The organism is Azospirillum halopraeferens DSM 3675 (assembly GCF_000429625.1).
GTDB classification, from domain to species: Bacteria; Pseudomonadota; Alphaproteobacteria; order Azospirillales; family Azospirillaceae; genus Azospirillum; species Azospirillum halopraeferens.
Genome location: NZ_AUCF01000005.1, coordinates 111,883 through 223,369 on the forward strand (window position 1 = coordinate 111,883; position 111,487 = coordinate 223,369).

The window sequence follows — 111,487 nt, forward strand, 5'->3', positions numbered from 1 at the left end:
ATGGCGCGGCGTTTCGCCGCGCCGGGTCGGATCGTTTGTCATGAGTCAGACATACGGCTGTATTGGTATGACCGGTCTGACCAATTTGCGGGCATGATTCGCCGCGCAGCCGTGTTGAATGGTCAGCGTGCGGGGCGTCGCCGGGGTGACCCGGCCACACCTGCCCGGCCACGAGGACTCCGAGACGCATGAAGCTCCCCGCAATCCGTGAATTCCTGAACAACGAGGCGACGGCCGGGGTCATCCTGATGATCGCCGCGGCGGTGGCGCTGGTGTGGGCCAACTCTCCCGCGGCCTGGCTGTACGAGAGCCTGCTGGCCATGCCGACCGGCATCCACGTCGGCGCCGCCGGCATCGAGAAGCCGCTGCTGCTGTGGATCAACGACGGGCTGATGGCGATCTTCTTCCTGCTGGTCGGGCTGGAGATCAAGCGCGAGGTGCTGGAAGGCGAACTGTCCAGCCGCGCCAAAGCCATGCTGCCGGGCATCGCCGCCCTGGGCGGCATGGCCGTGCCGGCGCTGATCTATGCCCTGTTCAATGCGGGATCGCCGGAGACGCTGCGCGGCTGGGCGATTCCCGCCGCGACGGACATCGCCTTCGCGGTGGGTGTGCTGGCGCTGCTGGGGCCGCGGGTGCCCACGTCGCTGCGCATCTTCCTGCTGGCGCTGGCGATCATGGACGACCTGGGCGCGATCATCATCATCGCCGCCTTCTACACCCACCACCTGGCGCCGGCGGCGCTGGGCTTCGCCGCGCTGGCCGGGCTGGGACTCGCCTGGCTGAACCTGACCGGGGTGGCCCGCAAGGGGCCATACATGGTGTTGGGCGTCATCCTCTGGGTCTGCGTGCTGAAATCGGGGGTGCACGCCACGCTGGCCGGCGTGGTGCTCGCCTTTGCCATCCCCCTGCGGGTGCGCAAGGGCGAGGCGGAGCCGGTCCATCCCCTGCACGATGTGGAGCACGCGCTGCACCCCTGGGTGGCCTACCTGATCCTGCCCCTGTTCGCGCTGGCCAACGCCGGGGTGCCTCTGGCCGGGCTGACGCCGGCCAGCCTGGCCGAGCCGGTGCCGCTGGGCATCGCGCTGGGCCTGTTCCTGGGCAAGCAGGCGGGCGTCTTCACCGCCACCTGGCTGGCCGTCCGGTCCGGGGTGGCACCGCTGCCGGCGGGGGCCACCGTGGGCCAGCTTTACGGCGTGGCGGTGCTGACCGGCATCGGCTTCACCATGAGCCTGTTCATCGGCAACCTCGCCTTCGTCGATCCCGAACACGCGGTGGCGGTGCGGCTGGGCGTTCTCTGCGGGTCGATCCTGTCGGCGGTGGTCGGTTACGCCCTGCTGCACCATTTCGGTGCACAGCGGGCGGCAGCCCTGGCCGGGGCCACCCGGTAACCCGCCGGGGGAACCGCGAGCGGCGCCGGGCGTTCATCACGGGCGACCGCCGCCGCGCCACCGGAGACGAAGACCCCCATGGACATCATCCGCATCCTTCTGGCCATCCTGCTGCCGCCGCTGGGCGTCTTCCTGCAGGTGGGATTCGGCCTGCACTTCTGGATCAACGTGCTGCTGACCATCCTGGGTTACATCCCGGGGATCATCCATGCCATCTACGTCATCATCAAGTTCAAGTGACAGCGACCGGGAGCGGCTGGAGCGGCTGCGCCGTCTGGCGTGGTGGCTCGATTCGCGCTGGCGCATCCCCGGCATCCCCATTCCCATCGGGCTGGACGGCATCGCGTCGATCGTGCCGGTGGTGGGCGACACGGCCACCGCGATCGTCTCCGCCTACATCGTCCGCGAAGCGATGCGGTTCGGCCTGCCCCGCTCCCTGGTGATCCGGATGATGGCCAACGTGGGCATCGACTGGGCCGTCGGCTCGATCCCCGTGCTGGGCACCCTCTTCGACGTCGCCTTCAAGGCCAACCGGCGCAACGTCGACCTGCTGCACCGCCACCTGGAGGAGCGGATGGCCCGCGCCGCCGCATCCCCGGCCGACCGGCGGATGGGTTGACGCAAATCAAAGCCCCGGCGGCGATCCCGCCGCACTGTGCGGGGCATGACGACGCTCCGCACCACCGACATCCTGAACCCCGCGCTCCTCGCCAAGTACGACGGGCTGCGGATCCCGCGCTACACCAGCTATCCCACGGCGCCGCACTTCTCACCCAACGTCGGGCATGAGACGTACCGGCGCTGGCTGGGCGAGCTGACGCCGGACCATGCCGGGTCGCTGTACGTGCATGTGCCGTTCTGCCAGCAGATGTGCTGGTACTGCGGCTGCCACACCAAGATCGTCGCCCGCTACGAACCCATCGCCGAGTATCTCGCCCACATCCGCTGCGAGATCGACCGGGTGGCCGATGCCATTCCCGGCCGCCTCGCCGTGCGCCACATCCATTTCGGCGGCGGCACCCCCACCATGCAGGCGCCGGAGGATTTCGAGGCGCTGATCGCCCACCTGCGCCGCCGCTTCGACGTGGTCGAGGGGGCGGAGGTGGCGGTGGAGATCGACCCGCGCACCCTGACCGAGGAAATGGCCGCGGCGCTGGGCCGGGCCGGGGTCAACCGCGCCTCTCTGGGCGTGCAGGACTTCGATCCCGCGGTGCAGGCCGCCGTCAACCGCATCCAGCCGCGGGAGATGACCGAGCGGTCGCTGGCCTGGCTGCGCGCCAACGGCATCCGCCACATCAACCTGGACCTGATGTACGGCCTGCCGCACCAGTCGGTGGAGAGCGTCACCCGTTCCGCCGAAATCGCGCTGGAGATGGACGCCGACCGCTTCGCGGTCTTCGGCTACGCCCATGTGCCGTGGATGAAGACGCACCAGAAGAAGATCGACGAGTCGGCCCTGGCCGGCACGCTCGGCCGCTGGGAGCAGTTCGCCGCCATCGCCGGGGTTCTCACCGGTGCCGGCTATGCCGCCATCGGGCTGGACCATTTCGCCAGGCCCACCGACGAACTGGCGGTGCAGCAGGCGGCGGGCACGCTGAACCGCAATTTCCAGGGCTACACCACCGACGACGCCGACGTGCTGCTGGGCTTCGGCGCCTCGGCCATCGGCGCGCTGCCGCAGGGCTACATTCAGAATGCCGTCCCCTTCGGCGATTATGCCGAGGCGGTGGACGCCGGCCGCCTCGCCACCGTCAAGGGGCTGGCCCTGGACGACGAGGACCGCCTGCGCCGCGCCGTGATCGAGCGGATGATGTGCGACCTCGCGGTGGACGCCGGTGCCCTGGCCGAACGGTTCGGACGCGACCCCGGCCATTTCGACGAGGAACTGGCCGGCCTGACGGACCTGGTGACCGACGGCGTCGCCGTGGTGGAGGGACGCACCATCCGCGTGCCCGAGGCGGCCCGCCCGCTGATGCGCATCGTCGCCGCCCGCTTCGACACCTATCTGGCGACGGGCGCGGGGCGGCACAGCCGGGCGGTATGACGCGCGGGTCGGGACGTCCCGACCCGCGCACCATCACCACCGCCCGACGCGATCCGATCTATCCCGCCCGCACCGAGCGCAGGAAGCCGTCCACTTCGCCGGTGAGCGTGTCGGCCTGATGCGCCAGGCGGCGGGCGCGGTCCAGTAGCTCCCGGGCCGCCTGGCCGCCCACGTCGGCCGCCTTGCTGACGCCCTGAATGCTGGACGACACCAGGCGGGTGCTCGACGCCGCCTGCTGGACGCTGCGGGCGATCTCCTGCGTCGCAGCACCCTGCTCCTCCACCGCCGAGGCGATGGCGGTGGCGATCTGGTTCATCCGCTCGATCACCCGCCCCACGTCCCGGATCTCCTGCACCGCCTCTCCCGTCGCCGCCTGGATGGAGGCGACCTGGCCGCTGATCTCGTCGGTGGCCCTGGCCGTCTGGTTGGCGAGTTGCTTGACCTCGCTGGCCACCACGGCGAAGCCCTTGCCGGCATCGCCGGCCCGCGCCGCTTCGATCGTGGCGTTGAGCGCCAGCAGGTTGGTCTGACCGGCAATGGAGTTGATGAGGTCGACCACGGAACCGATGCGCTGAATGGCGGCCGCCAGCCCTTCCACCTTGTCGTTGGCCTGGCGGGCCAGCATCACCGCGTCGGCGGTCACCCGGCTGGAGTCGCTGACCTGGCGGCCGATCTCGGTGATGGAGTTGGACAGCTCCTCCGACGCCGCGGCCACGGTCTGGACGTGGGAGGACGCCTCCTCGGTCGCCGTGGCGACGGACGCGGCGAGACGGTCGGTGTCCCCGGCGGCGTCGGCCATGACCCGCGACTGCTGCTCCAGGAGTGCCGTTTCGCCGGACACGTCGGCGATCACGCCGCCGACCGTCGTCTGGAACCCGTCGGCCAGGCTCAGCATCTGCCGCCGCCGCTCCTCCTCGGCCCGGGCCTTCTGCGCCGCCTGCTCGGCCTGCAGACGGTCGACCTCCACGGCGTTGCGGCGGAACACCTCCACCGCCGTGGCCATGGCGCCCATCTCGTCGCGCCGGCCGGTGCCGGGAATGGTCACGTCCTTCTCGCCGCCGGCCAGACGTCCCATGGCCGCCGTCAGGGCGACGACGGGGCCGATGACGATGCGGCGCAGAGCGAACGCCAGGCTGCCGAGCAGCAGCCCGACGATCACCGCGGCCAGCCCGAGCTGCATCCGCGTCGCCTCGACCGCTCCGGCCAGGGCCCGGCTGCGATCCCAGGCCACCACGAGCACGCCGGTCATGGCGTCCTGCGCCCCCTGCACCACCGGCACGGCAACCACCGTGTGCTCGGGGTGGGCTTCCACGACGGCGGCGCGGGAGCCCTGAACGGCGCTCCGCAGCCCGCCGACGGCCGCATCGAAGGCAAAGGCGGGGCGGTCGGGATCGACGAAGCGGTGCAGTTCCTTGCCGTCGGCGTCGAGGACGACCAGCCCGCCGAGGTCCCCGTTCGGACCCCGGAGGTTGGCATAGGCACCGATCATCGCCTGGGTGCGGTTGAAGCGCACCGCCGCCGCCATGTTGTCGGCCAGCAGGTGCGAGACCGCCATCCGCCCGTCGTCGAAGACCGCCAGCATCCGCCCCCGCTCCCCGGTGATCTGCAAGGCCGCGGACACGCCGAAGCCGATGACGAGGCCGACCGCCACCGTCAGCAGGATCTTGCGCCCGATCGTCAGTGTCATGGTGCCCTCCATCCGCGGTCCCGCTCCGGTCGTCACTTCAGGCCGTAGGAGTGATAGATCCGGTCGAAGGTGCCGTCCTGCTGAAGCACCTGCACGGCGTCCTGCCAGGCGGCGATGTCGATGGCCGGAGACTTGGGCGACGCGCCGAGCCACAGCGCACCGGTGAAGGCCCGGTACCCCTTGACCAGGTCGGCGGTGTTGCCCGCGGCGCGCCACACGGCGACGGCCTCGGTGGCGTCGGCGAACCAGATGTCGATCTCACCCGCCTTCAGCTTGGCCGCCGATTCGGCCGAGGTCGCGAAATCGATGACGCCCGTGAAGCCCTTGTCGGCGAGGAAGGCGGCGAAGGCCGACCCCTTCAGAACACCGATGCGCCGCGCCCTGGCGTCGTCGAGACCGGCCACCGCCGGCGTGCCCGGAGCCGAAAGGAAGCTGGCTTCTATGTCGAACATCTTGACGACCCAGGTGTACTTCTCCTCCCGCGCCGGCGTGCGCGCCAGGGGGAAGACCAGCGTGTTCTCGCCTTCCTGCGCCAGGGCGTGCGCCTGGCCCATGGGATGGAAGCTGGTCTCGATCGACACGCCGAGCACATTGGCCATTTCGGCCAGAAGCTCGCGGATGAATCCCGGCCGGTCGCCCGACTGGATCGAATAGGGGGGAATGTCGGCCGTCATCAGCCGCAGCGTTTCCGCACGCGCGGACTGCCCGGCGGCCGATGCCAACAGGACGACAACAAGAAGTCTCAGGATCGCAGGCATCGGCGTTTTCCTTATTCTGGAACAATGAAGAAAAATGATGAGACCGCTAGAGATCGAACGATCAGTGTATTGTAACCGATCGCAAGCCCGGATTATCTTCGATATCGACAACAGGGACATTAGCTCTTATATCATTATTTCTTTAATGAAGGGGCGATGCATAAGGATGTATGTTGTTTCGTCGCACCTTCGCTTGGACGATCCGAAAGACGGACCGCCTCCAACCTTGGAATGACGGGGGTGGAACCGCGGCTCGCGGGGCTCTGGCGTTGCCGGTGCAAATCGGCAAGAGTGGGACGTGACGGAGACAATCCGCAAAGAGGCCTGACGCCGATGATCACGCTCTACACGTTTCCCACGCCCAACGGCCACAAGGCCTCGATCCTGCTGGAGGAGCTGGGGCTGAAGTACCGGGTGCATCGGCTCGACCTCATGGCCGGCGAGAACCGGTCGGCGGCGTATCTGGCCATCAGCCCGGCGGGCAAGCTGCCGGCGGTGGCGGAGGAGATGCCGGGTGGCGTGACCCGGCGCCTGTTCGGGTCGGGCGCCATCCTGCTGCATTATGCCGAGTGCGCCGGGCGCCTGCTGCCGACGGGCGCCGCGCGGGACGAGACGCTGTGCTGGTTCCAGTTCGGCATCAGCGATCTGGGCCCCATCGCCGTCGACCTGTTCCGCTTCGCCGTACGCGCGCCGGAGAAGATCCCCTACGCCATCGACCTCTACCGCACGGAATTGCAACGCTACTATGATGCGCTGGACCGCCGGCTGGGCGAGGCTACCTATCTCGGCGGCGACGAGTATTCGATCGCCGACATCGCCTGCTATCCCTTCGTCGCCGTCGCGGCCGAGGGCGGCCGGCTGAACGATCAGGCCAACCTGCAGCGCTGGCGCGCGCTGATCGCCGAACGTCCGGCGGTGCAGCGCGGCATGGCGGTGCCGACTTGATCATCGAAGGAACACGGGAACACCGACGGACATGCCGATCATCAACCGCATCGCCGCCTTCCGGGACGACATGACCGCCTGGCGCCGCGACATCCACGCCCACCCGGAGCTGGCCTACGAGGAGCGGCGCACCGCCGACCTGGTCGCCGCCCGCCTGGAGTCGTTCGGGATCGAGGTGCACCGTGGCCTGGCGGAAACGGGCGTTGTGGGCACCCTGCGCGGCCGCGGCGCGGGCACCGGCGCCATCGGCCTGCGCGCGGACATGGACGCCCTGCCCATGGCCGAGGCCAACAGCTTCGACCACGCCTCGCGCCATCCCGGCAAGATGCACGCCTGCGGCCACGACGGCCACACCGCCATGCTGCTGGGGGCGGCGCGCTACCTGGCGGAAACGCGCGCCTTCGACGGCACGGTGCACTTCATCTTCCAGCCCGCCGAGGAGGGATCGGCCGGCGCCCTGCGCATGATCGAGGAGGGGCTGTTCGAACGCTTTCCCTGCGACCGGGTCTATGGCCTGCACAACTGGCCGGAGCTGCCGGCCGGGGTGATCGCGGTGCATCCGGGGCCGGTGATGGCCGCAGCCGACAAGTTCACCATCACGGTGGAGGGGCACGGGGCCCACGCCGCCATGCCCCACCGCGGCGTCGACCCGGTGCTGGTGGGCGCCCACATCATCACCGCGGTGCAGAGCCTGGTCAGCCGCGGCACCGACCCGATGGACCGCGCCGTCGTCTCGGTCACCTGGGTGGAGGCCGGCACCACCTTCAACGTGATCCCCGCCGAGGCCCGGCTGAACGGCACCATCCGCACCCTGCGCCCGGAGACGCGCGCGCGCATCCATGAACAGCTCACCCGCCTGGCCGTCGCCGTCGCCGACGGGTTCGGCGCGGTGGCGACGGTGGACATCCAGCCCGGCTATCCGCCCACCGTCAACAGCCGGACCGAGGCGGAGGAAGCCGCCGCCATCGCCGCCCGGGTGGTGGGCGACGCCAACGTGATCTGGAACCCCGACCCCACCATGGGCGCGGAGGATTTCGGCTACATGCTCCGCGAACGGCCCGGCTGCTACATCTGGCTCGGCCACGGCGGCGACGGTCCGGGCTGCCGGCTGCACAACCCCCGCTACGACTTCAACGACGAGATCCTGAGCATCGGCGCCTCCTATTGGGCGACGCTGGTGGAAACCGTCCTGCCGCGCCGGGACTGACGCCGGGCCCCGCCGCCGCGGTTCAGCCGTCGGCGGGCCGCGGGTTGGCCAGGAAGAAGCGCAGGATGGCGCGGGACGCGTCGGGGCCGGCCGGGTCGGTGAAGCTCCCCTCCGGGCTGCCGCCGGCCCAGGCATGGCCGGCGCCGTGCACGGTCCAGTGTTCGCACAGCAGCCGTCCGGCGCCGTCGCGGTGGAGGGTGCGGCTGTACGCCCGCCCGCCCGGCACCTGCCCCGGCTCCACCGTCGCCGTCACCCCGTCGGCCCCGGCCAGGGTGGCGGCGACCACGGCCTCACCGTTGCGCGGGTGGACCACCTTGTCCGCGTCGCCGTGGAAGACGATCGCCGGGACGCGCCGCCCGGTCTCCGGCGCGGCGGCCGCGGTGGAGCCCTGGCGCATGGCGAAGAGCGCCGCCGGCACCCCGCGCGCCGCACCGAAGGGAAGCCCGGAGTGGATGGCCACGGCGGCCAGCAGATCGGGATAGAGGGCGGCCAGGTTCGCCGCCGCCGCCCCGCCCGCCGACAAGCCGGCGGCGTAGACCCGCCGGGGGTCCACGGGATGGTCCGCCATGACCCGGCGGATGATGCCGGCCAGCAGCTCCGTCTCACCGCCATCGCGCCGGTGCCCCTCCGGGTCGAACCAGTTCCAGCACAGGCGGTCGTTGGCGGGCTTGGCCTGGGCCGGATAGGCCAGGATCACCCCGAACTCGTCGGCCAGCGCGTTCATGCGGGTGCCCGTGGCGAAGTCGTCGGGCGACTGGGTGCAGCCGTGCAGCATCAGCACCAGGGGCAGCGGCCCGCCGCCCGGCGGGCGGGCGGGCCGGTGCAGGGTGTAGGTCCGCGTACCCGCCGCCCCGGTGTAGGACAGCGGCGCGGCATCCGGCGGGCGGGCGGGCGTTTCGGCCGGCACGGGCGCCGCCGGGGGCGGTGACCGGCGCAGCAGGCGGCCGAGCGCGGCGATCGCCCCGGCAAACCGGCCGGCGCGGACGAGGCGGGCCGCTTCGGCCAGGGCGGGGGGCAGGCGCAGGGGCATGGGGCGGGTCCGTGGTGGCGGGGCACCCCCGGTTGGTGCGGTGCAGCGGCGGCGGAGTCAAGCGCCCGCTTGGAACACCACTGCCGCGACACCATGGTCTGTCGGTGTCCGGGACACCATGGTCTGTCGGTGTCCGCAACGATCGACGGGAGAGGAACCATGCGGCTCGACGGGTCCTGCCATTGCGGTGCGGTGCGATTCTCGGTGGATGCCTACGCACCCGTTCCCTATCTGCGCTGCCATTGCTCGATCTGCCGCAAGACGGCGGGGTCCGGCGGCTATGCCATCAATCTCGGTGCCCGGGCGGACACGCTGGCGGTGGAGGGGGGCGAGCACATCACCGTCTTCCACGCCACCGTCGACGGCGGCGTCAGCCCGGCCGAACGCCGTTTTTGCAGCCGCTGCGGCACCGCACTGTGGGTGTCGGACCCCCGCTGGCCCGACCTGGTCCACCCCTTTGCCGGCGCCATCGACACGCCGCTGCCCGAACCGCCGGAGCAGGTGCACATGATGCTGGGCTCCCGGGCGAACTGGGTGCGCGACGACGCCCGGCCGGGCGAGCCGCGCCACGACGAGTACCCCGACGAATCCCTGGAAGACTGGCACCGGGCGCACGGGCTGCTGAGCGGGGATTGAGCGCCGCCCGCCCCTGTCGCAATCCTTCAAGACGGTCCCCGGCGGCGGGCCTATCCTCCACGGGTACACACCGCAAGGAGGAATGGATGATCTTCCGCTACACGATCCTCTACGTCGAGGATGTCGCCGGGACGCTCGACTTCTACCAACGGGCGTTCGGGCTCGCGGTCGGGTTCCGGCACGACGGCGGCGACTACGGCGAGCTGGTGACCGGGGGCACGAAGCTGGCCTTCTCCTCCCGGCGGCTGATGCGCTCCCTGGGCAAGGCGCCGGCGGCGGCCGATCCCAAGGCGCCGGTGTTCGAGATCGCGTTCGAGACCGGCGACGTCGCGGCCGCGGTTGCACGGGCCTGCGCGGCCGGTGCGGTGCTGCTGCAGGACGCGAAGGTGGAGGCGTGGGGCCAGACCACCGCCTATGTGAGCGATCCCAACGGTTACCTGGTGGAGATCTGCTCCCCCGTCCCCGCGGTGCCGAGCCCGGACTGACGCAGCAGTTCCAGCAGCGCCGGGGCGCGGCGCAGGGCGGCCGGCGGCAGGCCGAACCAGCGGCGGAAGTCGCGGGTCATGTGCGCCTGGTCGGCGTAGCCGGCGGCAGCCGCGACGTCGGCCAGCGACGCCTCCGGCAGGATCCGGGCAGCCGCCCGGCGGGCGCGGGCCAGAAGCAGCCAGAACTCCGGCGCCGGCAATCCGTGGGTGCGGAACAGCCGTTGCAGGCTGCGCGGGCTGACGCCGAGGCTGCGGGCGGCGCCCGCGACCGTCGCCCCCTCGTCTGCCAGGGCCGGCACGGCCTCGCCGACCGCGGCGGGAACGTGGCAGTGCTCACCCACCAGATCGTCAATCCCCGCGGGGTCGCCGTCGCAGGCCGGGACACGGGCGATCAGCGTGCCCGTGTCGATGCACGCGCCGGGCATCAGGCGACGGCCGGTCAGGACGTCACCCGGCCGAATGGCGACGCTGCGCGGCCCCGTCTGCAGGTCGGACACGAAGCCGGTCACACGCCCGTCGGGGTGGCGCACGACGATCAGGTCGCGGCACCCGTCCGGGAAGACGACGGCGTGCCCGGCGACGGTGGCGGTGTGGGTCCAGCGGTCCAGGATGCAGATCATGGGGGCAGTCTGGCCCGGTGCGGCCGCCCGCGCAATCCGCGCACGCCCGTCACGCGCTTTGCCGCCGCCCGATCTCCTTCACCGAATCGTGCACCACGCGGATCAGGGCGGCCCGCAGCTCGTCGACGCTGCGGCTGACGGTGCCCGCGGCGGCCCGCAGGTCGGTGGCGCGGCTGCCGGTGGCGGTGGCCTCGCCGGACACCGCGGCGATGCGCGACGACACCTCCCGCGCGGCGGTGGCGGTCTCGCCGACGTTGCGGCTGATCTCCTGCGTGGCGGCAGACTGTTCCTCCATGGCCGCGGCGATGGCCCCGGCGATGTGGTCCATCTCGGTGATGGAGCGGCCGATCTCCGCCACCGTCTCCACGGTGCGCGCGGTCACCGATTCGATCTCGGCGATCTGGGCGGCGATCTCCTCGGTGGCTCTGGCGGTCTGGGTGGCCAGGCTCTTGACCTCGTTCGCCACCACGGCGAAGCCCTTTCCGGCCTCGCCGGCACGCGCCGCCTCGATGGTGGCGTTCAGGGCCAGCAGGTTGGTCTGGCTGGCGATGCTCTGGATCAGCTTGGTGACGTCGCCGATGCGGATCACCGTGTCGGACAGCGAGCGGATGGTGTCCTGCGCCCGTTCGCCCCCGGCCACGGCCCCCCTTGTGACGGCTCCGGCGTGCGCCACCTGCGCGCTGATCTCGTGGATTGAGGCCGCCAGTTCCTCGGTCGCCGCGGCGACGGTCTGGGCGTTGTTCAGGGCCTGGGCGGCGGCGGCGGCCACGGACTGGGAATTGGCCCCCACCGTGTCGGCCGACCGGGCCATGGCGTCGGCGCTGTCGTCCATGCGGCGGGTGTGGGTGGTGACGTGGCCGACCGCTTCGGTGGCGGCCCGCTCCACCGCCCGGGCCAGTTCGTCCAGGGCGGCGCCCATGGCGCGGGCCGCTTCGGCGCGGTCGCGCTCCTGCTCCGCGTGCAGGCGCCGGTTCTCCAGCCCGTTGTCCTTGAACACCTCCACGGCTCGGGCCATGGCACCGATCTCGTCCCGCGCCGCCGTTCCGGGCACGGTCACGGCGTAATCGCCGCCGGCCATGCGCTGCATCACCCCGGTCAGGCGGTTGACCGGCCGCACCACCCGGCCGAGGACCGCCAGCGTGCCGCCGACGATGGTCACCGCCGCCAGGGCCAGCAGGAACCAGGATATCCGTTCCGCCCTCATGGACTGCTCCTGTGCGTCGGCGTAGCTCTGCCCGGCAACGCGGACCTGAAGGTCGATCAGAGCACCGATCTGCTCGGTCAGCGGGTCCATGGTCTGGTACAGGGTATCGCGCACGAAGCGGTCCAGGCCGTCGGTGTCCTTTGCGGCGAGGATCGCCTGCAACCGGTCCACGGCGTTGTCGACCGTGGCCATCAGGGATTTGGCCCGGTTCACCAGCGCCTCCTCCTCCGGCACCAGGTGCGTACCGAGATAGGTGTTCCAGCGCTGCCGGATCTCCGCCATGGCGGTGGACACGGAACGCTGCCCTTCCTCCCACGAGACGTTGGCGTTGCGCACCTTGTGGGAGGCATCGACGATGAACACGGCGTAGGCGTCGGAGATGATCTTGAGATCGCGCAGCGGCACCACCCGGTCGTCATGGACGGTGGCAAGGTTTCGGTTGGCCACCTGCAGGGCCCGCATGCCGACGATGTCGCTCACCACCAGCAGTCCACCCAGCGTGGCGAGTACGGCCAGAAGAATGAACTGCACGGTCAGACGCATGTGGGCCTCTCCTCCGATCGGTTGCGGCACTTTGACGTTTGGACGGTCGGGCATAGCCGACGATACGTCATACCGATGAAGGTATCAATGATACTGAAACGCAAACGTCACAGATGCGACATGACCGGAACGAGGCGGATTGCCGCATCTCCGGGATTATTTCTTGTTCATTACTGGATTGAAATAAATCTGCATCGGACCAAATCTTGCGCAACTGGCTAAGATTCGGGCATGCGTGTCGCACGAAAAAACCCCTATCCCGATTGGGAAAGGGGTTTTTTGCTGAGGTCCGGGAGAGTCAACCGATGACGGAACGGTCAGCCGAACTTGTAGCTGATGCCGTAGCCGCCGCGCGGGTAGTCCCAGAGGATGTTGCCCTTGTCCTGGCAGACCACCCGGCAGGTGCCGCACTCCAGGCAACCGTCGGTGGCAAGGCTGACGCCACCGGCCTCGTCCCTGGTGTAGCAGGCGGCCGGGCAGCACCAGGTGCAGGGCTGCGTGGCACAGCTCCGGCACGCCGCCTCTTCCTTGATGCGGATGTGCGGACGGCTTTCGTCGACGATGTAGCGGTTCTGGTAGAGCTTGTCTTCGACCTTGATCGTCATGATGTGGCTCATCGGAAGGCCCTCGCCAGCTTGATCGCGTCGCCCATCAGACCGAAGAAGGAGCGCTTCTTGACGAAGGAGCGCATGATTTCCTTCTCCTTGGTCAGCTTGTCGACGCTGTCCACGGTGAACAGGTTGTGCGCGGCGCCGTTCAGCAGGTCGGGGTAGGCCCCGAAGAACTGCTTGTTGGCGTGCATGATGTCGGGCAGGTCCCGGTACTTCTTCAGGTCCTTCATGACGAAGGAGTCGTCCAGCTTGCGCCGGTAGGCGGCCAGGTTGGCCGCGGTCATCGGCCGGCCGGCGCGCTTCAGCTCGATGATGGTCTCGGCCGCCATGCGGCCCGACGCCATGGCGAGGTTGGAGCCCTCGCGGTGGGCGGCGTTGTTGAAGTGGGCGGCGTCGCCCACCGCCAGCCACCCGTCGCCGGTGAGCTGCGGCACCGCGTTGTAGCCGCCCTCGGGGATCATGTGGGCGGCGTATTCCTTCATCTCCGCCCCTTCGATCAGGGGCTTGATCACCGGGTGGTTCTTCAGGTCCTCCAGCAGCTTGTAGGGGGCCACCCCGGCCTGCTTGAAGTCCGAGACCAGGCAGCCGATGCCGATGGTGAGCGACTCCTTGTTGGTGTAGAGGAAGGCGGTGCCGACCATCCCCTTGGTCACCTTGCCCATGATCTCGATGACGACACCTTCCTCGTCCTTCAGGCCGAAGCGCTGCTGGATCAGGTCGGGGTCGATGAACAGGATCTCCTTGACCGCCAGGGCCACGTTCTGCGGCGCCAGCTCCTGATGCAGGCCGGCGCGCTTGGCGAGCAGGGCGTTGACGCCGTCGGCCATCACCACCACGTCCGCGTGGATCTCGCCGCCCACCCGGTCGGTCTTCACGCCGTAGACCTTGCCCGAGGCGTCGCGCAGCAGCTCGGTCACCGTGGTTTCGCAGATCTGCAAGGCACCGGCCTTGCGGATGCGCTCGGAGAACCACTTGTCGATGTTGGCGCGGATGATGGTGTAGCGGTTGGGGGCGTCGGTGTTGAAGGCGTCGGAGCGGTAGTTGGTGCCGATGTAGCTGTCGTCGCCCAGCAGCCAGATCCGCTGTTCGATGATGTGCCGCTCGGTGGGGCAGTCATCGCGGAAATCCGGAATGATCTTCTCCAGCTCCGCGGCGTACATGATGCCGCCCTGGACGTTCTTGGCGCCGGGGTATTCCCCGCGCTCAAGCTGCAACACGTTCATCCCGGCCTTGGCCAGCGTGTAGGTGGCGGCGTTGCCGGACGGGCCGGCGCCGACGACGATGGCATCGAACTTCTCGACCATGTCCCTGGTCCTCCTCGTCTCAGCTCGCCAGCCGGTTGACGGACAGCTTCCGGGAGAAAGCGTCGGTCAGGGCGGGCAGGATCTTCAGCGCGTCCCCGACGATGCCGTGGTGGGCGAAGTCGAAGATCGGCGCGTTGGGGTCGGTGTTGATGGCCAGGATCAGGTCGGACTTCTCCATGCCGACCCGGTGCTGGATGGCGCCGGAGATGCCGGCGGCGATGTAGAGGGTGGGCCGCACCGTCTTGCCGGTCTGCCCGACCTGCCGGTCGTTGCCGACCCAGCCCGCCTGCACCAGCGGCCGCGACACGCCGACCTCGGCGCCCAGCACCCGCGCCAGGTCCCACACCAGGGACATGTTCTCAGCCTTCTGCAGGCCCTTGCCGGCGGCGACGATGATGTCGGCGAAGGCCAGTTGGGCCTCGTTGCGCTCGCTGTCGGGGATGAAGCTCAGCACCTTGGTGACGAAATCCTCCTCCGCCAGGTCCGGTGTCACCTCGATGACCTGCCCCGTCCGCGTCTCGTCGCGGTCGGGCATGGCCATGACGCGCGGGCGCACCGTGGCCATCTGCGGCCGGTAGGCCAGCGTCTGGATGGTGCACAGCAGCGTGCCGCCGAAGGTCGGGCGGGTGGCCGCCAGGCTGCGGTTCTCGGCGTAGATGTCCAATTCGGTGCAGTCGGCGGTCAGACCGGTGGCCAGCGTGGTGGCGATGGCGCCCGCCAGGTCGCGGCCCAGCGTGGTGGCGCCCAGCAGCACGATCTCCGGCTTGAAGGTGTTGACCACGTCGGTCATCACCCGGGCGTAGGGGTCGGTGCGGTAATCGGCCAGCACCGGGTGCGTGACCTTGTAGACCACGTCCGCGCCGTAGCCGAAGGACTCGCCGCAGATGCGCTCCAGATCGGGGCCGGCGGCGCCCAGCACGACGGCGCCCACCTCGACGCCCAGCTTGTCGGCCAGCTTGCGGGCCTCGCCCACCAGCTCCCACGACACGGAATGGGCGGCGCCCCGCTCCTGCTCCACGATCACCCACACGCCCTTGTAGGCCTTCAGATGCTCGGGCAACTGGAAGCGGCGGCCCTGCGGCTTGCTCGGTGCGGCTTCGCTCATGGCGTCTCTCTCGAATGGGGGGTGACGGGGGCGGGCGTTCAGGCGCCGGCGGCGGCGCGGGCCAGCAGGCCGGCGGCCAGCTTGGGCTGGGCGGCGAAGATGGTCTCCACCGCGGCGGCGGCGACGCCGGCGGGCTCACCGCCCTCGGCCTCGATGAACTTGGCCTTCTCGGCGCGGGGCTTGGGCACGAAGACCTTGGACACCACGGTGGGGGAGCCCTTGAGGCCGACCTTGGTCTCGTCCTCCACGCAGTCGTCCTTGCTCCACACCCTGATCTCGGTGCGGGCGGCGCGGAACAGGTCGTCCATGGTGCCGAAGCGGATGGTGTTGGTTCCCTCCAGCATGGTGATCATCACCGGCAGGGCCGTCTTCAGCACCTGCACCCCGCCTTCGGACCGGCGCTGCACGGTGATCTCCCGCTTCGCAAGGTCCAGGTCCACGACGGACGAGATGTAGGTGAGCTGCCGGAGCCCCAGGCGCGTGGCGATGCCGGGGCCGACCTGGGCGGTGTCGCCGTCGACGGTCTGCTTGCCGCAGAACACCATGTCGACCGGCTCCTCCTCGCCCAGCTTGCGGATCGCCGCGGACAGCGCGTAGGAGGTGGCCAGGGTGTCGGAGCCCGCGAACTTGCGGTCGGTCAACAGCACCGCCTGGTCCGCCCCGAACGACAGCGCCTTGCGCAGCGCCGCCTCGGCCATCGGCGGTCCCATGGTCAGCATGGTGACGCGCGCGCCGGTCTTGTCCTTGATGCGCAGCGCTTCTTCCAGCGAGAAGAGGTCGTAGGGATTGATGATCGCCGGCACGCCCTGGCGCATGATGGTGTTGGTCACCGGGTGGATTCTTATCTGGGTGCTGTCGGGCACCTGCTTGATACAGACGACGATGTGCATCCCGGTCTCCTGAATGGGCTTGCGTCCTAGCGCGCGGCACTGTGCTGACAGCAAGCCGCGTGCCAGCCGGAGACGTCACTCTATCCCTCTGATTTCACGGGGATACTGCCCGACCGGAGAGGTTTCGGGCAGGTGCGCGGGCATGTCGCAATTCCGACACGCGGGGTGTTTTGTCGGGTTCGGGACAGGGAAAGTGCGGTTACTTTCCCTATGACGGTGTCGTCGGGCGGCCGGCGGCAACGGCGGCCGGCGCCGATCGATTCCGTCACCACCTTCCGGTCCGCCGTCCCGGTCGACGACGCCCGCCGGGTTCTCGGGAGCGGGTAAGGGGCGAATTCAAAAAGAGAGGGGCTCCGCAGCGGAGCCCCTTTTCCATCGTCCCATCCCTCAGCCTTCGGATCGCCCTCCGGCCTTCCCCCTCAACCGCACCACCCCGCGTACTGGTCCGGCCGGCGGTGGAGGGCGAAGTTGAAGACGTTCCGCTTGATCTCGTCGCAGCGCGCGAGGTCGACGTCATGGACGATCACCTCGTCGCCCACCGTGGCGCATTGAGCGACGATTTCGCCGGTGGGGGCGATGATGCAGCTCTGGCCCAGGAGGTCGCAGCCCTCCTCGCGGCCGGCCTTGGCGACGCCGACCACCCAGGTACCGTTCTGGTAGGCGCCGGCCTGCATGACCAGATGGTTGTGGAATCCCTGAAGGTGGTCGTGCTGCGGCACCGGCGGGTAGTGCAGCGGCGTGTTGTAGCCCAGCAGCACCAGCTCCGCCCCCTGAAGGGCCATGGTGCGGTAGGTCTCCGGCCAGCGGCGGTCGTTGCACAGGCACATCCCGACCCGGCCGCCGAAGGCGTCCCACACCGGAAAGCCCTGCTCGCCCGGCTCGAAATAGCGCTTCTCCAGGTGCTGGAAGGCGCGCCACGGCTCGTGCTCGCGGTGGCCCGGCAGGTGGACCTTGCGGTAGCGGCCAACCACCCCGCCCTGCCCGTCCACCAGGATCGCGCTGTTGAACCGCCGGGTGCGCCCGCCCTCGCGGGTCAGCTCGGCGAAGCCGAGATAGAAGCCGACGCCCAGCCGCGCCGCCTCGCGGAACAGGGGCCGCGTGTCGGGACCGGGCATCTCCGTCTCGAAGAAGCCGTCGATCTCCGCCTGGTCCGCCATGAACCAGCGGGGAAAGAAGGTGGTCAGCGCCAGCTCGGGATAGACCACCAGGGTGGCGCCGCGGGCGTGCGCCCGGTGCAGCAGGGCGATCAGGCGGGCCACCACGGCGGCGCGGCTCTCACCGCGGGCGATGGGGCCGAGCTGGGCGGCGGCGACGGTGACGATGCGGGGGGAAGGGGTGCTCATGGGCATCCTGCGGTCAGGCGGCGAGGTCCAGCAGGACCCGCAGCAGCACGTTGGCCCCGGCCTCCAGTTGGGCGGGGTCGGTGTGTTCGGCGACGTTGTGGCTGATCCCGTCCCGCGAGGGCACGAAGATCATCCCGGTCGGCGCGTTGGGGGCGAACATCTGGGCATCGTGGCCGGCGCCGCTGGGCAGCCGGCGCACGGTGAGGCCGAGGCCCCGCGCCGTGCGCTCCACCAGCTCCACGACCGCGGGGTCGAAGGGCACGGGGGCGAAGCGGGCGAGGCGGCGGGTGGTAATGCCCACCCCCTCCGCCGCGGCCAGGCGGTCGATGGCGTCGGCCAGCAGCGCTTCGGCCCGTTGCAGCACGGCGTCGTCGGTGTTGCGCAGATCGACGGTGAGCGTGGCGCGGCGCGCAACCACGTTGATCAGGTTGGGCTCCGGCACGATCACGCCGACGGTGCCCACCTGCGGCGGGCCGAGGCGCGTGGCGATGGCGCGCACCTCCACCGCCAGCGCCGCCGCCGCATAGGCGGCGTCGCGGCGCAGGTCCATGGGCGTGGTGCCCGCGTGGTTGGACACGCCCTCCACCACCACCTCGGTCCAGGAAATGCCCTGCACCCCGGTCACGGCGCCGATGGCGATGCCCTCGCGGTCCAGCACCGGCCCCTGCTCGATGTGCAGCTCCACGAAGGCGGCGGCGCGCTGCGCACCCACCGGCTCCGGCCCGGCGTAGCCGATGCGCGCCAGCGCGTCGCCGACGCGCACGCCGTCGCGGTCGCGGGCGTCCAGGGCTTCGTCCAGGGCCAGGCTGCCCTGGTGGACGGCGCTGCCCATCATATCCGGGGCGAAGCGCGCCCCCTCCTCGTTGGTGAAGACGCCGACGGCCAGGGGCTTGCGGGTGGTGATGCCGGCCTCGTTCAGGGTCTGCACCACCTCCAGCCCGGCGAGAACGCCGAGGCAGCCGTCGTAGCGCCCGCCGGTCGCCACCGTGTCGATGTGCGACCCCGTCATCACCGGCGGCCCGTCCTCAAGCCCGGGGCGCACCCCCACCACGTTGCCGATGGCGTCCACGGTGACGGCAAGGCCGAGGTCGCGCATCCAGCCCGTCACCAGGTCGCGCCCGGCGCGATCCTCGTCGGTGAGCGCCAGGCGGCGGCAGCCGCCGCCGTCGATGGCGCCGACCCGGGCCAGCCGCTCCAGCCGGTCCAGCAGTCGGGTGCCGGACACCGCGGGCAGGTTGGAGGCGGCGCCGGTCATGCGGCCCCCGCGACCGACGCGGCGGGGCGGCCGACCAGCTCCTCGTACAGGTCGGGATCGGTGGCGCCCTCGGTGCCGAAGACCAGCACCCGTGCGTCCGGGCCCAGGCCCAGCTTGGCCCGGGCCGGCGGGTCCTGCGCCGCGGCCAGGGCCACCGCCAGGCCGGCGACGGCGGACTCGCCGGCGACCAGCGGCGGGTCACCGTCCACCCCGTCGGCCAGCAGGCGCATCACCGCCACCGCGGCGTCGTCGGGGATGGCGGTGAAGAAGGGAGCGGCCGGCTCCAGGATCTCCCAGGCCAGTTCCGACACCTCGCCGCAGGCCAGCCCGGCCATCAGCGTGTTCAGGTCGCCGGGCACCGCGACGCGGCGGCCGGCGGCGGCGCTGCGGAACAGGCAGTCGGCGCGGTCGGGCTCGGCCACCACGAAGACCGGCCGGCGGGCGCCGTAGCGCTGCCAGAGCTGGGCGCACACGGCGGCGGCCAGGCCGCCGACACCGCCCTGCACGAAGACGTGGGTCGGCGGGGCGGGGATCTGCTCCAGCGCCTCCTCCGCCATCACCGTGTAGCCCTGCATGACGTCGCGGGGAATGTCGCGGTAGCCGTCGTAGGAGGTGTCGGAGACCACGTGCCAGCCGTTGCGGGCGGCGGCCTCCGCCGCGGCGCGCACGCTGTCGTCATAGGTGCCGGCGGTGCGGATCACCTCGGCGCCGTAGGCGGCGATGGCGGCGCGGCGCCCCTCGCTGACGGTGGCGTGGATGAAAATGACGCAGCGGCAGCCGAACTGCCGCGCCCCCCACGCGACGGAGCGGCCGTGGTTGCCGTCGGTGGCGCAGCACACGGTGATCTCCGCCGGGTGCCGGTCGGGCCGGCTGCGCAGCAGGCGCAGCACCGCGTAGGCGCCGCCCAGCGCCTTGAAGCTGCCCAGGCCGAACCGCCCGGATTCGTCCTTGTAGCGGATGTCGGCGACGCCGGCGGCGGCGGCCAGGCCGGGCAGCGCCACCAGCGGCGTCGGCGCGTAGCCCGGCCACGACGCGATCTCGCGCCGCGCCGCCGCCAGCCCCGCCGGCGACAGGATGGCGCACTGGCGCGGCCCGTAGAGGGCGTCCGGAGAGGCGGCGGGATTGGCGATCAGCCGCAGGCCGTGGAGCGTGGGGAGGGTCATGGGGTCTTCGGTCGTTGTCTTGTGCGTGCGGTGGGGATGGGGGTGGTCGCCCCGGCGCCCCGGCGCGACCACGCGCCTCGCTACTTCGACGCCGTCTCGATCTCGGTCATCAGGGCGTTCAGCATGGCTTCGCCCTCGGCGCCGAACTTGTCGACGATCAGCTTGCGCACCGCCGGCTGGGTCGCCTCGGCGAAGGCGGCGCGCTCCGAGGCCGACAGGGCGTTCACCTCCATCTTCTTCGCCAGCTTGGGCAGGCCGCGCTCGGACGCCTCGATGATGCGGGAGATGCCGCGCCCGGCGTCCACCGCGGCGGCGGCGGCGTAGTCGACCACCGCCCGCTGCTCGGCCGTCAGGCCGTCGTAGAAGCCCTTGTTCATCACCCAGACATAGGGGGTGATGATGTGGTTGGTGATGGTCAGGTACTTCTGCACCTCGTCGAACTTGGCGAAGGCGATGATCGGGATGGGGTTCATCTGCCCGTCCGCGACGCCGGTCTGCAGGGCGGTGTAGACCTCCGCCCAGGGCAGCGGCGTCGGGCGGCCGCCCAGCGACGACACGATGGTCTCATGGGTCGGCAGCGTCATGGTGCGGATGCGCAGGTCCTTCATGTCGGCGACCGAGGTGATCGGCCGCCGGGAGTTGGAGATGGCGAAGAACCCGCCGCTGTCCAGCAGCCCCACCACCTTCAGCCCCGTCCGGGCCTCGACGTCCGCGGCGAAGGTCCGGCCGAAGGCGCTGTCCAGGTTCATCACCTTGTGCGCCACGGCGATGTTGGGGAAGGCGAAGGGCACGTCGAAGACGCCGACCAGCGGGTAATGGGCGGCGATGCCGCCGGCCGAGGAGATGCTGGCCTGAATGACCCCGTCGCGCACCTGCTGGATCACCTCGTCGTCCTTGCCGAGCTGGCCGTCGGAGAACAGGTCGACGGTGATCTCCCCGTTGGTGCCCGATTCCACCAGCGCCTTGAACACCGCCGCCATGGCGCCGGAATGGCTCTGCATCGGGTCGGCCGGGTTGAGGTGGCCGAGCTTCAGCGTCGTCCCGGCCAGCGCCGGCGACAGGCCGAGGCCGGCGGCGACGGCGAGCGCCGCGGCGGCGGTGGAGAGGCGGCGGATCAGCGACATCTCGAACACTCCGTTGTTGGGGGGCGTCAGCCGGCCAGCAGGCGCGGCAGGAACAGGGTCAGGTCGCTCCAGAAGGCGATCAGGACGAGGACCGCCATTTCGGCGACGATGAAGGGGGCGAGCGCGCGGGAGATGGCCTCCACCCGCTCCCCCGTGACGGAGGCCAGCACGAACAGGCAGGCCCCCACCGGCGGCGTCATCAGCGAGATGTTCAGCGCCAGCACGATCATGATGCCGGCGTGCACCGGGTCCATGCCGATGGTGGCGGTCAGCGGCGCCAGCACCGGCGCCAGGATGATCAGCGCCGCGTTGACGTCCATGAACAGGCCGATCACCAGCAGCAGCGCCAGGATCATGGCGATGATGGCGGCGGGATCGTCGGAGATTTGCAGGAAGGTGACGGCGATGAGCTGCGGGATCTTCTCGAACGTCATCCACCAGCCGAGGATCGAGGCGGAGGCGATGATCAGGAAGATCACCCCGGTGACGCGCGCCGTGCGGATGCACATCTCCACCAGGTCGGCCACGGAGATGGTGCGGTAGACCAGCCCGCCGATCACCAGCGCGTAGGCCACGGCGATGGAGGCGGCCTCGGTCGGCGTGACGATCCCGCCGAGGATGCCGCCCAGGATGATCAGCGGCATGACCATCGCCACCAGGCTGCTGCGGAAGGCGACGAGGATGGAGCGCAGGCTCGGCCGCTCCGTCCCCTTGGGCAGGTTCAGCCGCCGCCCCAGCGCCGCGATCACCGCCATGCAGATCAGGCAGATCAGCAGGCCCGGCAGGATGCCCGCGGCGAACAGGCCGGCGATCGACACCCCCATCAGCGAGCCGTAGATCACCATCAGGTTCGACGGCGGGATGGTCGGCCCGATGATCGAGCCGGCGGCCGTCACCGCGCAGGCGAAGGGCCGGCTGTAGCCCTTCTTCACCATGGCCGGCACCATGGTGTTGCCGAAGGCCGCGGCGTCGGCGGTGGCGGCCCCGGTGATGCCGGCGAACAGCACGGACGCCACCATGTTGGAATGAGCCATGCCGCCGCGCAGGAAACCGACCAGCGCGTCGGCGAACTCCACCAGGCGCCGGGTGATGCCCGACCGGTTCATGATCTCGCCGGCCAGGATGAAGAAGGGCATGGCCAGGAAGGGGAACAGGTCCAGTCCGGCGAAGAAGCGCCGCGGCGCCATGCTGACGAACTGCTCGCCGCCGATCTGCAGCATGCCGACCACGCCGGCGATGCCGAGCACGTAGCCGATGGGCATGCCGAGCAGCAGCAGGCCGAAGAAGGTGACGGCAACCAGCGTCATGGAATCCGCTCCGTCCCGAAGTCGTCGAGGCGCCCCTGGTCGCGCACCGCCGCCAGCACCACCTGGATGCCGGCCAGGGCCGCGGTCACCGGCACGGCGGCGAAGGGCAGCGCCTTGCTCATGCCGAAGATCATGGAGAACTGTTTGGCCCCGGCGGCGGTGAAGCCGATGCCGTACCAGGCCAGCAGCGCGAAGAAGGCGAACGCCGCACCGTCCAGCCCCAGCAGCACCGCACGCCGCGCGCGGCCCGGCAGGCGTTCGAACAGGAACAGCATGCCGATGTGCTCGCGCCGGTAGACGCCGCAGGACACCGCCAGCAGAGCCACCCAGATCATCAGGTAGCGTGCCAGCTCCTCGGTGAAGGTGAGGTGGATCGGCAGCACGTAGCGCGCCAGCACGCCCAGCCACACGTCGAGCACCAGCACGACGACCAGAAGTGCACAGAGCCGCTCCACCCACCGGTTCAGCGCACCGCCCCAGCGGTCGGCGCGGGCGGCCCATGACACGGTCGGTGGATGCATGTTACCGGCTCCCGGAGCAGGTTGGCCCGATGGCGCCGATGATCGGGCCGGCCGCCGCCGTCTGTCAACGAAAATTAAAACTGGTGTTTCATACTCGGTGATATGATGAAACTGATGTACCGGAACGCGAGGGAATTGCCGTGAGCGACGAGGCATCCGCCGGCCTGGTGGCCCGCATCCGCGACCATTACGGGCGCCTCCCCCCCAACGAGCGCAAGCTGGCCGACCTGCTGCTGGACCTGCACGACCGGGTGTCCAGCTATTCGGCCACCGAACTGGCGCAACAGGCCGGGGTGTCCAAGGCGGCGGCGACACGGCTGTTCCAGCGCCTGGGGTATGAGGATTTCGCCGCCCTGCGGCGGGAGGTGCGCGGCGGCAGCGGCGCCGCCCCTCTGGACCAGGCCGGTGCCGGGACCATCGACACCCAGCTCTCACGCCTGCTGGAGCGCGAGACGGTCAACCTGACCCGCACGGTGGAAGCCCTGCGCCCGGACGAGGTGCAGGCGATCGTCCGCGCCCTGGCCGGAGCCGGTCAGGTCTATGTGGCGGGGTTCCGCAACAGCTACTACCTCGCCGCCTATTTCCGCCAGTTGCTGGTGCAGCTCCGCCCCGGCGCCCTGCTGCTGCCGGCGGCGGGCCAGACGCTGGGGGAAACCCTGTCGGGGGTGCAGGCCGGCGACGCGCTGGTGGTGATCGGGTTGCGCCGCCGCATCCCGCGGGTGCGCCGCCTGCTGGAACTGGGGCGGCGGCTGGAGCTGCGCACGCTGCTGATCTGCGACCGCCCGGCAGTGGACCTGCGCAAGCTGGCGACCTGGACGATCCCGGTGGAGGTCCACTCCACCGGCATATTCGACAGCCTGGGTCCGGCGATCACCGTACTCGGCCACCTTGCCACCCTGGTCGCCCGCGAGATCGGCGCCCCCGCCCGCCAGCGCCTGACCCGCATGGAGGAGATCCTGGCCGACCTGCACGAGTTGGACGGGGAGCGGGAGGGTTGAGCGGCCCGACCGCCCGTCAGCGCCGCCGCCGCCGCAACGCCAGCCCCACGGCCACGCCGGCCGCCAGGCCGGCGACCAGGGGATAGTAGCGGGTCACCGTCTTCTTCATCGCGTGGACCAGGCGGCGTTCGCGGTGGGTCCGGCTTTCCGGATTGAAGAGTTGCAGGTCGACCAGGCTCGCCTCGGTCTCGCCCAGGTCACGCACCTCCAGTGGGCGCAGGCTGCGGCCCTCGTCCCGGCGCAGGGCGTCGATGGCGGCGACCAGCGAGCCGCGGGCGTCGATCGCCGCCGCCAGGTCCTCCGGCGGGACGCCGAGATGCTCGGCCAGCAGCCGGTTGCGGAAGGCGATGATGGCGCGACGCACCGCCGGCTCGTCCGGCTGGCCGGCCGCATCGACCGCCACGTCGCACTCCGTGTCGAAGCCCATGGACCGGTTGTTGAGGTTGGAGGAGCCCAGACGCAACAACCGGTCGTCGATCACCATAACCTTGGCGTGGACGTAGATGGGGGTGCCGGCGGCGTTGACCGGGTAGAACAGGCGCAGGCGGTCGTGCCGGTCGGCGCGGCGCAGGCGGCCGACCACCTGACTGCGCGCGGCGTCCATGCTCCAGCGCTCCAGCCATCCCTCCGCGTGCTGCGGGTTGACCACAACCACCTCCGGCCCGCCGGGCTCCTCCAGGCGACGGACCAGCACCTCGCGGATGGCGCGCGACGATAGATACTGGCTTTCCAGATAGATGGTCCGGCGCGCCGCCGACAGGGCGGCCACGTACAGCTCCTTGATCTCGTCGATCAGGGGATGGCCGTCGTAGTCTGGCTCGGTGCGGGCGATGGCGACGTCGACGTTGCGCATTGCCACGGCCACGCCGTCGGGCCAGGGAAATGGGCCGGACGGCGGCGGCACCGGGGGAAGCCGCCGGCCGCCGGCGCGGCGCCAGCGCCGCCGCGCCAGGTCGCCCATGGCGACAGCCGCGTCGCCGTCGAACAGGGCGGCGACGTCGTGAAACGGCTCATACGGCGTGCCGTCGGGTTCGACCCGGCAGGGGTCGTTCTCGCGATGCTCCGGCGTGTCCCAGCGGTCGCGGGTCATGTCGATGCCGCCGCAGAACGCCAGCGCGTCATCGATCACCATCAGCTTCTGATGGTGGCAGGCGTCCAGCGGGTGCTCGCTGTCCAGGCGGAAGTGGATGCGCCGCATGGTCAGCCATTGCATGACCAGCAGCGGCACGATCTCGCGTGCGATGGTCTTCACCATCGCCATGTCCCACTTCAGGATGAAGGCTTGCAGACCCGGCCGGCTCTGCACCAGATGCTGGACGAAGCGGCCGAGCATATCCGGCTGGCGGGCATCCTCCCGGTCGGGTTCGAGACGGATGCGCAGGTCGAAATCCCAGCCGACCATCATCAGGCGGTGGCGGGCCAGCCCCATGGCCGCCTTGGCGGCGGCGAAGTAGGCGGCGGCATCGACGATCAGGGCCAGCCGGTCGGCTCGCGCGATGCGCCAGCAGGTCTTGCCGGGCACCAGGATGGGCGTCTCCGGCGGGATCGGCGCCTCCGGCGTGCGGAGGCCGGCTCCGGCCGGTGGGGCGGTGTGATGGACGGCCATGCCGCAGGTTCCCTTGCCGACACATCCCTCGCGAGGGGACGGCATGGAAACCCCCCAACCGCCCGCCCTGTTCCGGGCCGGGACCGGTTCACTTGATGCCGGCGCGCATGAAGCTCTGCACGAACTGGCGCTGGAACAGCAGGAAAGCCAGCAGCAGGGGCGCCGCGGTCATCAGGGTGGCGGCGGTGATGACCGACCAGTCGATCCCCTGGTCGGTGGAGGCGAAGACCGACAGCCCCACCGTCAGCGGCCGCGTGTGGACGGAGTTGGTGACGATCAGCGGCCACAGGAAATTGTTCCAGTGGTGGCTGACGGACACCAGCCCATACGCCACGTACACCGGCTTGGCGAGAGGGACATACACCCGCCACAGCACGGTCAGGGGGCCCGCCCCTTCGACGCGCGCGGCCTCGTCCAGTTCCCGCGGGACGGTCTTGAAGGTTTGGCGCAGCAGAAAGATGCCGAAGGCGGAGGCGACGTAGGGCAGCCCCACGGCGGTGATGGTGTCCACCAGCCCCAGGGCGTGCATGGTGCGGTAGTTCTCCACGATCAGCACGTCGGGCATGATCATGAGCTGCACCAGCACCAGCAGGAACATGACGTCGCGCCCGACGAAGTCGAAGCGGGCGAAGGCATAGGCGGCCAGCGTGCACAGCACGAGCTGGCCGGCGAGAATGCCCGTCACCAGCAGGAAGGTGTTGAGCAGGTAGCGGGGAAACGGCGCCGCTTCCCAGGCGCGGGCGAAGTTCTCCAGCGTCAGCGGCGCCAGCAGGTCGAAGCGCACGGCGTAGGCACCGGGGTGGAAGGCCGTCCACACGGCGTACAGCAGCGGCAGCACCCACAGCAGGGCGAGCAGCCACGCCGCCGCCGTCTCCACCGCGACGTACAGGCGGGCGGTCATCGGTAATGCACCTTGCGGTCGAGGTATAGGAACTGGCCGATGGCGAGCACCACCAGGATGGCCAGCAGCACCGCCGTCAGCGCCGCGGCGTAGCCGGTGTCCCAATAGCGGAACCCCACCTCGTAGATGTAGAACAGCAGCAGTGCCGTGGCGTTGTCGGGGCCGCCGCGGGTCATCACGATGACGTGGTCGACCAGCCGGAAGGCGTTGATGATGGCGTTGACCAGCACGAACAGGGTGGTCGGCATCAGCAGCGGAAAGGTCACCCGGCGGAAGAAGGTCCAGCGCCCCGCCCCTTCCAGGTCCGCCGCCTCGCGCAGGGTCGGCGGGATGGATTGCAGCGCGGCGAGGTAGAAGATCATGAAGAACCCCGCCTCCTTCCACACGGTCACCGCCATCAGCGCCGGCAGGGCGGTCGACCGATCGCCCAGCCAGTTGTGGGCGGGCAGCCCGAACAGGCCGGTGATCTGGTCCAGCAGGCCGTAGCCGGGGGTGTAGAAGAACAGCCAGATGTTCGCCACCGCGATCATCGGCAGCACCGTGGGGGTGAAGTACGCCACCCGCAGGGCCGTACGCCCGCGCAGCCGGCCGTTGACCCACAGGGCCATGGCCAGCGCCAGCGCGATGGACAGCGGCACCGTGCCCAACACGAACAGGGCGTTGTTCATCAGGCTCTGCAGGAAGATCGGGTCCTGCGCCATGGCGGCGTACTGGTCCAGCCCGACGAAACGGGCCGGCCGGCTGCCCCGCGGCGTGCTGTGCAGCGAGTTCCACAGGGCCGCCATCGCGGGATAGTGGGTGAACGCGACCAGCAGCACCGCCGCCGGAAGCAGCAGCAGCCAGCCGTGGACCTGCGTGGCGATGCGAAGCGGCATGGTGGGGGGCACTCGCGACAGGGGGTTCCCTCCCCCGCGGCCGGGGGAGGGATGCGGGTTACCGGTAGGCCTTCAGGATGCGGTCCGCCTCCTTCTGGGCGTCCTCCATGGCCTGCGCGGGGGTCTTGGCGCCGGTCAGCGCGGCCTGCAGGCCGTCGTTGAGGGCCTTGGTCACGCGCTGGTTCTCATGGGTGGACAGCTCCGCCCAGGCGTGGGGAAGCTGGTCGCGGGCCACGGCGGCGGGCGGGAAGTCGGCGACGTACGCCTTCATGGCCGGCGTCTCCCAGGCGTCCGGGCGCACGGCGACATAGCCGGTGTCGATGCCCCACCGGGCGGCACGTTCCGGCGTGGTCATCCACTGCACCAGCTTGAAGGCGGCGTCGCGCTGCTCCGGCGTGGCCGACTTGAAGATGTAGAAGTTGCCGCCGCCGGTCGGGCTGCCGCGCCGCTTTTTCTCCGGCAGCATGGCGACGCCGAAGGGGAACGGGGCGTTCTTGCGCACGTTGGTCAGGTTGCCGGTGGTGGTCCACACCATGGCCGCCTTGCCCTCGAAGAAGTCCTTGGGCGTGGTGCCCCACTCCACGATGCCCGGCGGATGCACCTTGTGGGTGTTGGCCAGGTCGACCCAGTATTGCAGCGCCTCGACCACCGCCGGGTCGTTGTAATAGGTCTCGGTGCCCGCCTCGTTCATCAGGCGCACGTCGTTCTGGGTGGTCAGCGCCTGGAACAGCCAGTAAGGGAAGCCGGACGAGGGGATCTGCACGCCCCACTGCGTTACGTTGCCGTTGCCGTCACGCCTGGTGAGCCTGGTGGCCATCGCCAGCAGCTCGTCCCAGGTCTGCGGCGCCGCCTCGGGATCCAGGCCGGCCTCGCGGAACGCGTCCTTGTTCCAGTAGGCGACGATGGTGGAGCGCTGGAAGGGAATGCCCCAGGTCTTGCCACCGGTGCGGCTGTTCTCCATGAACGCGGGATAGAAGGCGTCCAGGAACGCCTTGTCGGCGTCGGTCTTCACCAGATCGTCGAAGGGAACGACCGCGTCCTCGTCGATCAGCGTGTACATGTCGGTGGACAGGATCACCGCCACCTGCGGCGCATCTCCGCCCTTGAGGGCCGTCAGCACCTTGGTGATGGTGTCCTGGTAGCTGCCGGAGTACACCGGCTCGACGTCGATGCCGGGGTTTTCCTTCTCGAACTCGGCGACGTAGCCGTCGATGATCTTGGTGATCGGGCCGCCCACCGCGACCGGATAGTAGAAGCTGATCTTCGTCGCGGCGTCGGCCGCGCCGGCCGACAGCGCCAGCGCGGCGGTCAGCGCCGCCGTCATCCAACCCTTGCGCACGGTCATTCTTTGCTCCTCTCGGTTCTTATGCGCTACTGCGCCGCGGCGCGGCGCAGGTCATCCTCGTCCGGACGCCGCAGGCCGGTGGCGGCGTCGAAGGCGTGCACGGCGTCGGGGGCCCAGGACAGGCGCACCGATGCCCCCGGGGCCAACGGGGCGTGGCCCGGCGTGCGCACGGCCAGCGTCTGCGCCTCCGCCCCCTCGCCGACGCGGCACAGCACCACCGTGTCGGCACCGTGGTAGTCGGTGTCGGCCACCGTCGCCGCCAGGCCGGGGCCGGACGGGGCGAGGGTCATCGCCTCCGGCCGCACACCCAGGCGCACGCCGGGGAACTGCGGCAGATCGAACACGTTCATGGGCGGCGTGCCGATGAAGCGCGCCGCGAAGACCGAGGCCGGGCGGGCGTACAGCGCGTCCGGCGTGCCGGCCTGTTCCACGCGGCCGCCGTTCATCAGCACGACTTGGTCGGCCATGCTCATGGCCTCGGTCTGGTCATGGGTGACGTACACCATGGTGATGCCGAGGCGGAGCTGGAGCGCCCGGATCTCCCGCCTCATCTCGTGGCGGAGCTGCGCGTCCAGGTTGGACAGCGGCTCGTCCATCAGGCACACCGGCGCGTCGGCGACGATGGCGCGGCCCAGCGCCACCCGCTGCTGCTGCCCGCCCGAAAGCTGCGCCGGCCGCCGCTCCAGCAGCGCGCCCAGCCCCAGCAGGTCGGCCGCCCGGGCCAGCCGCTTGCGCTGCTCGACCACGGGAACCCGGCGCACCTGAAGGCCGAACAGGATGTTGTCGGCGACGCTGAGGTGGGGGAACAGGGCGTAGGACTGGAACACCATGGCGATGCGCCGGCGTGCCGGCGGCAGCGCCGACACGTCCGCACCGCCGATCAGCACCCGCCCGGAGGTGAGGGAGTCGAGCCCCGCGACCAGGCGCAGCGTCGTCGACTTGCCGCAGCCCGACGGTCCCAGCAGCACCAGCATCTGCCCGGCCTGCGCCGTCAGGCTGACCCCGTCGACGGCGGTCGCGGTTCCCCAGCGCTTGGTGACCCGGTCAAGCTCGACGGAACAGGGAACGGACATGGCGGTGCGGAACCCGGAAACGGTGGCGGCGGTGCGGGCACGCACAATGCTGTATGCGAATGACGTTCGAATGGCGGTTCCGTTGCGGTTCGATGTCAATCGCCGGAACCGGCGGCGGCGGCGCCTTGACAGCCTGCCGCCGTGCTCCTTCTTCAAGGGGGGCCGGCGGGCGCGCGCCGGAATGTGCCGGGGAGAGGGATCAGCGATGGAGTTCGGACCGGTTCCGGTCGCCGCGGCGCAGGGTGCCATCCTCGCCCATTCCGTGCGCAAGGGCTGCCTGATCTTCAGGAAAGGGCGCCGCCTGAGCGCGGCCGACACGGCCGCCCTGGAGGCCGCCGGCTTCGCCGAGGTGGTCGTCGCCCGCCCCGGCCCCGACGACGTGGAGGAGGAGGATGCCGCCGCCCGCGTCGCCGCCGCGCTGGCCGGACCCCACCTGTCCGTGGCCGCGCCCTTCACCGGCCGCGTCAACCTGTTCGCCGCCGCCGCCGGGCTGGCGGTGGTGGGGGCCGAGCCCATCCACCGCCTGAACCGCACCCACGAGGCGGTGACCGTCGCCACCCTGGCCCCCTTCACCCCGGTGGAACCCGGCCGGATGGTCGCCACGGTCAAGATCATCCCCTTCGCCGCACCGCGCGACGCGGTGGAGCGGGTGCTGGCCGGGCTGACGGAGGTGGCGGGCGGCCCGCCGCTGCGCGTGGCGCCCTACCGCCCGCTGCGCGCCGGGCTCCTTCAGACCCGCTTCTGGGGCGTCAAGGACGCGATGCTCGACAAGACCGTGGCCGTCACCCGCGACCGGCTGGCTGCGCTGGGTGGGACGCTGGCGGCGGAGACGCGGTGCGAGCACGCCGTGGCGGCGGTGGCCGACGCCCTGGTCGGGCTGGCGGCGGACGCGCCCGACCTGCTGCTGATCGCCGGGGCCTCGGCCATCACCGACCGGCGCGACGTGCTGCCGGCAGCGGTGGAGGCGGCGGGCGGCCAAGTGGAGCATTTCGGTATGCCCGTCGACCCCGGCAACCTGCTGCTGCTGGCGCGCCTGGGCGGCGTGCCCGTTCTGGGGCTGCCGGGCTGCGCCCGCTCGCCCCGGCTCAACGGCTTCGACTGGGTGCTCCGGCGCCTGGCCGCGGGCATCCCCGTGGGGCGCGAGGACGTCATGGACATGGGCGTCGGCGGCCTGCTGGCGGAGATCCCGACCCGTCCCCTGCCCCGCGCCGGCCATCCCCCGGCGGACGCGGCGGACGGCGGCGACGCGCAGGCACCCCGGGCGTCCCGCATCGCCGCCCTGGTGCTGGCGGCCGGCCGGTCCACCCGCATGGGCGGCCCCAACAAGCTGCTGGCGGAGTTGGACGGCAAACCCCTGGTCGCCCACACCGTGGACGCCGCCCTGGCGTCGCGCGCCCATCCCGTGGTGGTGGTCACCGGCCACGACCGCGCGGCGGTGGACGCGGCGCTGACCGGCCGGCCGGTCACCACCGTGCACAACCCCGACCACGCCGCCGGGCTCAGCACGTCCCTGCGCGCCGGGCTGGCGGCCCTGCCGGACGATGCGGACGGAGTGCTGGTGTGCCTGGGCGACATGCCCGTGGTGACGCCGGCGATCCTCGACCGGCTGATCGCCGCCTTCGCCCCGGTGGAGGGCCGCGGGATCTGTGTGCCCACGGTGGCCGGCAAGCGCGGCAACCCGGTGCTGTGGAGCCGCGATCACTTCGCCGACATGGCCGCCATCACCGGCGACACCGGGGCGCGCCACCTGATCGGCGCCAACGCCGATCAGCTCTGCGAGGTGGAGGTGGGCGACGACGCCGTGCTGCGCGACGTGGACACGCCCGACGCCCTGGCGGCGCTGCGGGGAGACGCCCCGGCGCCGCCTACCGCTCCGGTTCGGGGGTGATGCCGGCGTCCTTCATGGCGTGGACGAGGTCGAGCATGACCGTGCTGATGGTCGGGAAGTCAAGGGCGAGCGCCGTGCGGTCCGCGTCGTAGCGGATCACCGTCGCCGCCTGCCGCCCGGGTTCCCGCCCCGGCAGCTCGTCACAGCGGATGTCGAGGCGGACGCGGTCGCCGGCGGACAGCTCCAGCTCGCCGCGGTAGCCTTCGATCAGCAGGCCGCGGGTCGACCAGTTGACGGTCGCATAGCGCCGCCCGCCCATCTCAACCGTCACCACCGGATCGGCGTAGCGGATGGCGCGGCGGCGCTCGGGAACACCGTCGGGCGGCTTGGCGCCGACGTCGTGCTGCGCCAGCTTGCGGGCGTTCGCGGCCTTGGTGCGGGCGTCGACGCCGTCGGCGGTGGTCATCAGGGCGGCCTGGACGCGCCGCTCGACACCATGGCGGAACTCCTCGGTGGCACCGAAGCGGACGGCCTTGGCGAAATGCTGCTTGGCCCTGGCCAGGATCTCGTTGCGGCCCTTCTCGTCGCCGGCATGGCCGCGGCGCTCGGCCATAGTCACCAGGGCATCGACGCTGCGGGCAAAGGCGTCGCGCTGGATTCCCTTCAGGATCTCGCGGAATTCCGCCGCACGCTGGGAGGGAAACTCCCGCGCCTTCAGCAGTTCGCCCGCCGACAGGGCCCCCTGCTCCACCACCTCGGGATCGCCGGACTCGGCCATCCGCCGGAGCCGGGACACCTCCTGCTCCGCCTTGCGCAGCATGGCATCCTCAAGCTTCCGGCGCGTCTCCGCATCCATCACTGCAGGCATGGCGGCCTCCGCACGCTGCCCCACCGAATCATCGTATCAAGGCACAATTAACGAATCTTGAACCTTGTACTAAAGAACCATGCCGCCACCGCACATTGCTCACAGGGAGGTGCGGACGTCCCACAGCTCCGGGAACAGGCGGACGTCCAGCATGCGGCGCAGGTAGGCCACCCCCGGCGTGCCGCCGGTGCCGCGCTTGAAGCCGATGACCCGCTCCACCGTGGTGACGTGGCGGAACCGCCACTGGCGCACGGCGTCCTCCAGATCCACCAGCTTCTCCGCCAGCTCGTAGAGGCTCCAGTGCCGCTCCGGGTCGCGGTAGACGGCCAGCCAGGCGTCGCGCACCCCGTCGGCCGCGACGTAGGGCTGCGACCAGTCGCGCTCCAGCCGGTCGGCCGGCACGGGCAGGCCGCGGCGGGCCAGGGCGCGCACCGCCTCGTCGTACAGGCTGGGGCTGCGCAGGGCCGCCTCCAGCGCCGTCGTCAGGTCGCGGCGGTGGCGGTGGGGGGCGATCATGGCCTCCTGCTTGTTGCCCAGCAGGAACTCGATGGTGCGGTACTGGTAGGACTGGAACCCCGACGACCGCCCGAGGTGGTCGCGGAACGCCGTGTACTCGCTGGGCGTCAGGGTGGACAGCACGTCCCACGCCTGGATCAGTTGCGCCATCACCCGCGCCACCCGGGCCAGCATCTTGAAGGCCGGCCCCGGATCGTCGGCGGCGATGTGGGCGCGCGCCGCCATCAGTTCATGGATGACCAGCTTCATCCACAGCTCGGTCGTCTGATGCTGGACGATAAACAGCAGCTCGTCGTGGCAGGGCGAGCGCGGGTGCTGCGCCGCCAGCAGCGTGTCCAGGCCGAGATAGTCGCCATAACTCATGGCGTCGGAGAAGTCGGTGTGCGCCCCGTGTTCGGCGCCGCCGCGGTCCCCGGTCGTCGGACCTCCGCTCATGGCATGCTCCCTCCCCTCCCGTCAGGTCACCGCCGCGCGCCGGCGGAACTCCGGCCGGTCCCAGGCGCCGGTGGCCAGCACGTCGCGCAGGGCTTCCACCGCGTCCCACACGTCGACATGGCGCACGTACAGGGGGGCGAAGCCGAAGCGCAGGATGTCCGGGGCGCGGACGTCGCCGACGACGCCGCGGGCGATCAGCGCCTGCATCACCGCATACGCCTCGGGGTGGCGCAACGATACCTGGCTGCCGCATGCCTCGGGATCCGACGGCCCGTACGTCAGCAGGCCGAGGCCGGCGCAGCGCTCCGCCACCAGGCGGCGGAACAGCCCGGTCAGCGACAGGCTCTTGCGGCGCAGCCGGGTCATGTCCACAGCCAGCAGTTCCTCCACCCCGGCCTCCAGGGCCGCCATGGACAGCACCGGCGGCGTGCCGCACAGGACGCGGCGGATGTCCGGGGCCGGCCGGTATGCCTGTTCGAAGGCGAAGGGCGCCGCGTGCCCCAGCCACCCCGTCAGCGGCTGGCGAAAGGCGCCGATCAGCCGTTCGGCCACGTACAGGAAGGACGGCGCGCCGGGACCGCCGTTCAGGTACTTGTAGCCGCACCCGACCGCCAGGTCGGCGCCGGCGCCGTCCAGGTCGACGGGCACCGCCCCGGCGCTGTGCGCCAGGTCCCACAGCATCAGCGCCCCGGCGTCGTGCGCCGCCCGGGTCACCGCCGCCAGGTCCAGCATGTGGCCGCTGCGGTAGTCCACATGGGTCAGCAACACCACCGCTACAGCGCCGTCCACGGCCGCGGCCGCCTCCTCCCGCTCCACCAGACGCAGGGTGACACCGCCGCCCAGCAGCGCCTCCAGCCCCTGCGCCACGTAGAGGTCGGTGGGAAAGCCCGTGCGCTCCGACAGGATCACCCGCCGGTCCGGCCGCAGGGCCAGCGCCGCCGCCAGCGCCTTGAAGGTGTTGATCGAGGTGGAATCCGCCACCGCGACCTGGCCGGGGGCGGCGCCGATCAGCCGGCCGATGGCGTCGCCGACCCGTGTCGGCAGGTCGATCCAGCCGGCATCGTTCCAGCTCCGGATCAGGCCGTTCCCCCACTCCTCGCGCAGGCAGCGCTCCACCCGCGCCGCGGCGGCGCGGGGCAGCGGCCCCAGCGAGTTGCCGTCCAGATAGATCAGCCCCTCGGGCAGCAGGAACCGCTCGCGCGCCGGCGCCAGCGGGTCGGTCGTGTCGAGGATGGCGCAGGCGACGCGGCTCATCTGGCCCCTCACGACGCCAGCTCCCGCAGGACGGCGCGCACCGGGGCGGCGTCCAGGCCGGCGAGGTTCAGCGGCAGGGCGATCAGTTCGTAATCGCCGGGCTCCACACCGTCCAGCACCAGCCCCTCCAGGATCGCCATGCCATGGGCCCGCACCCGGCGGTGCGCGTCGAGCGTCTTGGACTCCTGCGGATCGAGCGACGGGGTGTCGACACCCACCAGCCGCACGCCGTGCGCCGCCAGCCGGTCCACCGTGGCGGGATGAAGGGCGGCGAAGCCGGGGTCCCAGACGTCGCGCGGGGCGGCGGCGTAGGTGCGCAGCAGCACCCGCGGCGGCACGCCGTCGAGCCGCCCGTCCAGGACCTCGGGCGGCACCAGGGGGCCGCGGCCCACCGCGTCCACCACCCGGCAGGGGCCGAGATAGCGGTCCAGGTCGAGGCCGCCGACGGGCACGCCGTCGGCGTCGTAATGCAGGGGCGCGTCGGCGTGGGCGCCGCTGTGGGTGGACAGCGTCACCCGTGCCACGTTGACCGGGCAGCCCGGTCCCATGACCATGGTCCGCTCCTCTTCAAAGGGCGTATCCCCCGGCCACACCGGCAGGCCCGGCCGCAGCGGCGGCCCGATGTCCCAGAGGCGTCGCTGCGCCATTCCTTCTCCCCGTGCGGTTCTTTCGGCTCCGTCGCCCTGCCCCTAACCCTGCTACGTCCGCGCCGTCCGGGAAAGACGCTCCTTCGGGGGAGGCGGGCGCCGCCGGCCATCTGCGCCTAAAGTAGTGATCGACAGGGCCCTGCCAGCCCTTGCCGCCCGCCCCGTGGCGCGTATAGGCTTTCCGCATAATGAAAAAGGGCACTCGCCCGCCGCCGTGCCGTGCGCACGCCCCGGCGGGAAGGGTCGGCCCGCAAGGTTCCGGATTCCACACCGTCGGAGGAGTGCCCAGAATGCAGCGCTCGCTCAACATCGACCCCGGCAAGTGCACCGGGTGTCGTCAGTGCGAAATGGCCTGCTCGTACGAAAACGAAAAGGTTTTCAACCCGTCGAAGTCGCGCATCCGCGTGTTCACCTTCGACGCGGAGGCCCGGTTCGTCCCCTACACCTGCACCCAGTGCGCCGAAGCCTGGTGCATGCGCGCCTGCCCGGTCGATGCCATCCGGATCAACCTCGGCACCGGCGCCAAGGAGATCCACAACGACGTCTGCGTCGGCTGCAAGGTCTGTACGATCGCCTGTCCGTTCGGCACGGTGAACTACAACGCCGACACCGGCAAGGTCATGAAGTGCGACCTCTGCGAGGGTGATCCCGCCTGTGCCAAGGCATGCCCCACCGCCGCCATCACCTATGTCGACGCCAACTGGACCGGCCTCGACAAGATGCGGATGTGGGCGGCGAAGACCGATTCGGCGATGACCGCGAACTGAGGAGGGTTGCACGATGGGATGGGCCGGTAAGATCCTGCGCGTCAACCTGACCGCGGGCACCGTCAAGTCCGAGCCGCTGAACATGGAGTGGGCCCAGAGGTACCTGGGTTCGCGCGGCCTCGGCACCAAGTATCTGATGGAAGAGATCGACCCCCGCGTCGATCCGCTGTCGCCCGACAACAAGCTGCTGTTCGCCACCGGGCCGCTGACCGGCACCATGGCGTCCACGGGCGGGCGCTACACGGTCATCACCAAGGGCGCGCTGACCGGCGCCATCGCCTGCTCCAACTCCGGCGGCTTCTTCGGCAACGAGCTGAAGAACGCGGGCTGGGACATGATCATCGTCGAAGGCCGGGCCGCCTCCCCCGTCTATCTCCACGTGGAAAACCAGACGGCGCGGCTGCTGCCGGCCGACGACCTCTGGGGCACCTCGGTGTGGCACACCGAAGAGGCGATCAAGGCCAAGCATCACGATCCGCAGATCCGCATCGCGTCCATCGGCGTGGCCGGCGAGAAGGGCGTGAAGTACGCCTGCGTCGTCAACGACCTGCACCGCGCTGCCGGGCGTTCGGGCGTGGGCACCGTGATGGGGTCGAAGAACCTGAAGGCCATCGCGGTGCGCGGTACGCTGGGCGTGCGGATCAAGGACTTCGACGCGTTCTTCCGGGCGACCGAGGCGGCCAAGGCGGTGCTGGCCGGCAACGCCGTGACCGGCCAGGGCCTGCCGGCCTACGGCACCCAGGTGCTGATGAACGTCATCAACGAGTCCGGTGCGATGCCCACGCGCAACCACCGCGACATCCAGTTCGAAGGCGCCCACAAGATCTCGGCCGAGGCGATGGCCGAGAAGCGGCCGACCGACGGCAAGGCGAACCTGGCGCGCAACGGCGCCTGCTTCGGCTGCACCATCGCCTGCGGCCGCATCTCGCAGATCGACCGCACCCACTTCTCGGTCAAGGACAAGCCGCAGTACTGGGGCGCCTCGGGCGGCCTGGAGTACGAGGCGGCGTGGGCGCTGGGCTCCAACACCGGGGTCGACGATCTGGAGGCGCTGACCTACGCCAACTTCATCTGCAACGAACAGGGCATGGACCCCATCTCCTTCGGCGCCACCGTGTCGGCGGCCATGGAGCTGTTCGAGATCGGGGCGATCACCACCCGTGAAACCGGCGGCATCGAACTGCGGTTCGGCAGCGCCGAGGCGCTGGTGAAACTGGCGGAGCTGACCGGCAAGGGCGAGGGCTTCGGGGCCGAGATCGGCCTGGGCTCCCGGCTGCTGACGGCGAAGTACGGCCACCCCGACCTGCACATGGGCGTCAAGGGGCAGGAGTTCCCGGCCTACGACTCCCGCGGCATCCAGGGCATGGGTCTGACCTACGCCACCTCCAACCGCGGCGCCTGCCATCTGCGCAGCTACACCGTGGCGTCGGAGATCCTGGGCATCCCCGAGAAGACCGACCCCCTGGCCACCGACGGCAAGGCCGGGCTCGTCAAGGCGTTCCAGGACGCCACGGCGGCCTTCGACAGCGCGGGCATCTGCATCTTCACCTCCTTCGCCTGGACGCTGCAGGACGTGGCGCCGCAGGTGGACGCCGCCTGCGAGGGCGACTGGACGGTGGAGAAGATGCTGGAGGTGGGCGAGCGCATCTGGAACCTGGAGCGGCAGTTCAACCTCGCCGCCGGCCTGACGGCGAAGGACGACACGCTGCCCAAGCGCCTGCTGAAGGAGGCGGCGAAGACCGGTCCGGCGACGGGCCGCGTCAACGACCTGGGCAAGATGCTGCCGGAGTACTACGCCCTGCGCGGCTGGTCGCCGGACGGCGTCCCGTCCAACGAGACGCTGGCCCGCCTGGCGCTCTGAGGCGGCACACGGAGGCGGCGTCGCGGCGGGCCCCCACCCAACCCTCCCCCATCGCCGATGGGGGGGCCGGAAGGGGGCCCGGCGCGACACCCCCGCCTCCGCCGCCGCTCACCCTCCGCACGGAACCCACGGGGGCACCCCATGCATTACGTCGTTCTCGGAGCGGGGCCGGCCGGCGTCGTCGCCGCCGAAACCCTGCGCACGGCCGATCGGGCCGGAACCATCACCCTCGTCGGCGGCGAGCCGGAGCCACCTTATTCCCGCATGGCGATCCCCTATTTCCTGACCGGCAAGATCCCGGCCGAGGGCACGCACCTGCGCAAGGCGCCGGGATATTACGACACGCTGGGCATCGGCTTCCGCCAGGGCACGGCCGAAGGGCTGGACACCGACGCCAAGCGCATCGCTTTCGCCGACGGGTCGCATCTCCATTACGACCGCCTGCTGATCGCCACCGGCGCCCGCCCCGTGCGCCCGCCCATCGCCGGGCTGGAGCGCAAAGCCGTGCACCATTGCTGGACGCTGGAGGACGCCCGCAACATCGTGACCCTGGCCGAGCCGGGCAGCCACGTGGTGCTGATGGGCGCCGGCTTCATCGGCTGCATCGTCCTGGAGGCGCTGGCCATGCGCGGCGTCAACCTGACGGTGGTCGAGATGGGCGACCGCATGGTGCCGCGCATGATGAACCCCACCGCCGGCACCATGATCCGAAAGTGGTGCGAGACCAAGGGGGTGCGCGTGCTCACCTCCACCCGGATCAAGAGCCTGCAATCGGTGGCCGCCGAGAAGAGCCGCGGCATCTTCGGCTTCCTGCGCCGCAAGGAGGCGCCCCGCGACAGCGACACCATCGACGTGGAACTGGACACCGGCGAGATGCTGGCCGCCCATCTGGTGGTGGTGTGCGCCGGCGTGAAGCCCAACACCGATTTCCTGGAGGGCAGCGGCATCCGGACCGACGGCGGCATCCTGGTGGATCGCTACATGCGCACCAGCGCCAACGACGTCTACGCCGCCGGCGACGTGGCGCGCGGCTACGACTTCTCCACCAAGGGCCACGACGTGCACGCCATCCAGCCGACCGCGTCGGAGCACGGCCGCATCGCCGCGCTCAACATGGCCGGCCACAACGTGCAGTACAATGGCAGCTTGCAGATGAACGTCCTCGACACGCTCGGCCTCATCTCCAGCTCCTTCGGCCTGTGGGACGGGGTGGAGGGGGGCGAGGCGGTCGAAGTGGTGGACCACGATGCCTATCGCTATCTCTGCCTGCAATTCAAAGACGACGTCCTGGTCGGCGGCACCGCCATCGGCATGACCCAGCACATCGGTTGCCTGCGCGGCCTGATCCAGGCGGGCACCCGTCTCGGCCCCTGGAAGGAGCGCCTGCGCCGGGACCCCATGCGCATCATGGATGCCTACGTCGCCCATTCGCAGATGGCGTGACGGCCGTGCAGATCACCGTGAAGCTCTACGCCACACTGGCCGGCCACCTGCCGGCCGGGGCGAAGCACAACCAGGCGCCGCTGGAGGTGCCCGACGACGCCACGCCCGCGTCGGTCATCGCGCGGCTCAACCTGCCGCTCGCCAAGTGCCACCTGGTGCTGGTCAACGGCGTCTACGTGCAGCCCAGCCGATTCGACAGCCACCCGCTGAAGCCCGGCGATGCCATCGCCATGTGGCCGCCCGTCGCCGGGGGATGATGGCGCCCGCCACCGTGGTGAAGGAGATGTGCCTGACGCGGGCCGACTTCCTGCGCCTGCTGCCGGGCGCCGCCGGCGCCCTGCCGGTGAGCGTCGACGGCGACCGCGAGCGCCCGGCCGCCGGTCTGGAGATCACGCTGACTCCCCTGCCCGACCGCCGCATCGCCCTGCTCCGCCTGCCGGTGCTGCGCGTCGCCATCACCGTCCACGGCCTGGACGAGCCGGCGCGCCGCGCCGCGCTGGAGCGCTTCGACACCGCGTTCCGGCGGGGCGGCGGGTAGAAACCGCCCCCGCCGGCCGGCCGTCACCCCCGCGCCACCTGGACCTGCCCTTCCTTCATCACCAGGCGGATGGTTTCCTCCGGGCGCGACCACGGCTCGACGGAATGGAGCACGTCGCCATCGACGATCAGCAGGTCGGCCAGCATGCCCTCCTTCACCCGGCCGATGCGGTCGCTCATGCGGAACAGGGCGGCGGCTTCGACGGTGGCGGCGCGCAGGATGTCGATGGGCTCCTGCACGGCGCCGCGGATGGCGAACTCGCTCAACTGGTGGCGCTGCATGGTGCCCAGCAGATCGGAGCCGTAGACCAGCTTGACCCCCGACCGGGCGGCCAGGCGCAACGCTTCGGTGCCGGCGTCCAGCACGTCGTAGACCTTCTTGTGCAGGTCGGCGGGCATGCCCGCCTCCAGCCCTTCCGCCGCCAGCGCGTGATAGGTGGCCAGCGTCGGGACGAGCCAGCGGTCAAGGCGCAGCAGGGTGGCCACCGCCGCCTCGTCCAGCAGGTTGCCATGCTCGATCGACGACACGCCGGCCTCCAGCGCCCGCACGATGGCGCGCCCGGTGTAGGCGTGGGCCATGACCGGGATGTTGGCGGCGTCCGCCTCCTCGCAGGCGGCGATCAGCTCCTCCATGGCGAACTGGGTGGAGTCGATGCGGTCGGTGGGCGAGGCCACGCCGCCCGACACCATCAGCTTCAGGTGGGTGGCGCCCTTGCGGATCTCGTCGCGGCAGGCGCGGCGCATCTCCGGCACGCCGTCGCAGACCCGGCCCAGGCCCGAGCAGCACAGGCACCGGTCCAGGTTGTTCTCCCCCGGACCGCGCATGTCGCCGTGCCCGCCGGTCTGCGACAGGGCATGGCCGCAGAACAGCAGGCGCGGCCCCGTCAGCGCCCCCTCGGCGATGGCGCGCGCCAGGCCCCAGTCGGCGCCGCCGGCGTCGCGCACGGTGGTGAAGCCGCGCCGCGTCATGCCCGCCAGGATCTCGGCCGAGCGCACGGTGACGTAGGCCGGCGACAGGCGGCCCAGCAGGCCGAAGTCGGGGACGATGGCGGTGACGTGGACATGCCCGTCGCACAGGCCGGGCATCAGCACGCGGCCGGCCACGTCGATGGTCTCGGCGCCGCTGCCGGCCTGCCGGTGGGCGTCGGCCGCCACGGCGGCGATGCGCCCGTCGCGGACCAGGACGGACTGCCCGTCCACGTAGCGGCCGGCCTCGACGTCCAGGACGCGGGCGTTGCGGAAGATCGTTTCGGTCATGGATGGTGTTTCCGGTCGGTCTGAACGGGGCGGCGGCGTCAATGCTCGCCGAGATAGAGGTCGGCCATGCGTTCATCGGCCAGCAGGCGGTCGGCCCGATCCTCGATGACGACGCGGCCGCTGTCGAGGATGTAGCCGCGGTCGCTGATCGCCAGGGCCTGGCGGGCGCGCTGCTCGACCAGCAGCACCGCCACGCCCATGCCGCGCAAGGCGGTGATCAGCCGCAGCACCTCGTGCACCAGCGCCGGCGACAGCGCCGCGGTCGGTTCGTCCAGGATCATCAGGCGCGGCGACGCCATCAGCGCCCTGGCGAAGGCGAGCTGCTGGCGCTCACCCCCCGACAGGGCCCCGGCCTTCGTCGACCGGCGTTCCTGCAGGGCGGGAAAGCGGTCCAGCATCTCCGCCATGCGGCGGCGGCGGTCGCTCACCCCCTCGACCACCTGGAGGTTCTCCAGGACGGTCAGGGAGGCGAAGACGTTGTTGACCTGCGGCACATAGGCGATGCCCATGTGGATGCGCCGCTCGCCGGGCACGCCCAGCAGCGACGTCCCCTCGAAATCGACGCGGCCGCGGATGCGCTTGAGCAGCCCCATCAACCCCTTCACCAGGGTGGACTTCCCCGACCCGTTGGTGCCGGCGATGGTGACGATCTCCAGCGGCTCCACCCGCAGCGACAGGTCGGTGACGATGTCCACGTCGCCATAGCCGGCGTAAAGGTTGGCAACGGTGAGCGTGCTCATGCCGCCCCTCCCATATAGGCTTCGCGCACCGCCGGATCGGCCAGCACGGCGGCCGGGGCTCCCTCGGCCAGCAGCCGGCCGCGGTCGATGACGAACATGTGGTTCACGAGTGCCGCGAGGGCCGCCAGGTTGTGCTCGACGATGAGAAAGCCGATGCCCCTGGCCGACAGCTCGCGGATGCGCCCGGCGATCTCGCCGATCAGCACCGGGTTGACGCCCGCGAAGGGCTCGTCCAGCAGGATCATCTTCGGTTCGAGCATCAGCACCCGGCCAAGCTCCAGCAGCTTGCGCTGCCCGCCGGACAGCCGGCCGGCCGGCGTGTCGGCGACCTGCGCCAGGTTCAGGAAGGCGAGCCAGGCGTCGGCGCGCTCCCGGATGGCGGCCTCCTCGGCGCGCACCCGGCCGGGGTGCAGGAAGGCGGCCAGCAGGTTCTCGCCGCTCTGGCCCGGTGCCGCCGCCATGAGGTTCTCACGCACGCTCAGCGAGCCGAACTCCCGGGGGACCTGGAAGGTGCGCCCCAGGCCGAGATGGACCCGCTCCACCGCCGACAGACCGGTGACGTCCCGCCCGGCGAAACGAATGCGACCCTCGTCCCCGGCCTGGAAGCCGGTGATGATGGCGAACAGCGTGCTCTTGCCCGCCCCGTTGGGGCCGATCATCCCGGACAGCCCGTCGGCCGGGCATGAAAACTCCACCCCGTCCAGGACGGTTACGCCACCGAAACGCTTTTGGACGCCGGTGACGGCCAGTTCCGCGGTGCTCATGGGTTCCCCTTCGTGCCCAGGATGCCCTGCGGGCGGAAGCGCATCAGCAGCATCAGCGCCAGCCCGATCACGCCGAGACGGATGGACGACATCTCCACCTCCGCGACCCCCGGCATCACGTCGCGCACGAAGCGCGACCCCTCGACGAAGACCATCAGCACCACCGTGCCGACGACGGCACCGCCGATCCGGCCGGCCCCGCCCATGATCATTGCCACCCAGATGTAGAAGGTCAGCAGCGACACGAACTGGTCGGGCGAGATGTAGGTGATGTAATGGGCGTAGAGGGCGCCGGCCAAACCGGCCACGGCGTTGCCCAGGACGAACACGGTCACCTTGAAGCGGCCGGGGTGCTTACCCAGGGCCCGCACCGCATCCTCGTCGTCGCGGATGGCCCGGATCACCCGGCCGAAGGGGCTCGCGATCAGGTGCCGGGTCACCAGGATCACCGCGACGACGGCGGCCAGCGTGATGGCGAAGGTCACCAGGGTGGGGTCGGCCTGAAGCCCCAGCGCCGCGGAGGTGGAGGGAATGCCGGCGATGCCGCGCACGCCGCCGGTCAGCCAACTCTCGCTGGTGACCACCAGGCGAATCGTTTCGGCATAGCCAAGCATCACGATGGCGAAATACTCGATACGCAGTCGCAACGACAACAGGCCGACCGGCCAGCTCGCCAGCGCCGCCGCCAGGGCGGCGAGCAGCAGGCCGACCGGCAGGGGCCAGCCGGCCAGAACGGTCAGGCCGCTGGTGTAGGCGCCGATGGCGAAGAAGCCGACGACGCCGAAGTTGATGAGACCCGTGAACCCGTATTGCAGGTTCAGGCCGAGGGTCAGCAGCGTGTAGATCAGCGCGATGACCGCTACGGCGAGCAGATAGGCTTCCATGGTCGGTTCCCTTCCCGGCGGTCAGCGCACGAGGGCGTTCCCGGCGAACAGGCCCTGCGGCCGCACCAGGAGCATCAGGAGAAGGACGAGGAACCCGACACCGATCTTGTAGGTGAACCCGACGATGGGGGTCGACAGCTCCTGGGCCAGCCCGATGAGAAGGCCACCCAGCACCGCGCCCACGGGGTTGCCGATGGTGCCGAGGATGGTGGCGGCGAAGGCGGGCATCAGCAGATCCCATCCCATTTCCGGCGACACCACCGTCTTGATGCCGAGCAGCGTGCCCGACACGCCGGCCAGCGCCCCGGCGCACAGCCACATCACCACCAGCACCCGGGTTGCGGCGATGCCGCTGGCCCGCGCCAGATCGGGGTTGTCGGCGACCGCGCGCATGCGCCGGCCGATCGCCGTGAGGTGCAGCAGCGCAAAGACGGCGGCGAGCGCCAGCACGGCGACGGCGATGACCTGGAGGTCGGTCGGCTGCACCCGCAGGGGCCCGAAGGGAACCGCGCGGACGATGGGCAGCGGGTAGACCTGCTGGTTGTGCCCGACGAAGAAGGTCAGCACGGCCCGCACGAAGAACGCCAGGCCGATGGAGGCGATCAGCGACGCCACCGGCGGCTTGTCCGCCAGCCCCCGGAACAGGATCAGATAGAACAGCAGCGACAGCCCCGCGGCGGTCAGCACGCCGAAGCCGAGGATGGCCGCGGTGCCGCCGCCGGTCGCGGTGACCGCCAGCCCGGCAAAGGCGCCGACCGTCGCCACGTCGCCGGTCGCCGCGTTGGGAAAGCGGGCGATGCCGAACACCAGCGTGATCGACAGGGCGGCCAGGGCGACGATCAGCCCGAGGATGACGCCGTTGAAGGCGAGATTGATGAGATAGGCGCTGCCCACCGCTAGGCGCTCCGGAGATGGCGAAGGGATACGGGGCGAAGGGATGGAATGCGCGGGGGGCGGCACGCGCCGCCGCCCCTGCCGTTTGCGATCCGCCTCACTTGACGCCCAGCGACACGACGCGTTCGCGGACGATCTTGCCGTCGGTGATGACCGACAGGCTGAAGTCGGGGGTGACGTCGCCGTACTCGTCCAGGGCCAACTGGCTGGAAGCCCCCTCGTAGTTGATGGTCTTGCCCGCTTCGAGGGCCGCCTTGCCCTCGGCGAAGCCATAGACCGCCTCGCCGGTGGGGTCGTCAACGGCCCGCAGCCGGGCGTTGATGGCCCGGGGCGCCAGATCCGGACACGAGGCCTGCATGGCCAGGCCCCACAGGATCATCATGTCGTAGGTCATGGCCGCGTACACGTTGGCCCCGGCCGGCTCGCCCGTCGCCCGCGCGTAGGCTTCGCCGAAGCGGGCGTAGGAGGGGGCGTTCTCGTTGCTGATGCTGTCGACGGCGATGATGCCGGCGGTCACCTCCGGCCCCAGTGCCTCGACCAGCTTCTCGTTGGCGGCCCAGCCGGGGATGATCCACTTCAGGTCGGGGTTCTCGCCGCTCTGGAACCATTCGCGCAGGATGATGGTGGTGTCCGGCAGGTAGGAGCCCATGACCACCACGTCGGGGTTGGCAGCAAGGATCTGCTGCAATTCCGACCGGTAGCTCGCCTGCTTGGGCTCGTAGACCACCTTGGAGACCAGCCGGCCGCCCCTGGCCGTCCACGCCTGTTCGAAGCCCTCGGTGTTGCCGAGGCCGGAGGCGTTGTTGTAGGCCATGGTTGCCGGGCGCTGGAAGCCGCGCAGCGCGGCGATCTCCGAGAACGCCTGTCCGAAGCGGCCGTTGGTGGCCTGGAAGCGCCAGACCAGATCCTCCTTGTCCTCGGTCGAGATCGCCGGGGCGCCGGAGGTGTTCATCAGCGGCACGCCCGCCGCGGTGGTGATCGGCATCACCGCCAGCGTGACGCCCGACGACCAGGTCCCCATCACCACCTGGACCTTGTTGACCTCCACCAGCTTCTTGGCGGCCAGCACGGCCGCCTCGGGCGAGGTCTGGGTGTCTTCCGCCACCACGGCGATGCGCGTCCCGCACGCGCCACCCGCCGCGTTGATCTCCTCCGCCGCCAGGATGATGGCCTTCTGCATGCCGGTGCCGTAGGTGCCGCCGGCACCCGACACGGGGTTGAGCGCGCCGACGGAGAAGGTCTTGTCCGCCGCCGCCGCCGGGACGGTCACGGCGACCGCGGCAACGGAGGTCAGAAGGGAGGCAAGCGCGGCAGTGCGGATGGCGCGATACATGAAGCTCTCCTGTTCGTTGGACATCGTTCAGCGTTCTTATCGGTCGCCCGGTTCCGGCACCGTCTCGGGGGCGGGGGGGATGCCGGCCAGGGCGGCGGCGTCGAGGGGCCTGTCTTCCACCAGTGCGGCCAGCATCCCCTTCCAGGCCGCCAGAAGGCTGCCGTAGTACGCCTCGTCGCCGGGGCGCAGCACGGTCTGCACGCCCATGCCGCGCAGCAGGCACAGGGTGAGGTTGAGGATGACGGCGACCGTCGCATCGGGCAGCGACGCGGTGTGGAAGAACTCCTGCCACGTCTCGTCGAGCGCCTGGTGGAAGCGCCGGACGACCGGCATCAGCTCCTCGCGCACGTCGTTGTCGGTGCGCGCGAGCGTCACGTGCTCCAGCGTGATGTAGAACAGCCGGTTCGAGAACTGCTCGGCCCAGAGATAGTCGATGAAGGCGCTGACCGTGATCTCGCCGCTGCGCACCTGGCCGGCGCGACGGCGGATGTCTTCGGTGGCACCGGTCAGCAGATGCTCGATGGCGCTGGCCAGCAGGCGCGCCCGGTCGGGGAAATGGTGCAGCATGGCACCCCGTGACACGCCGGCCCGGTCGCACACCCGCTGGGTGGTGAAGTTCTGATAACCCTCCGCCATCAGCACGTCGAGCGTGGCGTCGATCAGCTTCGCCCGGGTTTCCGCCGAGCGCATCTCCTGGGTCCGGCGGGCGCCTTGCGAACGGTCTGTGCGGGCCACGATCCTTCCTCCACCCCGGCGGTGATGGGTCAAAGCGTCGCACGCATGTTACATACCGTCAAGACTGTTTGTTTTATGCCCGGTCCGTTGGTCGTAGTCCCTCCCCGATCGATCGGGTGCGGCGGGGGCGCGCTGTGACAGCTTGCCGCGCGGTGGTCATACCGGAACCTGTGGCAGGCTTGCGTCAGCGTTCGCGCATACAATGCTAATCAAACCACGAACTCAGGGATTCGGGGACGATCATGTCGGCACGCACCATCGTCCTGCTGGGGGTATGGATCCTGGTCATGGTGCTGATCGGCACCCTGACGGTCGGGATGACGCCCGGCTTCTATCTCGGAACCACGGCGTTCTTCGCCGTGGTCGTGGCCGTGCTGATGGTGGTCAGCCGCGGTCGCTCCAATCATCACAGGCATTACTGATTCGCTGACGATCAATCCTCGGACCGCGCCGCCACGAACACGGTGGCCGTCGACACATTGCCGTCGGCGTCCAGCACCTTCACGTCCACGAACCCGGCCCCGTCCGGCCGCCAGGAGGCGCCGCGGCGCCAGTCACCGCCGCCCAGCGGCCGATCGTTGATGAGCCAGCGCAGGGGGCGCCGGCCGCCTTCCGCCCGCAGGGGCAGTGCCGCGAGTCGCCCCGCCTCCCCGCGGTCCCGGCCCAGGGACACCACCGACCCGTCCACCGGAAAGGCGATCCGCAGGCGCCCCGCCGCCTCCGCCGCCCCGTGGCGGGCGACGGCCGGCGCGTCGGCGAAGCGGCGCAGGACCGGCGGCAGGTCGGCCGTGGTGCCGGTGATCACCCCCGGCGGCGGCCGGGCCGCCACCGCGGCGGGTCCCGCCCCGTCGGGCAGCAGGTCGAACAGGCGGAACAGCACCGGCGCCGCCGTCTCCAGCCCGACGCAGCGCAGGCACGGCGTGCCATCGGGCCGGCCCACCCAGACCCCCGCGGTGTGGCTGTCGGTGAAGCCGATGGCCCAGGCGTCGCGGTACCCGTAGGAGGTGCCGGTCTTGAAGGCGATGCGGCGGGCGTCGCCCGCCCCTTCCGGGTCGGCGTAGCCCGGCGGGCGCGGCGCCCCGCGCAGCACGCGGGCGACGTACCAGGCCGCCGACTCGCCCATCAGCGGTCCGCCATCCGCCGTCCCGGCAGAAGATCCGGCGCCCGCCGGCAGGGTGCGCAGGGGAGCCACGCCGCCGCCGTGGCTGAAGGCGCCGTAGAGGGTCACCAGCTCCTCCAGCGTCAGCCCGACGCCACCCAGCGCGATCGGCAGGGTCGGCCGCCCGACCCGGCGGTCGAAGCGCAGCGTCACGCCCACCGCGCGCAGCGCCGCGTCGAAGCCCAGCGGCCCGACACGGTCGAGCAGCGCCACCGCCGGCACGTTCAGGGAGCGTTGCAGCGCCTCCCCCACCGTCACCTCGCCGGCGAAGCCGCCGCCGAAGTTCTCCGGGGCATAGCCGCCGAAGCGGCGGGGCACGTCGGCGATCACCGTCATGGGGTGGACGATCAGCCGGTCGAAGGCCATGGCGTAGATGAACGGCTTCAGGGTGGAGCCGGGGGAGCGCACCGCCTGCACCATGTCGACCATGCCGTTGCGCCGCTCGTCGAAATAGCCGCCCGACCCGACATAGGCGCGCACCTCCCGGGTGGCGTTGTCCACCACCAGCGCCGCCACCCCCGCCCGCGGGTCCAGCCCCTCCGCCAGCCGGTGCAGCAGCCCTTCCGCCGTTTCCTGCAAGCCGGCGTCGAGGGTGGTGACGATGCGCTCCTCGCCCGGCCGGGTGGCCCGCAGCCGCTCCGCCAGGTGCGGCGCCAGGAAGGGGAAGGGCCGGCGCGCCGACGGCACGGGCGCCGCCGCGGCGGCTTCGGCTGCGGCGGCGGTGAGCAGCCCGGCCCCGACGGCACGGTCCAGCACCTTGTCGCGCGCCCTGCGCACCCCGTCGCCGCCGCGGTCGGGGCGCAGCCGGGTCGGTGACTGGGGCAGCGCCACCAGCAGCGCCGCCTCGGCCGGGGTGAGATGGCGCGGCTCCTTGCCGAAATAGGCCAGCGACGCGGCCCTCACCCCCTCCAGATTGCCGCCGAAGGGCGCCAGCGTCAGATAGATGGCGAGGATCTCGTCCTTGGTGAACCGCCACTCCAGTTGCAGGGCGCGCGCCATCTCGATCAGCTTGGCGGCGACGGTGCGCGGCCGCGGCTCCAGCAGGCGGGCGGCCTGCATGGTCAGGGTCGAAGCGCCGGACACCACCTTGCCGTGCCACAGCGCCTGCCCTGCCGCGCGCACCACCGCCAGCGGGTCGACGCCGGGGTGCACCGCGAAGCGCTTGTCCTCATAGGCCACGAGCATGGCGCGGTAGAGCGGCGCCACCGCGTCGGGCGTCACGGCGAAGCGCCAGGCGTCGTCGCCGGCGGTGAAGGCGCGCAGCACCACCCCGTTGCGGTCCGCCACCTCCGCCGACCGGTCGTGGTAGCGCGTCAGGTCCGGCGGGAAGGCGCGGTCGAGACCGGCGGCGACGGCCAGCAGGACGAGACCCGCCGCAAGGGCGACGGCCCCCGCCCGCCCCATGGCCCGCATGGGGAGGCGCGCGCGCCCTCCCCCGCGCCGCGGAGGAGGGTCAGGGTGGGGGCTGTCCTCCGCCACTCCGGAACCCCGCTGTCCCGATGGTTGCCGACCGTTACGGCGCCCGCACCGACACCCGTCCGGCCGGCCCGCGGGCGGCGAGATAGGGGCGGTACATGTCTTCCACATAGGCACCGGGACGGGCGAAATCACCGGCGGTCACGGCGCGGACGAGGTAGACCAGACGGAAGGACGGGCTGTCGGCCGTCAGGTCCACCGCCGCCACGAACCGGTCGTCGCGGTAGTCCACATGGCGCACCGCGCTCAGCTCCCCCAGCCAGGAGAGGTCGCCGAGCTGGGCGCTGTCGGCCAGCCGCACGTTCTCGATCTCGAAGCCGGCGGGCAGCAGGTCGACCACCAGCGCCTGATGGTCCAGACGCTCGGTCGAGCGGCCCTCCAGGATCACCACCAGCATCTCGTTCTGCGCCACCACCGGGCCGTCCGGCGACGGCTTGCCGCCGGCGCCGGCGTCCAGCGGCGTGCCGTCCATGGCGAAGACACGGCGGTGGATGGTCATGCCCGCCTCCTCCGGCGGCTGCGGGTCGGCCGGCACGCCGGCGACGGTGACCACCTGGTGCAGCGGCTCCGTCCCGGCGTTGGTCACGCTGAACGGGGCGGCCGGGTCGATGCGGCGGTAGAAGGGCTTGCTGCCCTCCATCGTGGCGCCGTCCAGGGTCAGGCGCATGGGACCGGCGCGGTCGATCAGGGCGCGCGCCGCCAGCAGCAGCCACGCCTGCTCCTGGGTGCTGGTGCGGTGCTGCGCGGCATAGGCCTTGTGCAGGCGCGTTGCGGCGGCCAGCAGGCGGTCGCGGTCGACGGCGCCGCTTTCCGCCATCAGCGCCACCACCCCGGCCTCGTCGCGCACCGCCGACCCGTAGTCGCGCAGGCTGGCCTGGACGACGCGGGCGTGGTTGAGGCCGGCGAAGGCGTCGGCGGCGCGCGCCCCGTCGCCCAGCGCCGCCAGGGCCGCCGCCACCTGGGCGCGCGCCAGATCGGTCTGCAGGCGCGTCCAGTAGGTCTCCTGGAAATAGCGGACCGCGGCGATGTCGGTGGCGCCGGCGCGCGCCAGCACCAGCAGCGCGTAGGCGCGGGCCGGCAGTTCCTCCTCCTCGTACCACGAGTTGTCGACGAGCTGCTTCAGCCACTCCAGCCCCTTGCGATAGCCGAAGTCGGGCACGGAATACCCGGCGCCGCGGGCGCGGCCGAGGAAGTCCATCACGTAGGGCGTCAGCCACAGATCGCCGTCGCCGCGCGGCGACCACATGGCGAAGGAACCGTCCGGCCGCTGCATGGTCATCACCCGCTCCACCGCCCGGCGGACGCGGCCCTTCAGCGCCTCATCCCCGGCCAGCCCCAGGGCCTGCGCCACGTCGTTGACGTACAGCAGCGGCAGCGCCCGGCTGGTCACCTGCTCGGCGCAGCCGTAGGGGTAGCGGTCGAGCGCCAGCAGCAGCCCCGGCACGTCCAGTTCCGGCAGCGGGCTGATCGACAGGGCCACCGTCGCGGTGCCGGGCACCATGCCGGCGGTGATGTCGGGGGTGGCGGTGAAGCTCTTCTCCGGTGCCAGCCGGGCGACCAGGCGGCGGGTCGCCACCGGGTTGGCCGGGCGCACCGTGATGTCCCACTGCCGCTCCAGCCGCAGGCCGTCCGGCCCCTCCACCGTCATGGTCAGGCTGCCGGTGCCGACGCCGGTGGCGGTCAGCACCCGCGGCGCCGTCGCCCGCCGGCCGGGGGCCAGGCCGGGCACGGAAAAGGCGCCGTCCTCCAGCGCCACAGCCCCGGCGGCGGTCACGGTGACGGCGTAGTCGCCGGCCGCCCCGTGCAGGTTGTCGAGCGTCGCCAGCACCTGCGCCCGGTCGCCGGGGGCGAGGAAGCGGGGCAGCGACAGGTCGGCCACCACGGGGTCGCGCACCTGCATGCGCGCCTCGGCACGGCCCACCTTGCCGTCGCTCCACGCCACCGCCATCAGCCGCAGCCGACCCTGGAAATCCGGCAGGTCGAGCGGGATGCTGACCGTTCCGCCCTCCCCCACCGGCCGGATGCCGGAGAACAGCGACACCACCCGCGTCGTCTTCTGGGGCAGGGTGCCCACCTGGCGCACCCGCTGAGCATCACCGCCGCTGCGGATGCGGCCGCGCTGGGCGCCGGAGGGGTCGATCAGCTTGCCGTAGACGTCGCGCAGATCGACGGCGAGCTGGCGCTTGCCGAGATAGTAGTCGTTGGGATCGGGCGACGCGTAATCGGTCAGTTGCAGCACCGCCTCGTCCACCGCCGCCAGGGTCACGAAGGCCGGCGTCCCCGGCTCCGCCCCCGCAACGGTGACCTCGACATCGACGGTGCGCCGCGGCTCGCTGTTCTCCGGCGCCGCCAGCGCCACGTCGAGTGACCGGGGCTCCGGGTCCATGGCCAGCCACGACAGGCCCAGGGCGCGCCGCGGCGGGCCCTTGTGCCCCGGCTCCGGCACCGCGAAGGCCGTGGCGGTCACATAGACGCCGGCGGTCCAGGAGGGATCAACGGGGATTTCCAGAAAGGCGCCCTCCGGCCCGATGGGGCGGGTGATCGCCCGGTGCACCCGGCGGTCGGCGACGGCCACCAGCACCTGGCTGCGGTAGGGCGGCTTGACGTAGACCCAGGCGGATTCGCCGCCCCGGTAGGCGGGCAGCATGACCGTCACGTCCACCTTGTCCGGCCGGTCGCCGGCGCTGGGGCTGACCCACCAGCCGGCGGCGAAGCGCAGGCTGGTGGCCACGCCGGTGGCGCGGTCGAACACCTCCAGCCGGTAGCGCCCGGCGGCGACCGGTTCTTCCAGCGTCGCCGGCGCCTCGGCGCCGACCCGCAGCGAACCGCCGGTCAGGCGGCGGTCGCGCACCGCCATCTCGTAATCCCAGCGGCCGTTGGCCTGGAACCAGACGTAGTCGTACTCCTCCTCGAACAGCTCGTAGGAGAGGTCGCCGGCCGCCACGGTCGTGCCGTCCGGCGCCACGGCGATGATGTCGAAGGCGACGGTCGCCCCCTCGGGCACGGCGTCACCTTCGAAATGCGGCCGCACCCCGATGGCGAAGGGCTGATGATGCACGGGCAGCACCAGTTCCCGGTTTACCGGGCGGCCGCCGATGTCGAACAGGGTGGCGCGCACCACCGCCTCCAGCGGGCGGGTGCTGTCGGGATGGTCGTCCAGCGCCGCGTCCACCACGGCGGTTCCGGCGTCGTCGGTGGTGAAGCCGGGCAGTTCGCTGCGCACGGGCAGGAACTCCTCCTGCGCCAGCCCGAATCGGAAGCCGGGATGCTGCGGGTAGGGCGCCGCGGCGGCCCGCAGGGTCAGGGTCAGTTCACCCGGCAGGCCGGCCGCGGCGGCGCCGTAGAAGAACCGGGCGTCGATGTCCAGCGGCACCGGGGTGCCGGTCTCCAGCGCCTCGGCGTCGCTGCGCAGCGTGAACTCCAGGCGCGGCGGCACGAAGTCCTCGACCAGGAAGTCGGCGCGGCCCACGGCGGCGCCGTCCGGGTCGGTGTGGGCGGTGACGCTCCACTGGCCGGTGTAGGCGCTGACGGGAATGGCGATGCGGGTGGCGTAGGCGCCCGACCCCGCATCAGTGACGCTGCGCCGCTCCACCTCGAAGCCGTCGGGGCGCAGCACCTTCAGGGTGAGCGGCAGACCGGTCACCGCGCGGGCGTCGGCGTCGCGCAGCAGCAGCGCCAGGTTCACCGTCTCACCCGGCCGGTAGATGCCGCGCTCGGGGTAGAGGAAGGCGTCCAGCGGACCCGGCGCCTCGCGCCCGCCGACGCCGCGGTCGGACAGGTCGAAGGCAGGGGCCGACAGGTCCAGGAAGCTGAAGTCGCCCGAGCCATGGTAGGCGAACAGGGCCTGCGCCGACCCGCCGCCGCTGCCGCGCAGCAGGCCGGCGTCGAAGCGGGCCATGCCGTCGGGCCCGGTCTGCGCCGTGCCCAGCTCGGCGTTGTTGCGCGCCAGCAGGCGCAGCTCGACCCCGGCGACCGGATCGGCGGTGGCCAGGGAGCGGGCGAAGACCAGCAGCCCGTCCTCCCCCTGGATGGTGCTGAGCCCCAGGTCGGACACGACGAACCACTGGGTCGCCTTGCTCTCCCACTCCGGCTTGCGCACCGCGTCGGCGGTGGCGACGGCGATGTAGACGCCGGGCTTCAGGGTGCCCAGCACGGCGTCGATGGGAAAGGCGGTGACCACCGGGGCGTTGCGCACCGCGTCCACCGCCATCTCGCCGCGCCACACCTCCTCGCCGGCGCGCCCGACGATCTCGCCCACGTCGTAATCGGAGAGCTGCTGGGTGATGCGGCCGTAGTAGATCTGCTCCACCAGGTTACGGTCGTTGATGCGCAGCACCTGCAACCGGGCGCGGTCAACGTTGACGGTGCGCAGCGGCAGCCCCTCCGACCCGACGCGCGGCAGGATGTAGCCGGCGCCGCGGAAGGCCAGAGCCGGCGCGCGGTCGGGAACCTCCACCGCGTGGCTCTCGGCGGTGGCCAGGCGCAGGCCGGAGGCCCCGGGCAGCCCCTCGCGCAGCAGCAGACGGTAGCGCTTGCCGTGCTCCGGCCCCTCGATGCACAGGGTGCGGTCGCGCGGCACCGCCGCGGTCTCCACCGCGTCGCCGCCGGCGGCCGGCCGCACCTCCACATAGGCGCGGTAGTCGACGGCGCGGGACTTCTCCAGCCGGTCGGAGAAGGTCACGCAGACCTGCGGCAGATCCCGCTCCGCCACCACCTCCACCCCGGCGACGGCCAGGCCGGAAGGCACCGGGGGCGGCGGATCGGCGGCCAGCGCCGGACCGGACAGGGCAACGACAACCGCGAAGACCCGCGCCAACAGACGCCGCATGACCGCAAGGGCTCCCGAACCCGAAAGTTGAGTGGCGGGAGTATGCCGAAAAGCCGGGATGTCCGCCATGGGCAACACCCCGGCCGCCGCAGGTCGCACGACCCGGCAATCCGGACCCGGCAATTCCTGCCCCGTGGCCGCCGCACCCCGGCGTTTTCAACGGCTTGGCCATGGCCCGCAGCGTGCATGGAACCGCGCGGTACGGCACGACGTCACCGAAGGTGGAGCACATGGACGGAATCGGCAGCGTCAGCGGGATGGTCGCCGGCCTCCAACAGTCGATCGACAGCGCCCTGAAGAAGATCCAGTCGGAGGCCGCCCTCAACGACCCCGCTCCGGAGAACGTCGAGCGGTTCGAACAGAACGTCCGCAAGTCGTCGATCAACGCCACCCCGTTCGCCACGAACATGGGGACGCTGGTTCAGGACAAGAGCCGGCTGAACGCCTTCAGCATTCTGGGCAAGAACGATCCCGTGGACTTCTACAAGTTCACGGTGAGCAGCGCCGGGGAGGTGGCGCTGGGCCGCGTCGGCGACGCCGGCGTGCGGGTCCAGTTGATGGACAAGGGCGGCAAGGTGCTGGCCGACAGCAACGAGAAGGCGGGCGACGCCTTCGAAGCCTACAAGAAGCTGGCCGGCGGCAACATGGTGCTGGACCGCGGCGACTACACCATCCGCGTCACCCGCGAACCCGGCGTGCCGGCCGGGCAGGAGAAACAATACGCCCTGCAGCTCCGCCAGGGCACCTTCACGCAGGATTACGACACCTTCGCCAAGCAGCCGGACCCCAAGGGCGACGTCCCGTCCTACGTCCGCGCCCTGAAGCAGTTGCTGACCGGCGGCACCAACCCGACCACGTCGCGCATCGGCCTGCTGCTGGGCGGCCCGGCCGCCGCGGGACGCACGCGCGGCGGCATGTTCGACGGGCTGTTCTGAAGGGGGCTGTTCTGAGGGGGCCGGCGGGTCAGGCGGCCGACGCCAGAGTGCGGGTGTCGGTCAGGCGGGTGTAGCCGTCGCGCTCGTCGCGCAGGCTGGACAGCAGATCGGCGAGGCTGTCGCGCACGAAGATGTCCTCGTGGCCGTCCAGCTTCTCCTTGGTAACCCGAATGAACTCATCCAAAAGAGCGACGTGAACCTGCGAAGCGGTCTTGATCTGCTGCGAAACATGAGCGTCGAACATCGCTACCTCCTTCGATGGGCCAGTGAATACCGGGCCGCGTCTTGATGTCTTCACTTTGATCGACAGCGGTTAACGAGTTACTAACGAGCCGTGCCGGCGGATATGCTCTTGGGTATTACCACCGCCCGGAGACATAGTCCGCTCTGTTCTTTCGTTGGATTACCCCATTCGTTCGGGCGGTGGGATCAGGCTGCGGCGCCGAACACGGGGCTGCCGCCGGCGCGGGCCAGGGCACGGGTGCGGGCACGGCTGAGCAGGGGGCGGGCGAACGCCGCCAGGAGTGACGGGGCCGGCGTCGGCTCCAGGTCCGGGTCGGGGCCTTCCATCAGCAGCATCCCCTCCCCCGCCGGCCCCAGGATGGTCCAGCCGCGGGCCAGCAGATCGGCCGCGCGCGGCTTGGCGATGCGGGCGCGGACGCGGTCCGTCACGAGCGTATCCATGCGACACCTCCGTGTGAATCAGCGATCGTTTCGAGCTCTGGTACCGGCAGTGTGTCGGCCAATCATGAACAAATCAAGAACATATTCGGCGAACCGCACCCCGGCCGGGCACCGGCCCTTGCCGGCGCGGCACCGGCGGCAAAGATTGGCGGGAACGGACACGACAACGACAGGATGCAGGCGATGAACGGCAAGCCGGCGGTGCGCACCGAGACGGATTCCTTCGGACCCATCGAGGTTCCGGCCGACCGCTGGTGGGGGGCGCAGACCCAGCGCTCCCTGCAGAACTTCCGCATCGGCGACGAGCGCATGCCCGCCCCGCTGATCCGGGCCCTGGGCATCCAGAAGAAGGCGGCGGCCCTGGCCAACATGGCGCTGGGCGCCCTGGACGCCCGCCTCGGTGCGGCCATCGTCGACGCGGCGGAGGAGGTGATCGACGGAACCCTGGCCGACCACTTCCCGCTGGTGGTGTGGCAGACCGGCTCCGGCACCCAGACCAACATGAACGCCAACGAGGTGATCGCCAACCGGGCCATCGCGCTGCTGGGCGGCACCGTCGGTTCCAAGGCGCCGGTGCATCCCAACGACCACGTCAACCTGGGCCAGTCGTCCAACGACAGCTTCCCCACCGCCATGCACATCGCGGCGGTCGAACAGATCCATCATCACCTGCTGCCGGCGCTGGAGCACCTGCACGCCGCCCTGGCAGCCAAGGCCGACGCCTTTGCGGACATCGTCAAGATCGGCCGCACCCATCTTCAGGATGCCACCCCGCTGACCCTGGGGCAGGAGTTCTCCGGCTACGCAACGCAGGCGCGCTACGCGGCGGAGCGGGCCCGGGCGGTGCTGCCGCGCCTCTATGCCCTGGCTCAGGGCGGCACGGCGGTGGGCACCGGCCTGAACGCCCGGCCCGGCTTCGCCGAGGCGTTCGCCCACCACGTCGCCGCCGTCACCGGCCTGCCCTTCGTGACGGCGGAGAACAAGTTCGAGGCGCTCGCCGCCCACGACGCGCTGGTCGAGGCCCACGGCGCGCTGAACACCATCGCCGTGTCGCTGATGAAGATCGCCAACGACATCCGCCTGCTCGGCTCCGGTCCGCGCTGCGGCATCGGCGAGCTGGCCCTGCCGGAGAACGAGCCGGGGTCCTCGATCATGCCCGGCAAGGTCAATCCGACCCAGTCGGAGGCCCTGACCATGGTGTGCGCCCGGGTCATGGGCAATCACACCACCGTCACCGTTGCCGGCGCTACCGGCCATTTCGAGCTGAACGTCTTCAAGCCGGTGATCGCCCACGCCGTGCTCCAGTCCATCCGGCTGCTGGCCGATGCGGCGGTGAGCTTCACCGACAACTGCGTCGTCGGGATCGAAGCCAACCGCGACCGCATCGCCCGCCTGCTGAACGAGAGCCTGATGCTGGTCACGGCGCTGAACCCGCACATCGGCTACGACAACGCGGCGAAGATCGCCAAGAAGGCGCACGCCGAGGGCACGACCCTGAAGGAGGCCGGGGTGGCGCTGGGCCTGCTGACGGCGGACCGGTTCGATGCCCTGGTGCGGCCGGAGGCCATGACCGGGCCGGGCTGAACCGCCGTCACCGGCGGATCGTCAACGGGCCGGCCGTCACCGGCGATGGTCGGCCGGCCGGCCGTGCGTCTGAACCCGGCTTTTCCGGCCGGCGAACCCGCCGCCGCCGTCGGGGGTGCCGCTGCGGGGCGCCGGGATCACCTTAGCCACCGCCTTGCCACGGCGGGTGATGGTCAGCGTTTCACCCGTCCCGGCAATCCGGGCCATCACGTCCAGGCACTTCGCCTTGAATTCCGGGGCCGTCATCGTGCGCATCATCGCCCGTCTCCCTGGTTTGCGGATGGGTGTTCAGGGACCATGGGGCGGCGGGCGGGCCGGGCAAGGGCTAATCGCGGCGATTCCCTCCGCGGGAGAATCATTCCGACCCATCGGTCATCCGCAGGGAGGTGCGTCCGCCGCGCCGGGACTCTCCTGCGCAGCGGTCTCCCGGGTGATGACCAGTTTCCGCAGGATCGACTCCAGGATGGCGATCTCCCCGGGGTCGAGGGCTTCGAGAACGGCGTTCTCCAGAGCCATGTCCTCCCGGAAGGCCAGTTCGACGACGGCCTTGCCGGAGAGGGTCAGTTCAACCAGCGTGCTGCGCGCGTCGTCCGGATCGGGAAGACGGCGAATGAAGCCGGACCGCTCCAGCCGGCCGAGGCGGGCGGTGAGTCCGCCGGAGGAAATCATCAGCCAGCGGTACAATTCGGTCGGGCGGAGGCGGTACGGCGGCCCGCTTCGCCGCAACGTCGCCAGCACGTCGAACTCACCGCTGTCCAGTCCGTGCTTGCGGAAGATGGCTTCGATCGGCGGGCGCAGGTTCACGGTGATCCAGCGCATGCGGCCGATGATCGCCATGGCGCGGGTGTCCAGGTCCGGAAGCTCCGCCGCCCATTGCGCACGGCGCCGATCGATGCCGTCCCGGGGTGCGGCATTTTGTCTTGACATCAAGACGTCTCCATTTATCTTTACGTCAAGATAATGCCGCCCGTCGAACGGGGCAAGGTGGCCGGACACCGGCGGCACCGGGTCGGGGAACCGATCAACGCATCCACAGGGAGAGGTCTCATGAACATCAGCGTCGAGACGACCGTCGCCGCGCCCCTCGAGACGGTCTGGCAGGCCTACACGACACCCGACGACATCATGCGGTGGAACGCCGCATCCGCCGACTGGCACACCACCGCCGCATCGGTCGACCTGCGCGAGGGCGGCGCCTTCTCGTCGCGGATGGAGGCGAAGGACGGCAGCATGGGCTTCGACTTCGCGGGCACCTACACGAAGATCGTGCCCCTGTCGCTCATCGAGTACGAGTTCGGCGGCCGCACCGCGCAGGTCGCGTTCCTCCCGGTGCCGCAGGGCGTCACCGTCCGCGTGACCTTCGACGCCGAGACGACGCATTCCGAAGAGCAGCAGCGCGGCGGCTGGCAGGCGATCCTGGACAATTTCGCCCGCCACGTCGAAAGCCGTCAGCCCGCCGGCTGACGGACGAACCGCCGCCGGCGTCGGCTTCCGGCCACGTCACCCGTCCGCGGCGACCACGGGAAGGCGCTGTTCGCCCAGACCGTCGATCCCCTGGCGCATGACCTGGCCGGGCCGGAGCCACGGGTGCGGATCACGCCCCAGGGCGACGCCGGCCGGCGTGCCGGTGGCCACCACGTCGCCGGGGCACAGCGTCATGAAGCGGCTGATGTAGGCGATCACCGCGGCCACCCCGGTGATCATGCGGGCGGTCGTGCTGTCCTGCCGGCGCACGCCGTCCACCTCCAGCCACAGGCGCAGGTTCTGCGGGTCGGGCACCTCGTCGCGGGTGACCAGCCAGGGGCCCAGGGGGCAGAAGCTGTCCGCGCTCTTGCCTTTCACCCACTGCCCGGTTCCTTCGAGCTGGAAGGCGCGCTCCGACACGTCGTTGACCACGCAATAGCCGGCGACGTGGTCGAGCGCCGAATCGGCGCTGACGCGCCGCGCCGTGGTGCCGATCACCACCCCCAGTTCCACCTCCCAGTCCACCTTGGCGGCGCCGGGGGGCAGCACGACCGGATCGGTCGGCCCGCTGATGGCGCTGGTGGCCTTCATGAACACCACCGGCTCCGCCGGCACGCCCAGGCCGGTCTCCTCGGCGTGGCAATGATAGTTCAGGCCGACGCAGACCACCTTGGAAACCCCCGTCACCGGCGGCCCCAGCCGGACGTCCCCGGGAACCGCGGGCAGACGCCCCGCGTCCAGTCCGCGCAACCGGTCGAGCGCGGCGTCCGACAGTTCGCCCGGCCCGATGTCATGGATCACCCCCGACAGGTCGCGGAGGGTGCCGGTGGCGTCGAGCAGGCCCGGGCGTTCCAGGCCCGGCGGGCCATACCTTAGTAGCTTCATAGGGTATCTTCCTTCGGCGTGGCGCGATGCGGTAACATGACGGTGAAGTCCGGCGGAGGTCCGGGTTGGCCCCGTTCCCCCCTGCCGTGGATTGATGTACGCTCTTCCCCGTCGGGGAAAACCAGACCGGAGGCGGTCATGCCCGTTATGCGCCGTTATCTCGTCCGGGAGGAATCGGGCCGGCTCGTCGATCTGCCGAGCCGGGCCTTCGACCATGCCGACGACGGCGTGGCCCCCATCCCCGCGTTCGCCGGACGTTGCGTGGACCTGGTGTCGGCCATCGTCGTCGCCGAACAGGGGGCGCAGCCCCATGTGGCCGAGGTGGCCTTCACCAAGCTCTATTTCGACGACTCGGGCTTCATCGACGCGCGCAAGCGCGAGCGCATGATCCGTCTGATGCTGGAGAGCTGCGCGGACCGCCGCTGCCGTTCGCCGGAGACGCCCGGCTGCGGCGACCTCAACCGCCGCGCCTTCGCCGCCCGCTCCGAGCTGGCGCGGGAGTTCGGCTGGCAACCCGGCCCGGCCGAGGTGAATGAGGTGCTGCACCGCCTGGACCTGCGCGGCGCCGGCGCCACGGCCGCCACCGTCCACTGACGGCACGTCCACCGGCGGTGCTTGCGACCTTTCGGTGACGGTTGCCGAATCCCGTTCCACCTCGGGCGGAAATCCCCTATGCCGTCGGCTGCCCCGTTCCCGCACCCGCCGGTTCTTCCATGCCCCGTTCCGCCGCCGCTCCGCGCCTGACCTTCGCCCGCGCGCGCACGCGGCTGCTGGTCGGGTTGGGATGGGTCATCATCGCCATCGGCGTGATCATCACCCCGATCCCGGGGCCCGGCGGCGTGCCGGTCGCCTTCGTCGGCGGCCTGCTGGTGCTGCGCCACTCCCCCGACTCCCGCCGCCTGTTCGTGCGCATGAAGAAGCGTCATCCCCGGTTCCTGGCACCCTTCGAGCGCATCCGCACCTTCTTCCGCCGCCGCCGCCAGCGGATCGCCGCGACCGGACGGGCCCGGGGGTTTCCGGCCGTCGTGGGCCAACGCTGACCGGAGCGGGGGAGGACGGGCGGTGAATTTATGCGCTTCCTGGACGTACGCGTGACGCGTACCATATCGGCATGTGGACCGTCGACGATGTCACCGTGGACCTTGATGAGGCGGAGTGGCCGGTGGTCATCATCACCGTCACGACCCCGGCCGGAACGCTGCGGATCGCCGGCAACGTGACGGTGGAGAAGGATGTGCTGGTCATCGACCAGGCCCACGTTGAAGGATTATCGCCGGGTGCTTTGGGGCGGTCGGGACTAAACGTCGTTGGCCGCAAGGTGATGGAGATTGCCAATGTCCGGGAAGTTGTCATTCAGGGAGCAACTCGAACGACGGGAAAACACAGGGGCCGAGTGCCGAGCTGCATCCGATTCCCCCGTTAGTGTGGTTCTGCGGCTCTGCGGGGAGGTTCAGCATCCCGTCACGTTGATCCAAACTCTGGCGTCCTGGGGACCGGGGCTCCGCAAGTCCCATGAGATCGTCACCCGGCTGGTTGCCGGGGAAAGGGTGCCGGTGCTGTTGGCGAACGCTCCGGAGCCGGTCGAAGTCATCTCCACCCTGGCCCGGCTGGGTGTCGCGGTGAACGTCCCGCACCCACCGGCGGCCGTCGACGTGAAAGCGATCCGGGCCAAGCTCGGACTGTCCCAGAAGGAGTTCGCGGCCCGGTTCTGCTTTGACGTCGGTTCCGTACAGAACTGGGAACAGGGGCGGTATATCCCCGATCCCCCGACCCGCATCCTCCTCAAGGTCATCGAACAGCACCCCGAGGCCGTCGAGGACGTGCTGGGGTAGAGGGACAGCGGGGAATCCCGAACAGGCCGACCCCGGGCCGGCAAGGCCCGGCGGACGAGTGTCGTTCATCTTGACGCCCCGCGTCGGCGGGCGTTCTATCCTCGCTCGAAGTCGGGTGGGGGCTGCATCGGTCCGGCCGGTCGCCGATCCGTCGCCACGGACCCCACCTCGCCCAACCACACCGGCGGTGTTCGATGCAGACGTCCGATAAGCCGACGGGGACCTACCCGGGTCGGCGGGAGCTTGACCTCCCGGTAACCATCTTCGAGGTGATGTCGCGCCTGTCGGAGGAGCACGGCGCCATCAACCTGGGCCAGGGCTTTCCCGATGACCGCGGTCCGGCCGACGTGCTGGAGGCGGCGGCGGCGGCGCTGCTGGAGGGCTGGAACCAATACCCGTCGATGATGGGCACGCCGGAGCTGCGCCGGGCGGTGGCCGAGCACGGGCGGCGCTTCTACGGCCTGGACCTGGACTGGAAGACCGAGACGATGGTCACCTCCGGCGCCACCGAGGCGCTGACCGCCTGCCTGCTCGGCCTGATCGAGCCGGGCGACGAGGTGGTCCTGTTCCAGCCCATGTACGACAGCTACCTGCCCATCGTCCGGCTGGCCGGCGGCGTTCCCCGTTTCGTCACCCTGACGGGCCCGGACTGGAGCTTCAGCCGCGCCGACCTGGAGGCGGCCTTCTCGGCGAAGACCAAGCTGGTGGTGATCAACGACCCGCTGAACCCCGCCGCCAAGGTCTACACCCGCGCCGAGCTGGAACTGCTGGCGGAGTTCGTGCTGCGGTTCGACGCCTACGCCGTCTGCGACGAGGTGTACGAGCACATCGTCTTCGACGGACGTGCCCACATCCCGCTGATGACCCTGCCGGGCATGCGCGAGCGCTGCCTGAAGATCGGCTCGGCCGGCAAGACCTTCTCGCTGACGGGCTGGAAGGTCGGCTACGTCAGCGCCGCTCCCCACCTGCTGCAACCGGTGGCGAAGGCGCACCAGTTCCTCACCTTCACCACGCCGCCCAACCTGCAGACCGCCGTCGCCTACGGGCTGGGCAAGGACGACGCCTATTTCGCCGGGCTGGCGGCGACGCTCGGGGCCAAGCGCGACCGGCTGTCCGCCGGCCTCGCCGCCGCCGGGCTGGAGGTGCTGCCCTCGGCCGGCACCTACTTCGTCACCGCCGACATCCGCGCCACCGGCTTCGACGGCGACGACCGGGCGTTCTGCCGCTGGCTGACGGCCGAAGCCGGGGTGGCCGCCATACCGGTCAGCGCCTTCTATGTGGAGAACGCCCCCGCCACGGTCATCCGCTTCTGCTTCAGCAAGTCCGACGCGGTGCTGGACGAGGCGGTCGCCCGCCTCGCCCGCCGCTTCCGGCGGTAGGTGGGCGCCGGCCGCCCTACTCCGCCGCGCGCCGCGTCGCGTCGGCGGCGCCCTGCCCCGCCGTCGCGCGGATGTCGTCGAGGGCGCGGCTGACCACCGAACGCAGCGAATCCGCCTGCTGCGACAGGGTGCGGCCGGCGTCGAGCACATCGCCCGACGCGCTGCCGGTCTGCTGCACGGCGGCGGTGACGGTGGCGATGTTGGTGGACACCTGGCGCGTGCCCTCGGCCGCCTGCTCCACGTTGCGGGCGATCTCGGCGGTGGCGGCGCCCTGCTCCTCGATGGCGGAGGCGATGGCGGTGGTCACCTCGCTCATGTGGCTGATGGTGCGGCCCACCTCGGCGATCGCCGTCACCGCCTCGTCGGTGCTGCCCTGGACGGCGGCGATCTGCGCCGCGATGTCGTCGGTCGCTTTGGCCGCCTGGTTGGCCAGGTTCTTCACCTCCCCGGCGACCACAGCGAAGCCCTTGCCGGCTTCGCCGGCGCGCGCCGCCTCGATGGTGGCGTTCAGCGCCAGCAGGTTGGTCTGGGCGGCAATCTCGGTGATGAACCGCACCACCTCGCCGATCTTCTCCACAGACCGCACCAGGGCGGCGATGCGTTCATTGGCACGGTCGGCGTCCTGAACCGCCGAGGCGGCGATGGTCGACGACCGGGTCACTTGCCGGCCGATCTCGGCAATGGAGGAGGACAGCTCGGTCGTCGCCGCGGAGACGGTCTGCACGTTGACTGACGCCTCGCGCGCCGCGGAGGCAACGGCGGTGGCGCCGCCGGCCGCCTGATCCACGGTGCGGGCCATGGTTTCCGCCGTGTCCAGCATGCCGCGCGAGGCCGTGGCGATGCCCTCGGCCACCTGGCCGAGGTTGCTCTCCAGCCCGTCGGCGATGCGCCGCACCACCGCGCACCGCTCCGCCTCCGAGCGCAGGCGCATGGCCTCCTGCGCGGCGTGCAGTTCCCGGTTTTCCTCGGCGTTGCGCTTGAACACGGCGACCGCCCGCGCCATCGCGCCGATCTCGTCGCCGCGCTCCGTCGCCGGAACCGCCAGCGTCAGGTCACCGGCGGCCAGCCCGTTCATGACCTTCGCCATACCGTGCAGCGGCCGGCTGATGGAGCGCGCCATCAGCCACGCCAGCCCCAACCCGACCACCAGCACGGCGCCGCCGATCGCCAGGGCGGTGTTGCGGGCCGCCGCGAACTGGGCCGCGAACTCGCTGGTGTCCATCAGGATCTCGACCACTGCGGCCGGCTTGCCGGAGTAGTCGGGCATGGCCGCGATCAGGGCGGCGTAGGGAACGCCGCCCACCACCGCACGGCGGACCGGCGCCTCACCGGCCAGAGCCGCGCGGCGGTCGGCGTCGTTGGCCAGCGACATCTCGGTGGTGGCGGCCAGCCGCTTGAAGGCGCCGTCCGGCTGCTCGATGGCGACGACGGCGTCGACGCCGAAGCGGGTCTTGAGTTCGTCGACGAAGCTGCGGCCGAAGTCCATCCCGAACTCGACCGTGCCGGCATGGCGCCCGTCCGGAGCCGTCACCGGCACCACCGAGCGCACGCCCAGACCCGCCACGCCCTTCTCCAGCCCGAGCGCCGGCGCTCGGGCCGCGTTGGCGGCCACCACGGTGGAGCGGAAGGAGGACAGGTCATCGCCGAACTTCTGCGGCATGTGGAGACGCAGCCATGAGGTCGCCGGCGGCGTGTGGAACTGGAACTGCTCGACCCCGTAGCCGCTCTTCAGGCGCGTGAAGGGCTCCAGGAACATCGCGGCGACACGGTCGCGGTCGCCGTCGGCGAAGGCCGACCGCGCCTCGGGCATGGCGGCGACGAAGGTCGCGAGCGCCGCGCCGGTGGTGGTGCGCATGGCCGTCACGGCGTTGAGCGCGTGCAGATAGCCGTTCAGCTCGCGCTCCTCAGCCCGCTGCGTCGCCCGCGACAGGTTGTCGAGCATGACCGGAACCAGGACCGCGACGGTGAGGCACAGCAGGGTGGCGAACGCCAGTGCGACACGGATCTTGATGGATAGTTTGGCGAACATGACACACCTCCTGTGCGCCGTCACCCGACCGGCGGCCATGGCCGCCGGGACCTCACATGTGCTTCAATCTCGAAGTGTGGGCGTCGGACGGGTACAACGGCGATGCAAATTCGACATGGCGGGACAGCGTTCCAATCATACTCTTCTAATGCACGTCATTGTTCCATGTCATTGTTCATCCCTTCGACGGAGGAGGACGGGGTTGAGGCGGAGGGATCCCCGTACCCCATGGCCCGCATCTTCCGCGCAACCCTGGCGATCTCATCGGGCGGCAGGATCGTCGGGCTGCCCAGGCTGAGGGCGTAGACGTACTGGCGCGCCAGGGCTTCGACCTCCACGGCGAGCGCCAGCGCCGCCTTCAGGGAGCGGCCCAGCACAACCATGCCGTGATTGCCCAGCAGGCAGGCCAACCGTCCCTCCAGCGCTTCAAGCGCGTGATCCGACAGTTCCTGCGTCCCGAAGGTGGCGTACGGCGCACATCGAATCGAATCACCGCCGGCCAGGGCCACCATGTAATGGAAGGCGGGGATGCCGCGCCCGTGCACCGCGAGCGCCGTGGCGAAGGTGGGATGGGCGTGCAGCACCACATCCACGTCCGGCCGCGCCGCCAGGACGTCGCGGTGGATGCGCCACTCCGACGACGGTCGCCGCAGGCTCTCGTACCGGCCGTCGAAACCCATGGCGACGATGTCGCGCGGGCGCATCTCGTCGTAGGGCAGGCCCGACGGCGTGACCAGGAAGCCGTCTCCGGCGCGCGCCGACAGGTTTCCCGATGCCCCCTGGTTGATGCCGCTCCGGTTCATGGCCAGGCAGGTGTCCACCATGGCGCGGCGCAGGGAACGGTGGGTCACGGTCATGGGCGGGGTCCGCAGCGTGTCGGGGCTCGCACCGGAGGAAGCCATGCCGGCCCGCACCGGTCAAGGCCGGCCCGTCAGCGCGCCGGCAGATGGGCCGACAGGTCCCAGACCTTCACCACGGCATCGTAACCGGCCGACAGGGCCGTCCGCCCGTCGGGCGTGTACGCCACCGCCCACACCGGCTTCGCATGCCCCTCGAACGCCGCCAGCGGCTTGCCGGCGGCGGCGTCCCACAGGCGCACGACCCGGTCCCCGCCCCCGGCCGTCAGCAGAGTCCGCCCGTCGGGGGCGAAGGCGACGGCGGTCACGAACCCCTCGTGGCCGTGCCGGGTGTCCGTCAATTGATAGTCGTCCAGGTCCCACAGCCGCAGCGTCTCGTCGGTGGACACGGTGGCGAGCCACCGCCCGTCGGGCGAGACGGCGGCGCCGTTGACGCTGCCCTCGTGCCCTTCCAGGACCGCCAGTTCCTGCCAGCCTTCGGCATCCCACACCCGCACCCGGAAATCGTAGCCCGCCGAGATCAGGCGGCGGCCATCGGGGGTGAAGGCGACGGCGTTGACGTTGGCGTCGTGCCCGGTGAGCGTCGCCAGCAGCGCCCCCGTCCGGGTGTCCCATACATTGACCGAGCGGTCCCAGCTCGCCGAAGCCAGGCGCCGGCCGTCGGGTGCCAGCGCCAGGGCGACGACGCTGTCGGCGTGCCCCTCGAAGCGGTGCAGCAGCGCCCCCGTCTCCAGGTCCCACAGCCGCACCAGCCCGTCGCGGCAGCCGGTGAGGCCGCGCCGCCCGTCGGGCAGGAACGCCACCGCGTTGACCCCGCCGCCGTGGTCGGCGAAGGCGTGCAGTTCCCGGCCGCTCGCCAGGTCCCAGAGCATGGCGGAATAGTCCCAGCTTCCGGTCAGCGCCCGGGTGCCGTCCGGCGAGACCGCCACGGCGTTGACCATGGCGCCGTGCCCCACCAGTTCGTCGCCGGCCGCGGCCGGGCCGGCGAGGGCCGCGGCCAGGGCGAACGCCAGGGGTGCCAGCGTCCGCCTCACCCGCGCCGCCGCGGACATCACTCCGCCGGCGCCGGCCCGGGGCGGCCGTGCCCGTGCCCGTGGCCATGCCCGTCGGTGGGCGGGGGCTCGCCCTTCACCTCGGCAACCCACAGGGAATGGTGCTCGCGCGCCCACTGCTCCTCGACCTGGCCGTTGCCCATGGCGTCGAAGGCGCCCTCCATGCCGATGGAGCCGATGTAGATGTGGCCGATGATGATGGCCGACAGCAGCAGCGCCGTGCCCGCGTGGATGAGCTGGTAGAGCTGCATGTCCGCCAGCGACCCGAAGTACAGCGGGAACAGAAGCTGCAGACCGGTGAAGCCGAGGACGCCGCCGCCCACCACCGTGGACCAGAAGATCAACTTCTGCCCGGCGTTGAACTTCTTCGCCGGGGGGTGGACGCCGCGGCTGAACAGACCACCGGCGCGCAGCGCCCAGCCGATGTCGGTGCGGTCGGGCAGGTTGTGGCGCACCCACAGCAGGAAGGTCAGCAGCACGCCGAGCATGAAGGCGAAGCCGAGATAATTGTGCGCCAGCTTGCCCAGCATGGTGATTTGCGCGAACGCCTCGGGCCCGATCAGCGGCAGCAGGGTGTGGCGGCCATAGAGGATGTTGAGGCCGGTCAGCGCCAGCACCACGAAGCTGCCGGCGGTCAGCCAGTGGGACGCCCGCTCCAGGGTGTTGAAACGCTCGATGGTGCGGCCGGTCTTCGCGCCGTCGATGCGGATGCGCCCGCGCAGCAGGAAGAACAGCACCAGCACGCCGAGCACACCGGCCAGCGCCAGGGCACCGTAGTCGGCCACGGGGCCGTTGCGCAGGCTGCGCCACAGTTCGCCATCCGACTGGATCAGCACGCCCGCAACGGGTCCCCCGGCGCTGACATTGCCGGTCTCACCCATGCGGATCGCCCGCCACATCTCGGCCTGGTCGCGATCGAGGGACTGGGTGGGCGGTGGCGGCGGTGCGCCGCCGCTGTCGAGCCGAATGGAGGAGGACTGCGCCAGGGCCGGCGGCGCCGGCACGCCGGCAACCGCGACGGACAGCAGCAGCGCCGCCAGGATCGTCTTGAACCAGGTGGTCATTGTTCCCGAGCCTCCCTCACTGCCCGACCGTCAATAGCGCTGCGCCGCGGCGCGGTCGCGCAGGGCGGCCCGCGCGTCGTCCGACAGCGGCGTGTCGGCGGCACCTTTGTACGTGCCCTTCTCGAAGTGAAGGACGCGGTCGCGTTCGTTCTCGTTGCAGCCGGCCAGGGCCCCCGCGGCGGCGAACGCCAGGGCGGCCAGGGCGAGGCGGCGCAAACCGGTGATGGTCATTCCCGATCCAACTCGCTGCGAAAAGACACCCCCTCCCCGGCGGACCGGGGAGGGGGAACGCGGACGAACGCCGCGGGGCTTACGAACCCGCCTTCATCTGGTAGGCGGTGCCCCAGCCCCAGGCGCCGGCACCGAAGCCGCGGGCGACCACCCGCTCGCGGTAGATGTCGGACACCTTGTCGCCGTCGCCGGCCAGCAACGCCTTGGTCGCGCACATCTCCGCGCACAGGGGCAGCTTGCCCTCGGCGAGGCGGTTGCGGCCGTACTTCTTGTACTCGGCGTCGGAGTTGTTGGCCTCCGGGCCGCCGCTGCAGAAGGTGCACTTGTCCATCTTGCCGCGGCTGCCGAAGTTGCCGGCCTGCGGGTACTGCGGCGCCCCGAAGGGGCAGGCGTAGAAGCAGTAGCCGCAGCCGATGCACAGGTCCTTGTTGTGCAGGACCACGCCTTCGGCGCTCTGGTAGAAGCAGTCCACCGGGCAGACGGCCATGCACGGCGCGTCGGAGCAGTGCATGCAGGCGACGGAGATGGAGCGTTCGCCGGGCTTGCCGTCGTTCAGCGTGACGACGCGGCGCCGGTTGATGCCCCAGGGCACCTCGTGCTCGTTCTTGCAGGCGGTGACGCAGGCGTTGCACTCGATGCAACGGTCGGCGTCGCACAGGAACTTCATGCGGGCCATGGTTCAGTCGCTCCTAAGGTCAGGCCGCCGAGACTCGGCAGAGGGTGGCCTTGGTCTCCTGCATCTGGGTGACCGAGTCGTAGCCGTAGGTCTGGGCCGTGTTCGTCGCTTCGCCCAGCACGATGGGATCGGCGCCCGACGGATACTTGCCCCGACGGTCCTCGCCCTGGAACCAGCCGCCGAAGTGGAAGGGCATGAAGGTCACGCCCTTGCCGACGCGCTCGGTCAGCATGGCCTTCACCTTGACCTTCGCCCCCTCGGGGCCGTGCACCCACACCATCTGGCCGTCCTTGATGCCCAGGCCGTTGGCGTCGAAGGGGTTGATCTCGACGAACATGTCCTGCTGCAGCTCGGCCAGCCAGGGGTTGGACCGCGTCTCGTCGCCGCCGCCCTCGTACTCCACCAGACGGCCGGAGGTGAGGATCAGCGGGAACTCCTTCGACACGTCCTTGTCCTGGATCGACTTGTACAGCGTCGGCACGCGCCAGAACTTCTGGCGGTCGGTGTAGGTCGGATAGGCCGCCACCAGGTCGCGCCGCGAGGTGTACAGCGGCTCGCGGTGCAGGGGCACCGGATCCGGGAAGGTCCAGACGATGGTGCGCGCCTTGGCATTGCCGTGCGGGCACAGGCCGTGCTTGATCGCCACGCGCTGGATGCCGCCGGACAGGTCGGTCTTCCAGTTCACCGCCTCGATCTTGGCGCCGCCGATCTCCTTGATCACCGCCATCTCGGCTTCGGTCAGATCGCCGTCCCAGCCCAGCTTCTGCAGCATGGCCATGGTGACTTCGGGGTAGCCGTCCCTGATCTCCGAGCCCACGGGGAAGGAGTTCTCGGCCAGCAGGTTCACGCCGTTGCGCTCCAGACCGAAGCGGGCGCGGAAGCCCATGCCGCCCTCGGCCACCGGCAGCGAGGTGTCGTAGAGGTTGGCGGAGCCGGGGTGCTTCAGCTCCGGCGTGCCCCAGCACGGCCACGGCAGACCGTAAAAGTCGCCGTCGCACGGGCCGCCGTTGGCGCGCAGCGTCGTACGGTCGAAGGTGTGCTGGTTCTCCATGTGGGCGCGCAGGCGCTCCGGCGACTGCCCGGACATGCCGATGGCCCACATGCCGCGGTTCCACTCGCGCACGAGGTCCTCGATGGACGGCTCGTTGCCCTGCACCGCGACGTTCTTCAGCATCGCCTCGGCGAAGCCGAACTTCTTCGCGAACAGGTACATGATCTCGTGGTCGGTCTTCGATTCGAAGAGCGGCTCGAAGATCTTCTCACGCCACTGGATCGACCGGTTGGACGCGGTGACCGACCCGTACGTCTCGTACTGGGTGGCTGCCGGCAGCAGGTACATGCCGTCCCGGCGGTCCTGCATCACCGCGGTCATCGTCGGATACGGATCGATGACGACCAGCAGTTCCAGCTTCTCCATCGCCTTCTTCATGTCGGGAAGGCGGGTCTGGCTGTTGGGGGCGTGACCCCAGAAGACCATGCCCTTGATGCTCTCGGGCTGGTCCAGGTTGTCCTTGGGCTCCAGCACGCCGTCGAACCAGCGCGACACCGGAATGCCCACCTTCTCCATCATCTCCTTGGACGCGAAGCGGGCCAGCAGGTCGTCGTAGGAGACGCCCCACACGCGCGCCCAGTGCCGCCAGGCCCCCTCGTCCAGGCCGTAGTATCCGGGCAGCGTGTCGGACAGCACGCCCAGGTCGGTGGCGCCCTGCACGTTGTCGTGGCCGCGGAAGATGTTGGTGCCGCCGCCGGCCATGCCGACGTTGCCCAGGGCGAGCTGGAGCACGCAGTACGCGCGGGTGTTGTTGTTGCCGTTGTGGTGCTGCGTGCCGCCCATGCACCACACCAGCGTGCCCGGCCGGTTGGAGGCGAGCGTGCGGGCGACGCGCTTGAGCTGGCTGCCGGGAACGCCGGTGACGCGCTCCACCTCCTCGGGCGTCCACTTGGCGACTTCGGCGCGGATCTCGTCCATGCCGTAGACGCGCTGGGCGATGTAGTCCTTGTCCTCCCAGCCGTTCTCGAAGACGTGCCAGAGGATGCCCCAGATCAGCCCCACGTCGGTGCCGGGCCGGAAGCGGATGAACTCGTCGGCCTTGGCGGCGGTGCGCGAGAAGCGCGGATCGGCGACGATCAGCGGCGCGTTGTTCTGCTCCTTCGCCTTCAGGATGTGCAGCATCGACACCGGGTGCGCCTCGGCGGCGTTGGAGCCGATGAAGAACATGCTGCGCGACTTGTGGATGTCGTTGTAGCTGTTCGTCATGGCGCCATAGCCCCACGTGTTCGCCACGCCGGCGACCGTGGTGGAATGACAGATGCGCGCCTGATGGTCGATGTTGTTGGTGCCCCAGAACGCCGCGAACTTGCGGATCAGGTAGGCCTGCTCGTTGCTGTGCTTGGCCGAGCCGAGCCAGTAGACCGAATCCGGGCCGGACTTCTCGCGGATCTCGAGCAGCTTGCTGCCGATCTCCTCGATCGCCTGGTCCCAGCTCATCCGCTGCCACTTGCCGTCCACCAGCTTGACCGGGTAGCGCAGGCGGCGGTCGCCGTGAGCGTGCTCACGCACCGACGCCCCCTTGGCGCAATGGGCGCCCAGGTTGAAGGGGCTGTCGAAGCCCGGCTCCTGGCCGATCCACACGCCGTTCTGCACCTCGGCCACCACCGTGCAGCCGACCGAGCAGTGGGTGCACACGCTTTTGACGTGCTTGATGGTGCCGGTCCCGGCGGCGGGGGTGGCGGCCTCGGCCTTCTTCACCATGCCCGGCGGCAGGGCGGCGGCGAGCGCGGCGCCGCCGGCCGCGATGCCCGACGTGCGAAGGAACGTACGCCGGTCCACGGTGTTACCGGTTATGCCGGAAACCACCTTGGCGAGCCGTGGCCCGGCGGCGGTCGCGGCCTTCTTCTTGGTCAACATGGGCGCTGTCCTCCTTAGAACCGGCTGGTCTCGTAAACCTTGCGCACGTGCTCGGTCTCGCGGTAGCCGGCGCCGTCCGGCGCGCCGGCGGCTTGCGCTTCGGGGGCGGTGGCGGAGAGTCCGACCGCGGCGGCGCCCAGCGCACCGGCGCCGAGCCCGGCGGCGCGGAACAGGTCGCGCCGCCCGAGTGTGTTTTTGTCCTTGGTGTCCGTCATCGTCCTCACCCTTTCCACCGAGACAGTAAATTCCGGGCCCGCGCGGTCCCGGGGGCGGTCACGCGGCCATCGCGAACGCCTGCCCCTCCACCTCCAGGAAGCGGCGCCCCAGCGTGCCGACCGCCCGGTAGAAGGCGGCCGAAGGGGACGTTTCCAGGTCGGCGAAAAAGCGCGACGCCCAGGGGGCGATGTGCCGGTCGTAGAAGGCGCGCTGCCCGTCCAGAGTGGCGGGAGCGTCGAATGCGCCGAAGATCAGGCCGGACATCATCTCGCACAGGGCGGCGATGTGGTCCTCCGGGTCGCGCACGTCGTCGGCCCGGGCGATGCCCAGGCGCGCCATGTCGCCGCGCAGGTCGGCCAGCGGCTTCTCATTGAGAAAGCCCGTCAGGTAGTACGAGGCATACGGGGTGAGTTCGCTGCCGCCGACGCCGATGAACAGCACCATGTGCTCTTCGACGACCGCCTCGGGACTGGCGGAGCGGGCGGCGTCGGCCAGGCCGCGGAACGCTTCGCCCAGCGGCGACCCGTCGCCGTCCATGGCGGCCAGCGCGGACAGCAGATCGTGACCCGGCGGCTGCGCCAGCAGGCGCGCCAGCAAGGCGTAGGTCCGCGCACGCAACAGATCCTCATCCGGCAAAGCCGGCGTCCCATGCTCACCGTTCGGCGACATGGCTGTCCTCCCTATGGAACGGCCGCTCCGTCTCCAACCCAAGACACGGAGCCGTCGTCCGGCGGCTCTGGCGGCCACCTTGCACGTCAGCCGCGGTTCCCGCCGGTTCACCCGGCTTGGTCCGCGTTGGTCAACTCCATGCTGCAACCGCGAATATTCCCAACGCAATCACTGGGTTACTCGCGCGTTACGGCCATTAAAGGGACATTTCGCCGCAATGTCAACAACGGGTGGTGTGACCAGCCCGGACACCAAACTCTTGCGAACAATTCGCGTTATGCTCACACACGCATATCGACTTTGGTATGGTATGAATTCCTGTCGCGGCGCCTACGCAACATGACCGGACTTCACGGCATCTTCCGGATTCTTTCCGTCGTCGCCGTCTATTAGTATTTCCTCATGAGTTGGCAGGGCGACGGTGCCGCCGGCATTCGCCGCGGTGAGCCGGTCCTCCGCCTCACGCGCCTCGGCTTCGGCTTTCGCCTCGGCTTCGGCTTCGGCTTCGGCTTCGGCTTCGGCAGCGTTCAGCATGCCTTTCCCGACACGGAACAGCGTCGACACCGTCTCGGTCCGGGAGAACAGGGCGTTGTAGTCCTCGGCGTAATCCACCAGCCCGTCGAGGTTGGCGAAGACCGGATCCGAGGCCCACAGCTTGCGCAGAGCCTGACGCTGCAACGCCTCCGGCACGCCGTCCTTCAGGAAACCGGTGAAATCGGACTCGGCGGTCAGGCTTTCCACCGGCGGCAGGTCGCGGACCGCATCCGCCTCGCGCTGTTCGGGCGTGCGCGGATCGCCCGTCGGCGGGTCGGCCGGGGGCGAAGCCGGACCTACAGCCGGCACCGGGGCCCCGCCCGGCACGGGAGGAACCGCGGCCGGGCCGCCATCCGCTGCGGCCACCGGGGCCGCGGAGCCGCGGCGGGGACGGTCGCCGGTGCGCTTCAGGCGCGACCAGCGGGACAGGAAGGCTTCGTCGCTCATCGTCCGGACTCTCCACGGGGTCCCGGCGGCGTACGGCGGCCGGGTTCTTCGGGGCGGTGGCGCTTGCGTTCGCGCTTCTCGAAGGGGACGTCGACGTGGTGCAGGGCGACGAAGTCCATGACCAGCGCCATCACCTCCGGCGGCATCGGCACGGTGTCGACCAGTTCGCCGCCGCTGACCTGGTAGGCTTCCGCCTCGTGGGCCGAGGCGGTGACGACGAACGGCACGACGCCGGCCGGGGTGCCGTCGTCGGGGCGCAGCACCACCCACAGCCGCGGCGGTTCCTGGGACAGGTTGACCTTGTACCCCTCGGTGTCCGTGCGGAACAGCTCCAGGGTCAGGGTGGCGGCGTGGAAGCGCGCCCGGTCCTCCTCCTCGCGCAGCAGGCGCCAGCCGCCGTCGACCGGCGGCGCGCCGGGGATGACCGCGACCGGGCTCCACACCGCATCCTGCCACGGCGTCACGCCGCGGCGGCGCTCCAGCACGATGCCCAGGTCCATCGTCTCGACACGGTCGAGGGCGGGGCGGTCGAGAGGGGGTGTATCCATGTCCGTACGCTCCGGCGATGCCATGCTCCGTCCTTCCGCCCTACCCCGCCACGCCGTCCCGCAGCAGCCGTTCCGCCTCCTCCAGGTCCTCGGGCCGGTTGGTGTTGAAGAAGGGGTCCACGGGGTCGGTGTCGAAGGCGGCCACCGCCAGCCGGTAGCGGCCGGTCCACACGTCCACCTTGCGCACCTCCTCCTCCACCATGGCGCGGCGCAGATCGTCGGCCAGGCGCACCGGCCACAGCCCGAACACCGGGTGGTCACGCCCGCCGGAGCGGGCGCAGGCGAGGTCGGCCCCCTCCGCCTCCACCGCCCGCACCAGCCGCGCCACCAGGTCGCGCGGCAGGAACGGCGCATCGGTGGCGAAGCTGGCCACCCAGCGGGCCTCCGGCGCCCGGGCGCGCGCCCACTCCATCCCCGTCAGCACGCCGGCCAGCGGCCCGGCGTAGCCCTCCACCACATCCGGCACCACCGGCAGGTCGAAGGCGGCGAAGCGCTGCGGGTCGCCGTTGGCGTTCAGCACCAGCGCCCCCACCTGCGGGCGCACGGCGTCGATCACCCGTTCCAGCACGCTCCGCCCGCCCAGCCGGCGCAGGGTCTTGTCGCCGCCGCCCATGCGCCGCGACAGGCCGCCGGCCAGCAGCACCCCGGCGATCGCCCCGGCTTCAGTCGTCATCGCGGCTCCCCTTGCGTTGGTGGCGGTCCGGCTCCTCGCCGGCAACCGCGGGATCGGCGTCGAAGTCCAGCCGGTCGAGGCCGGCCAGGGCGATGAAGCGCTTCCCCTTGGCCCGCCCGACCAGCGTCAGGTTGGCCTGGCGCGCCAGTTCCACCCCCCAGGCGGTGAAGCCGGAGCGGGAGACCAGGATGGGGATGCGCATCTGCACCGTCTTGATGACCATCTCACTGGTGAGCCGGCCGGTGGTGTAGAAAATCTTGTCCTCGGGGTCCACCCCGTGCAGGTGCATGTACCCGCGCACCTTGTCCACCGCGTTGTGGCGGCCGACGTCCTCCATGTAGATCAGCGGCCGGTCCTCGCGGCACAGCACGCAGCCGTGGATCGCCCCGGCCTCCAGGTACAGGCTGGGGGTGAGGTTGATCGCCTTCGACAGCGCGTAGATCCACGAGGTGCGCAGCCGCGCCTGCGGGTTCAGGCGCACCGTCTCGAACACCTCCATGACGTCGCCGAAGGCGGTGCCCTGGGCGCAGCCCGAGGTCAGCGTCTTCTTCTTCAGCTTCTGCTGATAGTCGGTGGTGCGCCCGGTGCGCACGACGACGGTGTCCGTCTCCTCGTCCACATCGACACCGGTGATGCGGTCGTCGGGGCGCAGCATGTTCTGGTTGAGCAGATAGCCGACCGCCAGATACTCCGGATAGTCGCCGATCGTCATCATGGTGACGATCTCCTGCCCGTTGAGGAACAGGGTCAGCGGCCGTTCCACCGTCACCGACGTCTCGATGGGCCGGTTCTCCTGGTCCACGCCGCCGACCCGGCGGGTCAGGCGGGGATCGGCCGGGTCCGGCCGGATGGTGAAGTCCTGCATGTCCATTCTTCGGATGGTCCTCCCCCGGCAGAGGATGGTGGCATTACCAACGTACGGCAAGCGTCCCGACACCCTTGTAAGCCATGCAGGAAAACGGCATAAGAATGCAGGTCACCGGATGGTCACCATGCACGAGTTCGCCGGCGCCTTCGCCACCGCCTTCCACCTCATCGGCACGCTCGACCCCGATCTCGTGGGCATCGTCGGGCTGTCGCTGCGCGTCAGCCTGTCCGCCGTCGCCCTGGCGGCGCTGATCGGCCTGCCCCTGGGGGCGGCGGTGGCGGCGTTCGACTTCCCCGGCCGGCGCGCCGTGGCCGTCCTGCTCAACGCCATGATGGGATTGCCGCCGGTGGTCGTCGGGCTGATCGTCTACCTCCTGCTGTCGCGCTCCGGCCCGCTGGGCGTGCTGGGGCTGCTGTTCACACCGGAGGCAATGATCATCGCCCAGGCCGTCCTGATCACCCCCATCGTCGCCGCGCTCGCCCGTCAGACGGTGGAAGACCTGCTGCTGGAGTACGGGGAGTTGCTGCGCGTGGTCGGCGCCGGCCCGGTGCGCACCATCGTCACCCTGCTGTCGGAGGGACGGGCCAGCCTGGTCACCACGGTGCTGGCCGGCTTCGGCCGCGCCTCGGCGGAGGTCGGAGCGGTGATGATCGTCGGCGGCAACATCGACCAGGTCACCCGCGTGATGACCACCGCCATCGCCCTGGAAACCAGCCGGGGCGACCTGCCGCTGGCGCTGGGCCTGGGCATGATCCTCATCGCCCTGTCCCTGGCGGTGAACGCCGCCGTCGCCGTGGTGCGCGACCGCGACCGCGCCCGCGTTCTCTGAACCCCGCTCCGCAGGCTCCGAACGACAAGACCAACGAGGGATACCATCATGCTGCGCCGCACCTTCGTCGCCGCCCTGGCGGCCGCCGCGGTCCTTGCCGGGACCATTCCCGCCGCCGCGCAGGAGCGCTTCATCACCGTCGCCTCCACCACCTCGACGGCGGACTCCGGCCTGTTCGGCGCGATCCTGCCGCATTTCACCCGCAAGACCGGCATTGCCGTGCGCGTGGTCGCCAGGGGCACGGGCCAGGCCATCGACATGGCCCGGCGCGGCGACGCCGACGTGCTGTTCGTCCATCACAAACCGTCGGAAGAGGCGTTCGTCGCCGAGGGCTTCGGTGTCGAGCGCAGGCCGGTCATGTACAACGACTTCGTCATCGTCGGCCCGGCCGCCGATCCGGCCGGCGCCGGCGGTCAACCGGACGTCGCCCGGGCGCTGGCCCGCATCGCCGCCGCCAAGGCGGATTTCATCTCGCGCGGCGACGACAGCGGCACCAACAAGGCCGAACTCGCCCTGTGGAAGACCGCGGGCATCGACCCGAAGACCGCCCCCGGCGGCTGGTACAAGGCGATCGGTCAGGGCATGGGCGCCGCCCTCAACACCGCCGCGGCGACCGGCGGCTACACCCTCAGCGACCGCGGCACCTGGATCAGCTTCAGGAACCGCCGCGATCTCCGCATCCTGGTCGAAGGCGACCAGCGCCTGTTCAACCAGTACGGCGTCATCCCGGTCAACCCGGCGAAGTTCCCGCACGTGAAGGCGCAGGACAGCCGGGCCTTCGTGGACTGGCTGGTGTCGGCCGAAGGCCAGCAGGCCATCGCCGACTACAGGATCGAGGGCGAGGCCCTGTTCTTCCCCAACGCCAACGAGCCGGGGGCCTAACCCCTTTACGGACCGTTGAACCGCACCGCACCCGTCGCCGCCACGTCGTAGCCTCCCAGCTCGGCGGCGCGGACGCGGAAGGCGTCGCCGCGGGCGAAGGCCAGCAGGGCCTGCACCGGCGGCTCGAAGTAGTCGCGCCGGCGCATCACCAGATCGAACCGCTCTTCGGCCAGCGGGATCGCCTCCAGCCGGAGCAGCCGACCGACCGCCAGCGCGCCCAACCCGGCATCGGCCCGGCCCTCCAGAACCGCCAGCCCCAGATCCATTTCGGTGCGCGCCGGAACGGGCAGCGTCTCCAGGTCGGACAGCCGCAGGCCCGCGGCGGCCAGCAGATGCTCCAGCAGCACCTGCGCGCCGGCATCGGCCTGGCGCCTCACCACCCGCGCCCGTTTTGCCGCCAGGTCCGCCGGACCGGCAATGCCCAGCGGGTTGCCGGGGGCCAGCAGCAGCGCCTGGGTGCGTCGCGCCCACTCCACCGCGACCACGTCCAGGCCGGGCAGCCCCCGCTCGATCATCGGCACGTTGTAGGCGCCGGTGTCCGGGTCGATGACGTGCAGGCCGCACACCGCCGCCTCCCCCGCGGCCAGCCGGCGCAGCCCGTCCAGGCTGCCGTCGGCGTGCACCGCGAGACCGCTGCCCGATTCCCGCACCGCCCATTCCAGCAGCGGGTCGGCGGAACCGGCGACGACCGGCGGCGGGTCGCCGCGGTCGACGCGCACGCCGGCCGGCGCGTTCTCCGCCCCCGCCGCCACCCAGCGGTCGATCAGCGCCTTGGGGAACAGCCACTTTCCGGTGACGCGCGAACACGGGATGCGCCGCGCCGCGACCAGGTCGTAAACCTTGCGTTCCTTGATGCGCAGGTAGTCGGCCACCTCGCGCGTGTTCATCATGTCGGGCATGGCCGCCGATGTCCTCGAAAAGATTCCGGTCGCCAAGTGCGGCGCACCCCAGATATAGCGGAAGACGGACAGGAGCGGGACGCCCCATCGCGCCCGCGCGAAGAAGCCCCCGGGGGGAAGAAAGTGGAAGCCATGAAGATCGCCGGCCGCACGGTTCTCGTGTGCGATTGCGGCCGCTCCATGCCGCTCGACGGGAAGGAGCTGGCCACCGCCTGCGGCGCCGACGGTGCCGCCACCGTCCACAGCCAGCTCTGCCGCGGCGAACTGGACCGCTTCGAACGCCACGCCGCGGCCGGCGGCGCGCCGCTGCTGGTCGCCTGCACCCAGGAAGCCCCGCTGTTCACCGAGATCGCCGGCCAGGCCAACCCCGACGCGGCGCTGAGCTTCGTCAACATCCGCGAAACCGCCGGCTGGTCGCAGGACGCCGGCGCCGCCCTGCCCAAGATGGCTGCCCTGATCGCCGAGGCGGCGCCGGAGGTGCCGCCCACCGGCACGGTGACGCTGAAATCCGAAGGCGTATGCCTGGTGTACGGCACCGACGAGCGCGCCATCGAGGCGGCCCGCCGTCTGGCCGGCCGTCTCGACGTGACGGTGCTGCTGAGCCGCCCGCGCGACGTGCCGCCGCCCCGCGTCATGGACGTTCCGGTGTTCAAAGGCACGGTGCGCGCTGCGCGCGGCCGGCTGGGGCAGTTCGAGATCGTGGTGGACGACTACGCCCCGGCGGTGCCCTCCTCCCGCGACGCCCTGCGCTTCGAGGCGGCGCGCCAGGGGGCGGCGTCGCGCTGCGACGTCATCCTCGACCTCACCGGCGGCCCGCCGCTGTTCCCGGCCCACGGCCGGCGCGACGGCTATCTGCGCCCCGATCCCGACGACCCCGCGGCGGTGGCGCGGGCGCTGTTCGACGCGGCCGATCTGGTGGGCGAGTTCGAGAAGCCGCGCTACGTCGCCTTCAAGGCGGACCTGTGCGCCCATTCCCGCAGCCGGCAGACGGGCTGCACCCGCTGCCTGGACGTCTGCCCCACCGGCGCCATCGCGCCGGCCGGCGATCACGTGGCCATCGACCCGTACGTGTGCGCCGGCTGCGGCTCCTGCGCCGCGGTGTGCCCGACCGGTGCGGCCACCTATGCCCTGCCGCCGCTGCAGTCGCTGTTCGACCGGCTGCGCACGCTGCTCGGCACATACCACCGCGCCGGCGGGCGCGACGCCGTGCTGCTGGTGCACGACCCGCGCCATGGCGCCGATGTCATCTCCCTGATGGCCCGCCACGGCCGCGGCCTGCCGGCCGCCGTGCTGCCGTTCGCGGTGCACGAGGTGACGCAGCTCGGCCTCGACTTCTTCGCCGTGGCCCACGCGTACGGCGCGGCGCAGATCCGCGTGCTGACCGGCCCGGCCAATACGGGGGAGACGGCGGGGCTCGCCAGCCAGATCGGCCTGATCGAGACGGCGATGAGCGGGCTCGGCTACGGCTCCGGCCGGGTCGGCGTCATCGACGATGCCGATCCCGACGCGGTGGAGGCGGCGTTGTGGAGCCTGCCCGCCATCGCGGCGCCCGCCCCCGGCAGCTTCCTGCCCATGGGCGGCAAGCGTACGCTGGTGATGCTGGCCCTGCGCCACCTGCACGCGGCGGCGCCGCAGCCGGTGGAGGTGCTGCCCCTTCCCGCCGGCGCCCCCTTCGGCGGGGTGGCGGTGAACACCGACGGCTGTACGCTCTGCCTGTCCTGCGTCGGCGCCTGCCCCACCGGGGCGCTGCTCGACAATCCGGACAAGCCGATGCTGAGCTTCACCCGGGACGCCTGCGTGCAGTGCGGCCTGTGCCGCAGCACCTGCCCGGAGAAGGTGGTGTCGCTGGTGCCGGAGATCGACTTCCGCGACTCCGCCCGCCGCCCCGTGGTGATCAAGGAGGAGGAGCCGTTCTGCTGCGTGCGCTGCGGCAAGCCCTTCGCCACCAAATCGGCGATCGACAAGATCGTCACCGCCCTGGCGGGCCGGCACTGGATGTTCGCCACGCCGGAAGCGGCCAACCGCATCCGCATGTGCGAGGACTGCCGCGTGGTCGACCAGTTCGAGCGCGACGACCCCTTCAAGCTGGGCGGCCCGCGCGTGCCGCGCACCACCGAGGACTATCTGCGGGAACGGGACGAGCGCAAGGTCACCGCGGCCGGCGCGCAGAACGAGGGGACCGACGACGGCGCCTGACGGCGGTCCGCCACCCGTGAGATTCGGTGCATCCCCGGCTCCGCCGCGGCACGGCAGGGAATCCTTAACTTTTATAAGGGTTTCATGATCTTGCTGCCGTGATCGCGGCCGAACCGGGAGTACGACGCCATGCTCAGCGCCCTCACCTTGCGCGTGCGCCTGCTGCTGTTGGCCGTGCTGGCCGCCGGCGGGCTCCTCGTCCTCGGCGCGATCGACCTGACACACCTGCGCACGGCGCAGATGGAAGGCAACCGCGTCATGCTGCGCAACGTGGTGGACACCGTGCGCGGTGTCGTCGCCCACTTCCACGCGGAGGCGCAGGCCGGCCGCATGACCGAGGCCGAGGCGCAGACCCGGGCGCGCGACGTGGTGCGCGGCCTGCGCTATGCCGGCGGCGAGTACCTGTTCATCTACGCCTACGACGGCACCACGCTGGTGCTGGCCCCCCGCGCCGCGGAGGAGAACTCCAGGGGCATGATCGACCTGAAGGACTCCGACGGCGTCACCTTCGTGAGGGCGCTGATCGACGCGGCCCGGCAGGGCGGCGGTTTCGTGGAATACCGGTTTCCCAAGGCGGGCGGCGTCGAGCCTCTGCCCAAACTGAGCTACGCCGCCGGATTCCAACCCTGGCAATGGATGATCGGCACCGGCGTCTACATCGACGACGTGGACGCCGCCTATTGGCGCAACGCCGCGACCCTGCTCAGCGTGGTCGCGGTCCTGGTGGCGCTGGTCGCCGGCGGCGCCCTGCTGATCGGCCGCCGGGTGACGGCGACGGTGGACGGCTTCGCCGCGGCCATGCGCCGGCTGGCCGCCGGCGAGACGGACGTGGCGATTCCCGGCGAGGGGCGCCGCGACGAGTTCGGCACCATGGCGGCGGCGCTGCGCGTCTTCCGGGATGAGACGGCGGAGAACCGCCGCCTGCTGGCCGAACAGGAGCGCCTGAAGCACGAGGCGCGCGACACCGAGCGCCGCGCCCTGCTGCGCATGGCCAACGACGTGCAGTCCCGCGTGCAGTCCGCCGTCGGGCGCGTCGCCGAGGAAACGCAGGGTCTGGTCGCCGCCTCGCGCACCTTGTCGGCCAGCGCCGAGGAGACCCGCCGGCGCAGCGCCGCCGTCTCGGAAGCCTCGGAGCACACCGGCACGAACGTGGAAACGGTCGCCGCCGCCACCGAGGAGCTGTCCTCCTCCAGCCGCGAGATCGGCCGCCAGGTGGAACAGTCGGCGGTGGTGGCGCGCCGCGCCATGGACGAGGCCACCCACACCGGCACCACCGTGCGCGAGCTGGCCGAGGCCACCCAGCGAATCGGCCAGGTGGTGGAACTGATCCACTCCATCGCCAGCCGGACCAACCTGCTGGCGCTGAACGCGACCATCGAGGCCGCCCGCGCCGGCGAGGCCGGCAAGGGCTTCGCCGTCGTCGCGAGCGAGGTGAAGAACCTCGCCAACCAGACCGCCACCGCCACCGAGGAGATCACCCGGATCATCCAATCGGTGGAGAACGGCACCCGCGCCACCGTCACCGCGATCGAACGGATCGAAGAGACCATCCGCGGCGTCAACGACACCGCCTCGGCCATCGCCGCGGCGGTGGAGGAGCAGAACGCGGCCATGGCCGACATCGCCCGCAGCGTGCAGGAAGCGGCCAACGGCACCCGCCGCATCACCGCCGAGATCGCCGGTGTCTCCGCCAGCGCCGGCGGCACGCTGACCACCGCCGGGGACGTGGCGGAGGCCAGCCGGACGCTGGAAAGCGAAGCCGGTGCCCTGAAGGAGCGCATCGACGGGTTCCTGCGCGACCTGCGCGCCTCCGCCGGGCGGGAGGCGTGAGCGCCCGCGGGGCAAAGGGACGCAGGACTTGACTCTGGTCAATGGGGCGGCGGCCATGACATGCTTGCATGACCCGATGGTTCCAAGGGGCGAAATACCCGTCCCAAAGTCCTATATTCCGGGATCGCGGTGTGGCGGCATCATCGTGCGCCGGGGAACGGCCGCACGCCGAACGCAGGGCCCGCCACCCGCACACCGGCCGATGACCAGGGAGGACGTCGCCCCATGACCGCCAGCACGCCGCCGCTTCCGGACGCCGCACCGGCGCCGCTCGTCGATCCGTTCGGCCGCACGGTCAGCTATCTGCGCGTGTCGGTGACCGACCGCTGCGACTTCCGCTGTGTCTATTGCATGGCCGAGGACATGAGCTTCCTGCCCAAGGCGGAGGTTCTGACCCTGGAGGAGCTGGACCGCCTGGCCACGGCCTTCGTGCGCCTGGGCACCCGCAAGATCCGCCTGACCGGCGGCGAGCCGCTGGTGCGCCGCAACATCATGGACCTGATCCGGGCGCTGGGCCGCCACGTGCGCTCCGGCGCGCTGGAGGAGCTGACGCTGACCACCAACGGCTCCATGCTGTTCAAGTACGCCGGCCCGCTGGTGGAGGCGGGCGTGCGGCGCATCAACGTCTCGCTGGACACCCTTGACCCCCACAAGTTCCAGGCCATCACCCGCTGGGGCCGGTTCGACAAGGTGATGGGCGGTCTGGAGGCGGCGGCCGGGGCGGGCCTGGAGATCAAGGTCAACTGCGTGGCGCTGAAGGGCGTCAACGACGACGAGCACAGCCGCATGGTCGCCTGGTGCGGCGAGCGCGGCTTCGACCTGACCTTCATCGAGGTGATGCCCATGGGCGACCTGGGCGAGGACGTGTCGCGCCTCGACCAGTACCTGCCCCTGTCCGCGGTGCGCGCCGACCTGGCGAAGCAGTGGACGCTGGAAGAGAGCGATTACCGCACCGGCGGCCCCGCCCGCTATGTGACGGTGCGGGAGACGGGCCGCCGCGTCGGCTTCATCACGCCGCTGACCCACAATTTCTGCGAAAGCTGCAACCGCGTCCGCCTGACCTGCACCGGCACGCTGTTCATGTGCCTGGGCCAGGAGGATGCCGCCGACCTCCGCACGGTGCTGCGCACCAGCGACGACGACGCGGTGCTGGAGCGGGCGGTGCGCGACGCCATCGCCCGCAAGCCCAAGGGCCACGACTTCATCATCGACCGCCGCCGGGCCACCGCATCGCCGCGGCACATGAGCGTGACGGGGGGGTGAGACCGACAGGTCGGACGTCTCCGATCCCCGATCCGTACCCACCAGGCGATGGCACGACGCCTTCCGGGACGGATATCCCCGGTGACGAGTGACGGAACCGGGGAGCCGCGCGACCGACAGACCGGCGCTTTGGACGCCATGCTGTCGTCGCCTCACCGGCCGATGTTCCTCGCGGCCGGGGTTTGGGCGGTGGCGGCGGTGGTCCCGGCCGGCTGGGATACAGGCTTCGATGCGGCGCGCACGCCGCTGCAAAGCACGGCGCTCTGGCATGCCCATGAAATGCTGTTCGGCTTCGCCGCCGCCGGGTTCGCGGGCTATGCGCTCACCGCTATGGGAAGCTGGTCCGGGCCACGTCGCCTGTCCTCCCGCGGGGTGCCGGCCCTGTTGGCACTGTGGATCCTCGCTCGTCTGAGCGCGTTTGGCGCATTGGGGGATGATCCGGGATTGATTGTGCCCGCGGGAGTGGCGTTTCTGGCTTGTGTGACGTGGGTCCTTTCGTTCGCCGCGCTGCGCTCGGGCAGCACGCGCGGTGCCGTGCAGGCGCTGTTCGCCCTGTTCCTGACCGGGTCACAGGGAGCCATCCTGAGCGGCGCCTACGTCCCGACGATCCCGGTTTTCGGCCTGGGCCTGCTTCTGTCGGTGGTGGGCGGACGCATGGTGGCGGCCTTCACCTGGAACCGGATCGAACGCAATCCTTCACAGGTTCTGCGCTTCAGGATCGCCCGGCTTGCCGGCGTCCCCGCTGCCGTCGCGCTTGCACTGACGCTGGCGCTGGAAGCGGTCGAGCCGGGTTGGGTACGGGCCTCCGCTTCCATGCTTCTGCTTGCGGCGATCGCCGAGACGGTGCGCCTGTCGCTCTGGCTGTCACGCCGGACCGTGCAGGACAAATTGCTCGGGATGTTGCAACTCGGCTATTTCTGGTTGCCGGTCGGATTGGCGCTGGTCGCCCTGGCCAGAGTGTCCGAGCCGGGCCTGTCCGAGAGCGATACCGTCCATGCTCTCGCAGCCGGCGCGGTGGCGTGCTCGATTTACGCTGTGGCTGCGCGCGCCGTGGCGCGGCGGGCGGATCGTCTGCGCCCGACGGTCGTCGATGTCACGGGGTTCGTCCTGCTGTGGGCCGCTGCCGCCTTGCGGGTGTTCGGGCCGCCGGACCGGCTTTGGGATGCGGCCTTGCTCATCCTATGGTGCGCAGCATGGACCCTGTTCGTGATTCGGCACGGCGCAGCGTTACTCCATCCGACGCCCCGCCCCGTGTTCAGCGGCCCGAAAAGCTGACGCGCTCCTGTATGGATGGTCAATCGGGAAGGCCGATGGCTGTCGCCCTGTCGCTTCTGCCCCCGCGCGTTCCCGCCGAGGGGTGTTTGCTCTTCGTCGGATCCAGCGATCGGTACGGTACAGTCACATCAGACCGCCGGGCACCGCAGCGCCTTCGTACCGGCGGGCAGGAGCCGAGCATGGCCGGCGCATCACACCCTTGACGCGTCGGCACTGTCGCACCGGCCGGCCCTGCGCTATGGTTCGCGCGCCATGACCGATTTCGCCGCCCGCATCCGGCTGCCCCACGAGCCGCCCCGCCTGTCCTTCGTGTGCGCCAACACCGACGAAGCGCGCGGTGCGCGCACGCGGCTGGTGCACCGCTACGGCAACGTCCCGCCGGAAGAGGCGGACATCGTCGTGGCGCTGGGCGGCGACGGGTTCCTGCTGGAAACCCTGCACGCCGGCCTGCGGCGCAATCCGACGGCGCCGACACCGGTCTACGGCATGAACCGCGGCTCCGTCGGGTTCCTGCTCAACGCCTACCGGGAGGAGGATCTGCCGGACCGGGTGGAGCGGGCGCAGCGGGTCACCCTGCACCCGCTGCGCATGCGCGCCCGGCGGGTGAACGGCGACGTGGTCGACGCCATCGGCATCAACGAGGTGTCGCTGCTGCGCGAGACGCGCCAGGCCGCCAAGCTGCGCATCATGGTCGACGGCAGGGAGCGGTTGCCCCAGCTCATCTGCGACGGCGCGCTGGTGGCGACGCCGGCGGGCAGCACCGCCTACAACTTCTCGGCCCACGGGCCGATCATCCCGCTGGGGGCGGGCGTTCTGGCGCTGACCCCGATCTCCGCCTTCCGGCCGCGGCGCTGGCGCGGGGCGCTGCTGCCCCACACCGCCCGCATCTGCTTCGAGGTGCTGGAGGCGCCCAAGCGTCCGGTCAGCGCCGTCGCCGACTCCACCGAGGTGCGCGAGGTGGAGAGCGTCACCGTCGGCGAGGCGCGCGACATCACCCTGACGATGCTGTTCGACCCCGAATTCAACTTCGAGGAACGGATACTCAAGGAACAGTTCGAGCCCTGAGCGGCGGGCGCTACTCCGCCGCCCGCTGCGCCACCCGGCCGGCGGCGTGCTCGCAGATCCCGGCGATCAGCGCCGACAGGGTGCGCTGGAGCGGCGCGAAGCCGGCGGACTTCTCCAGCGTCTCCTCATCCATGTAGAGGCGGCGGTTGATCTCGATCTGCAGGGCATGGCGGCCCTGCGCCGGGGCGGCGGTGCGCCGCACCAGCTCCACACCCTTGTAGGGATCGTTCACCGTCACGGTGTATCCCATGCGGCGCAGCATCCCCGCGACGAAGGCCGTGAATCCCGGCTCGCAGGTGGTGCCGTCGCGGTCACCCAGGACGAAATCCGGCATCACCCGCCCGCCGGGGCCGTACGACGGCATGGAGTGGCAGTCCACGTGCCACGCCGCGCCAAAGCGCGCCACCAACCGGTCGAGCACCTCGGACACCTGGAAATGATAGGGCCGGTAATAGCGGTCGATGCGTTCCGCCACCTCCGCCACCGTCAGCATCCCGTCGTACAGCGCCATGCCCGGCCGCACCAGGGTGCGGATCAGCCCCATTCCCGCGGCGCTCTTGTCGGTGGGGTTCAGCGGCTCCGGCCAGGGACCGTCCAGCACGTCCGGCGCGATGTCGTCGACGGCCCGGTTGGGGTCGATGTAGGTGCGCGGGAACAGCGCCAGCAACAGCGTGCCGCCATGCTCCGGCACCGCGGCGAACAGCTCGTCGACATAGGAGTCCTCGGCCTGGCGCAGGGCCGCCAGAGGACAGGCGAAATGGAAATCCGCGGGATAGGCCGACCCGCTGTGGGGCGAGTCGAACAGCACCGGCACCCGCCGACCGACCGGGTCGTGGCGGACGAGGACGTCCTCGATCACGAAGCTCATGGTCCCGTCCGGTATCCGGTGATCCATCGCAGCGCGGCGGCGCACGCCGCACAAAAGCGTATGTTGCAGCGCATAGGTGTGCGTATAGACGAGTTGCCGACGGGCGTCGACCAAAAACCGTCACATTGGCGTGACGGTGCGGGCGGGGCTGGCGCGCGGCGGCGGCGTTCCCCATACTTGATCCGACCGGCGGACGGGGGCGTACGACCCGCGACCGCCCCCTCCGCCGCCCCCTTGCCCGCCGGACCCGATTTGATCGACCAACCACAGATCGAACTGACGCCGCCGGACATTTCCGCCTACCGGCACGGCAACACCGGGATCGACTACGTCACCACCCTCGACAGCGGGCAGCCGGGTCCGCACGCGGTGATCAACGCGCTGGTTCATGGCAACGAACTGTGCGGGGCGATCGCCATCGACGCCCTGTTCCACATGGGCGTCCGGCCACGGCGCGGACGCCTGACCCTGTGCCTGGCCAACGTCGCCGCCTATCAGGCGTTCGACCCGAAGGCCCCCTACGCCTCGCGCTTCATGGAGGAAGACTTCAACCGGCTGTGGACGGCCGAGGTGCTGGACTCCCGGCGCGACACCATCGACCTGCAGCGGGCCCGGCAGCTCCGTCCCCTGTACGACGGCGCCGACGTCCTCCTCGACCTGCACTCCATGACCAACGACGGTGAGCCCCTGATCCTCAGCGGCCGCACCGAACGGGCGCGGACCCTGGCGCGGGCGCTGGGCCATCCCGCCTGGATCGTCGCCGATTCCGGCCATGCGGCCGGCCGCCGCCTCATCGATTACGACCGCTTCGCCGGGGAACCCGGCAGCCCCACCGCGATCCTGGTGGAATGCGGCCAGCACTGGCGGGCGGAGACCGCCGTGGTGGCGGTGGAAGCCAGCCTGCGCTTCCTGCTGGCGCTGGGCATGGTGGACCCCGACCTGGCGGCCCCGCACCTGCGCCCCCGCCACGGGGTGCCGCGCGTCGTGGTGGTGAGCGACGCCGTGACCGCCGAGACCGACACCTTCACCTTCGCCGCCCCCTTCCACGGCCTGGAAAGCCTCGCCGCCGGCACCCTGATCGCCACCGACGGCGACCGCAGGGTGGTGGCGCCCTACGACGGCTGCATCCTGATCATGCCCGCGCGCCGCGTGCGCCAGGGCCAGACGGCGGTGCGGCTGGGCCGCGTGGAGGATTGAAGCGGTTCACCGCCCCTCGGGCTTGCCCCTGGTCCATTCCACCTCGGTTCCCCACAGGGGCACGGTGGAGATCGCCATCTTGGCCGAGGCGTCGGTGACCTGGCGGCTGTACACCACATAGACGAGGGTGTCGTTGGTGCGGTCGTAGATGCGCCGCACCGCGATCGACTTGAAGACCAGGCTCTTGCGGGCGGAGAAGACGTCCTCGCCGCCGCGCCCCAGGTTGATGTTGCCGATGACGATGGGGCCGGTCTGGCGGCAGGCGATCGAGGCGTTGGAGGGGTCCTCGAACCAGTTCCCCTTGGACAGCCGGTCGATGAGGCTGCGGTCGAAATCGACGACGTGGCAGGTCACACCCTTCACTTCCGGGTCGGCGACGGCCTGCACCTCCAGGCCGTTGCCGGTCCAGTCGTTGGAGAAGCGGCCGACCTGCTCGGCTGCCGCCGCTGCGGGCGCCAGCAGGGCGGCGAGAACCAACAGGCCGGCTGCTGCGTTTAGCGATCGGCTGGGGCCGCGGAACATGAACCGACTCCGGTCTGATGAACGGTCCCGCACCTTCCGCCCGGCCGGCGTCCGCCGTCAAGCATCCGGGCTCTATTCAGGAGACGACGTCCTCCATGACCGATCGCCGCGACGAGGGGACCGATGCGCAGCCGGCCGATTCGAACCCGGCCGATCCGCCCGCACCGCCGGCCGGGCCCCCCGGCAACGCCATGCGGGTGGCCGTGATCGGGCTGTTCGGGCTGGCCGTCCTCTACACGGTCTATTTCGGCCGCGACGTGCTGCTGCCCATCGCCCTGGCCCTGCTGCTCAGCTTCCTCCTGCGCCCGGTGGTGCGGGCGCTCTACCGGCTGGGCATTCCGGAATGGCTGGGAGCGGCGGTCGTGGTGATCGCCCTGTCCGCTCTCGGCCTGCTGGCGGTGTACACGCTGACCTCGCCGGCGGCACAGTGGATCGACCGCATGCCGGTCGTCCTGCGCCAGATCGAGTTCAAGCTGGGCGACCTGCGCGACAGCCTGGACCGCGCCCGCGAGGCGACGCGCGAACTGGAACAGATCGCCTCCGCCGCCTCCGACACGCGGGAGGTGGTGGTGCGCGGCCCCACCCTGGCGGAACAGTTCCTGGACCGCACCCGGGCGTTCCTGGCCAACGTGGTGATCATGCAGGTGCTGCTGTACTTCTTCCTGGCCCGCGGCCGCGCCACCATGGAGGCGCTGATCGGCACCATGCGCAGCATCGACGACCGCGTCCACTACGCCATGGTTGCCGGCACGGTGCAGCAGAACATCGCCGCCTATCTCGCCACCGTTACCCTCATCAACATCGGCCTCGGCGCGGTGACGGCGCTGGCCATGTGGCTGCTCGGCATGCCCAACGCCGGGCTGTGGGGCACCCTGGCCGGGGTCGCCAACTTCATCCCCTTCATCGGGGCGGCGGTGATGGCCGCCGTCCTGGCCCTGGTGTCGCTGCTGACCTTCGATTCGCCGGGGGCCATCCTGCTGCCCCCCCTGGTGTTCATCGCGTTCACGGCGCTGGAGGGCAATTTCATCACCCCCACCATCGTCGGCCGCCGCCTGTCGCTGAATCCCATCGCCGTGTTCATCTCCATCCTGTTCTGGGGCTGGATGTGGGGCATCCCCGGCGCCCTGCTGGCGGTGCCGATCCTGGCGGTGATCAAGATCCTGTGCGACGCCCATGAACCGATGCGGCCGGCCGGGGCGGTGCTGGGCCAGTAGCGGCGCGGCACTTCAATTCCCCGGCGCGCCGTGGCATCGTCCCCCCGGTTTTCCGGACGGAGGGCATGGAATGGAAGCGGTCTTCGGTGGCTTTTCGCTGTTCGTGATCGCGCTGGTCGTGTTCGCGCTGGTGATGGTGATTCTCGGCGTGAAGACGGTGCCCCAGGGCGAGGAGTGGACGGTGGAGCGGTTCGGCCGCTACACCCGCACGCTGGGCCCCGGCCTGCACATGCTGACGCCGGTCATCGACCGCGTCGGCAAGAAGCAAAGCATGATGGAAACGGTCCTCGACGTTCCCTCCCAGGAGGTCATCACCAAGGACAACGCCATGGTCACCGCCGACGGCGTCGTCTTCTACCAGGTCATCGACGCCGCCAAGGCGTCGTACGAGGTGAACGACCTGGAGCGCGCCATCGTCAACCTGACCATGACCAACACCCGCACGGTGCTGGGCTCCATGGACCTGGACGAGTTGCTGTCGCAGCGCGACAAGATCAACGCCCAGCTCCTGACCGTGGTCGACGAGGCGACGACCCCCTGGGGCGTCAAGGTGACGCGCATCGAGATCCGCGACATCCAGCCGCCGCGCGATCTGGTGGATTCCATGGCCCGCCAAATGAAGGCCGAACGCGAGCGCCGCGCCGCCATCCTGGAGGCGGAGGGCCAGCGCCAGGCCGCCATCCTGCGCGCCGAAGGCGAAAAGCAGGCGGCGATCCTGCAGGCCGAGGGCCGGCGCGAAGCCGCCTACCGCGACGCCGAGGCGCGCGAGCGCGAGGCGGAAGCGGAGGCGCGGGCCACCCGGTCCGTGTCGGAGGCGGTGGCCGCCGGCGGGTCGCAGGCCATCAACTACTTCATCGCCCAGCGCTACGTGGAGGCGCTGAACACCCTGGCCGCGGCGCCCAACCAGAAGGTGCTGATGATGCCGCTGGAAACCAGCAGCGTCATCGGCTCCATCGCCGGCGTGGCGGAGATCGCCCGCGACGCCTTCGCCAACCGCAACCCGGCACCGCAGGCCGGGATGGCGGCAGCGGACACTCCGCCGTCACCGCCCGCACCGCGCGGCCCTTGGAGCCCGGCGTGATCCGGGTTAAACACATCCCGCAAAGGGATTAGGCGGAACGGCCGAAATCGGTCGGCGCGCGGCGAGGAGGCGGTTCGCAATGATCGAGTTCTGGCACTGGTGGGTGCTCGCCGTGGTGCTCGGCGCGGTGGAAACCGTGGCGCCGGGCGCCGCCTTCCTGTGGCTGGGGGCCGCCGCCGCTCTCGTGGGACTTGCCCTTCTGGCCTGGCCGGAAATGGTGTGGCAGATCCAGTTCATGATCTTCGGGGTGCTGGCGATCGGCGCCGTGGTGGGCGCGCGGCTGATCTACCGGCGCAGCCCCGCACCGGATCCGGCGCTGCACCTCAACCGCCGGGCGGAACAGTACCTCGGGACGCTCCACACCCTGGAAACGCCCATCGTCAACGGCCGCGGCCGGGCCATCGTCGGCGATTCCCATTGGACCGTGGAGGGTCCCGACCTGCCGGCCGGCACGACGGTGCGCGTCATTGGCATCGACGGCATCGCCCTGCGGGTCGAGAAAGCCGAGCCTCCAGTCGCCGCGCCGTAGGGCACGGCCCGCCAGTTCGCTCTCGATGGCGTCGGCGCGGGCGCACACCCGCTCGGCGACTCCGGCCAGCGTGCCATTGCCCTGCCGCCGTGCCCGCTCGGCCGCCTCCCGCCCCAGGCGGGCGAGCTGGCGTGCCATCGCATGATAATCGGGTCGGGGCCGGCGGGCCGGAGACTCGTCCATCATCGATCCGAAGTTGAAGAACCGAAGCCCCCGCATCCTGTCAGATGTTGCGGTGCCACTGAATGATGCTTACGGCCGAAACGGCCTTTTCTTTCGGCAAAGCATTCCTCCGCGCGGCATAGGCCGCGCCGATGCGCGCCTGCCCTGCGGTAAAACGCGGTGCACGGAGACGGCCGGCACCGTTACCCTCGCCGTTCCTTCCGCCACACCGCCGGACCGATGCCCGACACCACCGCCGCCTCCCTTCCGCCGTCCGATGCCGCGCCGCGACCGCTGGAAGGCCCGCTGCTGCTGGCCAGCCTGGCGCTGTTCTGGGGCACCAACTGGCCGGCCATGAAGCTGGCGCTGACCGGCATGGACCCGTGGACGTTCCGCGCCCTGTGCCTGGCCGCCGGGGGCGGCGGTCTCCTGCTGGCGGTGCGGATGACCGGACGCAGCCTGCGCATTCCCGAAGGCGACCGGTGGCCGCTGCTGGTGGTGTCGCTGTTCAATGTGACGGGGTGGCAGATCTGCTCCGCCGTCGGGCTGACCTTCATGGAGGCCGGACGGGCGTCCATCATCGCCTTCACCATGCCGGTGTGGGCGTCCCTGCTCGGCGTGCTGCTGCTGAAGGAGCGGCTGACGGCGGCCCGGCTGGCCGGACTCGGGCTGGGGCTGGCGGCGCTGGCCCTGCTGGTGGCGCCGGCCCTGGACAAGCTGGGGGCCGCCCCGTGGGGGGTCGTCTTCATGCTGGGCGCGGCGGTGAGCTGGGCTGCCGGCACGGTCGGCCTGAAGCTGCACCGCTGGAGCCTGGACACGGTGCAGCTCTCGGGCTGGCAGCTCACGCTGGGCGGATTGCCGGTGGTCGCCGGGATGCTGGCGTTCGGGGAGCCGGCACGCCTGGCCGACGCGCCGTGGGACAGCCTGGCGGCGGCCCTCTACGCCATGTTGATCCCGATGATCTACTGCCACTGGGCGTGGTTCCGGGTGGTCGCCCTGTTCCCGGCCAACGTCGCGGCGCTGGGAACCCTGGCCATCCCCGTGGTCGGCGTTTTCTCCAGCGGGCTCCTGCTCGGCGAGCGGCTGGGGATCGCCGAACTGGCGGCCCTGGGGCTGGTGGTGGCCGCTCTCGGGCTGGTGCTGCTCGCCCCCGGCCGGCGGCGGGCCGCGCGATAGCGGGGACCGGCGGGGGACCGCCGGCACACCATCAATCGTCGATCAGCTCGTCCAGCGTGCTGCGCACCACCTGCACGATCTCGGCCCCGTGATGGCCGACGTCGATGTCGCGGGTGCCCACGATCACCGACAGTTCCCGCTCGGTGGTCGGAGCGAATCGGGCGATCTCGGGCAGCAGGTCGTCCGGCAGGAACGAGTCGCGCGACGCGCCGGTGCGCATGGCCATGCGCTCGCGCCAGGTGTTGAGCGCGCCCACGATGGCGCTTTCGATCTGTCGCGATTCCTCCTTGCGCCGCAGGTCCTGGTACAGCACCAGGATGCGCCAGGCGCCATCGGCGTAGGCGGTGTCGATCCGCTGCACCTCTACCGTGCGCAGGAACGCGGCCAACTGGGCCTGCGCCTCTTCGCGGTCCCCGTCGGGGATCTGGAACGTACGGATTTCCGTCGTCATCGCCGCCTCGTCACTGCCGCTTCCCTGCCCGCCCCGTCGGTCGGGCAGCAACCGTCAGTCTACACCAAGTGTCCGGTCGGCGGCAGCGAAAGCGCCGCATCCCCCGCCGACGGGATAGCCCGCAAGGGCCGGGCACCAAGGCCGCGCCGGCGCGTTGGAGTCGGGCAGCCCCACCGCGCCGAGCCCGTTCCGCCATGGCCGAATCCTCCCCCGCCTCCCGTCGCCTTCCCCCCTGGCTGCTCCGCCTGACGGTGGCCGTCGCCCTGATCATGGCGGCGGGCACGGCGGTGGTCGCCGCCTTGGAGGCCACGGGCATCTCCCCCTATCCCGAGCCCTTCGTCTTCCACAACGCCAACCGCATCGAGGCCGCCGCCGACCGGGCCTACCGCATGCCGGACTCCCTGCTGGTGGTGGCGCTGGGGACGGAGCGGCTGCGCATGGCCACGCTGGACGAGGCGCCCCTGGCCCGGCTGGGGCGGGGCGAGGGGCTGGAGTCGCTGCACCTCCTGCGCGTCACCAACGACGGAGCCGTGTTCGCCGACTTCGAGCCGCTGCTCGACCGCATCCTGGCGGTGCGACCCGACCTGGTGCTGATCGACCTGGACCTGCCGTTCCGCGAGCGGCGGCTCCTGGCGGCGATGGCGGAACACGCCCGCCGCCTGGCCGACCGGGTGGAAGCGGAACACCCCTTGCCGGCCCGCAACCAGGTGGCCCTGCAATATGCCAGGACCTGCGCCCCGCCCCCCGATGGCGGTCCCGCCGCCACCGCGGCGGAGCAGGAGAGCCGCTACACCCTGGCCGCCGACGCCACCGCATACGAGCGCGTGCGCGCCTTTGCCGAGCGCGCCGCCGTCGCGGGAACCCGCGTCGTCCTGCTGGAACTGCGCGATGCGCCGGCGCTGGAGGCGCTGCGCTTCGGAGACTCGTCCCACCCGCCGGAGGCGCTGGCGCGCGTGGCGGCCGACCCGGCCTTCGACCTGTGGCGTTTCCCCCGCGACCTGCACCGGGCGGATCTCTACTGCAACCACCGCCACCCGGGGGAGGAGGCGCGGCGGGCCTATTCCGCCTGGCTGGTCGCCACCATCGCCGCAACGGTCGGCCGTCCGGCAGCCGAGGCGGTGTCCATGCGCTGAACGGAGGGCGCGGCTGTCACCCGCGGTGCGCCTCTGGTAGACTGGCGGCGCCATGGACGTCACCATCCGCAGCGCCCCCGGCGCGACCGAGATCCGCCTGCACGGTCGCCTGACCTATGGCGCGACCGAGGCGTTCCGCGCCGCCCTGGACGGTATGGCCGGCCCCGCCGGGCACGGCGTCGTCGTCGACCTCGGCGCCCTGGAGTTCCTGGATTCCTCCGGCATAGGCATGCTGATCGTCGCGCGCGACCTCGCGCGCAAGCGCGGCCTTGCCTTCACGCTGCGCGCCGGTGCCGGCGACCTGGAGCGCTTGCCGGCGCTGGCGCGCTGGCGCGACCTGTTCGCCCTGTCGGAGTGAGGGGCTGACGGCCATCCGATGCGACAAACCGCCGCACCCCGCCGCCGGCCGGTTTGCGGCTATACCCATAATACGTGTAAGGACTTGGACGGGCGGCCAACGCCCGCCGCCGGGAATCGCCATCGGAGCAACCACCCCAGGGGCAGCAAGCAAGGATAACTCCCATGGCTTCGATCATGATCAAGGTGGCCCGCGAAGGCCTGATCTCCAAGGCGCTGAAGACGGCCGACATCGGTCCGACCAGCGGCGACTCCATCATCTACGAGATCCGGGACGTGCCGGAGGGCAAGACCGTCGACGACGTCATCGCCGCCTTCCGGACCTACAAGCCGGGCGACAAGGAATACGAGATCGACTGGGCCGCCCTGGCGTCGTGATGCAGGGTCCGGATCCGGGTCCGGAACCGGAACGGGGCCGCGTCCGCGGCCCCGCCCCCGCCCCGACACGGGATGCCGCGGTTTATCCCTTGCGCGGGTGGCGCGCCACCCAAGCCTCCAGTTCCCGCACGTGCTCCTCCTCTTCGGCGGCGAACTCCTCGGCCATCATGCGCACCTCGGGGTCCTCGGTGGCGGCGGCCACGCCGGCGTAGAAGGCATGGCCGCGCCGTTCGCTGTCGAGCGCCAGCTCCAGCGCATACTCCACCGTCATCAGGTAATGCGACCCCTCCATGGACGCCGCCTCGGGGCTCTCCTCGTCGGGCCATTGGTAATCGCCCGGCTGCAGGTCGGGGATGGGGCGGAAGGCGGACCGCTTGCGCGCATCGGCCAGGTGCAGACGGGAAAACTCCGCCATCTTGCCGAAGAAGGTGGCCACCTCCTGATTGCCGTAGGTCTTCATGGCCTCCGACAGATCGGCGAAGCGGCGGGCGGCATCCTCCTCCAGCTTCACGGCGTGGGCGAGGAACAGGGCAACGTCGTTCATGGGAACTCTTACCGGATAGGGGTGGGTCCGGGCAAAGACCATAAACCGATCACGGTCTTTCGCCAACCCGTTGCTGCGCCGCGGCAGAAACGCCATGTCCCGTCGCCCGGTCCAGGAAGACGGCGATGTCCCGGCCCAGCGTGTCGACGCACGGCGCCCGGTCATGCCCGGTGTCGGGCAGGATCGCCAGTTCGACGCTTCCGGCGGCTCCGGCGGCGTGTATGGCGCGGGCGGCGTCGGGCGCCACCGTATCGTCCAGCGCACCGTGGACGACCAGGACCGGGCACCGCACGGCGCGCACCGTCGCCACCGGGGCGATGGCGTCGAAGCGGTGGCCGATCACCCGCTCCACATAGCGGCAGACCAGCCAGCCCAGCGGCCGGTACGGCACCCGCATGCGGGTCAGCCACAGGCGCATGACCCGTTCGGGGTGGTCGAAGGCGGCGATGCTGACCACCGCCGCCGGCTCCGTCCGGCGCGACGCCACCAGCAGCGCCGCCGCAGCCCCGACGGAATGGCCCAGCAGCGCGATGCGCGCGGGATCGACGTCATGCCGCGCCAGCAGCCGGTCCAGCCCCGCCTCCAGGTCCTCGGCGAAGCGCGGCATGGACGAGAAGCTGTCGGGGTCGGAGCGGCCGTGGTTGCGGGCGTCCAGCAGCAGCACGCCATAGCCCGCGCGGTGCAGCGGCACCGCCAGCGGCAGCAGCAGTTCGGCGTTGGCGCCCCAGCCGTGCATCATCGCCACCGCCGGGTGCGGGCCGGGTCCCGCCGCGGGGATGAACCAGCCGAACAGCCGCTTGCCGCCCGCGGTGGCCACGGCCACCTCCTCCCCCGCCAGCCCGACGTCGGCCGGTCCGCCCGCCCCGGTCACCCGGGGCGCCCGGAAGCCGCGGTGCAGGGCCCAGCGCCCGCCGCCCAGAAGGGCGGCCAGCACGGCCAGGGTCCACAGGGCCGTCGTCATGGCGGGTCAAAACGCCTTGGGCGCTTCGCGCTTGCGATTGAGCACCACGTCGATGCGCTTGAACATGTCCTGCTCCTCGTCGAAGGACAGGCGGTGCTCACGCTCGGCCCGAACGTCGTTGAACAGGATGTTCAGGGCGCTTTGCAGGGCGGAGATGCAGCTTGCCAGGATCCAGTAGGTCCGCCGGGAGTCCTTGAGGAAGGCGACCAGCTTGCGCGGCCGGCCGGCCAGGAAGTCCTGGTGGCACGCCTCGTACTCGCGCAGGATGGCGCGCGCCTCCTCGCCGGTGGCGATCAGCTTCCTGGCGATCTGCCCCTTGAACATCCGGAGCTGCTCGCGGTACTCGCGGCTGACCGCCGCCGAATCGAAGGGGACCGAGGCCGGCGAGCCGAACCAGCGCAGCGCCTCGCCCATGCGCGGCGCCAGGTCGCGAAGCTGGACCTGATAGAAGGTGATGCCTTTCCACGCGCTGAACACCAGCGGCGCCTCGGCCTCCGCGATGCCGAAGGCGGCGATGAAGTCCCTGGCTTCCGGCAGGGCGGGATCCCACAGGGCCTCGATCACCTTGTCCTTGTCGGCGACGGTGCGGCGGTCGGCGGAAAAGGCTTTTTCGACGATCTCGGTGATCTTGACCGCGATGACCTGGCGTATCCGCGCGACCTCGACCGGGTCGAGCCGCAAATACTGTTCGCGAAAAGGGATGCGGTGGGCATCCAGGCAGTCCTTCACCAGGAACGGGTCGAGCGACGGGATCGTGTCGAGAAGGTTGAGGATCACCGTGTCGCGCTGCAGATCCTGCTGTTCCGCCTCGCCCCGCAGGCCGAGATACTCCTGCATCAGCGCGCCGTAGTTCTTCTGGCGCAGGTAGAAGGCGGAGCCGCCGTCACGCGGATGTTCGGAATCGTAGGGCAGGTAGATGCCGGTCTCGATGGGCCGGAAGTCCTCCGGTTCCTGCGGGCGGCCGCTCCATCCCGACAGGTCGCGCGGCGGCGGCAGGCGTTCGGGAAAGTTCGGATACTTGAAGATCACCCCGTGGTTGAGCGCGCCGGACGAGAACAGCCAGGTTTCCTTGGGCGCGCTGCGCGACAATTCGATAAGGTTCATCGCCACGCTCGACCCGCCATAGAGAATAGCATCCAGGACGGGGGAGTACTTCTTGACGTTGACGATGCGCATTCCCAACGGTCCACTGGGGCCGGTGACGGAACCGGCGGGGTGTGTTAGCTAAGCATGTAGCGCATTTTCTACAAAAACAAAGGCTCCTTGCGTTGTCGCCGCTGCCGATCGACACCGTTCTCCCCGACGTCCTCGCCGCGTTGGACCGTTCGGGCATCGCCGTTCTCCGGGCGCCGCCGGGCGCCGGCAAGACCACGCGGGTGCCGCTGGCCCTGCTGGACGCCCCCTGGCTGGCCGGGCGCAAGGTCGTGGTGCTGGAGCCCCGCCGGCTGGCCGCCCGTGCCGCGGCGCGGCGCATGGCGGCAATGCGGGGCGAAACGGTTGGGGAGACGGTGGGCTACCGCGTCCGCCTGGACACCCGCGTCGGCCCGAAGACCCGGATCGAGGTGGTGACCGACGGGCTGTTCCTGCGCCAGCTCCAGGACGACCCGGAACTGTCCGGCGTCGGCGCCGTCCTGTTCGACGAGTTCCACGAGCGCGGCATCGACAGCGACCTGGCGCTGGCCCTGTGCCTGGAGGCGCGCGGCGCCCTGCGCGACGACCTGCGGCTGGTGGCCATGTCGGCCACCCTGGACGGGGCGCCGGTGGCGGCGCTGATGGGCGGGGCACCGGTGGTGACCAGCGAGGGGCGCGCCTTCCCGGTGGAGACGCGCCACGTCGACGCCCCCGCCCCCGGCGCCCGCATCGAGGACGCGGTCGCCGCCACGGTGCGCCGGGCGCTGGCGGAGGAGTCCGGCAACCTGCTGGTGTTCCTGCCGGGAACCGGCGAGATCCGGCGCGTGCAGGCCCTGCTGGAGGACGGCGGGAGCGGCCCCGCCTCCGGCGTCATCATCGCCCCCCTCTACGGCGACCTGCCGGCCGAGGCGCAGGACCGCGCCATCGCCCCGGCCCCGCCCGGCACCCGCAAGGTGGTGCTGGCCACCGCCATCGCCGAAACCAGCCTGACCATCGAGGGCATCCGCGTGGTCATCGACAGCGGCCTGATGCGCGTGCCCCGCTTCGACCCGCGCAGCGGCATGACGCGGCTGGTCACCGTCAAGGTCTCCCGGGCATCGGCCGAGCAGAGGCGGGGCCGCGCCGGCCGGCTGGAGCCCGGCGTCTGCTACCGCCTGTGGCCGGAAGCGGCGCAGCGCGCGCTCGCCCCCTTCACCGCGCCGGAGATCCTCGACGCCGACCTGGCGCCGCTGGCGCTGGAACTGGCCATGTGGGGCGTGGCCGACGCGGCGACGCTGGCCTGGCTGGACCCGCCGCCGGCCGCCGCACTGGCGCAGGCGCGGGCGCTGCTGCGCGAACTGGGGGCGCTGGACGACTCCGGCGCCGTCACCGCGCACGGCCGCCGCATGGCCGGCTTCGGCGTCCACCCGCGGCTCGCCCACATGATGCTGGCGGGGCGGGACATGGGGCTGGGCGGGCTGGCCTGCGAGGTGGCGGCCCTGCTGGGGGAGCGGGACATCGTGCGCGCCCGGCCCGGCGCGCGCGACGCCGACCTGCGCCTGCGGGTGGAACTGCTGCGCGGGGCGGACGGGGACGGGCGCGGCAGCGGCCACCCGGGCCGCGGCCCCGGCGTGGACGTCGGCGCCGTCCGGCAGGTGCAGCGCCAGGCCCGGCAGTGGCAGCGCCAGCTTCGGGCCACCCCCGGGCAGGGCCATCCGGGGGCCACCGGCCTGCTGGTGGCGCTGGCCTATCCCGACCGCATCGCCCGGCGCCGCGCCGGCGGCAGCGGTGCCGGCGGGCAGGCGGCGCAATACCGCCTGTCCAACGGCCGCGGCGCCTTCTTCGCCGATCCGGAGCCGCTGGCGGCGGAGGATTGGCTGGCGGTGGCCGACCTGGACGGCGCCGCGCGGGAGGCGCGCATCTTCCTGGCGGCCCCGGTGACGCGCGCGGAACTGGAGGACACCTTCGCCGCCCACATCCGGGAGGAGGAGGCGGTCACCTGGGACGACCGGGAGCAGGCGGTGCTGGCGCGCCGGCGCCGCATGCTGTTCGCCCTGGTGCTCCAGGACGAGCGGCTGGCCGATCCGCCCGCCGACGCGGTGGTCGCGGCCATGCTGGCGGGCATCCGCGCCATGGGCGCCGCCTGCCTGCCGTGGACCGACGAGTTGCGGCGCTGGCAGGCCCGCGTCGCCTTCCTGCGCCGCATCGAGGGGGAGGAGTGGCCCGACGTCGCCGACACCGCCCTGATGGAGAGCCCGGAGGACTGGCTGGCCCCCTACCTGACCGGCATCACCCGGCGCGCCCATCTGGAGCGGCTCGACCTCGGCGGCGCCCTGCGCGCCCTCTTGCCATGGTCCCTGCGCACCCGGCTGGAGGAGGAGGCGCCAACCCACGTCACGGTGCCCAGCGGCTCACGCGTGCCCATCGACTATTCCGGCGAGGAGCCGGTGCTGGCGGTGCGCCTGCAGGAGATGTTCGGCCTGGCCGAGACGCCGCGGATCGCCGGCGGCCGGGTGCCGCTGCTGCTGCACCTGCTGTCGCCGGCCCGCCGTCCGGTGCAGGTGACCCGCGACCTCGCCAGCTTCTGGGCCAACGCCTACCGGGCGGTGAAGGCCGACCTCAGGGGTCAGTACCCCAAGCACTACTGGCCCGACGATCCCATGCAGGCGGAACCCACGGCGCGGGCAAAGCCGAGGGGGCGATGACCGCCGCCCCCCCGCTCCTCACGCCGCCGCGTGGTCCGCGAGCCGCACCGGGCGGCGGCGCGCGCCCCAGTGGCCGGGCTGCGGCTCGAACACGCCCGGCAGCGGGGTGCCGCAGGTGCGGCAGGCGCCGGCCTCGTCCAGGTGCCAGGCGGTGACGGTGTAGCCGCGCCGGCCGATCACCACCGTGCCGCAGCCGGCGCAGCGGGTTGCCGCCCGTTCGGAGTCGTCGACGTTGCCGACGTAGACGTGGTGCAGGCCGTTGCGTCGGGCGATGGCGTGGGCGCGGATCAGCGTGGCGTGGGATGTGCGTTCCTTATCGCGCATGCGGTGGTCGGGGTGGAAGGCCGAGAAATGCAGGGGCACGTCGGGGCCCAGTTCATCGCGGATCCACGCGGTCATGGCGTCCAGTTCGCCGTCGCCGTCGTTCTCGCCGGGGATCAGCAGGGTGGTGATCTCCAGCCAGACATCCGTCTCGTGGCGAATGTACTTCAGGGTGTCGAGCACGGGCGCCAGATGGGCGCCGGTCAGCGTGTGATAGAAGCCGTCGGTGAAGGCCTTCAGGTCGACGTTGGCGGCGTCCATGGCGCGGAAGAACTCGACCCGCGGCTCCGGGCAGATGTAGCCGGCGGTGACCGCCACGGTGCGGACGCCCGCGTCGCGGCAGGCGGCGGCCACGTCCACCGCGTACTCCAGAAAGATGACGGGGTCGTTGTAGGTGAAGGCGACGGAACGGCAGCCGGTCTCCGTCGCCGCCCGGACGATGGTGCGCGGATCGGCGGCGTCGGCCAGCGTGTCCATCTCCCGGCTGCGGGAGATGTCCCAGTTCTGGCAGAACTTGCAGGTGAGATTGCAGCCCGCCGTCCCGAAGGACAGCACCGGCGTGCCCGGCAGGAAGTGGTTCAGCGGCTTCTTCTCGATGGGATCGATGCAGTAGCCGGACGAACGGCCGTAGGTGGTGAGCACCAGCCGGTCGCCGCGGCGCTCGCGCACGAAGCACAGCGCCCGCTGCCCGTCGGACAGGCGGCAGTGGCGCGGGCACAGGTCGCATTGCAGGCGCCCGTCGTCCAGGCGGTGCCAATGGCGGGCGGGAAACGGCTCGGTCATTTCGTCGCAATCCTGCCGGTGACCGGTCGGGACACTGGAAATCTCCGGACGGGCTACCGAACTGTCGGTCATCACACCCCGGATAGATGGGAACTCCGCTGCCCGTGTCCACCGTCCGTTCCCCGGCCGTTGCCGGAACCTTCTACCCCGCCGACCCCGCGGCGCTTGAGCGCGCGGTGGACGACTGCCTGGACCGGGCGCGCGTGGAGCCGCTGCCGGCCAAGGCGATCGTCGCGCCCCACGCCGGCTACGTCTATTCCGGCCCGATCGCCGGCACCGCCTACGCCGCGGTGCTCCACCGGGCCGACCGGGTGCGCCGGGTCGTGCTGGCCGGGCCGGCCCACCGGTACCCCTTGCGCGGGATCGCCGTTCCCGGTGCGGACGGCCTGGCGACGCCGCTCGGTGTCGTGCCGGTCGACCGCGCCGCGCTCGACGCCATCGCCGATCTGCCGGGCGTGCAGACCCTGGACCGCGCCTTCGACGGGGAGCATTCCCTGGAGGTGCACCTGCCCTTCCTGCAGCGGGTCTTCCCCGACGCCGCGGTGGTTCCGCTGCTGGTGGGCGAGACGCCGGCGGACATGACGGAGCGGGTGCTGGAGCGGCTGTGGGGCGGGCCGGAGACGCTGGTGGTCGTCAGCTCCGACCTCAGCCATTTCCACGACTCCGACACCGCCCGCACGCTGGACCGCGCCACCTCCGACGCCATCGAGGCGGCAGCGCCGGAACGGCTGAGCGGCGACCGCGCCTGCGGGGTGATGCCGCTGGCCGGGCTGCTGCGCCGCGCCCGCGCGCTCGACCTGCGGGTGACCACGCGGGACCTGCGCAACTCCGGCGACACGGCGGGGGGCCGCGACCGGGTGGTCGGCTATGGCGCCTACAGTCTGGAACCGGCCGAGGAGGCGCGGCTGACCGACGACCAGCGCCGGCTGCTGCTCGACGCGGCCATGGCCGCGCTGCGCCACCGGGTGGAGCGGGGAGTGACTGTGGAGCCGGAGGCGGACGCCTTCCCCCTGCCCCTGCGGGCGGCGCGGCGGACCTTCGTGACGCTGGACCTGGACGGCAGCCTGCGCGGCTGCATCGGCACGCTGGAGCCGGTGGACCCGCTGGTTCGCGACGTCGCCGCCAACGCCGTCAAGGCGGCGATGCAGGACCCGCGCTTCGCGCCGCTGAGCGCGGCGGAACTGGCGCGCGTGTCGCTGACCGTATCCATTCTCAGCCACGACCGGCCCATCGCCTTCACCGGCGAGGCGGACCTGCTGGCGCAGCTCCGCCCCGGACGCGACGGGCTGATCATCGCCGACGGCACGCGGCGCGCGCTGTTCCTGCCCAAGGTGTGGGATGTCCTGCCGGACCCGCGCGACTTCCTGCACCACCTCAAGGCCAAGGCCGGGCTGGCGCCCGACCGGGAGACGGGCACCCTGCGCGCCCTGCGCTTCACCGCGGAAACCTTCGGCACGGCGTAAGACGCGCCGTCACGCCGCCCGGCGCTTCTCCAGCAGGCCGTCCAGCACCCGCCCGAGAAGGCCGGCCAGAGCCGTACGGTCATCGGGCGGCAGGTCGTCGATGATGCCGGCGAACGCCGCCAGCGGATCGTCCCGCAGCAGGTCCAGCGCCGGGTCGGTGGGGTGGAGCCGGATCACGCGCCGGTCCTCCGGCACGGGGACGCGCGTCAGCAGCCCCTTGCCCACCAGCACCTCCACGGTCTGGGACGCGGCGCCGCGGGTGGTGGCGTGAAAGTCGGCGAAGGCGGACACCGTGCGCCGGGCCGGACTCGCCGATGCGAAATAACGCAGCGCCGCCCATTGCGACGGCTTCAGCCCCTGCGCGTAGCCCAGGCTGTCCGCGACGTGGCCGATGTGCATCATCACCTCGGCGATGGCCCGGGCCGAAGCCGCGGCGGGCGGGTGGTTGGACATGGCGCCGGCCCTTTTTGCCCCTTCGCGCCCGCTTCCGGTCGGCAGGCGAAAATGTTAGCACACTAATATAAATAGTATGTTAACAGCGGCATCCCGACCTGTCCAGCACGGCGCCGGGCGCCGCGCGGGGCACGTCCGCAGACTTTCGGCTGGCGCCGCGGACCCGGTCACCTATATATGCGCGCCATGACCACGCCCGATCCCCGCACCGTCACCCGCGCCGCCCCCAGGGTCGGCATCGTCAGCCTCGGCTGCCCCAAGGCCCTCGTCGATTCGGAGCGCATCCTGACGCGCCTGCGCGCAGAGGGATACGAGATCTCCCCCTCCTACGACGGTGCCGACGCGGTCATCGTCAACACCTGCGGCTTCCTCGACAGCGCCAAGCGCGAGTCCCTGGACGCCATCGGCGAGGCGCTGAAGGAGAACGGCCGGGTCATCGTCACCGGCTGCATGGGCGGCGACGCGGGCGCCATACGGGCGGAGCATCCGGGCGTGCTGGCGGTCACCGGCCCGCACCAGTACGAGGCGGTGGTGGCCGCCGTGCACGAGGCGGTGCCGCCGGCCCACGATCCCTACGTCGATCTGGTGCCGCCCCAGGGCATCCGCCTGACACCGCGCCACTACGCCTATCTGAAGATTTCGGAGGGCTGCAACAACCGCTGCTCCTTCTGCATCATCCCCGACCTGCGCGGCGACCTGGTCAGCCGCCCCGTCGACAAGGTGCTGCGCGAGGCGGAAAAGCTGGCGGTCGGCGGCGTGAAGGAGCTGCTGGTGATCTCCCAGGACACCAGCGCCTACGGACTCGACCTGAAGTACGCGGAGCGGCCGTGGTACGACCGCACGGTGCGCAGCCGCTTCATCGACCTGTGCCGGGAGCTGGCCAACTTCGATCTGTGGGTGCGGCTCCACTACGTCTATCCGTACCCGCATGTGGACGAAGTCATCGGCCTGATGGCGGAGGGCCGCATCCTGCCCTACCTGGACATTCCCTTCCAGCACGCCTCGCCCACCGTCCTGAAGGCCATGCGCCGGCCGGCGGCCCAGGAAAAGACGCTGGACCGCATCCGCGCCTGGCGCCGCGACTGCGAGCATCTCGCCCTGCGCTCCACCTTCATCGTCGGCTTCCCCGGCGAGACGGAGGAGGACTTCGCGTTCCTTCTGGAATGGCTGAAGGAGGCGCAGCTCGACCGCGTCGGCTGCTTCCCCTACGAGCCGGTGGCCGGGGCCCGGGCCAACGAGCTGCCGGGCGCGGTGCCCGAGGAGGTCAAGCGGGAACGCCATCAGCGCCTGATGGAAACCCAGACCGCCATCAGCGCCGAGCGGCTGAAGCGCAAGGTCGGCTGGACGCTGGGCGTGCTCATCGACGAGGTGGACGGGGACGGCGCCATCGGCCGTTCCTACGCCGACGCGCCCGAGGTGGACGGCTGCGTCTTCCTGAACGGCGAGACCGGGGTTAAGCCGGGCGACATCGTGGACGTCACCATCGAGCACGCCGACGAGCACGACCTCTGGGGCTCCGTCGAACGGGCGGAGTGAGCGCGCCATGGCCGTCAGCCGCGACGACGCGCTGCTGATGGACGTGGCGCAGGGCGGCCGCTGCTTCTATTGCGGCGAGTCCGTGGGCGCAAAGGCCACCTTCGACCATCTCATTCCCCGCGCCTACGGCGGCGCCGACGAGCCGGCCAACGTCGTGCTGGCCCACGGCCGCTGCAACCGGCGCAAGGGCGACCGGCTGCCGACCCCCGACGAGGTAGACCGTCTGATCCGCCAGCGCCGCGGCAGCCGGCTGGGCGTCTGGCCGCCGCTGGTCGCCCTGCGCGACGCCGAACCCGGCGAGGAATGGATCGCGGTGGCCCGCGCCATCGCCAACCTGCTGCCGCGCTGACCTCTCCCCATTGCATAGATCCTCTGGCGTATCGGTGGTTATCCGATGCACCATGGGCCGCCCGGTACCGGGGGGCGGCCGCCCTCCGTCCGGCGATGCAACCACCCGAACGGAGTTCCTCTCTATGAAAATGCTGACGTCCCTGGCAGCGGCCACCCTGATGTCGCTGACGCTCGCCGCCCCCGTCGGTGCGCTGGCCCAGGGCAAGCAGGATTTCTCCCTGGTCAACCGTACCGGCTACACCATCAGTGAGGTTTACGTCAGCCCCAGCGCCTCCAACGACTGGGAAGAGGACGTCCTCGGCCGTGACGTGCTGTCCAACGGTGAGACGGTCCACATCACCTTCTCCCGCGGCACGAAGTCGTGCCATTGGGACCTCAAGGTCGTGTTCGACGACAGCGAGGAAGCGGAGTGGGAAAAGTTCGACCTCTGCACGGTCAGCAAGATTTCGTTGTCGTACGATCGGAACAAGGGCACGACCTGGGCCGACTACGAGTAATATTGCTGCGGGCCGGTGACCGATTCAATCACGGTCACCGGCATCCGACCCTGCGGCAAATGGACGCGACAAGGCATCCGCCGAGTATTCGGCAGCCCGGCGGCGCGCGGAAAAATCACCGACAACCATTGATATTTAAAGCGATCCATCGTGAGCACGATACGGATTCCGGGGGCAATGCGCCTCATCCCATAGGATGGTATGGGCTTTCCACAGTGCCGCAACGCGCTATCGACGCTGCCTGCATATCCCGTTATTCTAGCGATCAACATACATCCATATTCAACGGCCGGCACCCGCCGGCCGGGACGGCCACGGCGAACGCCACATGCGGGAATCAGCGACCACGACAGGGTATCGTCCGGAGCGCGCCGCGGGGGTGATCCTCGTCGTCGCGTGCCTGGTTCTCGCCGGCGGGTGGGCGGTGTTGAGCGCGGTGACGGAGCGTCCCGCGGGCACGCCGGTCATCCCGCCATGGCCGGCGATGCCCGGCGGCGTCCCGGCCCTTCTCGCCGTCGCGGCCATCGTCGGCCTGTGCATCCTGGCGCGGCAGGCGGTGGAGCGTGAACGCCGGATCGCCGCCGCCCTGCGCCGGGCGAACGCGGAGCTGGAAGCCGTGGCGCGCGAACACCGGCAGGCACGCTGCCGGGCGGAAGCGGCAAGCGCCGCCAAATCCCGCCTGCTGGCCTCCGTCACCCACGATCTGTCCCAGCCCGTGCGGGCCCTGCTGTTCCGGGTCGAAGCGGGTGTGCGCGAGTCCGTCGATCCGGCGATGCGCGCCCGCTTCGCGTGCATGCAGGAGATCGCCCGGCTGCAGCAGGACATGCTGGACCAGCTCGTCCACGCATCGGTGCTGGAATCCGGCCGGCTCACGCCGGTGCCGCAGTGCGTGCCCCTGGCGCCGATCCTGGAGCGGGTGTGCGCCCTGTACGCCGGCGAGGTCGCTGACAAAGGCATCGGACTGCGCCTGGTCCGAACATCCCTGTGGGTGCACAACGACCCGGTCCTGCTGTCGCGCATCATCCTCAACCTGATCACCAACGCCGTCCGCCACACGCGGTCGGGACGGGTGCTGGTCGGCTGCCGCCACGGTGAGGACGCGCTGCGGATCGAGGTGTGGGACACCGGCCCCGGTATCCCCGCCGATGAGATCGAGGCGATCTTCGACGAGTTCCGCCGCGGGTCCGGTGCGGCGGCCGGCGACGGGCGGCTGGGGCTCGGCCTGTGCATCGTCCGGCGGACGGCCGACCTCCTGGGCTTCGGCATTCGCGTGCGCTCGCAGGTCGGCAGGGGGAGTTGCTTCGCCGTCACGCTGCCCTGGTCCTGCGTAAGCGATGGATCAACGGAAACGTCACCACAGGCCATCCGTTCCAAAGTTGCGCAAAAGATATAATGATAAAATTGTTGACGTCCAACCGGACAGGTGTGAGTATTCCAGTACTCACAAAGAATGACATGCGCCGGACGGAGAAGACTATGCGTCTGTTGATTGCCGACGACCATGTGATGGTTCGCGACGGGCTCCGACCTTTCCTGCTTGAGCTGGGAAAGAATGTTGACGTGTATGAAGCAGGAACGTTCGGCGAGGTGCTCGAAGTGTTGTCGAGCGTGTCCGACATCCGCCTCCTGCTGCTCGACATGCGGATGCCGGGTATGGACGGACCCGCCGGCATCCGGATGATCCGGGAACGGTTCCCGACCCTCCCGATCGCCGTCCTGTCCTCGGTCACCGACCGCCGGACCATCCTCACCACCCTGGCCCAGGGCGTGTCGGGCTTCATCCCCAAACGCCTCAGCGCGCAGGCCATGGTATCGGCCCTGCGCCTGATCATCGCCGGCGAGCGCTACGTGCCCGCCGCGCTGATCGAGGAGGATCGCGCGTCCATGGCCGAGAACGACGGTCCGGAACGGAACCTGACGACCCGCGAGCGCGAGATCCTCGACCTGCTGCGGGAGGGGCTATCGAACAAGCTGATCGCCCGCCGGCTGAACGTCAGCGAGGTGACGATCAAGTCGCACCTCTGCCACGTCTTCCGCAAGTTGGGGGTGCAGAACCGGGTGCAGGCCGCACGCTTCGCCGCGGGGATGTGATACGGCGGCCGGCGGGCCGCGGGAGCAAGGGGCGGGCTGCGCTGTTGTCGGGGGCACCGGACGGATGGCCGTCCCCTGTCGAGGTGCCCTTGCGTGACCAGTCCCGGCGAAGAGTCCGCCGCCCTTCGTGCCGCCGGCATCGAGGAGCATCCGCAGGCCGGCGCGGTGACACGCCTCTATCCCGTGGGCGCCGAAGCCCTGCCGGGTGACCGTCTGAGCGTGCGCGTATGGGCCCCCGCGGCGCAGCGAGTCGCCGTCGTCGCAGAGCCGGAAGGCCGCGCCCTGCCCCTGGACGCCGAAACGGACGGTTATTTCACCGGGCTGCTCGACGGGTTTCCCGTCGGCAGCCTGTACCGATTCCGTCTGGACGGCGGCGACACCCTGCTGCCCGATCCCGCATCCCGCTTCCAGCCGGAAGGGCCGCACGGCCCGTCGCAGGTCGTCGATCCCCGCCGATTCGCCTGGACCGACGACACCTGGCTCGGCCGTTCCATCGACGAGGCGGTGATCTACGAACTGCACGTCGGCACCTTCACCCCCGAGGGCACCTGGGAAGCGGCGGAGCGCGAATTGCCGCACCTGGCCGAACTGGGCATCACCGTGGTGGAACTGATGCCGGTCGCCGATTTTCCCGGACGCTTCGGCTGGGGCTATGACGGCGTCAATCTGTTCGCACCGACGCGGCTGTATGGCCCGCCCGACGCCATGCGCCGCTTCGTCGACCGTGCCCACGCGCTGGGCATCGCCGTGATCCTGGACGTGGTCTACAACCACTTCGGGCCGGACGGGAATTATCTCGGCCAGTTCTCGGACACCTACACCACCGACCGCTACGACAACGAATGGGGCGACGCCATCAACCTCGACGGCCCCGGCAGCGGTCCGGTGCGCGCCTTCTTCCTGGCCAACGCCGCCTATTGGATCGACGAGTTCCACCTGGACGGGCTGCGGCTGGACGCCACGCAGCAGATGTTCGACGCCTCGACGCCGCACATCCTGGCGGAGCTGCGCCGCGCCGTGGCACGCGCGGCGCGGGGCCGGGTCACCATCGTGATCGGCGAGAACGAACCGCAGGACACGGGCCTCGTCCGGCCGCTCGACGCCGGCGGCTGCGGGCTGGATGCGCTGTGGAACGACGACTTCCACCACTCCGCCATGGTGGCCCTGACGGGGCGGAACGAGGCCTACTACTGTGATCACCGCGGCACCCCGCAGGAATTCGTGTCGGCCATGAAGCACGGGTTCCTCTACCAGGGCCAATGGTACCAATGGCAGAAGCAGCCACGGGGCACCCCGGCCTTCGGCGTGCCGCCGTCGGCGTTCGTCACCTTCCTGCAGAACCATGACCAAGTCGCCAATTCCGGCAACGGGCGGCGCGGCCACACCCTGGCGGCGCCCGGCTGCTGGCGGGCGATGACGGCGGTGCTGCTGCTGGGCCCCGGCACGCCCATGCTGTTCCAGGGGCAGGAGTTCGCGGCGTCCGCCCCCTTCCTGTACGTCGCCGACCACACGCCGGAGCTGGCGGCCCGGGTGGCCGAGGGGCGCGCCGCGTTCCTGCGGCAGTTTCCCAGCCTGAACACCCCGGCCATGCAGCGGCACCTGGCGCCGCCCCACGAGGAGGAGACCTTCACCCGTTGCAAGCTCGACCACGGGGAGCGGGAGCGCAACCGGCCGGTGTGGGAGATGCACCGGGAGCTGTTGCGCCTGCGCCGCGAGGACCCGGTGCTGCGCAACCCCCGCGCCGGCGGGCTGGACGGGGCGGTGCTGGGCGACGAGGCGTTCGTCCTGCGCTGGTTCGGCGGGGACGGAGACGACCGGCTGCTGTTGGTCAACATGGGCCACGACCTGCCGCTGGTGCCCATGCCCGAACCCCTGCTCGCACCCCCGGCGGGGCATCGCTGGGCGGACCTGTGGACCAGCGAGGACGTGGCCTACGGCGGCGACGGCATCCCGCCGGTGGCCGAAGGCGCCGGAAGCTGGACGCTGCCCGGGCACGCCGCGGTGCTGCTGGCCGCCCGCCCCTTTGACGACCAAGCGCCGGAAGGAGAGCATGGCTGAAATCGTCCGCACCCTGAACCGCGACGACCGGGACCTGACATCGGACGCCGCGGTGACGCGCGAGTGGCTGGTGACCAACGGGCTGGGCGGCTTCGCATCGGGCACGGTGAGCGGTGCGGTGACGCGGCGCTACCACGGCCTGCTGGCGGCGGCGTTGCCGGCCCCGTTCGGCCGCGTGGTGATGCTGAGCCAGCTCGGCGACCGCCTGATCCTGCCGGACGGCACCGTGCACCCGCTGGGCTGTGACGAGCCGGCGCCCTTCGGCGGCGAGCGCGGCGGCATCGGCAACCTCGTGCAGTTCCGCCTGGAGGCCGGGCTGCCGGTGTGGCGCTACGAGACGGATGGGGTGGTGGTGGAAAAGCAGATCGTCCTGCCCCACCGCCAGAACATCGTCCACGTCACCTACCGCGTGCTGCGCGCGCCGGCGCCGGTGACGTTGCAGCTCCGCCCCTTCCTGGCCTTCCGCCAGATCGAGGCGGCGGTGGACCGGCCGCTGTCGCGCACCTACCGGCTGGGCGCCGAGGGGTGCCGCTACGAGGTGTCGGCCGGCCCCGACCTGCCGGTGCTGCGCCTGTCCATCCGGGGGGCCGACCTGCCGCTGACCCTCGACGGCGGCGACCGCCGCGACGCGGTCTATCCCGTGGAGGCGGAACGCGGCTACGACTCCCGCGGGGCCCTGTGGACGCCGGGCTTCTTCAGCGGCCAGGTCCACCAGGGGCAGGTGCTGACCTTCATCGCCTCGGCCGAGGAATGGCGCCGGGTGGACGCGTTGCCGCCCGCCGACGTCCTGCGCTTCGAGGTGGAGCGCCGCCGCCGCCTCGTCCGCCAGGCCCACCCCGCCCTGCGCAACGGTGCCATGGCGGAACTGGTGCTGGCGGCCGACAGCTTCGTGTTCGTGCCGACGGGACGGGTCGCCGACATGATGCGGGCGCGGGCCGAGGGGGACGAGGTGCGCACCGTGATCGCCGGCTACCATTGGTTCACCGACTGGGGCCGCGACACCATGATCAGCCTGGAGGGGCTGACGCTGGCCACCGGGCGGCCGGTGGAAGCGGGGTGGATTCTGCGCACCTTCGCCCATTACATCCGCGACGGACTGATTCCCAACATGTTCCCCGACGGCCGGGACGACGGGCTGTACCACACCGCCGACGCTACCCTTTGGTTCTTCCACGCGCTGCACCGCTACGTCCGCGCCACCGGTGACCGCGCCACCTTGCAGATCATCCTGCCCAAGCTGGTGGAGGTGATCGAGGCGCACCGCCGCGGCACCCGCTTCGGTATCGGGGTGGATCCCGGCGACGGGCTGCTGCGCCAGGGCGAGGCCGGCTACCAGCTCACCTGGATGGATGCGAAGGTCGACGACTGGGTGGTCACGCCGCGGCGGGGCAAGGCGGTGGAGATCAACGCCCTTTGGTACAACGCCCTGCGCCTCACCGCCGACTGGCTGGAGGAGGAGGAGGGGCCGGGCGCCGCCGCTCCCTACCGCGAGCTGGCGGAGCGGGCCCGCAGCGCCTTCAACCGCCGCTTCTGGAACGAGGAGGCCGGCCACCTCTACGACGTGGTGGACGGCGAGGA

The 111,487-nt window shown here is 70.9% G+C and carries 108 protein-coding genes and 1 pseudogene (1 of these 109 cut by a window edge); 48 read left to right on the plus strand and 61 right to left on the minus strand.

Features of this window, described 5'->3' with window-relative positions; all coding sequences use genetic code 11:
* The first annotated feature begins 188 nt into the window (after positions 1-188).
* The 4 genes from nhaA (at position 189) to hemN (ending at position 3,432) form a co-directional block, all read left to right on the plus strand.
* Positions 189-1,388, plus strand: a complete 1,200-nt coding sequence (gene nhaA / locus G472_RS0106755) for a Na+/H+ antiporter NhaA (RefSeq protein WP_029007768.1) — start codon at positions 189-191, stop codon at positions 1,386-1,388.
* 78 nt (positions 1,389-1,466) lie between these two features.
* On the plus strand, positions 1,467-1,628 hold the full coding sequence (locus tag G472_RS37975) for a YqaE/Pmp3 family membrane protein (RefSeq protein WP_035691431.1): 162 nt from the start codon (positions 1,467-1,469) through the stop codon (positions 1,626-1,628).
* Complete coding sequence (locus G472_RS0106765; RefSeq protein ID WP_029007769.1) at positions 1,597-2,007, plus strand: DUF4112 domain-containing protein; 411 nt, start codon at positions 1,597-1,599, stop codon at positions 2,005-2,007. The genes G472_RS37975 and G472_RS0106765 overlap by 32 nt, the downstream gene beginning before the upstream one ends.
* A 45-nt stretch (positions 2,008-2,052) precedes the next feature.
* Positions 2,053-3,432 carry an oxygen-independent coproporphyrinogen III oxidase gene (gene hemN / locus G472_RS0106770; protein ID WP_084536495.1) on the plus strand — a complete coding sequence of 460 codons (1,380 nt, stop codon included), beginning with the start codon at positions 2,053-2,055 and terminating at the stop codon, positions 3,430-3,432.
* Positions 3,433-3,490: 58 nt separating this feature from the next.
* Here the strand turns inward: hemN and G472_RS0106775 are convergent, their stop codons facing one another.
* Positions 3,491-5,119, minus strand: a complete 1,629-nt coding sequence (locus tag G472_RS0106775; RefSeq protein ID WP_169732786.1) for a methyl-accepting chemotaxis protein — start codon at positions 5,117-5,119, stop codon at positions 3,491-3,493.
* Positions 5,120-5,151: 32 nt separating this feature from the next.
* Positions 5,152-5,877 (minus strand): substrate-binding periplasmic protein, encoded by a 726-nt coding sequence (locus tag G472_RS0106780; RefSeq protein WP_029007772.1) that lies wholly within the window; start codon positions 5,875-5,877, stop codon positions 5,152-5,154.
* Between the two features lie 333 nt (positions 5,878-6,210).
* On the opposite strand from G472_RS0106780, the gene G472_RS0106785 reads away from it, so the two are divergent.
* Both G472_RS0106785 and G472_RS0106790 read left to right on the plus strand, forming a co-directional pair.
* Positions 6,211-6,822: a glutathione S-transferase family protein gene (locus tag G472_RS0106785; protein WP_029007773.1), complete on the plus strand. Its 612-nt coding sequence runs from the start codon at positions 6,211-6,213 to the stop codon at positions 6,820-6,822.
* A 31-nt stretch (positions 6,823-6,853) separates the two neighbouring features.
* Complete coding sequence (locus G472_RS0106790) at positions 6,854-8,029, plus strand: M20 aminoacylase family protein (RefSeq protein WP_029007774.1); 1,176 nt, start codon at positions 6,854-6,856, stop codon at positions 8,027-8,029.
* Between the two features lie 22 nt (positions 8,030-8,051).
* On the opposite strand, the gene G472_RS0106795 is transcribed toward G472_RS0106790, so the two are convergent.
* Positions 8,052-9,059, minus strand: a complete 1,008-nt coding sequence (locus G472_RS0106795; RefSeq protein WP_029007775.1) for an extracellular catalytic domain type 1 short-chain-length polyhydroxyalkanoate depolymerase — start codon at positions 9,057-9,059, stop codon at positions 8,052-8,054.
* Between the two features lie 159 nt (positions 9,060-9,218).
* On the opposite strand from G472_RS0106795, the gene G472_RS31685 reads away from it, so the two are divergent.
* Both G472_RS31685 and G472_RS0106805 read left to right on the plus strand, forming a co-directional pair.
* Positions 9,219-9,695 carry a GFA family protein gene (locus G472_RS31685; RefSeq protein ID WP_035691434.1) on the plus strand — a complete coding sequence of 159 codons (477 nt, stop codon included), beginning with the start codon at positions 9,219-9,221 and terminating at the stop codon, positions 9,693-9,695.
* Positions 9,696-9,781: 86 nt separating this feature from the next.
* Complete coding sequence (locus G472_RS0106805; RefSeq protein WP_029007941.1) at positions 9,782-10,180, plus strand: VOC family protein; 399 nt, start codon at positions 9,782-9,784, stop codon at positions 10,178-10,180.
* On the opposite strand, the gene G472_RS31690 is transcribed toward G472_RS0106805, so the two are convergent.
* The 12 genes from G472_RS31690 to G472_RS31695 all read right to left on the minus strand — a co-directional run bounded on the left by G472_RS31690 (position 10,129) and on the right by G472_RS31695 (position 23,170).
* Positions 10,129-10,800: a helix-turn-helix domain-containing protein gene (locus G472_RS31690; RefSeq protein WP_051340518.1), complete on the minus strand. Its 672-nt coding sequence runs from the start codon at positions 10,798-10,800 to the stop codon at positions 10,129-10,131. The two genes, G472_RS0106805 and G472_RS31690, sit on opposite strands and share 52 nt — an antisense overlap.
* A 49-nt stretch (positions 10,801-10,849) precedes the next feature.
* Positions 10,850-12,547, minus strand: coding sequence for a methyl-accepting chemotaxis protein (locus tag G472_RS0106815; protein WP_029007776.1), 1,698 nt, complete (start codon positions 12,545-12,547; stop codon positions 10,850-10,852).
* A 317-nt stretch (positions 12,548-12,864) separates the two neighbouring features.
* Positions 12,865-13,164: a ferredoxin family protein gene (locus G472_RS0106820; protein ID WP_035691436.1), complete on the minus strand. Its 300-nt coding sequence runs from the start codon at positions 13,162-13,164 to the stop codon at positions 12,865-12,867.
* Positions 13,161-14,462 (minus strand): FAD-dependent monooxygenase, encoded by a 1,302-nt coding sequence (locus G472_RS0106825; protein WP_029007778.1) that lies wholly within the window; start codon positions 14,460-14,462, stop codon positions 13,161-13,163. The genes G472_RS0106820 and G472_RS0106825 overlap by 4 nt, the downstream gene beginning before the upstream one ends.
* 19 nt (positions 14,463-14,481) lie before the next feature.
* Entirely contained in the window at positions 14,482-15,567 is a 1,086-nt protein-coding gene (locus tag G472_RS0106830) for an electron transfer flavoprotein subunit alpha/FixB family protein (protein WP_029007779.1), read from the minus strand.
* Between the two features lie 38 nt (positions 15,568-15,605).
* The gene (locus G472_RS0106835) at positions 15,606-16,457 is read right to left on the minus strand and encodes an electron transfer flavoprotein subunit beta/FixA family protein (RefSeq protein ID WP_029007780.1); all 852 of its coding nucleotides are present in this window, start codon (positions 16,455-16,457) and stop codon (positions 15,606-15,608) included.
* 419 nt (positions 16,458-16,876) lie between these two features.
* Complete coding sequence (locus G472_RS0106845; RefSeq protein WP_029007781.1) at positions 16,877-17,800, minus strand: N-carbamoyl-D-amino-acid hydrolase; 924 nt, start codon at positions 17,798-17,800, stop codon at positions 16,877-16,879.
* A 13-nt stretch (positions 17,801-17,813) separates the two neighbouring features.
* Positions 17,814-19,055: a Zn-dependent hydrolase gene (locus G472_RS0106850; protein WP_029007782.1), complete on the minus strand. Its 1,242-nt coding sequence runs from the start codon at positions 19,053-19,055 to the stop codon at positions 17,814-17,816.
* Positions 19,052-20,218 (minus strand): diaminopropionate ammonia-lyase, encoded by a 1,167-nt coding sequence (locus G472_RS0106855; protein ID WP_029007783.1) that lies wholly within the window; start codon positions 20,216-20,218, stop codon positions 19,052-19,054. The genes G472_RS0106850 and G472_RS0106855 overlap by 4 nt, the downstream gene beginning before the upstream one ends.
* A gap of 80 nt (positions 20,219-20,298) precedes the next feature.
* Positions 20,299-21,342, minus strand: coding sequence for a TRAP transporter substrate-binding protein (locus G472_RS0106860; RefSeq protein ID WP_051340519.1), 1,044 nt, complete (start codon positions 21,340-21,342; stop codon positions 20,299-20,301).
* 26 nt (positions 21,343-21,368) lie between these two features.
* Entirely contained in the window at positions 21,369-22,649 is a 1,281-nt protein-coding gene (locus G472_RS0106865) for a TRAP transporter large permease (protein WP_029007785.1), read from the minus strand.
* Positions 22,646-23,170 (minus strand): TRAP transporter small permease, encoded by a 525-nt coding sequence (locus G472_RS31695; RefSeq protein ID WP_035691438.1) that lies wholly within the window; start codon positions 23,168-23,170, stop codon positions 22,646-22,648. The genes G472_RS0106865 and G472_RS31695 overlap by 4 nt, the downstream gene beginning before the upstream one ends.
* Positions 23,171-23,310: 140 nt before the next feature.
* On the opposite strand from G472_RS31695, the gene G472_RS0106875 reads away from it, so the two are divergent.
* Positions 23,311-24,168, plus strand: a complete 858-nt coding sequence (locus tag G472_RS0106875; protein ID WP_029007786.1) for a MurR/RpiR family transcriptional regulator — start codon at positions 23,311-23,313, stop codon at positions 24,166-24,168.
* Positions 24,169-24,184: 16 nt separating this feature from the next.
* Here G472_RS0106875 and G472_RS31700 read toward each other — a convergent pair whose 3' ends face one another.
* The 5 genes from G472_RS31700 to G472_RS31705 form a co-directional block, all read right to left on the minus strand.
* Positions 24,185-25,774, minus strand: a complete 1,590-nt coding sequence (locus G472_RS31700) for a phospholipase D-like domain-containing protein (protein WP_084536497.1) — start codon at positions 25,772-25,774, stop codon at positions 24,185-24,187.
* 88 nt (positions 25,775-25,862) lie between these two features.
* Complete coding sequence (locus G472_RS0106885) at positions 25,863-26,675, minus strand: carbohydrate ABC transporter permease (RefSeq protein ID WP_029007787.1); 813 nt, start codon at positions 26,673-26,675, stop codon at positions 25,863-25,865.
* Positions 26,672-27,550, minus strand: a complete 879-nt coding sequence (locus G472_RS0106890) for a carbohydrate ABC transporter permease (RefSeq protein WP_029007788.1) — start codon at positions 27,548-27,550, stop codon at positions 26,672-26,674. Before G472_RS0106890 ends, G472_RS0106885 begins: the two co-directional genes overlap by 4 nt.
* 58 nt (positions 27,551-27,608) lie before the next feature.
* A complete protein-coding gene (locus G472_RS0106895; protein ID WP_035691439.1) occupies positions 27,609-28,895 on the minus strand; it encodes an ABC transporter substrate-binding protein in 1,287 nt (428 codons plus the stop codon).
* Positions 28,896-28,921: 26 nt separating this feature from the next.
* On the minus strand, positions 28,922-29,968 hold the full coding sequence (locus tag G472_RS31705) for an ABC transporter ATP-binding protein (protein WP_035691521.1): 1,047 nt from the start codon (positions 29,966-29,968) through the stop codon (positions 28,922-28,924).
* 205 nt (positions 29,969-30,173) lie between these two features.
* On the opposite strand from G472_RS31705, the gene G472_RS31710 reads away from it, so the two are divergent.
* Positions 30,174-31,856, plus strand: a complete 1,683-nt coding sequence (locus tag G472_RS31710; protein WP_035691441.1) for an NTP transferase domain-containing protein — start codon at positions 30,174-30,176, stop codon at positions 31,854-31,856.
* Here G472_RS31710 and G472_RS0106910 read toward each other — a convergent pair.
* The 4 genes from G472_RS0106910 to kynB form a co-directional block, all read right to left on the minus strand.
* A complete protein-coding gene (locus G472_RS0106910) occupies positions 31,834-32,664 on the minus strand; it encodes a hypothetical protein (RefSeq protein WP_156927027.1) in 831 nt (276 codons plus the stop codon). The two genes, G472_RS31710 and G472_RS0106910, sit on opposite strands and share 23 nt — an antisense overlap.
* 99 nt (positions 32,665-32,763) lie before the next feature.
* Positions 32,764-33,615: a tryptophan 2,3-dioxygenase gene (gene kynA, locus G472_RS0106915; protein WP_029007791.1), complete on the minus strand. Its 852-nt coding sequence runs from the start codon at positions 33,613-33,615 to the stop codon at positions 32,764-32,766.
* Positions 33,616-33,636: 21 nt separating this feature from the next.
* Positions 33,637-34,869 (minus strand): kynureninase, encoded by a 1,233-nt coding sequence (gene kynU / locus G472_RS0106920; RefSeq protein WP_029007792.1) that lies wholly within the window; start codon positions 34,867-34,869, stop codon positions 33,637-33,639.
* Between the two features lie 8 nt (positions 34,870-34,877).
* Positions 34,878-35,516, minus strand: coding sequence for an arylformamidase (gene kynB / locus G472_RS0106925; protein ID WP_029007793.1), 639 nt, complete (start codon positions 35,514-35,516; stop codon positions 34,878-34,880).
* 290 nt (positions 35,517-35,806) lie between these two features.
* Between kynB and G472_RS0106930 the strand changes: the two genes are divergently transcribed.
* The 5 genes from G472_RS0106930 (at position 35,807) to G472_RS0106950 (ending at position 40,125) form a co-directional block, all read left to right on the plus strand.
* Positions 35,807-36,283 (plus strand): 4Fe-4S dicluster domain-containing protein, encoded by a 477-nt coding sequence (locus G472_RS0106930; RefSeq protein ID WP_029007794.1) that lies wholly within the window; start codon positions 35,807-35,809, stop codon positions 36,281-36,283.
* Positions 36,284-36,296: 13 nt separating this feature from the next.
* Positions 36,297-38,144, plus strand: a complete 1,848-nt coding sequence (locus G472_RS0106935; RefSeq protein ID WP_029007795.1) for an aldehyde ferredoxin oxidoreductase family protein — start codon at positions 36,297-36,299, stop codon at positions 38,142-38,144.
* Positions 38,145-38,285: 141 nt separating this feature from the next.
* Complete coding sequence (locus G472_RS0106940; RefSeq protein WP_029007796.1) at positions 38,286-39,587, plus strand: NAD(P)/FAD-dependent oxidoreductase; 1,302 nt, start codon at positions 38,286-38,288, stop codon at positions 39,585-39,587.
* A complete protein-coding gene (gene thiS, locus G472_RS0106945) occupies positions 39,584-39,844 on the plus strand; it encodes a sulfur carrier protein ThiS (protein ID WP_211100152.1) in 261 nt (86 codons plus the stop codon). Before G472_RS0106940 ends, thiS begins: the two co-directional genes overlap by 4 nt.
* Positions 39,844-40,125, plus strand: a complete 282-nt coding sequence (locus G472_RS0106950; protein ID WP_051340520.1) for a hypothetical protein — start codon at positions 39,844-39,846, stop codon at positions 40,123-40,125. The genes thiS and G472_RS0106950 overlap by 1 nt, the downstream gene beginning before the upstream one ends.
* Before the next feature lie 23 nt (positions 40,126-40,148).
* Here the strand turns inward: G472_RS0106950 and G472_RS0106955 are convergent, their stop codons facing one another.
* From G472_RS0106955 to G472_RS0106985, 7 genes are all read right to left on the minus strand, one after another.
* Complete coding sequence (locus G472_RS0106955; RefSeq protein ID WP_029007799.1) at positions 40,149-41,381, minus strand: metal-dependent hydrolase family protein; 1,233 nt, start codon at positions 41,379-41,381, stop codon at positions 40,149-40,151.
* A gap of 38 nt (positions 41,382-41,419) precedes the next feature.
* The gene (locus G472_RS0106960) at positions 41,420-42,121 is read right to left on the minus strand and encodes an ABC transporter ATP-binding protein (protein WP_029007800.1); all 702 of its coding nucleotides are present in this window, start codon (positions 42,119-42,121) and stop codon (positions 41,420-41,422) included.
* On the minus strand, positions 42,118-42,885 hold the full coding sequence (locus tag G472_RS0106965) for an ABC transporter ATP-binding protein (protein ID WP_029007801.1): 768 nt from the start codon (positions 42,883-42,885) through the stop codon (positions 42,118-42,120). Before G472_RS0106965 ends, G472_RS0106960 begins: the two co-directional genes overlap by 4 nt.
* On the minus strand, positions 42,882-43,769 hold the full coding sequence (locus tag G472_RS0106970; RefSeq protein WP_029007802.1) for a branched-chain amino acid ABC transporter permease: 888 nt from the start codon (positions 43,767-43,769) through the stop codon (positions 42,882-42,884). The genes G472_RS0106965 and G472_RS0106970 overlap by 4 nt, the downstream gene beginning before the upstream one ends.
* Positions 43,770-43,790: 21 nt before the next feature.
* The gene (locus tag G472_RS0106975; protein WP_029007803.1) at positions 43,791-44,663 is read right to left on the minus strand and encodes a branched-chain amino acid ABC transporter permease; all 873 of its coding nucleotides are present in this window, start codon (positions 44,661-44,663) and stop codon (positions 43,791-43,793) included.
* 97 nt (positions 44,664-44,760) lie between these two features.
* Positions 44,761-46,020, minus strand: a complete 1,260-nt coding sequence (locus tag G472_RS0106980) for an ABC transporter substrate-binding protein (protein ID WP_156927028.1) — start codon at positions 46,018-46,020, stop codon at positions 44,761-44,763.
* A gap of 12 nt (positions 46,021-46,032) precedes the next feature.
* Positions 46,033-46,731 carry a TetR/AcrR family transcriptional regulator gene (locus G472_RS0106985; protein ID WP_029007805.1) on the minus strand — a complete coding sequence of 233 codons (699 nt, stop codon included), beginning with the start codon at positions 46,729-46,731 and terminating at the stop codon, positions 46,033-46,035.
* Between the two features lie 242 nt (positions 46,732-46,973).
* Here G472_RS0106985 and G472_RS0106990 point away from each other — a divergent pair, with 242 nt between their 5' ends.
* Positions 46,974-47,153, plus strand: a complete 180-nt coding sequence (locus G472_RS0106990) for a hypothetical protein (protein WP_029007806.1) — start codon at positions 46,974-46,976, stop codon at positions 47,151-47,153.
* 11 nt (positions 47,154-47,164) lie between these two features.
* On the opposite strand, the gene pbpC is transcribed toward G472_RS0106990, so the two are convergent.
* Both pbpC and G472_RS31715 read right to left on the minus strand, forming a co-directional pair.
* Positions 47,165-49,303 carry a penicillin-binding protein 1C gene (gene pbpC, locus G472_RS0106995; protein WP_051340522.1) on the minus strand — a complete coding sequence of 713 codons (2,139 nt, stop codon included), beginning with the start codon at positions 49,301-49,303 and terminating at the stop codon, positions 47,165-47,167.
* Between the two features lie 100 nt (positions 49,304-49,403).
* The gene (locus tag G472_RS31715) at positions 49,404-54,194 is read right to left on the minus strand and encodes an alpha-2-macroglobulin family protein (RefSeq protein ID WP_051340523.1); all 4,791 of its coding nucleotides are present in this window, start codon (positions 54,192-54,194) and stop codon (positions 49,404-49,406) included.
* Positions 54,195-54,424: 230 nt separating this feature from the next.
* Here G472_RS31715 and G472_RS0107005 point away from each other — a divergent pair, with 230 nt between their 5' ends.
* A complete protein-coding gene (locus G472_RS0107005) occupies positions 54,425-55,129 on the plus strand; it encodes a hypothetical protein (RefSeq protein WP_029007808.1) in 705 nt (234 codons plus the stop codon).
* A gap of 28 nt (positions 55,130-55,157) precedes the next feature.
* Here G472_RS0107005 and G472_RS31720 read toward each other — a convergent pair whose 3' ends face one another.
* Positions 55,158-55,373 carry a hypothetical protein gene (locus tag G472_RS31720; protein WP_035691442.1) on the minus strand — a complete coding sequence of 72 codons (216 nt, stop codon included), beginning with the start codon at positions 55,371-55,373 and terminating at the stop codon, positions 55,158-55,160.
* Positions 55,374-55,558: 185 nt separating this feature from the next.
* Positions 55,559-55,813, minus strand: coding sequence for a hypothetical protein (locus G472_RS39700; protein WP_029007809.1), 255 nt, complete (start codon positions 55,811-55,813; stop codon positions 55,559-55,561).
* Positions 55,814-55,996: 183 nt separating this feature from the next.
* On the opposite strand from G472_RS39700, the gene fumC reads away from it, so the two are divergent.
* Positions 55,997-57,397, plus strand: a complete 1,401-nt coding sequence (gene fumC / locus G472_RS0107020) for a class II fumarate hydratase (protein WP_029007810.1) — start codon at positions 55,997-55,999, stop codon at positions 57,395-57,397.
* Between the two features lie 36 nt (positions 57,398-57,433).
* On the opposite strand, the gene G472_RS36850 is transcribed toward fumC, so the two are convergent.
* Positions 57,434-57,655 carry a type II toxin-antitoxin system Phd/YefM family antitoxin gene (locus G472_RS36850; protein WP_051340524.1) on the minus strand — a complete coding sequence of 74 codons (222 nt, stop codon included), beginning with the start codon at positions 57,653-57,655 and terminating at the stop codon, positions 57,434-57,436.
* A 114-nt stretch (positions 57,656-57,769) separates the two neighbouring features.
* Complete coding sequence (locus G472_RS31730) at positions 57,770-58,234, minus strand: MarR family winged helix-turn-helix transcriptional regulator (protein ID WP_211100153.1); 465 nt, start codon at positions 58,232-58,234, stop codon at positions 57,770-57,772.
* 210 nt (positions 58,235-58,444) lie between these two features.
* Between G472_RS31730 and G472_RS0107035 the strand changes: the two genes are divergently transcribed.
* Positions 58,445-58,861, plus strand: a complete 417-nt coding sequence (locus tag G472_RS0107035) for an SRPBCC family protein (protein WP_029007811.1) — start codon at positions 58,445-58,447, stop codon at positions 58,859-58,861.
* Between the two features lie 36 nt (positions 58,862-58,897).
* On the opposite strand, the gene G472_RS0107040 is transcribed toward G472_RS0107035, so the two are convergent.
* On the minus strand, positions 58,898-59,746 hold the full coding sequence (locus G472_RS0107040) for a fumarylacetoacetate hydrolase family protein (protein ID WP_029007812.1): 849 nt from the start codon (positions 59,744-59,746) through the stop codon (positions 58,898-58,900).
* 138 nt (positions 59,747-59,884) lie between these two features.
* Here G472_RS0107040 and G472_RS0107045 point away from each other — a divergent pair, with 138 nt between their 5' ends.
* The 5 genes from G472_RS0107045 (at position 59,885) to G472_RS0107065 (ending at position 62,957) form a co-directional block, all read left to right on the plus strand.
* Positions 59,885-60,340 (plus strand): hypothetical protein, encoded by a 456-nt coding sequence (locus tag G472_RS0107045; RefSeq protein WP_029007813.1) that lies wholly within the window; start codon positions 59,885-59,887, stop codon positions 60,338-60,340.
* A 119-nt stretch (positions 60,341-60,459) separates the two neighbouring features.
* Positions 60,460-60,786 carry a PGPGW domain-containing protein gene (locus G472_RS31735; RefSeq protein ID WP_051340526.1) on the plus strand — a complete coding sequence of 109 codons (327 nt, stop codon included), beginning with the start codon at positions 60,460-60,462 and terminating at the stop codon, positions 60,784-60,786.
* A gap of 71 nt (positions 60,787-60,857) precedes the next feature.
* Positions 60,858-61,169 (plus strand): hypothetical protein, encoded by a 312-nt coding sequence (locus G472_RS38735; RefSeq protein ID WP_029007814.1) that lies wholly within the window; start codon positions 60,858-60,860, stop codon positions 61,167-61,169.
* A gap of 1 nt (position 61,170) precedes the next feature.
* Positions 61,171-61,578, plus strand: a complete 408-nt coding sequence (locus tag G472_RS36855; RefSeq protein WP_051340527.1) for a helix-turn-helix domain-containing protein — start codon at positions 61,171-61,173, stop codon at positions 61,576-61,578.
* Between the two features lie 194 nt (positions 61,579-61,772).
* A complete protein-coding gene (locus tag G472_RS0107065) occupies positions 61,773-62,957 on the plus strand; it encodes an aminotransferase (protein WP_029007815.1) in 1,185 nt (394 codons plus the stop codon).
* Positions 62,958-62,973: 16 nt separating this feature from the next.
* On the opposite strand, the pseudogene G472_RS31745 reads toward G472_RS0107065, so the two are convergent.
* The 13 genes and pseudogenes from G472_RS31745 to fdhD all read right to left on the minus strand — a co-directional run.
* Positions 62,974-64,860 (minus strand): annotated as a pseudogene (locus G472_RS31745) (methyl-accepting chemotaxis protein); the annotation flags it as partial.
* Between the two features lie 281 nt (positions 64,861-65,141).
* Positions 65,142-65,843 (minus strand): class II aldolase/adducin family protein, encoded by a 702-nt coding sequence (locus G472_RS0107075; RefSeq protein WP_029007816.1) that lies wholly within the window; start codon positions 65,841-65,843, stop codon positions 65,142-65,144.
* Between the two features lie 74 nt (positions 65,844-65,917).
* Positions 65,918-66,877: a WD40 repeat domain-containing protein gene (locus G472_RS0107080; protein WP_211100154.1), complete on the minus strand. Its 960-nt coding sequence runs from the start codon at positions 66,875-66,877 to the stop codon at positions 65,918-65,920.
* A 17-nt stretch (positions 66,878-66,894) separates the two neighbouring features.
* Positions 66,895-67,959, minus strand: coding sequence for a formate dehydrogenase subunit gamma (locus G472_RS31750; RefSeq protein WP_084536500.1), 1,065 nt, complete (start codon positions 67,957-67,959; stop codon positions 66,895-66,897).
* Positions 67,960-67,989: 30 nt separating this feature from the next.
* Positions 67,990-68,190, minus strand: a complete 201-nt coding sequence (locus G472_RS31755; RefSeq protein ID WP_035691443.1) for a hypothetical protein — start codon at positions 68,188-68,190, stop codon at positions 67,990-67,992.
* Between the two features lie 79 nt (positions 68,191-68,269).
* On the minus strand, positions 68,270-68,866 hold the full coding sequence (gene fdh3B, locus G472_RS0107095; RefSeq protein ID WP_029007818.1) for a formate dehydrogenase FDH3 subunit beta: 597 nt from the start codon (positions 68,864-68,866) through the stop codon (positions 68,270-68,272).
* 19 nt (positions 68,867-68,885) lie between these two features.
* Positions 68,886-71,774, minus strand: coding sequence for a formate dehydrogenase subunit alpha (locus tag G472_RS0107100; protein WP_029007819.1), 2,889 nt, complete (start codon positions 71,772-71,774; stop codon positions 68,886-68,888).
* 14 nt (positions 71,775-71,788) lie between these two features.
* Entirely contained in the window at positions 71,789-71,989 is a 201-nt protein-coding gene (locus G472_RS0107105) for a hypothetical protein (RefSeq protein WP_035691444.1), read from the minus strand.
* A gap of 58 nt (positions 71,990-72,047) precedes the next feature.
* Entirely contained in the window at positions 72,048-72,659 is a 612-nt protein-coding gene (locus tag G472_RS0107110; RefSeq protein ID WP_029007821.1) for a TorD/DmsD family molecular chaperone, read from the minus strand.
* Between the two features lie 330 nt (positions 72,660-72,989).
* Positions 72,990-73,640 carry a DUF3306 domain-containing protein gene (locus G472_RS31760; protein ID WP_051340529.1) on the minus strand — a complete coding sequence of 217 codons (651 nt, stop codon included), beginning with the start codon at positions 73,638-73,640 and terminating at the stop codon, positions 72,990-72,992.
* Complete coding sequence (locus tag G472_RS0107120) at positions 73,637-74,188, minus strand: DUF3305 domain-containing protein (protein WP_051340530.1); 552 nt, start codon at positions 74,186-74,188, stop codon at positions 73,637-73,639. Before G472_RS0107120 ends, G472_RS31760 begins: the two co-directional genes overlap by 4 nt.
* 40 nt (positions 74,189-74,228) lie before the next feature.
* Entirely contained in the window at positions 74,229-74,861 is a 633-nt protein-coding gene (mobA, locus tag G472_RS0107125) for a molybdenum cofactor guanylyltransferase MobA (RefSeq protein WP_029007823.1), read from the minus strand.
* Complete coding sequence (gene fdhD, locus G472_RS0107130; protein WP_029007824.1) at positions 74,851-75,732, minus strand: formate dehydrogenase accessory sulfurtransferase FdhD; 882 nt, start codon at positions 75,730-75,732, stop codon at positions 74,851-74,853. The genes mobA and fdhD overlap by 11 nt, the downstream gene beginning before the upstream one ends.
* Before the next feature lie 121 nt (positions 75,733-75,853).
* On the opposite strand from fdhD, the gene G472_RS0107135 reads away from it, so the two are divergent.
* Together G472_RS0107135 and G472_RS0107140 are read left to right on the plus strand one after the other, a co-directional pair.
* Complete coding sequence (locus G472_RS0107135) at positions 75,854-76,558, plus strand: ABC transporter permease (protein ID WP_029007825.1); 705 nt, start codon at positions 75,854-75,856, stop codon at positions 76,556-76,558.
* Positions 76,559-76,606: 48 nt separating this feature from the next.
* Entirely contained in the window at positions 76,607-77,440 is an 834-nt protein-coding gene (locus G472_RS0107140; RefSeq protein ID WP_029007826.1) for an ABC transporter substrate-binding protein, read from the plus strand.
* A gap of 5 nt (positions 77,441-77,445) precedes the next feature.
* Here the strand turns inward: G472_RS0107140 and G472_RS0107145 are convergent, their stop codons facing one another.
* Positions 77,446-78,339 (minus strand): helix-turn-helix transcriptional regulator, encoded by an 894-nt coding sequence (locus G472_RS0107145; protein WP_211100155.1) that lies wholly within the window; start codon positions 78,337-78,339, stop codon positions 77,446-77,448.
* A 132-nt stretch (positions 78,340-78,471) separates the two neighbouring features.
* Here G472_RS0107145 and G472_RS31765 point away from each other — a divergent pair, with 132 nt between their 5' ends.
* The 5 genes from G472_RS31765 to G472_RS0107170 all read left to right on the plus strand — a co-directional run bounded on the left by G472_RS31765 (position 78,472) and on the right by G472_RS0107170 (position 85,968).
* Complete coding sequence (locus G472_RS31765) at positions 78,472-80,535, plus strand: 4Fe-4S dicluster domain-containing protein (protein WP_035691446.1); 2,064 nt, start codon at positions 78,472-78,474, stop codon at positions 80,533-80,535.
* A 129-nt stretch (positions 80,536-80,664) separates the two neighbouring features.
* Complete coding sequence (locus tag G472_RS31770; protein ID WP_035691449.1) at positions 80,665-82,365, plus strand: methyl-accepting chemotaxis protein; 1,701 nt, start codon at positions 80,665-80,667, stop codon at positions 82,363-82,365.
* 225 nt (positions 82,366-82,590) lie between these two features.
* Complete coding sequence (gene moaA / locus G472_RS0107160; protein WP_029007828.1) at positions 82,591-83,628, plus strand: GTP 3',8-cyclase MoaA; 1,038 nt, start codon at positions 82,591-82,593, stop codon at positions 83,626-83,628.
* Between the two features lie 138 nt (positions 83,629-83,766).
* Positions 83,767-84,903: an NnrS family protein gene (locus G472_RS0107165; RefSeq protein WP_245593424.1), complete on the plus strand. Its 1,137-nt coding sequence runs from the start codon at positions 83,767-83,769 to the stop codon at positions 84,901-84,903.
* A gap of 252 nt (positions 84,904-85,155) precedes the next feature.
* Positions 85,156-85,968, plus strand: a complete 813-nt coding sequence (locus tag G472_RS0107170; RefSeq protein WP_051340531.1) for an NAD kinase — start codon at positions 85,156-85,158, stop codon at positions 85,966-85,968.
* Positions 85,969-85,978: 10 nt separating this feature from the next.
* On the opposite strand, the gene G472_RS0107175 is transcribed toward G472_RS0107170, so the two are convergent.
* Positions 85,979-86,836 (minus strand): N-formylglutamate amidohydrolase, encoded by an 858-nt coding sequence (locus tag G472_RS0107175; protein ID WP_029007831.1) that lies wholly within the window; start codon positions 86,834-86,836, stop codon positions 85,979-85,981.
* Positions 86,837-87,088: 252 nt separating this feature from the next.
* On the opposite strand from G472_RS0107175, the gene G472_RS0107180 reads away from it, so the two are divergent.
* Positions 87,089-88,033 (plus strand): M14 family metallopeptidase, encoded by a 945-nt coding sequence (locus tag G472_RS0107180; protein ID WP_029007832.1) that lies wholly within the window; start codon positions 87,089-87,091, stop codon positions 88,031-88,033.
* Positions 88,034-88,039: 6 nt separating this feature from the next.
* Here the strand turns inward: G472_RS0107180 and G472_RS0107185 are convergent, their stop codons facing one another.
* Positions 88,040-88,555, minus strand: coding sequence for a CreA family protein (locus tag G472_RS0107185; protein WP_035691451.1), 516 nt, complete (start codon positions 88,553-88,555; stop codon positions 88,040-88,042).
* A gap of 95 nt (positions 88,556-88,650) precedes the next feature.
* On the opposite strand from G472_RS0107185, the gene G472_RS0107190 reads away from it, so the two are divergent.
* From G472_RS0107190 to G472_RS0107205, 4 genes are all read left to right on the plus strand, one after another.
* Positions 88,651-89,769, plus strand: coding sequence for an AI-2E family transporter (locus tag G472_RS0107190; protein ID WP_029007834.1), 1,119 nt, complete (start codon positions 88,651-88,653; stop codon positions 89,767-89,769).
* 70 nt (positions 89,770-89,839) lie between these two features.
* The gene (locus G472_RS31775; RefSeq protein ID WP_051340533.1) at positions 89,840-90,850 is read left to right on the plus strand and encodes an SPFH domain-containing protein; all 1,011 of its coding nucleotides are present in this window, start codon (positions 89,840-89,842) and stop codon (positions 90,848-90,850) included.
* 79 nt (positions 90,851-90,929) lie between these two features.
* Positions 90,930-91,379, plus strand: coding sequence for an NfeD family protein (locus G472_RS0107200; RefSeq protein ID WP_029007835.1), 450 nt, complete (start codon positions 90,930-90,932; stop codon positions 91,377-91,379).
* 402 nt (positions 91,380-91,781) lie between these two features.
* Positions 91,782-92,717, plus strand: coding sequence for a DMT family transporter (locus G472_RS0107205; protein WP_029007836.1), 936 nt, complete (start codon positions 91,782-91,784; stop codon positions 92,715-92,717).
* 31 nt (positions 92,718-92,748) lie between these two features.
* Here the strand turns inward: G472_RS0107205 and G472_RS0107210 are convergent, their stop codons facing one another.
* Complete coding sequence (locus G472_RS0107210) at positions 92,749-93,168, minus strand: HRDC domain-containing protein (protein WP_029007837.1); 420 nt, start codon at positions 93,166-93,168, stop codon at positions 92,749-92,751.
* 194 nt (positions 93,169-93,362) lie between these two features.
* Here G472_RS0107210 and G472_RS0107215 point away from each other — a divergent pair, with 194 nt between their 5' ends.
* The 3 genes from G472_RS0107215 to G472_RS0107225 all read left to right on the plus strand — a co-directional run bounded on the left by G472_RS0107215 (position 93,363) and on the right by G472_RS0107225 (position 95,036).
* On the plus strand, positions 93,363-94,301 hold the full coding sequence (locus G472_RS0107215; RefSeq protein ID WP_029007838.1) for a response regulator: 939 nt from the start codon (positions 93,363-93,365) through the stop codon (positions 94,299-94,301).
* Between the two features lie 52 nt (positions 94,302-94,353).
* Positions 94,354-94,659, plus strand: a complete 306-nt coding sequence (locus G472_RS31780) for an STAS domain-containing protein (RefSeq protein ID WP_029007839.1) — start codon at positions 94,354-94,356, stop codon at positions 94,657-94,659.
* 164 nt (positions 94,660-94,823) lie between these two features.
* Entirely contained in the window at positions 94,824-95,036 is a 213-nt protein-coding gene (locus tag G472_RS0107225) for a hypothetical protein (protein ID WP_029007840.1), read from the plus strand.
* A gap of 82 nt (positions 95,037-95,118) precedes the next feature.
* On the opposite strand, the gene G472_RS0107230 is transcribed toward G472_RS0107225, so the two are convergent.
* From G472_RS0107230 to G472_RS0107240, 3 genes are read right to left on the minus strand one after another with little or no spacing between them, the layout of a single operon-like run.
* A complete protein-coding gene (locus G472_RS0107230; RefSeq protein ID WP_029007841.1) occupies positions 95,119-95,580 on the minus strand; it encodes a ferritin-like domain-containing protein in 462 nt (153 codons plus the stop codon).
* 49 nt (positions 95,581-95,629) lie between these two features.
* The gene (locus G472_RS31785) at positions 95,630-96,541 is read right to left on the minus strand and encodes an alpha/beta hydrolase (protein WP_084536503.1); all 912 of its coding nucleotides are present in this window, start codon (positions 96,539-96,541) and stop codon (positions 95,630-95,632) included.
* A gap of 6 nt (positions 96,542-96,547) precedes the next feature.
* On the minus strand, positions 96,548-97,717 hold the full coding sequence (locus G472_RS0107240) for a hypothetical protein (protein ID WP_029007843.1): 1,170 nt from the start codon (positions 97,715-97,717) through the stop codon (positions 96,548-96,550).
* A gap of 92 nt (positions 97,718-97,809) precedes the next feature.
* On the opposite strand from G472_RS0107240, the gene hrpB reads away from it, so the two are divergent.
* The gene (hrpB, locus tag G472_RS0107245; RefSeq protein ID WP_029007844.1) at positions 97,810-100,356 is read left to right on the plus strand and encodes an ATP-dependent helicase HrpB; all 2,547 of its coding nucleotides are present in this window, start codon (positions 97,810-97,812) and stop codon (positions 100,354-100,356) included.
* Between the two features lie 18 nt (positions 100,357-100,374).
* On the opposite strand, the gene amrS is transcribed toward hrpB, so the two are convergent.
* Positions 100,375-101,460 carry an AmmeMemoRadiSam system radical SAM enzyme gene (gene amrS / locus G472_RS0107250; RefSeq protein WP_029007845.1) on the minus strand — a complete coding sequence of 362 codons (1,086 nt, stop codon included), beginning with the start codon at positions 101,458-101,460 and terminating at the stop codon, positions 100,375-100,377.
* Positions 101,461-101,564: 104 nt separating this feature from the next.
* Between amrS and amrB the strand changes: the two genes are divergently transcribed.
* Positions 101,565-102,923, plus strand: a complete 1,359-nt coding sequence (amrB, locus tag G472_RS0107255; protein ID WP_029007846.1) for an AmmeMemoRadiSam system protein B — start codon at positions 101,565-101,567, stop codon at positions 102,921-102,923.
* A gap of 9 nt (positions 102,924-102,932) precedes the next feature.
* On the opposite strand, the gene G472_RS0107260 is transcribed toward amrB, so the two are convergent.
* Positions 102,933-103,376 carry a MarR family winged helix-turn-helix transcriptional regulator gene (locus tag G472_RS0107260; RefSeq protein WP_035691453.1) on the minus strand — a complete coding sequence of 148 codons (444 nt, stop codon included), beginning with the start codon at positions 103,374-103,376 and terminating at the stop codon, positions 102,933-102,935.
* Between the two features lie 177 nt (positions 103,377-103,553).
* Between G472_RS0107260 and rimO the strand changes: the two genes are divergently transcribed.
* From rimO to G472_RS0107275, 3 genes are all read left to right on the plus strand, one after another.
* Positions 103,554-104,912: a 30S ribosomal protein S12 methylthiotransferase RimO gene (rimO, locus tag G472_RS0107265; protein WP_029007848.1), complete on the plus strand. Its 1,359-nt coding sequence runs from the start codon at positions 103,554-103,556 to the stop codon at positions 104,910-104,912.
* Between the two features lie 7 nt (positions 104,913-104,919).
* A complete protein-coding gene (locus G472_RS0107270) occupies positions 104,920-105,261 on the plus strand; it encodes an HNH endonuclease (RefSeq protein ID WP_029007849.1) in 342 nt (113 codons plus the stop codon).
* Positions 105,262-105,385: 124 nt separating this feature from the next.
* Positions 105,386-105,760, plus strand: a complete 375-nt coding sequence (locus G472_RS0107275; RefSeq protein ID WP_245593413.1) for a hypothetical protein — start codon at positions 105,386-105,388, stop codon at positions 105,758-105,760.
* Here the strand turns inward: G472_RS0107275 and G472_RS38740 are convergent.
* On the minus strand, positions 105,751-105,918 hold the full coding sequence (locus G472_RS38740; RefSeq protein ID WP_156927029.1) for a hypothetical protein: 168 nt from the start codon (positions 105,916-105,918) through the stop codon (positions 105,751-105,753). The two genes, G472_RS0107275 and G472_RS38740, sit on opposite strands and share 10 nt — an antisense overlap.
* Positions 105,919-106,139: 221 nt before the next feature.
* Here G472_RS38740 and G472_RS31790 point away from each other — a divergent pair, with 221 nt between their 5' ends.
* The 4 genes from G472_RS31790 to G472_RS0107295 form a co-directional block, all read left to right on the plus strand.
* Positions 106,140-107,153, plus strand: coding sequence for a sensor histidine kinase (locus G472_RS31790; protein ID WP_051340535.1), 1,014 nt, complete (start codon positions 106,140-106,142; stop codon positions 107,151-107,153).
* A gap of 83 nt (positions 107,154-107,236) precedes the next feature.
* Positions 107,237-107,851 carry a LuxR C-terminal-related transcriptional regulator gene (locus G472_RS0107285; RefSeq protein ID WP_029007851.1) on the plus strand — a complete coding sequence of 205 codons (615 nt, stop codon included), beginning with the start codon at positions 107,237-107,239 and terminating at the stop codon, positions 107,849-107,851.
* Between the two features lie 93 nt (positions 107,852-107,944).
* Positions 107,945-109,909 (plus strand): malto-oligosyltrehalose trehalohydrolase, encoded by a 1,965-nt coding sequence (treZ, locus tag G472_RS0107290; RefSeq protein ID WP_245593414.1) that lies wholly within the window; start codon positions 107,945-107,947, stop codon positions 109,907-109,909.
* Positions 109,902-111,487, plus strand: the 5' portion of a protein-coding gene (locus G472_RS0107295) for an amylo-alpha-1,6-glucosidase (RefSeq protein WP_029007853.1). The gene runs 484 nt beyond the window's last position; 1,586 of the gene's 2,070 nt are visible here — the first part of the coding sequence; the start codon lies at positions 109,902-109,904; its stop codon lies off the right edge, out of view. Before treZ ends, G472_RS0107295 begins: the two co-directional genes overlap by 8 nt.

Excerpts from the sequence above, each read along its gene's own strand:
- G472_RS0107240 (WP_029007843.1), bottom strand. The coding sequence starts at position 97,717 with ATGCGCATCGTCAACGTCAAGAAGTACTCCCCCGTCCTGGATGCTATT.
- amrS (WP_029007845.1), bottom strand. The coding sequence starts at position 101,460 with ATGACCGAGCCGTTTCCCGCCCGCCATTGGCACCGCCTGGACGACGGG.
- G472_RS31690 (WP_051340518.1), bottom strand. The coding sequence starts at position 10,800 with ATGATCTGCATCCTGGACCGCTGGACCCACACCGCCACCGTCGCCGGG.
- G472_RS0106980 (WP_156927028.1), bottom strand. The coding sequence starts at position 46,020 with ATGTCCAACGAACAGGAGAGCTTCATGTATCGCGCCATCCGCACTGCC.
- G472_RS0107135 (WP_029007825.1), top strand. The coding sequence starts at position 75,854 with ATGCACGAGTTCGCCGGCGCCTTCGCCACCGCCTTCCACCTCATCGGC.
- G472_RS0107075 (WP_029007816.1), bottom strand. The coding sequence starts at position 65,843 with ATGACCGTGACCCACCGTTCCCTGCGCCGCGCCATGGTGGACACCTGC.
- G472_RS37975 (WP_035691431.1), top strand. The coding sequence starts at position 1,467 with ATGGACATCATCCGCATCCTTCTGGCCATCCTGCTGCCGCCGCTGGGC.
- G472_RS31750 (WP_084536500.1), bottom strand. The coding sequence starts at position 67,959 with ATGACCACCTGGTTCAAGACGATCCTGGCGGCGCTGCTGCTGTCCGTC.
- moaA (WP_029007828.1), top strand. The coding sequence starts at position 82,591 with ATGACCGCCAGCACGCCGCCGCTTCCGGACGCCGCACCGGCGCCGCTC.
- G472_RS0106855 (WP_029007783.1), bottom strand. The coding sequence starts at position 20,218 with ATGACCCTCCCCACGCTCCACGGCCTGCGGCTGATCGCCAATCCCGCC.
- fdh3B (WP_029007818.1), bottom strand. The coding sequence starts at position 68,866 with ATGGCCCGCATGAAGTTCCTGTGCGACGCCGACCGTTGCATCGAGTGC.
- G472_RS31765 (WP_035691446.1), top strand. The coding sequence starts at position 78,472 with ATGAAGATCGCCGGCCGCACGGTTCTCGTGTGCGATTGCGGCCGCTCC.
- G472_RS0106835 (WP_029007780.1), bottom strand. The coding sequence starts at position 16,457 with ATGCACATCGTCGTCTGTATCAAGCAGGTGCCCGACAGCACCCAGATA.
- G472_RS0106860 (WP_051340519.1), bottom strand. The coding sequence starts at position 21,342 with ATGTCGCTGATCCGCCGCCTCTCCACCGCCGCCGCGGCGCTCGCCGTC.
- G472_RS31785 (WP_084536503.1), bottom strand. The coding sequence starts at position 96,541 with ATGACGACGGCCCTGTGGACCCTGGCCGTGCTGGCCGCCCTTCTGGGC.
- G472_RS31735 (WP_051340526.1), top strand. The coding sequence starts at position 60,460 with ATGCCCCGTTCCGCCGCCGCTCCGCGCCTGACCTTCGCCCGCGCGCGC.
- G472_RS0107200 (WP_029007835.1), top strand. The coding sequence starts at position 90,930 with ATGATCGAGTTCTGGCACTGGTGGGTGCTCGCCGTGGTGCTCGGCGCG.
- mobA (WP_029007823.1), bottom strand. The coding sequence starts at position 74,861 with ATGACGACTGAAGCCGGGGCGATCGCCGGGGTGCTGCTGGCCGGCGGC.
- kynA (WP_029007791.1), bottom strand. The coding sequence starts at position 33,615 with ATGAGCGGAGGTCCGACGACCGGGGACCGCGGCGGCGCCGAACACGGG.
- G472_RS0107225 (WP_029007840.1), top strand. The coding sequence starts at position 94,824 with ATGGCTTCGATCATGATCAAGGTGGCCCGCGAAGGCCTGATCTCCAAG.
- G472_RS0106775 (WP_169732786.1), bottom strand. The coding sequence starts at position 5,119 with ATGACACTGACGATCGGGCGCAAGATCCTGCTGACGGTGGCGGTCGGC.
- G472_RS0106910 (WP_156927027.1), bottom strand. The coding sequence starts at position 32,664 with ATGCCTGCAGTGATGGATGCGGAGACGCGCCGGAAGCTTGAGGATGCC.
- G472_RS31715 (WP_051340523.1), bottom strand. The coding sequence starts at position 54,194 with ATGCGGCGTCTGTTGGCGCGGGTCTTCGCGGTTGTCGTTGCCCTGTCC.
- G472_RS0107165 (WP_245593424.1), top strand. The coding sequence starts at position 83,767 with ATGCTGTCGTCGCCTCACCGGCCGATGTTCCTCGCGGCCGGGGTTTGG.
- G472_RS0107185 (WP_035691451.1), bottom strand. The coding sequence starts at position 88,555 with ATGTTCCGCGGCCCCAGCCGATCGCTAAACGCAGCAGCCGGCCTGTTG.
- G472_RS31710 (WP_035691441.1), top strand. The coding sequence starts at position 30,174 with ATGGAGTTCGGACCGGTTCCGGTCGCCGCGGCGCAGGGTGCCATCCTC.
- G472_RS0107215 (WP_029007838.1), top strand. The coding sequence starts at position 93,363 with ATGGCCGAATCCTCCCCCGCCTCCCGTCGCCTTCCCCCCTGGCTGCTC.
- G472_RS0107045 (WP_029007813.1), top strand. The coding sequence starts at position 59,885 with ATGCCCGTTATGCGCCGTTATCTCGTCCGGGAGGAATCGGGCCGGCTC.
- hemN (WP_084536495.1), top strand. The coding sequence starts at position 2,053 with ATGACGACGCTCCGCACCACCGACATCCTGAACCCCGCGCTCCTCGCC.
- G472_RS0107035 (WP_029007811.1), top strand. The coding sequence starts at position 58,445 with ATGAACATCAGCGTCGAGACGACCGTCGCCGCGCCCCTCGAGACGGTC.
- G472_RS0106865 (WP_029007785.1), bottom strand. The coding sequence starts at position 22,649 with ATGACGCTGGTTGCCGTCACCTTCTTCGGCCTGCTGCTGCTCGGCATG.
- G472_RS0107145 (WP_211100155.1), bottom strand. The coding sequence starts at position 78,339 with ATGCCCGACATGATGAACACGCGCGAGGTGGCCGACTACCTGCGCATC.
- G472_RS0107040 (WP_029007812.1), bottom strand. The coding sequence starts at position 59,746 with ATGAAGCTACTAAGGTATGGCCCGCCGGGCCTGGAACGCCCGGGCCTG.
- G472_RS0106805 (WP_029007941.1), top strand. The coding sequence starts at position 9,782 with ATGATCTTCCGCTACACGATCCTCTACGTCGAGGATGTCGCCGGGACG.
- G472_RS0106815 (WP_029007776.1), bottom strand. The coding sequence starts at position 12,547 with ATGCGTCTGACCGTGCAGTTCATTCTTCTGGCCGTACTCGCCACGCTG.
- G472_RS0106965 (WP_029007801.1), bottom strand. The coding sequence starts at position 42,885 with ATGAGCACCGCGGAACTGGCCGTCACCGGCGTCCAAAAGCGTTTCGGT.
- G472_RS0107005 (WP_029007808.1), top strand. The coding sequence starts at position 54,425 with ATGGACGGAATCGGCAGCGTCAGCGGGATGGTCGCCGGCCTCCAACAG.
- G472_RS31770 (WP_035691449.1), top strand. The coding sequence starts at position 80,665 with ATGCTCAGCGCCCTCACCTTGCGCGTGCGCCTGCTGCTGTTGGCCGTG.
- G472_RS0107285 (WP_029007851.1), top strand. The coding sequence starts at position 107,237 with ATGCGTCTGTTGATTGCCGACGACCATGTGATGGTTCGCGACGGGCTC.
- G472_RS31760 (WP_051340529.1), bottom strand. The coding sequence starts at position 73,640 with ATGAGCGACGAAGCCTTCCTGTCCCGCTGGTCGCGCCTGAAGCGCACC.
- G472_RS0106820 (WP_035691436.1), bottom strand. The coding sequence starts at position 13,164 with ATGAGCCACATCATGACGATCAAGGTCGAAGACAAGCTCTACCAGAAC.
- G472_RS0106950 (WP_051340520.1), top strand. The coding sequence starts at position 39,844 with ATGGCGCCCGCCACCGTGGTGAAGGAGATGTGCCTGACGCGGGCCGAC.
- G472_RS0106850 (WP_029007782.1), bottom strand. The coding sequence starts at position 19,055 with ATGACCGGCGCCGCCTCCAACCTGCCCGCGGTGTCCGGCACCCGACTG.
- G472_RS0106780 (WP_029007772.1), bottom strand. The coding sequence starts at position 5,877 with ATGCCTGCGATCCTGAGACTTCTTGTTGTCGTCCTGTTGGCATCGGCC.
- G472_RS0107120 (WP_051340530.1), bottom strand. The coding sequence starts at position 74,188 with ATGGATACACCCCCTCTCGACCGCCCCGCCCTCGACCGTGTCGAGACG.
- G472_RS0107175 (WP_029007831.1), bottom strand. The coding sequence starts at position 86,836 with ATGAGCTTCGTGATCGAGGACGTCCTCGTCCGCCACGACCCGGTCGGT.
- G472_RS0106795 (WP_029007775.1), bottom strand. The coding sequence starts at position 9,059 with ATGCCCCTGCGCCTGCCCCCCGCCCTGGCCGAAGCGGCCCGCCTCGTC.
- rimO (WP_029007848.1), top strand. The coding sequence starts at position 103,554 with ATGCGCGCCATGACCACGCCCGATCCCCGCACCGTCACCCGCGCCGCC.
- fdhD (WP_029007824.1), bottom strand. The coding sequence starts at position 75,732 with ATGGACATGCAGGACTTCACCATCCGGCCGGACCCGGCCGATCCCCGC.
- G472_RS0107230 (WP_029007841.1), bottom strand. The coding sequence starts at position 95,580 with ATGAACGACGTTGCCCTGTTCCTCGCCCACGCCGTGAAGCTGGAGGAG.
- G472_RS31730 (WP_211100153.1), bottom strand. The coding sequence starts at position 58,234 with ATGGCGATCATCGGCCGCATGCGCTGGATCACCGTGAACCTGCGCCCG.
- G472_RS31700 (WP_084536497.1), bottom strand. The coding sequence starts at position 25,774 with ATGGCCGTCCATCACACCGCCCCACCGGCCGGAGCCGGCCTCCGCACG.
- G472_RS0106825 (WP_029007778.1), bottom strand. The coding sequence starts at position 14,462 with ATGGTCGAGAAGTTCGATGCCATCGTCGTCGGCGCCGGCCCGTCCGGC.
- G472_RS0106955 (WP_029007799.1), bottom strand. The coding sequence starts at position 41,381 with ATGACCGAAACGATCTTCCGCAACGCCCGCGTCCTGGACGTCGAGGCC.
- G472_RS31705 (WP_035691521.1), bottom strand. The coding sequence starts at position 29,968 with ATGTCCGTTCCCTGTTCCGTCGAGCTTGACCGGGTCACCAAGCGCTGG.
- G472_RS0107110 (WP_029007821.1), bottom strand. The coding sequence starts at position 72,659 with ATGTCGCCGAACGGTGAGCATGGGACGCCGGCTTTGCCGGATGAGGAT.
- G472_RS0106990 (WP_029007806.1), top strand. The coding sequence starts at position 46,974 with ATGTCGGCACGCACCATCGTCCTGCTGGGGGTATGGATCCTGGTCATG.
- G472_RS0107275 (WP_245593413.1), top strand. The coding sequence starts at position 105,386 with ATGAAAATGCTGACGTCCCTGGCAGCGGCCACCCTGATGTCGCTGACG.
- G472_RS0107065 (WP_029007815.1), top strand. The coding sequence starts at position 61,773 with ATGCAGACGTCCGATAAGCCGACGGGGACCTACCCGGGTCGGCGGGAG.
- G472_RS31755 (WP_035691443.1), bottom strand. The coding sequence starts at position 68,190 with ATGACCATCACCGGTTTGCGCCGCCTCGCCCTGGCCGCCCTGGCGTTC.
- G472_RS0106885 (WP_029007787.1), bottom strand. The coding sequence starts at position 26,675 with ATGACCGCCCGCCTGTACGTCGCGGTGGAGACGGCGGCGGCGTGGCTG.
- G472_RS31695 (WP_035691438.1), bottom strand. The coding sequence starts at position 23,170 with ATGCATCCACCGACCGTGTCATGGGCCGCCCGCGCCGACCGCTGGGGC.
- G472_RS0106935 (WP_029007795.1), top strand. The coding sequence starts at position 36,297 with ATGGGATGGGCCGGTAAGATCCTGCGCGTCAACCTGACCGCGGGCACC.
- G472_RS0106765 (WP_029007769.1), top strand. The coding sequence starts at position 1,597 with ATGCCATCTACGTCATCATCAAGTTCAAGTGACAGCGACCGGGAGCGG.
- G472_RS0106940 (WP_029007796.1), top strand. The coding sequence starts at position 38,286 with ATGCATTACGTCGTTCTCGGAGCGGGGCCGGCCGGCGTCGTCGCCGCC.
- kynU (WP_029007792.1), bottom strand. The coding sequence starts at position 34,869 with ATGAGCCGCGTCGCCTGCGCCATCCTCGACACGACCGACCCGCTGGCG.
- G472_RS0107270 (WP_029007849.1), top strand. The coding sequence starts at position 104,920 with ATGGCCGTCAGCCGCGACGACGCGCTGCTGATGGACGTGGCGCAGGGC.
- nhaA (WP_029007768.1), top strand. The coding sequence starts at position 189 with ATGAAGCTCCCCGCAATCCGTGAATTCCTGAACAACGAGGCGACGGCC.
- G472_RS0106830 (WP_029007779.1), bottom strand. The coding sequence starts at position 15,567 with ATGAGCGAAGCCGCACCGAGCAAGCCGCAGGGCCGCCGCTTCCAGTTG.
- G472_RS0107210 (WP_029007837.1), bottom strand. The coding sequence starts at position 93,168 with ATGACGACGGAAATCCGTACGTTCCAGATCCCCGACGGGGACCGCGAA.
- G472_RS39700 (WP_029007809.1), bottom strand. The coding sequence starts at position 55,813 with ATGGATACGCTCGTGACGGACCGCGTCCGCGCCCGCATCGCCAAGCCG.
- G472_RS0106970 (WP_029007802.1), bottom strand. The coding sequence starts at position 43,769 with ATGGAAGCCTATCTGCTCGCCGTAGCGGTCATCGCGCTGATCTACACG.
- G472_RS0107260 (WP_035691453.1), bottom strand. The coding sequence starts at position 103,376 with ATGTCCAACCACCCGCCCGCCGCGGCTTCGGCCCGGGCCATCGCCGAG.
- G472_RS0107190 (WP_029007834.1), top strand. The coding sequence starts at position 88,651 with ATGACCGATCGCCGCGACGAGGGGACCGATGCGCAGCCGGCCGATTCG.
- pbpC (WP_051340522.1), bottom strand. The coding sequence starts at position 49,303 with ATGCGGGCCATGGGGCGGGCGGGGGCCGTCGCCCTTGCGGCGGGTCTC.
- G472_RS0107105 (WP_035691444.1), bottom strand. The coding sequence starts at position 71,989 with ATGACGGACACCAAGGACAAAAACACACTCGGGCGGCGCGACCTGTTC.
- G472_RS0107205 (WP_029007836.1), top strand. The coding sequence starts at position 91,782 with ATGCCCGACACCACCGCCGCCTCCCTTCCGCCGTCCGATGCCGCGCCG.
- G472_RS31720 (WP_035691442.1), bottom strand. The coding sequence starts at position 55,373 with ATGTTCGACGCTCATGTTTCGCAGCAGATCAAGACCGCTTCGCAGGTT.
- G472_RS0107140 (WP_029007826.1), top strand. The coding sequence starts at position 76,607 with ATGCTGCGCCGCACCTTCGTCGCCGCCCTGGCGGCCGCCGCGGTCCTT.
- G472_RS0106960 (WP_029007800.1), bottom strand. The coding sequence starts at position 42,121 with ATGAGCACGCTCACCGTTGCCAACCTTTACGCCGGCTATGGCGACGTG.
- G472_RS31780 (WP_029007839.1), top strand. The coding sequence starts at position 94,354 with ATGGACGTCACCATCCGCAGCGCCCCCGGCGCGACCGAGATCCGCCTG.
- G472_RS0106845 (WP_029007781.1), bottom strand. The coding sequence starts at position 17,800 with ATGAGCACCCCTTCCCCCCGCATCGTCACCGTCGCCGCCGCCCAGCTC.
- G472_RS36850 (WP_051340524.1), bottom strand. The coding sequence starts at position 57,655 with ATGATGCGCACGATGACGGCCCCGGAATTCAAGGCGAAGTGCCTGGAC.
- fumC (WP_029007810.1), top strand. The coding sequence starts at position 55,997 with ATGAACGGCAAGCCGGCGGTGCGCACCGAGACGGATTCCTTCGGACCC.
- G472_RS0106790 (WP_029007774.1), top strand. The coding sequence starts at position 6,854 with ATGCCGATCATCAACCGCATCGCCGCCTTCCGGGACGACATGACCGCC.
- G472_RS31685 (WP_035691434.1), top strand. The coding sequence starts at position 9,219 with ATGCGGCTCGACGGGTCCTGCCATTGCGGTGCGGTGCGATTCTCGGTG.
- G472_RS31775 (WP_051340533.1), top strand. The coding sequence starts at position 89,840 with ATGGAAGCGGTCTTCGGTGGCTTTTCGCTGTTCGTGATCGCGCTGGTC.
- G472_RS0106895 (WP_035691439.1), bottom strand. The coding sequence starts at position 28,895 with ATGACCGTGCGCAAGGGTTGGATGACGGCGGCGCTGACCGCCGCGCTG.
- G472_RS38735 (WP_029007814.1), top strand. The coding sequence starts at position 60,858 with ATGTGGACCGTCGACGATGTCACCGTGGACCTTGATGAGGCGGAGTGG.
- G472_RS0107100 (WP_029007819.1), bottom strand. The coding sequence starts at position 71,774 with ATGTTGACCAAGAAGAAGGCCGCGACCGCCGCCGGGCCACGGCTCGCC.
- G472_RS0106930 (WP_029007794.1), top strand. The coding sequence starts at position 35,807 with ATGCAGCGCTCGCTCAACATCGACCCCGGCAAGTGCACCGGGTGTCGT.
- G472_RS0107170 (WP_051340531.1), top strand. The coding sequence starts at position 85,156 with ATGACCGATTTCGCCGCCCGCATCCGGCTGCCCCACGAGCCGCCCCGC.
- kynB (WP_029007793.1), bottom strand. The coding sequence starts at position 35,516 with ATGGCGCAGCGACGCCTCTGGGACATCGGGCCGCCGCTGCGGCCGGGC.
- G472_RS0106890 (WP_029007788.1), bottom strand. The coding sequence starts at position 27,550 with ATGCCGCTTCGCATCGCCACGCAGGTCCACGGCTGGCTGCTGCTGCTT.
- G472_RS0106785 (WP_029007773.1), top strand. The coding sequence starts at position 6,211 with ATGATCACGCTCTACACGTTTCCCACGCCCAACGGCCACAAGGCCTCG.